Here is a 115,343-nt window from a genome sequence, read left to right on the forward strand (position 1 = left end):
CCCAAAGAAGGAGGCCGCAAAGACCAGCAGGATCAGGAAGAACAGAAAATTGAACACCCCGTTGGTGGAAAGGGCGTTGAGCGCATCGCTGCCGAAGGTAATGGAGATGAACATCCCCAGCGCGACATAGATCACAATGATGAACAGCCCATAGAGCAGGGCCTGCGACACCCCTTTGCCGCGGGAGCCCGAGCGCTTGGTGAAGAAGCTCACCGTTAGGGGCACCATCGGGAAGATGCAGGGCATGATGAAAGCGGCGAAGCCACCGATCAGGCCGGCTATAAAGATCCCCCAAAGCGATTGTTTCTCCGGTTTGCTATCCGCCGGCAGGCCGGCATCCGACAGCGATACGCTATCTTGGGCCACACTGTCCGCTTCGCCATCCGTAAAAATGAGGTCTGTTGGTACAGCCAACAAACTGTCTTCCTCTTGTATTGATGAGTTGCTGTCCGGCACTGTTCCATCTGAAAATTCGACGCCGTCTATCGAAACCAAACTATCTTGCTGAGCGAAAACAGGAGTAAGGATAGATAAAGTTAGAAGATGTAGCAGTACACTGTACTTTATTAATAAACGCATGCCTGATGGATAAAGTGCTAAAGTAAAAAAAAGGCAGTAAACATACTGCCTTTTATCGTTCTAATGTGCGCAATTACTACTTAATTGTGACGTTGAATGCATATTCGTCGGGCGGAAGGCACTGACTTTTGTCACAGGCCATAAACTCAACCACGCCTTTTACCACGGTCTGGTTTTTATTTAACTTCACTTTCTGCTGGAACGTCACCTCCTTGGTATAATAGGGCACATTCATTTTAAAGTCTTTCTCATATTTGGATTGAGGAGCTGGCGCTGCAACTTTACCATTTAGCGCAAAGTCACTAGATGATGTAAATTGAAATGTCGTCGAGATTGGTCCTCCATCGGGAACGTTCAATCCGTATATGTGCCAACCCTCTTGAATAGTGGCCTTTACAAAAACAACGGCCTCTTTACTATTGAGTTTTTTTGATGCTACGGACCACTTTACCGGGTTGTAGATCTGTGCGGCTGCGCTAAAAACCGTGCATACCACAACAGCAACTATTAAGCTTAATTTTTTCATCTGTTTAATCGCATTTTCTTTCATAGACGCAAAACTTTTTCTAAGGTTTAAAACAAAGTTAAAAAATATTTGGTAAACACCACGCAATTTCCACCCTTCCTTCTGTCACTTAAAGGTTATATTAAAAAGCTAATTTCTTTCAAGTCGAAACGTTGCAAGCCTTGCTGGAGCAGCACGGCTAGCTTTCCTTCCAAATCTACTCCTTGAATCGTACCGATGACTTCTTGGTCTTGCACCGCGAATTTGGAGGGAATGCCTCGACGATATAAATTAGCGTTGTATGAAGTTCGCAAAGCCTCCGTGTCCTGTATGTCATGCAGCTGGTAATAACGCAGAAGCTCGTACAACAGGTCAATGCAGCATTCTTCGATAACTATGGTATCCGTCCTTCCATTTTCCAATCGTATGGACGTGGCATTTTTAACGAGTTGAGGCGGGAAGTGCAGTTGATTCACGTTAATACCTATGCCAATAATAGATGCCTGAATATATTCCCCGACAAGACGGTTTTCGATCAAGATACCGCCAATCTTTCGGTCTCCAGCATAGATGTCGTTTGGCCACTTGATCAGGGTTTGTAGGCCGTATTGCCTCAATGCATATTGAATGCCTAGGCAGATAAGCATGTTTAGGCGAAAAGAGTGGCTGACATGAAGCGCCGCGGGGTTTACATGGAAGCTAAAAGTCAGGTTTTCGCCTTTGTTAGCGTGCCAGGTGCCGCCTCGCTGTCCCTTTCCTTTGGTTTGGTGTTTTGCCATAATGGCAGTGGCTTCCGGAAGTGGCTTAATATTTGACAAAAGTTCTTTCAAATAATCGTTCGTAGACGATACCTCATCTAGAACAATTAAATTTTGTCTAAGGGAAAGTCGGGAAAATGTGTTATTTTGCAAGAGAGAACATTTAAAATCGTAAATATTGTTCAAAACTAATATTTTTTAATGAGTAAAAGTACGAAAACACAGTTGTCGGGTAAACTAGCGGAGGTGGTCGTCTTGGGGATGCAGGAAAAGAAGGCACATGAGATCGTGCGATTGGATATGCGTAGTGTCAATGCAACCCTGTCAGATTATTTTGTAATTTGCCATGCCGATTCCACCATACAAGTAAATGCGATAGCAAAAAGTGTAGAAGAAGAGGTGTATAAAGCATTTGGGCAGGAGCCTTGGCACAAAGAAGGGCATGGAAATGGTGAATGGATTTTGTTAGATTTCGTGGATGTTGTCGTTCATATCTTCAAAACAGAAAAAAGAAGTCATTATGGCATAGAAGATTTGTGGGGCGATGCGCAGGCACAGTCGTATCAAAGTGCTTAAAATTTAACAGAGAAGGAAAGATATAATAGATTATAATGAAGAAAATCCCAAATAAGAAAGTGACCCCAGTTCCGCCGAAATTTAATATGATGTGGCTATGGATATTGATTATCCTTGGTTTCTTCGGGCTACAGTATTTTTTTAGCAGTGAGTCTACTAAAAAGATTACGTATGCTGAATTTGAAGAAAAGATGCTTCGTCCGGGAGATGTTGAAAAGCTTGTCGCTTTCAAGAATAACGACTTAATAGATGTTGAGGTATATATCAAGAAAGACAAACTGAGCGAAGAGAAATATAAGGATGTTGCACCTAACGCGAACTCCCTAATGTTGAGCCCTTCCGTCGGGCCTCAGTATGTATTTACGGAACCTTCTGCGGATATTTTAGATAAAAAGCTACAGGCTTCGCAAGATAGCCTACAGGCTGGCCAGCCGAAGATAGCTGTGAGCTACGAAGATCGTTCTAATCCTTGGGCCGGTTGGTTCATCTCCTTCATGCTGCCGTTGTTGATTATTGTCGCCATTTGGATGTTATTGATGCGTCGCATGGGCGGAGGCGCTGGCAGTGGCGGCGGAGCAATATTTAACATCGGTAAATCCAAAGCGCAGCTTTTCGATAAGGAATCCCAGATCAATATTACATTTAACGACGTTGCTGGGTTGGAGGAAGCGAAGACGGAGGTGATGGAAATCGTGGATTTTCTGAAAAACCCAAAAAAATATACCGATTTAGGAGGTAAGATCCCAAAGGGGGCACTGTTGGTGGGCCCTCCGGGCACAGGTAAAACGTTGCTTGCCAAAGCGGTTGCAGGTGAAGCGCAGGTTCCATTTTTCTCTTTATCCGGATCCGATTTTGTAGAAATGTTTGTCGGTGTGGGCGCTTCTCGCGTACGGGATCTATTTAAGCAAGCGAAGGAAAAAGCTCCATGTATTATTTTTATCGACGAGATTGATGCGATAGGTCGGGCGCGTGGTAAGAACTCGGTTATGGGGGGGAATGATGAGCGAGAGAACACGCTGAATCAGCTACTCGTGGAAATGGACGGTTTCGGAACGAACCTAGGCGTGATTATTTTAGCCGCTACAAACCGGCTCGATGTGTTGGATTCCGCGCTTTTGCGCCCAGGTCGGTTTGATCGACAGATCTCCATTGATAAACCTGATTTGCTGGGGCGAGAGCACATCTTCAACGTGCATTTAAAGCCGCTCAAGCTCTCCGAAGAGGTGGATGCGAAAAAGCTCTCTGCACAAACTCCAGGATTTGCTGGGGCGGAAATTGCAAACGTTTGTAACGAAGCCGCGCTTATTGCTGCCCGTAAAAACAAAAAAGCGATCGATATGCAGGATTTTCAAGATGCTGTTGATCGCGTTATTGGCGGGCTTGAAAAGAAAAATAAGATTATTTCGCCTGATGAAAAGAAAATTGTCGCTTACCACGAGGCAGGCCATGCCATAGCCGGTTGGTTTTTAGAATATGCTGACCCACTGGTTAAGGTTTCTATCGTGCCACGTGGTGTCGCAGCATTGGGTTATGCGCAGTATCTTCCAAAAGAACAGTTCCTTTATACGACGGAGCAATTGCTAGACAGCATGTGTATGACAATGGGTGGGCGCGTTGCGGAAGACATTACCTTCGGGCGGATCAGCACGGGCGCGCAAAACGATTTAGAGCGTATCACCAAGTTAGCTTATGCGATGACAGCAGTGTACGGTATGAATGATAAGGTCGGTAATGTCTCGTTTCGGGACAGTTCGGGTGACTCGCAATTCCAAAAGCCATATTCCGACCAAACCGCGGAATTGATCGACGAAGAGGTTCGTATTTTAATCTCGGCGGTGTATGAGCGTACGAGACAATTGCTGCTTGAAAAACAGGAAGGACTGATTAAGATTGCTGAAAAATTGTTAGAAAAAGAAATTTTGTTCCAAAGCGATCTAGAAGAGATTTTGGGAAAGCGGCCTTTTGAAAACCGAACGACTTATGACGAGTTCGTAAATGGTGGTGCCGATGGTGGAGGAGTTCCACAAACGGATTTACCCTTGGGTCTTCCCCCTGATACGGGAAACGGCGAGGTGAAAGCAGAAAATGAAGATGATTTCAAAGGATAACTATCTTTGGCTTTAAATATAGTATACTTCCTTCGCCTACAGCGAGGGAAGTTTCTTTACGAGGGTTTAGGTTTCGTAACGTACAGATGAATATTAGAAATACAACGGCAAAAGAACGGATGCTGAAAAAGATTCGTCAGGCTTTACTTCAGAAGAGAGACAATCCCTATTTGGATTTTGAGGACTCGCCCTTGTATAAGGATGAAGAGGAGGCGCTGGATGTCACTTTTGCCCGTGAACTGACGGAAGTCGGAGGACATTTTGTTTACTGTGATGGAGAGATTAGCGTGATTGAAAACCTGATATTACTTGCTGAGACGCTGGAAGTCACGAAAATATTTGCCTGGGAGCCAAGTATACAGAAATTGCTCGACCAATATGGTTTTCCGGTCTACACCGGCGCGCATCACTTTTCGGAAGCTGAGATGAGTATTACGAGTTGTGAGTCGCTTGTTGCGCGAAGCGGTAGCGTATTGATTGCTAATGCCGAGGGAGGCGGGAGAAAACTCGCTGCATATCCCCCGATACATGTTGTTATAGCGAAAGCTTCCCAGTTGGTGATGGATGTTAAGCATAGCCTGCGGAGGATCCAAGAGAAATACAGCGGGGTGCACCCATCCATGCTTAGATTGGTTACAGGGCCTAGTCGTTCTAAGGCAGTCGAAAATGAAATGGTTATTGGATCGCACGGATCTAAGGCGTTATATGTTTTTTTACTAGAAGATCGATTTTAAAGAAAAGCCATGATCAATAATTTATACAATACGCCAGTCGCCACTGCAATCTTTGGTTTGACACTGGTGTTTAGCCTTTATGTATTTTCCAATCCGCAATGGTTCGGCCGATGGATGCTGCATCCCTTCGGTATCTACCGCAATAAAAGTCGCTATTATACGATATTTACCAGTGGATTGATTCATAAGGACTGGATGCACCTTCTGTTCAACATGGTTACTTTTTACTATTTTGGATTCTCCTTGGAAGCTATGTTTGTGCAATTCAGTGGATCAACCGGGCATCTTCTTTTCGCATTACTATATGTGATAAGCATGGTATTAAGCGACATTCCCACCATTTTGCAGCAAAAGAACAACCCCGGTTACTATAGTCTCGGCGCCTCCGGATCTGTTTGTGCCATATTATTCAGCTTTATTCTTTTTCAACCAAAAGCACAGCTAGGTGTTTTTATGATTATACCGATGCCTGCCTATTTGTTTGCTCTCCTTTTTGTCGGATACAGCATGTGGGCTGCAAAGAAGTCGTCGGACGGCATCAATCACGATGCGCATCTTTTTGGAGCACTAACCGGTGTGCTGATCACCCTATTGATGTATCCTTGGGTGTTCAGGCATTTCATTGGGAGCTTCATAGGCTAGCCTGCCCAGTTTTCCCGATCAAGACTTCGAAAGTGAATGGCTTCTGCCAAATGTTCGTTCTGTATTTCTATGGAATCTTCCATGTCGGCGATGGTGCGCGCGACTTTCAGAATACGGTCGTAGGCCCGCGCTGATAGGCCTAGTTTTTCCATGGCCTTTTTTAGTAGTAATGTACCTTCCTCCGTTATGCGGCATACGTCTCTCGCGATTTTCGTACCCATTTGTGCGTTGCAATGAATTTGCGGCGTGTCGATGAACCTTTTCGCCTGCATCTGCCTTGCGCGTACAACACGCTCACGAATATGCATGCTTTTCTCACAAGGCGTGTCTTTCGCGAGCTCACTAAACTCCACAGGGGTCACTTCGACATGTAGGTCGATACGATCCAGCAATGGGCCAGATATTTTGCTTAAATAGCGCTGCACGACAGCACTTCCGCATATGCATTCTTTTTCCGGGTGGTTATAGTAGCCACAAGGGCAGGGGTTCATGGCAGCAATTAGCATGAAACTTGCCGGATAATCAACCGAGAACCGAGCCCTCGAGATGGTGATGCTGCGCGACTCCAGCGGCTGTCGCATCACTTCCAGTACAGACCGTTTGAACTCCGGCAGTTCGTCGAGAAACAAGACACCATGGTGCGCGAGCGAGATTTCTCCCGGCTGGGGATAGGAACCTCCACCTACCAGCGCCACATCTGATATCGTATGATGTGGTGCTCGAAATGGTCGGGTCGTCATGAGCGACGCCTGCCCCTGCAACTGTCCGGCTACCGAATGTATCTTCGTGGTTTCTATGGATTCCTGTATGGTTAGTGGTGGTAGTACTGTCGGCAAGCGCTTTGCTAACATCGTTTTGCCTGCACCTGGAGGGCCAATCAGTATGACATTGTGACCGCCCGCCGCCGCTATTTCTAAAGCCCGTTTTATATTTTCCTGTCCCCTCACATCCGCAAAATCGACATCATAATTGTTAATGTGATGAAGAAAGGCGGTGTCAATATCGATCGTAACGGGGTCTATTTTTTCTTCTGCGTTGAAAAATGAAACAATCTGTTGTAAATTACTGACGGCGAGCACCTGAATATTTTGAACAGCAGCGGCTTCCTTTGCGTTGGCTTCGGGCAAGATGATGCCTTTAAACCCATCTTTTTCGGCCTGAACCGCAACAGGTAGCGCACCCTTGATAGGCTGAATATCGCCATCCAAGGACAGTTCGCCTAAAATGAGGTAATCGTTCAGCAAGTCACCTGTCATTTGCCCAGAGGCAGCGAGTATGCCGACAGCCATAGATAGGTCATAGCCAGAACCTTCTTTTCGGATATCGGCAGGAGCCAAATTGACAACAATTTTCTGTCGCGGCATGCGAAAGCCTATCGTTGCGATCGCACTTTCTATCCGCTGCCAGCTTTCTTTAATTGCGCTATCAGGTAAACCCACGATATAATATTTGGTTCCGGTAGAGATGTGCACTTCGACGGTGATGGTAGTAGCCTCTATGCCATGGACGGCACTGCTGAAAGTTTTAACGAGCATATTGATTTACAAATGGTTGCTTTAAAGATAAAGAATAAGAAACAAAAATCAAATTTGCCGAAAAGCGCGGGGGTAAGTTTGGATGGATTTTTGTTGTTTTCCGCCTGATGCATAAAGGGCATCAAAATAGTTTTGTATTTTTAAAACGATTAGAACGATCATTTGTTAAACATATATCGTCTATATAACTTTAGCATTATTAAAAGACAAATCATATGAACGAAAATGGTAAAATAGTGACAGCGTTACTAGCAGGCTTAGCAGCTGGCGCGGTATTGGGATTGTTATTCGCACCTGAAAAAGGGTCCGAAACAAGAGATAAGATTCAGGATTCGTTGGCTGATCTGGGAGAGGCGATCAAAGAGCGCGCAGAGGAACAGCTGGATCAGCTACAGGACCTGAAAGAAAAATTGGTGTCTGTTGTTAAATCCAAAGTTTCCAAGGCAGAGTCCATCATTGACGACGAAATCGAAGAGCACGCATAGTGTAATGCAGGATAAGGGGCTGCGCAGGTAGCCCCATAAGTTTAACTTTTTTAGGGTTTGAGAGATGCAAAGCTTGGCTTTTGTTTCTGCTCGTGCAAGGTACACGATGTACGCTATCGCCCTTAATTTTGAGAGGAATTCATGGAAGAAGAAAAATTTTCGTTTAGCGGAACGTTCCAAAAAGGAAAGGAATACGTTGATACGCAGATAAAGTTGTTGAAGTTGCGAGCCCTCGCAAAGGGCTCTCGTATTGCGGGGTCGTTAGTACTTGACGTCTCCAAAGTAGTCCTTACCTTGTTTATTATATTCTTTTGTTCGTTGGCACTCGGTTTTTTTCTAGGTGAATTGCTACATAGCAATGCCTTGGGTTTTCTGCTTACGGGCGTGATTTTCTTTGTGATCTTGCTGCTCATCCGAGCTTTTGAACCGAAGCTGGAGGCTATTTTTATGAACTTGACCATAAAAAAATTGGCAAACAAGTGGGATGGCGATGAAGACGATGATGTGATTGAAGAGAAAGTTAAAACGACTATAGATGAAGAGTTCGCAAAAAATAAATAACCTACAGGATTTAAAAGCAGAGATCGCTCGCGTCAATGTGCGAAAAAGGGAGCAAGAAGCTTACCTGCTTGATCAATACGGTTTGTTGAAAAATAAAATCGAGGCTCCATTACGTTTCGTGAAAAACATGACAGCCGTTGTTCCAGGAGCCGGTATCGTAAAGGGGGTTGCCAATAACATCAGTAAGGCGATGAAAGGCAAAGACGCGGACTGGTTGACGAATGTCCTACAGATTGGAACTCCTTTGGTATTAAATTCCACGTTGCTCAAAAACGCTGGCTGGTTGAAAAAAGCGGTTGTGCTATTGGCTTCTGAAACAGCCGTAGGACAAGTTAATCAAAATAAAATCAGTTCGTTCATCAGTCGTGTTACGAGCTTTATTAAACCCAAAGGAGGCAAGAAGAAAAAGAAAAAAAATCTCCCTACAGGCTTAGTTGTCGAGGATGAAAGTCCTGACTTTGGCCTTCCAAGCAATAGTGAGACATATTAGATCGTATATCTTTCCTTGAAATCTGCATAAGCCCGCGCGATGCCATCTGCTAAATTAACTTTATGCTTCCAGCCGCGGGCGTGGATTTGGGTGACGTCCATAAGCTTTCTAGGTGTGCCATCGGGTTTGCTAGGGTCAAATGCAAGCTCGCCTTGAAAACCGACAATCTCTTTTATTAATGTGGCTAACGCGGCGATACTTAGATCTTCGCCAACGCCTACGTTGATGAATTGCGGTTCGCTGTAATGATTCATTAAAAATAGACAGGCCTCGCCGAGATCGTCGGCATAGAGAAACTCACGTAAAGGACTTCCTGTTCCCCAAATGGTCACACGCTCAGCATTTTGGATTTTTGCTTCGTGAAAACGGCGGATGAGTGCTGGAAGCACATGTGAGTTTTCTGGATGATAGTTGTCGTTTAGTCCGTATAAGTTTGTGGGCATGGCCGAGATGAAGTCGCACCCATATTGCGCACGATAGGCTTCACACATTTTTATGCCGGCAATTTTTGCAATGGCATAAGGCTCGTTCGTTGGTTCAAGGATGCCGGTCAATAGATAGTCTTCTTTTAAGGGTTGCGGTGCTAACTTCGGATAGATACAGCTGGAACCTAAAAACAATAGCTTTCTAACGTTATGCGTGTACGACTGGTGGATTACATTGTTTTGGATGGCTATATTCTCGTAAATAAAGTCTGCTCTGTAGGTATTGTTGGCCACGATGCCTCCAACCTTTGCTGCGGCAAGGAAAACATATTCGGGTTTTTCATCGTCGAAAAAGGAAGATACAGCGCGCTGGTCGCGAAGATCGAGCTCCTTCGAAGTTCTTTTGATTATATGGGTGTAGCCGGCGTTCTCCAATGTCCGAACAATTGCTGATCCCACCATTCCGCGGTGGCCAGCTACAAATATTTTAGCGTCTTTTTCCACATCAATGTATTGAATACTGCAAATATAAGGTTATTTTTGCCGACAAAACATCAAAAAATGGGTAAGGACAAGCTAAGGAAATTTGCTGAGGTTGCCACTTTTGCAAACGTTGTGCAACTGGAGGCGGGGCAAGCATTTAAGGGGAAGTGGGCGAAGGAATTTTTCAAGAACGAACATCCAGTGATTTTGGAACTTGCCTGCGGAAAAGGCGAGTACAGCGTAAACCTAGCAAAGCTTTTCCCGGATAGGAATTTTATTGGGGTAGACTATAAAGGAAACCGGATTTGGCGTGGCGCCAAAACTGCGTTGGAAGAAGGAGTAACGAATGTAGGCTTTCTTCGTATACAAATTGAAACAATACTGGATTACTTTTCCCCGAATGAGGTGCAGGAGATCTGGATTACCTTCCCGGATCCACAGCCCCAAGTCAGTAGAGAAAAAAAGCGATTGACCCATCCCCGGTTTTTAGAAAAATACAAGACGATTTTAGAGGATGCTGGTATCATGCACCTGAAAACAGATAATGATGGTTTTTACAGTTATACACTAGAACAGATTGAGGCTTTGCAATTGCATAAGACACGGGAGACGACCGATCTTTACAAGTCCGATATAGTAGATAATGTTTTGGCCATCAAAACCTATTATGAAAAAAAATATCTTGCCGATAGTAAGAATATCAACTACGTGGAGTGGACTTTTGAACAATAGCTTGTTGATAAGTAGCGACTATTTATCGCGAAATGTAAAGTAGTAGTCCTTTATGATGATATCAATAAACTCTTCGGGACGCATCTGCGGCTTGACTTGTAGCAGATCCACCAGTTTGTTGCTTAAGGCGAGGATGATATGGTAATCCTTGCGTTCGTATCCTTTTTGATACACCTCTTTGATAATGTTGGCATCCTCGTCCGAGAGTTGTACGACCTGTGGAAAGGTAACATGATGCGCCTGTGTAATCTCCGCAAATAAAGTCTGTTGGATGGCCATGTCTTGCTTGGTGTTGATCACAGCTGTATCTGCGGCGATGTCTCCAATTCGTTGCGCATTCCGGGTTGCGATGATACTGCTTATCCCGAGTGCGCCGGCGCATAGAAAAATGTCGATGATGGTGCATACCCAGCGTACAAAGTATTGATAGATGTTGGCACGTGTGCCGTCGACCTTAACAACCTTTATTTTCATGATGATCTTTCCTATAGTTTGGCCACTAAAAAAGGTCTCCATTAAAAAAGGATAGAAGAACGCTGGAAGAAGAAAAAGCATGTAGACCCCCATCATGAGCCAGTTGTCCGAAGCGTTGAAAAGGCCAATTCTGCTGAAAAAAAAGATAATAAGCAGGGCATAGCAAACAATAATAAAGTAGTCGATGGAAAACGCAATAATCCTAGAGCCCACGGAAGCAAGCTTGTACTCAAACTTGACATTTTGTGGGGTATTTATCAACAATCTGTTCATGATGGCATGTTGCTAGCGAAATTTACGGAATAGTTTTGATGTGCGCAATTGTACCGTGATAAAGATCTTTTATTATACGTATGCGTTAATCTGACAAAGCGATCGATTGACGAAATTTTCATCGCTCGCATACGTGCTGTGTCGGTTTCATTTCATCGGCTTGAATCGAAAGGTTTTCAATAACAATTTAATTGCTTTTGATAGTAAATTTTGTTAGGTTTGGTATATAAGGCTATATATCTAGAAGATGAGAGAAGCATCCTTTATTGACAGGAATAAAGAGAAGTGGGTCTTGATCGAGGAAAATTTGCGTAATAAAATGAATGTAGAGCCGGATTTATTGGCCGCTAACTATATGGAATTGACCAACGACCTCGCTTACGCACAGACCTTCTACCCTCAATCCAAAACGAAAGACTATCTGAATGGGCTAGCGATCCTAGCGCACCAGCAGCTCTATCGCGACCGAAAGTCGTCGGAAAGCCAAATCAAGAGGTTTTTACAACGCGAAATACCAGAAGCGATTTGGGAGTTGAGGCGGCCTTTGTTCTATTCCTTGCTTATTTTTTGCTTTTCCGCTGCTATTGGCTTTTTATCCGCCCATTACGATCTCGATTTCGTCCGGCTTATTCTTGGGGATCAATACGTAGACATGAGCATCAAAAATATCGAGATTGGAAATCCTGCAGGTGTTTACGCGGGGGGGAGTGAAGTAGGTTCAGCCTTGGCGATTACAATCAACAACGTACGGGTAGCCTTTTTAGCATTTGCTTATGGCATATTCTACAGCGTAGGTGCTGGTTATATCCTATTTAGCAATGGAATTATGGTGGGGGCATTTCACTACATGTTTTATCAACATGGGGTTCTCGGAGAAGCAATGTCAGCCATTTGGATACATGGTGCCATCGAGCTTTCGGTTATTGTTATCGCGGGCGGCTGCGGCCTCGCTATTGGCAACAGCATTCTTTTTCCTGGCTCGTATACCCGCTTGGCCTCCTTTAAACGAAAGATGAAGACAGCATCCAAGGTGTTGGTCAGTACCGTTCCTTTTTTTGTGCTGGCTGGATTCTTGGAAGGTTTCGTCACACGGCATTACCAAGTCTCTATTTGGCTGTGTGTACTAATCATAACGGTTTCTTTTTGGGCGATTCTGTATTTCTATCTGGTTCGACCCTATAAAATGGCGAAGATTTACGGATGGAAATAGACTTTGATTTTCAGCGGGAACGCAAACTTGGCGAAATCGTACAGGACTTCATCAACCTATTGCGGCTGGTGTTGCGGCATTTTTTTCAGACGATATTCAAGCTGGCCGTTATCCCCCTCTGCTGCATGCTGGTATTGATCTATTACGGGACGACACGCATCAACTTAAGTGCCGCAACGGGTTTTTCGCAATCGCTTGATCTCATCGGAATTGCGATGTCGGTCTTCCTCGGACTCATATTGGTGAGCATGGTTTTCTTTGGATTGGCGATCGAGTATTTCATCCTCCTAAAAAACAGCAGGAGCACCGATTTCGATTCGCGCGACGTATGGCAGGCATTTGTACAACATTTAAGCAAATACCTTACGTTTCTAGTTGTTGCTATCGTTGCGCTATTTATCCTCGTCATTCCCATTGCCGTGACGATGCTGATTTTAGCATTTATCCCTCTGGTAGGCAGTTTCGCAATAGGGATTTTAGGGACATTCGTCGGCGTTTGGTTTTTCTGTGCTTTCCTTCTGTATAGGGAAGAGTATGTTGATGCGGGAGGCAGCTTGCAAAAGGCGTTTTCCATGCTCCGTAAAAAGATCATTGATTATAGCGTGGCTGCTTACGTGGTGAGTTTTGTTTTCCAAGTGTTGATGCTGATGTTGTCTTTGATGCCGGCTCTAATCCTGGGGATTGTTGCTTACAATACCATTGGTTTTGACGATAATTTCTTTGAAAGCCCCTTCGGCAGAATGTTGGTCTCGTTTGGCGCAACATTGGTCGTTTTGCTTTATATCGTGTATTATATGTTTTCTGTGCTTGTTTATGGCATTATTTACGAGACGATTAAAGAGATAGCATTTGGCGAGAATATTTATGAAAAAATAGGACGCATAGGAGGGCAGCATAATGTATAATAGATTCTTGCCATGCTTGCTGATCCTGCTCTTGCCATTATGCTCATTCGCTCAGGATTCCATCTCGCCCAGACTCCAGCCCGATAGCCTACCCGTAATGGCCGAGGAAAAGGCAGATGATTTTTTGGCAGAGGGATACTATGATCATGTTCCCCTGTTTACCGAAATTCCCGATGTTGATACCACGATATTTGATCGTCTTTCCACAGCGTATCAGGGAGAGGAGTTTGATTATGAGCACGTACGCGAACAGCGAATCGGTTTTTTCAAAAAGGTATTCGATAGGATTGGCCGCTGGCTAGGAGGGCTTTTTCCTGATGGCAACTATTTTAAATTTTCCGATTTGGTGTATAAAATATTGGCATCATTGGCTTTGGTTGTGTTGGTGTGGATTATCTATCGCACTATTGTTTCCAGACAACGATTATTAAGTCCAGACGAAGAGGAGCGAGCGGAAGCGGATGAAATTAAGTTCGTGGAAAGGAACCTGATGGATGTCGATTTGCCCAGCTATATTGCGCAGGCTGAGAAAGACCAGGATTTTGTCAAAGCTATTCGGTACTTGAACCTCCTTAACATACAGCTGTTAGCAAGGAAGGGCTGGATAGATTGGAAACATGCTAAGTCACATGTAGAGTTGATTGCAGAGCTGACGGACGAAACCTTGAAAAAGGAATTTGCCGGAACCGTGCATATTTTTAATCGCGTGTGGTATGGTAATACTGCGATAGACGCTGCGCAGTACGGCGCCTTTTCCAGCTATTTCGTGAACTTTCAATCGAAGTGGGCATGAAGAATACCGGGAAATTGGGCATTATTCTACTGGTGTTCACCTTAGTAGCTATCGTTTTTATTGATCTAACAAAGGATAGTCAAACAGATTGGTCGCGTAGTTACGACCAACGGGATAAAATACCCTTCGGATTGTATTTCACCCGCACAGAACTCGCACAGATCTTATCGGATAGCACTACGGTAACGGATTTTAACTCGACAAATTACGATGACCTTAAGCAGTTTCTGCCGGGGAAGGAAGATGCCTGTCTGCTGTTCATCGTAAATCAGTTCTATGCGGGAAATGAATCTATTGACGAGCTTCTTTCTTACGTCGAAAGGGGCGGGGAGATCTTTATTTCATCAAATAGTCTGCCCGGCATCTTATTGGATAGCTTGGGGTTGAGCCAAACGTATTACTATCCGCAGGATTTTGGAGAAGTTATAGATGTAGGTGATCGACCTTTTGCATTGAGTAATGGGCGTCAGGCCTATTACAATGAACTGGAATATCCCGGGCTTTTCTATGGAATCGATACAATAGGCGTGCATACGGCTGGGTATTTTGAGGCTGGGAAACGGAAGTTGCCCAATTTTGTGGAGGTGAAGCGGAATAAGGGTCGTTTTCTAATTCACTTGGAACCTCTTATGTTCAGCAATTACTACATGCTACAAGAACAGAACTTTTTGTACGGCGCTGCAGCATTGAAGATGCTGGATCGTAAGCGTGTGTTTTGGTATGATGCGTTGTTCAAGGGAAGCGATACAGCCAGGACGCCTCTACGTGTGCTGCTTCAGCATGAAGGGTTGCGGCAAGCCTGGTACCTGTTGCTGTTTGGGCTATTGCTGTTTTTGCTGTTTCGGAGCAAGCGTGAGCAGATGGCCGTCCCTGTTGTCGAAGCAGAGAAAAATCTATCCAAGGAATTCGCCAGGACCATCGCAACCTTATATTACGAGCATGGTAGCGATAGCAATCTTTTGCAGAAAAAAGTAGAATATTTTCTGTACGATCTACGCAGTAAGTTCTTTATAGATACGCTACATCTGGAAGATGTAGGCTTTGCAGAAACGCTGTCCAAAAAGACAGGTGTTCCACGTGTTGATTGCGAGCGAATCGTCAACTTAGTCAACAGGTACCGGAAGATAACCTATTCTACGGACAGCGAATTGATGGACGTACACAGACAAATTGAAGATTTTAAAAGTAAAGCCAATATATTATGAGTGAACTAGCAAGTAAATATGAGCCCGATTTCGAGAATAGGATCGACTTAAGTGTGTTGCAGAAAAAGATGGACGCCGTCACCTCGGAGGTAAAGAAGGTGATTGTGGGGCAAGACGATGTTATTCGAAAGTTGCTCATCGCTATATTAGCTGGCGGCCATTCCTTGATCGAGGGGATGCCAGGTGTTGCAAAAACATTGACGGCAAAGCTGATTGCCAAGAGTGTGCAGGGCGACTTCAAACGTATACAATTTACGCCGGATCTCATGCCGTCGGATGTGACCGGATCCGCTATACTCGAATTGAAGAGCAATGAATTTCAATTTTTGCATGGCCCTATATTTGGACATATCGTCTTGATCGACGAAATAAACCGTGCACCCGCCAAGACCCAGTCTTCTCTATTTGAATGTATGTCCGAACGACAGGTAACGGTGGATGGAACAACCCATCCGGTGCCTCGACCTTTCGTCGTCTTTGCCACCCAAAATCCCATTGAGCACGAGGGAACCTATCGATTGCCTGAGGCGCAGCTCGATCGATTTCTGTTCAAAATCAATGTTGGTTATCCGGATTTGGAGGAAGAAAAGGAAATCCTGCGCGAGCATCATGCACAAAAAACGGGCAATAAGGAGGATTTGGTGCAACCTGTTGTTGGAGTTTCGGAATTGATTGATTTTCAAGAACTTGTGAAACAGCTTTATGTGCACGAAGATGTGTTTGCCTACATTGTGCAGGTGATATTCCATACCCGATCGAATCCAAATTTAAGCCTCGGGGCGTCACCCCGAGCGTCCATCGCTCTATTGGAAGCGTCCAAGGCCAGCGCAGCACTGCAGGGTCGAGATTTTATAACCCCAGATGATGTCAAGTATGTAGCACCTAATATCCTCGGACATCGGGTATTGCTGACGCCTGAAAAAGAAATGGAAGGCTTTACCAGCGACTTTATCATCAAGCAAATTGTGGATGGCATAGAAATTCCTCGGTAATGGCATTCCTTCGGAGCTTATACCTAACGAACCGTTTTTTTTACGGCATCCTTTTCCTTGCCGCTTGCTTTGTATTGGCCTTCTTTATCCGGATGTTGTTGTTGCCGGTAAGTTTACTATCTTGGGCGTTCCTTGCTTTTTGTGTGTGGGATATGGTGGTGCTATTTTTCGGAAAGGGGAAGATTGTGCTGAAACGCGACTATCCGGAAAAGCTATCCAATGGAGACGACAATGATTTATCCATTGTGGTGCAGAGCTATTTTCCCGTGGAAATTAGCGTGCGTTTGTTGGAGGAATTTCCGGAGCAATTGCAATTGCGCGACGTCGACTTTGCTTTTACCCTAATGAGCCGGCAGGAAAAGCGAATTGACTATGCCATCAGGCCTACGAGTAGAGGCTTGTATACCTTTAATCGCTGCCATGCGTTGGCCAGTCATCTCGGTTTGTTTGCTCGTAAATTCTCCCTACAGGAGCCAGTAACCATTCCCTGCTATCCATCTTTTATACAGATGCGCAAATACCAACTGTTGGCAACAACCGATCGTCTGGTGGAGCTTGGCGTAAAGCGCGTCCGAAAGATAGGTGCCACCCTCGAGTTTGATCATATCCGTGAATATGTACGGGGCGACGAATTTCGGCACCTGAACTGGAAAGCAACGGCCAAACATCAGAAATTGTTGATCAACCAATATCAGGAGGAAAAATCACAGCCTATCTATGCACTGATTGATACCGGAAGGGTAATGCGTATGCCATTTAATGGATTAACCTTACTTGATTATGCGATCAATTCAACATTGGTGCTTTGCAACGCAGCTATCCTTAAACAGGATCGAGCGGGCATGCTGACTTTCTCCAAGGATATCGGCAACCACATTCGCGCCGAAAAGCGGAATAGCCAAATGCGGCTGATCTCAGAAACGTTGTATGGCATCGAAACAGACTTTAAGGAATCTGAATTTGGAAATCTGTATGCCTTTTGTAATCGGCATATCAACAAGCGGTCGCTGTTGCTGTTATACAGCAATTTTGAAACAATGGACGCTTTGGCAAGACAAATGTCCTATCTACGTATGCTTGCAAAAACGCATATATTGGTGGTCGTGGTATTTAAAAATACGGAATTGGTCGCCATGTCCAAGGAAGATGGGTCGCGCGTGATCGATGTTTACAATCAAATTATTGCCGAAAAATTTGTGTATGAAAAAGGGCTCGTCATCCAAGAGCTGCAAAGGCAGGGCATACAGACCATATACACCGCCCCTGAGGATTTGACCATAAATGCCATTAACAAATACTTGGAGATTAAAGCTAGGGGGCTGCTTTGATGTCGTGACAGGCTATCTGCTGTCTCTGCCGAAAAGATACAAAAAATCCCGTCTAGGATCATACGGGATTTTTTGTACAGTTTGTTTTTCTTGTTAAAGCGAGAACGCTTCTTTTATCTTCTCCACGTAGTCAAGTTTTTCCCAGGTAAACAGTTCTACCTCAATCGTTTTCTTTTCTCCTGTGGAGCTTTCAAAGGTCTTGCTAACCGTTTTTGGTGTCCTGCCCATATGACCGTATGCAGCGGTTTCCGAATAAATGGGGTTGCGCAGTGCCAGCCGTGTTTCTATCCCATATGGTGTCATGTCGAAGATCGTAGCGATTTTGCTGGAAATCTCGCCGTCAGTGAGACCTACCTTGCTTGTTCCGTAACTATTTACATAGATGCCCATGGGGTCTTTCACGCCGATGGCATAGGAAATCTGCACTAAAATTTCATCTGCCACCCCTGCTGCAACGAGATTTTTAGCTATGTGACGCGTGGCATAGGCTGCTGAGCGATCGACTTTAGAAGGATCTTTTCCCGAAAAGGCTCCACCGCCGTGTGCCCCCTTCCCGCCGTAAGTATCGACAATAATCTTGCGACCGGTAAGCCCGGTGTCCCCATGTGGTCCACCGATAACGAATTTTCCTGTGGGGTTCACGTGAAACTTGATGTCCTCATTGAATAATGCTTGGAGCGCTGGCTTCAATTGTGCTTTTACCCTGGGCACCAAAATATTTTTCACATCCTGCGTGATCTTTTCCAGCATTTCCGCTTCGGGAGCGAAATCATCATGCTGTGTAGAGATCACAATGGTGTCAATGCGCAAAGGCTTGTGGTCATCGCCATATTCTAGCGTTACCTGCGATTTCGCGTCAGGCCGTAAGTAGGTTATGTCACTATGCTCACGACGAAGGGCCGCTAATTCATAGAGTAGACGGTGTGCGAGATCTAATGCCAGTGGCATGTAGTTTTCCGTCTCATTACTGGCATACCCGAACATGATACCTTGGTCGCCGGCTCCCTGTTCTTGCTTGGTCTTCCTGTCGACCCCTTGGTTGATCTCTGCCGATTGCTCATGAATAGCCGACAATACTCCGCAAGAGTTTGCTTCAAACATATATTCGGACTTGGTGTAGCCAATTTTTTGTATTACGGATCGTGCAATCTTTTGTACATCCAAGTAGATTTTTGACTTTACTTCACCCGCCAACACTACCTGTCCGGTCGTGACAAGGGTTTCTATCGCCACACGCGAATCTTCGTCCCATGCCAAAAAATTATCAATCAAAGCGTCAGAAATTTGATCTGCTACTTTGTCTGGGTGCCCTTCGGACACCGACTCTGAAGTAAATAAATATGCCATTGAGCGTTTTTTAAGATCGCGTTGGTAGAGCGGTGCAACGTAAGTGGAAAAACAGATTTGTTGGTTTTAGCACTTTTTTACTGTGGTTGCAATCTCCTAAAATACCTTGAACAGGTATCCTACGCAAATCAGTCCACATTTTTCGTAGACAAAAGTACAAACCTTTCTCGGATATAGAAAACTGAAAGCGAAAATGTTTCGCACGTCGCCGCTAATCTTTTACATCACGGTGACCCTGCTTTCGTTCAATTTTCGTGACATGCGTTGCTTTTGTTCCAATTTTTTTGGCTAGGGATAAAATGATGCCGTCAAATCTTTATCTTTATAACCTGAAATTTGAAAATAGAACATGCGTCAACGAAAACGGATTTTATTTGTGGTGAATCCAATATCAGGAGGAAAGAAGAAAACCGCCTTTAACAAGCAAGTATTGGAAGTTCTTGATTTAGAGAGGTTTGATCCGACATTTAAGATTACAGACCACGCGAATCATGCCTTCGAGTTGGGAAAGCAAGCCATCCAAGAAGGGTATGATGCCGTGGTTGCGGTAGGCGGCGATGGGACTATCAATGAGCTAGGTTCTGCTATCATGGGCACCAATATGCCGCTAGGAATTATTCCAGAGGGGTCAGGCAATGGTTTAGCGCTGTATCTCGGTATTCCGCTAAATGAGTCTGCAGCGATTCGCCGTATCAATAGATTTGAGTCGGTCGAGGTGGACACCGGCGAAATCAATGGTCGTCATTTTTTCAATATTGCCGGTTTGGGTTTCGATGCATCGGTCAGCGATCACTTTGCAACAGAGAACATTCGGGGGCCCATCGGCTATCTGCGTTCGGCGGTGAATGTATTGGGTAATTTCAAGCCCAGCACATACACATTGATCATCGATGGAAAAGCGTATAAAAGAGAAGCCTTTATGATAAGCGTCGCCAACTCTCCACAATATGGTAACAATGCCTACATTGCTCCGCAGGCATCTATTACGGACGGTATTTTGGATGTCTGCGTGGTTCAGAAATTTCCCCTGTATCTCTTGCCGAAAATGGTATTTCACCTTTTTACAAAAAGTGCAGACCAATCGGATTATGTGGAGATCTTACCGGGGAAAGCTATTCGTATTATTCGCGATGAAAAGGGACCAGTACATGTAGATGGAGAGCCAGTTGAAATGGGCACAACATTGGATATAGAAATAAAACATAAATCTTTAAAAATTATTTGTTAAGCATGGGTAAACAGAAGAAACAACGATTTGAAGGAATTGTGTATTCAACGGCGGACGATTTTGACTACGTGTCTGCGTCCGAAGATGTCGAACAAGAAACCTTGCCGATCGCTAAGCAGCGGTTGAAGGTGTCTTTGGACAAGAAGGCTCGCAAAGGAAAAGTTGTTACAATAGTGGACGGATTTATTGGAAGGGAAGAAGACTTAAATGATTTAGCCAAGACGCTGAAGCAGAAATGCGGAGTTGGCGGAGGAGCAAAAGACGGTATCGTGATCATTCAGGGAGATTTCAAAAATAAGATTGCTGAATTGTTGACCAGCGCAGGATATGCTGTCAAAATAGTTGGCGGATAAAGAGTTACAAGCGGTTGCATAGGGAGTTGGTGGCTGTCAAAGGTCTAATCTCTTCCCTAATTTGAGATTTGCCAGTAGAATCGAGGTATGTTATCCTGATATTTTATGATGAGTGAATACTTACTTATTTTTGGGAATTAATGATTTTTTAATTTGCATAAACCAAAAAAAATAGTTTTCATTGTAAAATATATCGTCTTAAATGACGTTTAAGCATGAGGCGAATGCCCGATTAGGAAGGAAAGGAACCCGCTGGCGGTCTATCTAATATGGTGCCGATTGAAAGAAGTATAAATTAATGCAGAGAAAATTTTATTTTTAACACAAAATGGTATATTTGTTTTGCTTAAAGGCAAGATAGATGGCAATAAATTGCACAAATTGAATTAAACATTAATATTAAACAACAGTAAAAATCTAAAAATTAGTAAAAAATGGCAAACGCACCAAAAACTACTACTCCTGTTAAGAACGAAAGCGGAAACTCCGGTAATTTATTTGCGAGTTTAGCGATCATCATTTGTTTCATCATCGGTTACGTTGTATGGCAATTTGTAATGGGTAGTCCTTCCAATTTTCTTGAAGAAAATCCAGAAAACCAACCAAAACCAGGAAACTATTTGGGTATGGTTTACCATGCAGGGGTTGTTGTACCGGTCCTTATTGGTTTATTCCTTATGGTATGGGTATTCTCTATTGAGCGCTTCTTGGTTATTAGCAGAGCAGCTGGAACAGGTAACGTAGGTAACTTCGTTAGAAAAATTCAATCATTAATCAATGGTGGTAACATCGATTCAGCTATTGCTGAGTGTGACAAACAAAAAGGTTCTGTAGCAAACGTGGTTAAAGCGGGATTGTTAAAATACAAGGACGTATCTGCTAATACAGGTTTAGATGCAGAAAAATCCGTGGTTGCTATCCAGAAAGAAATTGAAGAAACGACCGCTTTGGAAATGCCTATGTTGGAGAAAAACATGAATGTAATTGCGACGTTGGTTTCTATCGGTACATTAACGGGTCTATTGGGTACGGTAACGGGTATGATCAAGGCCTTCTCCGCACTTGCAACAGGTGGTGCTCCAGATTCAGCAAAGCTAGCAAATGGTATCTCAGAAGCTTTGATCAATACGGCAACAGGTATCGCAACCTCTACGTTCGCTATTGTGATGTACAACATCTTAACAGCTAAGATTGACAATTTAACCTATTCCATCGACGAAGCTGGTTTCTCTATCGTACAAACGTACGCTGCAAACCACAAATAAGAACACATGGGTTTTTTTTCAAAATTCTTTATGGAATTTGTGGATAAGAATCATCATTGTTATGAGGAATAAGAATTGTTAATTAAAAGAAGTTAAGAAAAATGGGTAAAGCAAAAGTAAAAAGAACCAGTACCGCCATCGACATGACGGCGATGTGTGATGTGTCGTTCTTGCTTCTTACGTTTTTCGTATTAACAGCAACGGCACGTCAACCGGAAGTATTGGTTGTCGATACGCCGCAGTCTACTACGCCAGACAAGTTACCAGATGACAATCTAGGAGTGATCTCCGTAGCTAATGGCAAGGTATTCTTTGGGGTAAAAAACCCTACTGTTCGCGAGATCACGTTGAAAAACATGTCACAGAAATACAATGTGAATTTTTCGGCACAGGATTATGAGCAGTTTAAGCAATTGGATGAATTCGGTGTGCCGATCAAAAATCTCCGTCAGTTGCTTTCACTACCAAATGATCAACGTAAAGAAAGTATTCAGCCAGGCATTCCTGTAGATAGTACAGAAACGGTATCAAATGAATTGTATTCTTGGGTACAAGAAGCGCGTAAAGCAACAATTGAATACAACCGTTCGCGCGATGGTGAGCGAGATTTCGTTGATCCAGGACCGATGAAAGTTGCAATTAAAGCTGATGCAGAGGAGAAGTATCCAACCGTTAATTTAATTATTGAGACCTTGAGGAACCAAAAGCAGAACAAGTTCAGTTTTGTAACGGGTCTGAGAGCGGAACAATAAGGGTATAATTAAAAAAAAATGGCAGAATTAAATCAAGATAGTGGTAAACAAAAAGGTGGCAAGGTTAGAGCCAAGAAAGCCGGAGGCAAGGTCGATTTGACCGCCATGGTGGACTTAGCATTCTTGCTGATTACCTTCTTCATGTTAACCACGTCACTCAATAAACCGCAGGCGATGGATGTTGCAATGCCTGATAAAAACAAGATCGATGCAAATGACAATTTAGAAATTGCCGACAACCGCTCGATTACACTTTTGTTAGGTTCAGACAACAAGATCTCTTGGTACTACGGCCAATTGGCAAAGCCGATCTATCCTCCCACAACCATCGATTATGGTAAAGAAGGTATTCGTCAGGTTTTGCTGAAAATGCAGAAAGAAGTACCAGCTCGTTCTGGCGGTAAAGATTTGATCGTGGTAATCAGACCTAGCGAGAAATCGGTGCAACGAAACCTTGTCGACATTCTCGATGAGATGAAAATTGTAGATGTCAAACGCTACATGATTTCAAAGATCAATAGTGACGAAATAGAGGTGTTAAAACGCGAAGGTCTATTCAACGACTAGTCGCACAATTAAGCAAAATATGTTTGGTTCTAAATTAGATATATTCAAAAAAGAATGGCTTGACGTCGTTTTTGCGAATAGAAATAGAGAATATGGTGCCTACGATTTGCGCAAGTATGCGCCGAAGGCTACTAATATCGGTCTACTCGCTATCACGGCAAGTGTTCTTGTTTTGAGTGCTCCAAAAATGTTCAACATCAAGGTGTTCCCGGATAAACCTGTGGAAGAAGCTCCCGTGATTACGGAAGTGACCTTGGAAGATTTGGACATTCCAGAGCCGGAAGAAGAAGAAGAGCCGCTTCCGCAAGAGGAAGAGCCACCTCAACGTATAGCACAGGAGCCACCGGCAGAAGATTTGGTGCGTTTCCCTGAGCCGAAAGTGGTGCCTCAGAATCAAGTGAAGGAAGAGGTTGTTTCCCAAGAGGAAATCAAGAAAGAGAATAAAACTCCAGCTCGTATTACCTTGAAAGGTACGAAAGGTGCTGCTGGTGTGCCGACAGGTGAATTTGGTCCCAAGAAAGTAGAAGGGCAAATTACCGGTAGCGCAACAGGAGATCCAGATGGGAACGAGTCGAATAAGATCTTTACAGCAGTAGAGGTAAATCCTGAGCCGATTGGTGGTTTGGCCGCATTTCGTAAATGGGTGGGTGATAACTATACCTATCCGCAGGGTGCGATTGACGCTGGCGTGAAGGGCCAAGTCGTAGTTTCCTTTGTTGTGGAACGCGACGGTAGCCTAACAGACATTAAAGTGGTCAAGGATTTGTCTTACGGAACAGGTCAAGCTGCGGTAAATGTGCTAAAAAAGGCGAAAAAATGGAAACCAGGTATTCAGAATGGTCGTCCTGTTCGTGTAGCTTACACATTACCTATTACGCTAAACTTACAACAGTAACATGAACGGTTTGCGTAACAGCACAAAAAAATTTAGTCAGAAATCGCCAACCCAGCGATTTCTGTCTATTTTAGGCCTAGCGATGTTCGGCTTTTATTTTTCACTGGGCATGCTCATTATTTTTTGGCGTGGTTTCCCATTAGAAATAGATCCGACCTACAAAAGGCTTTTTGGTATTTTATTGATTGTATATTCATTTATGCGGTTTGCACGCTTGTGGCAAAATAATTTTCGAAGATAGTTGTTTGGTGGATTAAACTTTTAGCAGTTTTTCCTATTCTAACAGATAAGTGAGACAACAGATTTCCGCGCGGTGAGGCCTGATAGGAACAAAGTGTTAAAACTAAATTAGATAAAATACATTATTATATATCGGATGAAAACTATTATACAGGTGCTTTTACTGTTAAGTCTTGTTGCAACATCTTGTTCGCGATCACAAAATCGGTCAAACGGTACGGATGGAGATGAGGCGCAGGCTGCCAAGGAGCAAGAGGATATTTTGGTGGGTTCGCTGGCCGTAGCGGTCGACGAGTCGATATTGCCTTTGCTTAAGGAGCAAGAAGAGGTTTTTCTATCGGCATATCCGAATGCGAAGCTTAATTTTGTAGCCAAGCCAGAAGTATTCGCTATTCGCGAGCTTGTGTCTGGGAAGGCGAGTGTCGCTATTCTGGCGCGAACCCTAAATGAGCAGGAGGAGGCTTCATTCAAGAAACGATCCATTACACCGAAAATATTTCCGTTGTGGTCGGATGGGATAGTTGTTGTTGCAAATACTAAATCTTTGGACACAAGCGTTACCATTGGGTACTTGACGGAGATTATGCAAGGGAAGAGTTTGGATAAGCGAAAAATTGTATTTGATAACATCAATTCGAGCAGCTTCAGGCTATTGCAGGAAATCGGGCAAATCGATAAAGTTGCGTCCAATTTTGTCGAAGCTGGCAGCGGTGCGCAAAGCGTTTTGGAAGCCGTATCAGAAACGACAGATCGTTTGGGTATATTGGGCTATAATGAGTACAGCGATTTAATCGGCTCGTTTCCAAATAAAAATAATATTCGTATCTTGAGCGTGCAGAATACGCTTGGAGAGAACGCTGATAACAAGTTTTATATGCCAAATCAATCCACGATAGCCGCTGGAGAATATCCGCTCCAACGTACGTTTTACGTGCTGAACTATCAACCGAATTTGGGTTTGGGTATAGGCTTTTCGGCTTTTCTTACGGGAGATCGCGGGCAGCGGATCGTTTTAAAGGCTGGTTTAGTGCCGGCAACAATGCCTGGCCGCGAGATTATAGTACGCGATAATATTTAATCAACGAAGAATAAAATAGAACACAAATAGATTATGACAAACAGCAAATTATTTTTAAGTCTATTATTGGCTGGAACAATTGGTTCCGCAGGTGCCCAAAGCTTAAAAGATGCGAAGGCTGCGTTGACGGCCGAGCAGTATGATAAAGCAAAGACTATTCTGCAGAACTTGGTAGAGAAGAAGGCGAAAGATGGGGAGAATTATTTCTATCTAGGCAAGGTTCACTTGGTTAACGACAAGTTGGATTCAGCGGCCTATGTGTTTAACCAGGGGTTGACAAATGCGCCGAAAGAACAGTTAAATAATGTAGGGTTGGGGATTGTCGATCTAATGAACGGTAATCAGAGTGCAGCAGAAACCAAGTTTACTACAGCGGTATCTGGATTGGGCAAAAAGGATTATTTGCCGCTTCTGTATATCGGTGAGGCCTATATTGATGCGCCAAAGCCAGATTATACAAAAGCAATTGAGTACCTAACACAGGCCAAAGGTAAAAATACGAAAGATGCGACAATTTTGGTTGCATTGGGCGATGCATACGCTGGTCTTGGCGAAAGTAGCCAAGCATATGTCAACTACCGTGATGCAGAGTACATGGATCCTTCGTTGTTGGCTCCCAAGATCGGCCAAGCAGTGATATCAAGAAGAGCGCAGGCTTACGACGTTGTGCTGGAGCAGTTGACAGCTTTGACACAAGAGCATGCTGATTACGCTCCATTGTACCGTGAGCTTGCGGAGACCTACTATTTATCTTCTTTAAAAGCGCCTGAAGAGGACTACCGGGAGATCAATCAAAAAGGTGTGGAGAACTACAAGAAATATTTGGAATTGACAGGTGATAACTCTGTCGAAGCAAAGACACGCTATGCCGATTTCTTGGTGTATTCTGGAAACTATGCAGAGCTTAAAACGGTAGCCCAGGAATTGGCTAATGCACCGGGAGTTGATGCAAAGGTGTACCGCTACTTGGGTTATATTGCCTACAACCAAGATAAAGATTATGCGAAAGCTGCAGAATACATGAATACATTATTCTCTAAAGTGCAGCCTGAGCGTCTAATACCACGTGACTACTTGTATGCCGGTTTGGCAAACTTGAGCGCAGGTGACGAAGCGAAGGCAACGGAATTGCTTAAGCAAGCTGTAGAAAAGCAGGCGGAGGAAGACAACTTGGAAACGGAGATCGCAGAATCTGCTTTTGCTAAATACCAAGATGGCGATGTAGACAATGCCGTGAAAATTTTCCGTATTGTTGCGGCGGATACGGCTTCTGACTATTACTACGATGCCAATTACTACTTGGGGGTAGGACAGTACCAAAAGGGTTCGAAAATTATCTCTCCAGGTGAGGATGATGAGGTTACTCCAGAAGTGGGACAACAAAAATTGGCAGAAGCGAAACCTATGCTGGACGAAGCAGTCAAAGCATTAGGCAACGTAACGGCAGCAACAAAACAAGAAGTTATCGATAAATACCAAGTGAATGCGTTATATTTCAAAGGTTTATCGGAGCTGGCTTTGGACAATGTGGTGTATGATCCGGAAAACGTGAAAGGGTTGTATTTGGATTCCTTCAACAAATTGTTGTCGGTCATCAAAGCTTCCGGCAAAACCGACGAAACAAGCAACGCTTATGTTGCTGATGCAAATAACTATATCGGTTATTACTACTACTTCAAAGGGGACAATGCAAAAGCAAAAACCTACTTCCAAGAGACGTTGAAGGTTAGACCAGAAGACGAAATTGCGACGCAATTTGTCGATCAATTATAATATTAAAATATCATTAAAATTTGGAGGGACTGCTTGCGGTCCCTTTTTTTATTGGGAAAAAATGATATATTTGTTAAGGAGAACAGATAATAAACGAGTAATTATGGAAAGTGTAAACCTAAGTAGCACTCCAGTAGATTATATGCCTATTTTACTTCAATTAGGTGTAGCAGTTGGATTCGGTGTGTTGACAATAATTGGAACCCATTTGATTGGTCCTAAAGTTCGTACAGAGAACAAGTTGGGCGCTTTCGAGTCTGGAGTAGAGGTTATTGGCAACGCTCGGCACCCCTTTTCTATTAAATATTTCTTGGTAGCCATTTTGTTCGTCATATTTGATGTGGAGGTCATATTTATGTACCCGTGGGCTGTAAACTTCCGGGAATTTGGCGTAGGAGGATTAGTTGAGATGTTCATTTTTATGGGCTTGCTGCTATTGGGCTTTATCTACGTCATCAAAAAGCGGGCCCTGGACTGGGATTAAGCCGTCGCTGAGCGCCGTTTTAGGCGGCTCCTCCACCAATTTAAACTTTTTAATATAAACCAAAAAACAGCAGTCATGAGTAAAGTGACATTGGCAGAAGCGCCTCCAGGTGTTGAAGGATCAGGATTTTTTGCAACGACGTTGGACAAAGCAATAGGGTTGGCCCGTGCTAATTCTTTGTGGCCTCTGCCGTTTGCGACTTCTTGTTGTGGTATTGAATTTATGGCGACGATGGGTTCTACCTATGACTTGGCGAGATTTGGTGCAGAGCGGCCTAGTTTTTCGCCTCGACAGGCAGATATGTTGCTGGTAATGGGGACGATCGCGAAAAAGATGGCTCCTGTCCTGCGACAAGTTTATGTGCAAATGGCGGAACCTCGCTGGGTAATCGCGGTAGGAGCATGTGCTTCTAGCGGCGGTATTTTCGATACCTATTCGGTGTTACAAGGTATCGACGAGATCATTCCCGTCGATGTGTACGTGCCAGGTTGTCCGCCCCGGCCCGAGGCTATTTTGGACGGTGTGCTCAAATTACAGGATATCGTGAAAAATGAATCGTTGAACCGTCGTAACACACCTGAGTACAAGGCGCTGTTGGAAAAATACGGCATCATAACAGATAATGGAAATGGATAAGCTGGATAATAAATTGGTGCTGAGTGAGCTTGAAAATCGCTTTCGTGGATCTTTCGTGGTCTTGGGCGAGCCACACGGTTTGCTCACCGTTTCCGTGGAGGAAGACATCATTACCGACTTTCTCGTTTTTGTCAAAGACCATCCGAAGCTGCGCTTCAACTACCTTACCGATATTACTGCGGTACATTACCCGACCGAAGAAAAAGACTTCTGCGTCGTGTACCATGTGCATAATATGCTTCATAATGTACGGCTGCGTATAAAGGTCTTCATTGCGGGGCCAATGCCTACCATTCCTTCGGCGACATCGCTATGGAATGGTGCTAATTGGATGGAGCGAGAAACGTATGATTTCTTTGGAATTGTGTTTGAGGGGCATCCAGACTTGCGTCGTATCTTGAACATGGACGAGTTGGACGTGTTTCCAATGCGCAAAGAATATCCGCTGGAAGATCCGAACCGCGTAGATAAAAAGGATTTTTATTTTGGACGTTAACTATAAACAGAAATCGAAACGATGAGCAACCCTATCACCAAAATAACGCCTAATGCTGCTGTTTACTTCGATAATGATCCACAGGACGAGTTGATCACCCTAAACATCGGTCCGACGCACCCTGCTACGCATGGCGTTTTCCAAAACGTTGTGCAGATCGACGGCGAACGGATTGTTAGTGGTGTGTCCACAATTGGCTATATACATCGAGCGTTCGAAAAAATAGCAGAACATCGCCCTTTTTATCAAATTACACCCCTAACAGACCGGCTGAATTATTGCTCTGCGCCCATAAATAACATGGGATGGCATATGACGGTTGAAAAGCTGCTAGATATAGAAATTCCTAAACGCGTACAATATATGCGTGTCATCGTTATGGAGCTGGCACGTATTGCCGACCATATTATTTGTAACGGTATTTTGGGCGTAGATACAGGGGCTTTTTCAGGCTTCCTGTATGTTATGCAGGAGCGGGAATTTATTTATGAAATTTTCGAGGAAATATGCGGGGCGCGGTTGACGACGAATATCGGACGTATCGGAGGCTTTGAGCGTGATTTTAATGAAGTCGCTTTTCAAAAGATCAGTGAATTTTTAAAACGTTTTCCGCCAGTTTTAAAGGAATTTGAGAACCTATTCGTAAGAAACCGAATTTTTATCGAACGGACGTCCGGTGTGGCAGCAGTAACGCCCGAGGAGGCATTGAGTTATAGCTGGTCAGGGCCAATATTGAGAGCTACTGGCGTGGATTACGATGTACGAGTCGTAGCACCCTACTGTTCGTATGAAGAATTTGAATTTGATGTTCCTGTGGGTACCAAAGGCGATGTATACGATCGTTTCATGGTTCGTAATGACGAAATGTGGCAGTCGTTACGAATTATCGAACAGGCACTAGATAAAATTGCTAAGGAACCGAGTGGTGTTTTTCATGCCGATGTTCCTGCTTTTTATTTACCGCCCAAAGAACAAGTCTACACGAATATGGAAGCGCTGATCTACCACTTCAAGATTGTGATGGGAGAATGGGAGACGCCGCAGTCGGAAGTCTATCACGCCGTAGAAGGCGCGAATGGTGAACTGGGATTTTATATGATCCATGATGGAGGCCGATCACCGTATCGCTTACATTTTAGGCGTCCATCATTCATCAATTATCAAATGTTTGCACCTATGAGCAGTGGTATGTTGATATCGGATGCGATCTTAAACATGAGTAGTTTAAACGTAATAGCAGGAGAATTAGATGCTTAGTGTTCAGGAAAATATGATTGTGACATTCACGCCAGCCTTATTTGATAAGTTTGCTGAAGTCGTGTCACGCTATCCCGAAGGGAAACAGAAATCGGCGTTGTTGCCAATATTACATCTCGTTCAAGCAGAGTATGGCTGGCTGAGTGTGGATGCGATGGATAAAGTTGCTGATTATCTAGCTTTGAAACCCATAGAGGTCTATGAGGTAGCAAGCTTCTATACCATGTATTTTCTTCAGCCCAAAGGAAAGTTTGTATTGGAGGTCTGTAGAACAGGGCCGTGCTGCCTTGTCGGTGCAGAACGTATCATGCAGCATATGGAAAAGCGCTTAGGAGTTCCGGAAGGACAAGTTACAGCTGATGGCCTTTTCTCGTGGAGAGGGGTCGAGTGTTTGGCGGCGTGCGGTTTTGGTCCGGTATTGCAGATCGGGCCGTCGTACACATTTCATGAAAATCTAACCGAAGAGCGTGTCGATCAGTTGATTGACGAGCTAAAGGAAAAGGCAAAAAATCAATAGATATGGCCCGTAAGTTATTGCTGACACATATTGACGTTCCAGGAATTGACACGCTGGAGGTTTATCGCAGGCAGGGCGGGTATCGCGCTGTGGAGAAAGCGTTAAAGACCATGTCTCCCGACGACGTGGTGGAAGAGGTAAAGAAATCCGGTTTACGGGGACGTGGCGGAGCAGGTTTTCCGACGGGTATGAAATGGAGCTTTTTGGCGAAACCAGATGGTGTACCACGATATCTGGTTTGCAATGGCGACGAATCTGAGCCGGGAACCTTTAAGGATCGTTTTTTGATGACAAAAATCCCGCATGCCTTGATAGAGGGCATGATAGTGTCCAGTTATGCTTTGGGAGCGAATACCGCTTATATCTACATTCGTGGCGAGATGATGCCGCAGATACGTATCGTGGAGCGTGCTATTGCAGAAGCTAAATCGGCGGGATTCTTGGGAAAAAATATTTTAGGTTCCGGCTACGATCTAGAGGTCTACGTACAGCCGGGTGGTGGAGCATACATCTGTGGAGAAGAAACGGCTTTACTTGAATCTTTGGAAGGCAAGCGTGGTAACCCGCGTATCAAACCACCATTTCCTGCTGTCGCGGGATTATATGGCTGCCCGACGGTGGTCAATAATGTGGAGTCCATTGCGGCAACGGTACCCATTGTAAACGACGGAGGAGAGGAATACGCGAAGATAGGTATTGAGCGCAGTACCGGCACGAAGCTTATTTCTGCTTCTGGGAATTTGGTGCGACCAGGAGTTTATGAAATCGAGCTGGGTTTACCCGTGGAAGAGTTTATCTATTCGGATGAATACTGCGGTGGCATTGCAAACGGCAAGCGCCTCAAGGCTATGGTAGCTGGAGGATCATCGGTGCCCATATTACCCAATAATTTGGCGACAAAAACAGCTAAGGGTGAAGCACGGCTGATGACGTACGAATCATTGGCTGACGGTGGTTTTGTGACGGGAACCGCCATGGGGTCGGGTGGCTTCATTGCTTTCGATGAAGACCAATGCATCGTGCGGAATACCCTAAACTTTACCCGGTTTTACCACCACGAAAGCTGCGGGCAATGCTCTCCTTGCCGAGAAGGGACAGGTTGGATGGAAAAAGTCCTTCACAAAATCGAGTATGGGCATGGCGACATCGCCGATATCGATTTACTGTGGGACATACAGCGCAAAATAGATGGAAACACCATCTGTCCGCTGGGTGATGCATCGGCATGGCCCGTTGCTAGCGCCATTCGGCACTTTAGGGATGAGTTTGAATGGCACATTTTGAATCCAAGGGAATCACAAACAAGAAATTTTGGCTTGGCCCATTACGCAGATCCATTAGTTCCTGTTGTTTAGTGGTGCTTTATACCTGTTGATGTAAAGAAAAAACAATGGCTGAAGAAGGAAAATTTAAAGTTACGATAGATGGTATTACGGTAGACGTGTCGCCAGGAACAACCATACTGAATGCTGCACGCCAGATCGGTGGAGATATCGTTCCACCGGCAATGTGCTATTACTCCAAGCTTGAAGGAAGTGGCGGTAAATGTCGAACTTGTTTGGTGAAGGTATCCAAAGGATCGGAGAAAGATCCTCGTCCTATGCCAAAGCTAGTTGCATCATGCCGGACCACCGTCATGGATGGAATGGAAGTGCAAAATATCACTTCGCCCGATGTGGTAGAAGCGCGGAAAGGTGTAGTTGAAATGTTATTGATCAATCACCCACTGGATTGCCCTGTTTGCGATCAGGCTGGTGAATGCAAATTACAGGATTTAGGTTATGAGCACGGCGCAGATCAAACGCGATACGAATTTGATCGTCGTACATTCGAACGAATCGACATTGGAGAGCAGATTCAATTACATATGAACCGTTGTATCCTCTGTTACCGATGTGTCTACGTGGCTAATCAGCTAACAGCTGGACGCGAGCATGGTGTGATTAATCGCGGAGACCATTCCGAGATTTCTACCTTTATCGAAAATGCTTTAGAGAATGATTTTATCGGTAACGTAATCGATGTGTGTCCGGTGGGTGCTTTAACCGACAGAACCTTTCGTTTCAAGAACCGCGTCTGGTTTACAAAGCCGGTAGATGCACATCGTGATTGTCCGACCTGTTCGGGTAAAGTTACACTTTGGTATAAAGGAGACGAAGTGTTGCGGGTTACGGCACGAAAGGACGAATTTAACGAAGTGGAAGAGTTTATCTGTAACAGTTGCCGGTTTGAGAAAAAGAAAACGGCAGACTGGCTTTTGGAAGAACCTACACTCATAGAAAAGGACTCTGTCATTACAGCAAACCATTATTCCGTATTTACGCCTCCGCCCGTTATCAAACAAAATCCTAAACTGCAAGAGGCAAACGAAGAACAATTGGCAAGAACAGAACGATTAAAATAAGAAACACATGGAAGGAGCATTTATTTTAGAAAAGCTAATATTGGTCGTAATTGTGTTTACGGTTTCGCTTGTTATCGCCATGTATTCTACATTGGCAGAACGCAAAATAGCTGGTTTTATGCAGGATCGGCACGGGCCAAACAGAGCTGGCTTTGGTGGGCTGTTGCAGCCACTTTGCGATGGTGGCAAGTTCTTTTTTAAAGAAGAAATTATTCCCGCTGGGGCACACAGGCCACTCTTTATCTTAGGACCTACATTGGCCATCATTACGGCTTGTATCAGTTCGGCAGTGATCCCTTGGGGGCAAACATTGACCGTAGGCAACCGGGAAGTGGTGCTGCAAGTCGCAGATATCAATGTTGGCGTGCTCTATATCTTTGGCGTAGTTGCCCTAGGTGTATATGGGATTATGATTGGTGGTTGGGCTTCCAATAATAAGTTCTCTTTATTAGGCGCTATTCGAGCAGCTTCGCAAAGTATTAGCTACGAAATTGGTATGGGCCTGTCGCTTATCGCTTTGCTGATGGTAACCCAAACCTTGTCTATGAGTGAAATCGTTGCCCAACAATCAGGCTTTGTTAATTGGAATATTTGGGTGCAGCCGATTGGATTTTTGATCTTCATGACCTGTGCTTTTGCGGAGTGTAATCGCGTGCCATTCGATTTGCCGGAATGTGAAACAGAATTGGTTGGCGGATATCATACGGAATATTCTTCCATGAAGCTGGGGCTTTATATGTTTTCCGAGTATATCAACATGTTTGTATCTTCTGCATTGATGGCTGCGCTGTATTTCGGAGGTTACAATTTTCCGTTCATGCATGATCTCGGTCTCTCCCAGAACTGGATCACCATATTAGGTGTACTTGCATTTTTTCTAAAAATATTTGGTTTTATTTTCTTTTTCATGTGGATCCGCTGGACATTACCGCGTTTCCGTTATGACCAACTGATGAACTTGGGCTGGAAAATGTTAATCCCTTTAGCCATTGCAAACATCGTTTTGACAGGGGTCATTACGCTGATCAAGGATACCTATTTTGCTTAGGAATAGCTCCAAATGTTGATAACAAAAAAATACGGAAGCATGGATGCTACCGAACAAGCCGATAAAAGAAACAGCTATGCAGTCATTATCAAATAGAAAAAAGATTATCGAACAGAAACCCATGAATTTCTGGGAACGCATGTATCTTCCTGCGATTGCCAAAGGATTGGGGATTACCATCCGACATTTTTTTAAGAAAATACCTACGGTAAAATATCCGGAAGAAACTCGTCCCTATTCTAAGAATTTTAGAGGTCAACATTCTTTAAAGCGTGATGAACAAGGGCGCGAACGCTGCACAGCATGTGGACTTTGCGCGCTTTCCTGCCCTGCAGAGGCGATTACGATGACTGCTGCCGAGCGGAAAAAAGGAGAGGAGATGCTGTATAGGGAAGAGAAATATGCTTCGGTGTACGAAATTAACATGCTTCGCTGTATTTTCTGTGGGCTGTGTGAAGAGGCATGTCCCAAGGAGGCTATCTACTTGGACGGGCCACATGTAACGGCAGACTATTTACGGAAAGACTTTATTTATGGGAAAGATAAGTTAGTTGAGCCAACTTTTGACATTACCAAATTAATCCAAGATAAAACCAGTTAAGATGTCTGTATTTTATTTAGTTGCTTTTTTGGCGATATTCTTTGCGTTAATGACCATTTTCACCAAAAATCCTGTACATAGCGTACTGTACTTGGTCGTTACATTTTTCACCCTTACGATACATTACATTTTGCTAAATGCGCAGTTTTTGGCCGTCGTGAACTTTATCGTATATATGGGAGCTATTATGGTGCTTTTTCTTTTCGTGCTGATGTTGTTGAATATGAATGAAGAAAGCGAACCAATGAAATCGAATCTTGTCAAAGTCATGGGAGCCATTGCAGGTATATGCCTGATTGCCACGTTTCTTGGTGCTTTCAAAGTAATTGCTCCAAACAACGAATTTGTCGTTGGAAATGCGGAGGTGGGTTTGGTAAAAAACTTAGGGAAAGTGTTATTCAATGAATTCTTACTGCCTTTTGAGATTTCTTCTATCTTGCTGCTTACAGCCATGGTAGGAGCTGTTTTGTTGGCAAAAAAAGAGGTTAAAAAAATATAATGGAAAATTTTCTCACGCAGATACAAGGCGTTCCGCTCAATCATTACATTATTTTTTGTAGTATCATCTTCGCTATCGGTGTAACGGGTGTGCTCATCCGGCGAAACGTTATCATTATTATGATGTCCATTGAGTTGATGCTGAATTCGGTTAATCTATTGTTGGCCGCTTTTTCCGCTTATCGAGGCGATGCGAGCGGGCAGGTTTTCGTTTTTTTCATCATGGCGTTGGCAGCGGCAGAGGTGGCTGTGGGCTTGGCCATCATTGTTATGGTATATCGCCATACAAAATCGGTGGATATTGAATCACTGAGTAAACTTCGTTGGTAGTACAGTTTCAGACTTTTTACGTTAAATAGATAGTATGTCCGCATTAATTTGGCTTATTCCCCTTATCCCTTTGCTTGGGTTTATCATAAATGGACTCACTAGAAATAGTGTTCCTAAAATTGTTAGCGGTATCGTTGGTTCGCTCGCGGTGCTGGCTTCTTTCGTTCTTAGCACACTCGCCTACTTGGAGGTATCAGCGGCGCGTGATGCGGGTTCAGTGGCATCGTTTACGGTGCATGTCTTTGATTGGTTTTCTGTCGGATCATTGCGGATTGCGCTTTCATTTCTGTTGGATCCGTTAAGTGCGATTATGCTTTTAATTATTACCGGCGTTGGGTTCCTCATCCACCTATATTCTTGTGCATACATGGCACATGACGAAGGTTTTGGTAAGTTCTTTGCCTACCTAAATCTGTTCATTTTCTTTATGACGATTTTGGTGTTGGGATCTAATTATCTGGTCATGTTCATCGGTTGGGAGGGGGTTGGCCTTTGTTCTTATTTGTTGATCGGCTTTTGGTTTAAAAACTCTTCATATGCGTCGGCCGCCAAGAAAGCATTTATCATGAACCGCATCGGTGATCTAGGATTTTTACTTGCTTTGTTTTTTATCTTGGAAGCTTTCGGTAGTTTGGAATATGCAGAGGTTTTTGCTGCGGCGAGTGGGATGTCTGTCGGAGCGCCTGTCATCGTTATTATTACGCTTTTACTCTTTGTGGCTGCTACGGGCAAGTCGGCGCAGATACCCCTTTTTACTTGGCTGCCCGATGCAATGGCTGGTCCTACGCCGGTTTCTGCATTGATCCATGCGGCGACGATGGTGACGGCGGGTGTCTACTTGGTTGTACGGTCCAATGTGCTTTTTTTGCTCGCACCACTTTCCATGGAAATTATGGCTGTTGTGGGCGTTGTCACGGCTTTTGTAGCAGCGTTCATTGCGCTTACGCAAAATGATATTAAAAAAGTGTTGGCATATTCTACGGTATCCCAGTTGGGGTACATGTTTCTAGGCCTCGGGGTAGGTGCGTTCACCGGGGCTTTTTTCCATGTTCTTACCCATGCTTTTTTTAAAGCGCTACTTTTTCTGGGTGCAGGTTCAGTGATCCATGCGGTGCAGGACGAGCAGGACATGCGAAAAATGGGGGGATTGCGGAAAGCCTTGCCCATAACCTTTACGACCATGCTAATCGGTACAATCGCGATTAGCGGAATACCGCCCTTTGCAGGCTTTTTCTCCAAGGATGAAATTTTAGCCCATACTTTTCAACATCAACCCGTATTTTGGGTGATTGGGTTAATCACCGCATTGTTCACCGCTTTTTACATGTTTCGTTTGTTGTTCTTAACTTTTTTCGGAAAGTTTCGCGGAACAGCAGAACAGCAAAGTCATGTGCACGAATCGCCTTGGCTCATGACAGTTCCGTTGATTATTTTAGCAATCCTCTCGGTAGTTGGTGGCTTCATCAATGTGCCGGAGGCATTAGGCGGACATCATGCGCTACAAGCGTTTCTAGCTCCTGTTTTGGAAATGGGAGAAGTGAATCATACCGTACTGGAGTTAAGCCACATGGCGGAATATGTTTTAATGGGTGTATCCGTGCTGGGCGCACTTATGATGGCTGTCTTCGCCTATACAAAATATGCCAAGAATGTCGATGTTGCTGATGACAAAAAACAAGAAAGTCTGCTGTATCGGTTGTCGTACAGTAAGCTTTATGTGGATGAGCTGTATGCTACCGTAATCGTGAGACCCCTTGGTAAACTGTCCGTTTTTTTCTTCAAATATGTAGATAAAATGGGCATCGACGGCTTTGTAAATGGCGTGGGAGACTTCTTTATTGGCTCGGGAAAGGGGATTCGACAATTGCAAAGCGGCCATGTAGGGTTTTATATCATGATGATGGTCATCAGTGTGGTGGCAATCCTGTTATATGGTATATTCCATAGCTAAGATCAATATGTATTGGATATTATGCTTACTCGGCTTTTACATTATTTAAATTACTGACTCCTAATGGATAACTTATTTATATTATTGCTAATACCTGTAGTTGCTGCATGCCTTTTGTGCGTTGTCAAGGAGCCTACTCGAGCGAGATGGATTGCTTTGCTCACCTCGTTGTTGACGTTAGCGTTTTCAATTCCTTTTTTAATAGGTTTCGTGCCTGATGCATCTATGCAATTTGAGCAAAGTTGGATGTGGATCGAAACATTGCGACTTCAGTTCCATATCGGACTAGACGGCATCAGCTTACCTTTGGTGTTATTGACGAATGGACTTATTCCGTTAATTGTGTTGTCTTCGTTCGGAAAAAGATATAGCGGTGTGTTTTATGCATTGGTTTCTTTTATGCAGGCAGGCTTATTATTGGTTTTTTTGGCTAGGGATGCATTCTCTTTTTATGTGGGTTGGGAGCTTGCCTTGATTCCGATTTATTTTATTTGCGCACTTTGGGGAGAGGGCGATCGCATTCGAGTAAACTTGAAATTCTTCGTATATACTTTTCTCGGAAGTATTTTTATGTTGGTAGCTTTGATTTATCTGTATCACCAAGGTGTTGTGAAGAGCTTAGAATGGGAATCATTGGTGTCGTTGAACCTATCCGAGGATGCGCAACGTTGGGTTTTTTGGGCATTTTTCTTGGCCTTTGCTATTAAGATACCGATTTTTCCCTTTCATACTTGGCAGCCAGACACCTATACCCAAGCTCCAGCAGGAGGAACCATGCTATTGGCCGGCATTATGCTCAAGATGGGGGTTTACGGGCTGTTACGGTGGTTGTTACCGATCGCTCCGTTTGCCGTATTGTCTTACAGTCACATTATCTTAATATTGTGCGTCATCGGTATTGTTTATGCCTCCATCATTGCTTTTAAGCAGCAAGATGCCAAACGATTGGTAGCGTATTCATCTATAGCCCACGTAGGACTGATAGCCGCTGGTGTATTTTCATGGCAAGTAGAGGGAATACAGGGTGCTGTTTTGCAGATGGTCAATCATGGGCTAAGCGTGGTGGGCATATTCTTCATTATTGATTTATTGCAGGAACGAACAGCAACGCGGTCCTTGTCGGCCTGGGGCGGGTTTGCAAAACCCATGCCCCGTCTTGCCACGGTCTTTTTGATCATTTTGATGGGCGCTATCGGTCTTCCGCTCACAAACGGATTTATCGGGGAATTTCTCCTATTGAAGGGTCTTTTTGACTACGGTGTATGGTATGCAACTTTTGGCGGACTGACGCTTATTTTGGGGGCTGTATATATGTTGCGGTTTTACCAAAAGACAATGCTCGGACATTTGCAGCCTGATGCTAAGCCCATGATCGATATCAAAGGACACGAGCTTTTAGTCTTGAGCATCATCACATTCTTTACCATTTTTTTAGGTGTATGGCCGAAAGCGATATTGGGGCTATCCGAGGCGGCAGTGGTTAACTTATTGAATCAAATTAAATTTTAATTAGCGATTGGACATATTATGGGGGCGATAATAACATTAAGTATTTTGGGGATTTTCTTGTTGTATTTGGGCCTTTACCGTGCCAAAAATGCACTCCTTCCCGTCACGATCGTTGGTGCCCTTGTGGCGTTGGGATTTATATTATTTCAGTGGAATGAGGAAGCCGTACCGCTATACCATGGTATGGTGCTGTTCGATCGTTATGCTTTGGCGTTTTCTGCCTTGTGTATGCTTGCAACCATTCTTATTCTACTTTTATCAAAAGAATATTTTAGAACAATTAGCGATAATATTGCCGAGTATTACTGTCTAATCGTTTTTTCGTTGATGGGTGCGTTATTAGTAACGGCCTACCATAATTTCGCCATGCTTTTCGTGGGTATAGAAATTATGTCTGTGGCGCTGTATATATTGGTCGGCATCCGGAAGAATGACCCGTCGTCGAACGAAGCAGCATTAAAGTATTTTTTGATGGGTGCTTTTTCAACAGGGTTTCTACTCTTTGGCATTACGCTGATGTATGGCGCCGCCGGTACGTTCGATTTAGGGGAGCTACGAAACTATGTGATGACCACCAATGAGATATCTCCACTATTTTATGGAGGAATTTTACTACTGCTATGCGGACTATGTTTTAAAATCGGAGCCGCACCGTTTCACTTTTGGACACCCGATGTTTACGATGGCGCGCCTATACTGATTACCGCCTTTATGAGTACAGTGGTCAAGGTCGCTGCTTTTGTCGGATTTTTTAGGTTGTTCAGTATGGTTTTGGTGCCATTGAGCGAGTTTTGGACGCCGGTGCTTCTGACGGTCACGATTATTACCTTATTTGTGGGAAATATCACGGCACTGGTACAGACGAGTTTTAAGCGCATGATGGCTTATTCCAGTATATCTCATGCGGGTTACATGCTCTTTGCCATCGTCTCGATTGGTGCAGCTTCTGCGCCGAGCATCCTAATGTATGCATCCGCTTATTGTTTGGCGTCGATCATCGCCTTTGCAACACTTATCGCGGTGAAGCGAAAAACGGGTTCCGAGCATTTCGAGTCATTTAACGGATTGGCAAAAAGAGAACCCTTATTAGCGTTTATATTAACGATTGCCATGTTATCGTTGGCAGGCATACCGCTGACGGCGGGTTTTATCGGGAAATTCCTAATGTTCAACAATGTCATGGGCAACTACAACGTCATGTTACTTGTTATTGCTGCCGTTAATGCAGCTGTCGCCATTTACTACTATTTACATGTTGTCGTAAATATGTATTTTAGGGATAGTGAGGAGCCTTTAGAGCAGCAGATACCATTAACGAATGCGTATAAGGTCGTCTTGGGGATTGCCGCAGTATTGACCATAGCATTTGGAGTTTATCCAGATGTTATTTTGAAGCTGCTTTAGGGTTCGGCCAATTGGCGTAGTCAAGAAAATGTGCCGGTGATACCGGGTCAAAGCTCGCTTCGGCGGGCTTTTTCGTGCCTGCACAAACGGAACTGCGATTTCCCCGGTTTTTTCTAATTTCATTTCTATCTTATATTACAAATTGTATCTTTATGCGAGACCATTTTTGATTATGTGGAAATACAGGTTGTTGACGATCATCTTAGGCATACTTTCGCTCTGTTTTTATGTAGGACAGGGTCGTGCACAACAGAAGATCGAGGGTATGGTTGTTGACAAAACAAGCGCAAAAGGAATTGCATTGGCCAGTGTTTCCATTGTTGGCACATCGGAGGGAACCTCCTGTGATTCCAGTGGGTATTTTCGCTTTCTAACCCATCAAAAAATACCGTTCCAACTGCTGATATCTGCTATTGGCTATGAGGACCAAGTAGTAGACTTTCGCCGTGAGCAAACCCAGCTTACAGTAGCTTTGGAGAGTAACGAAAATGTGTTGGATGCTGTCGAGATATCCCGAAAGGTAAAGTATAAAAATCGTAATCCGGCGGTGGATCTAATCGATCAAGTCATTAAGCATAAGCGATCGAACCGTTTGGAAAGCTTACCTCGTTTAACATTTAAACAATACGATAAACTGCAGTTTGGTCTCGTAAACCCTGCGGAGGGCTATAGCAAACGATTGGGGAGTATCGGTTTTGTCTTCGAAAATATCGATACCATTTCCTCTCCTGGAAATAGATTGCTGACGATGTTCATGCAAGAGCAATTGAGCGACGTGTATTCCAAAACTGATCCAAAAGCGTATAAAAAACGTGTAAAATCAATTAAACAAACAGAGTTCGATCCGCGCTACGTTAATAACCATAATATCCAATCGTACCTATCTTACCTTTTCCAAGATATTGAGATATATGATGAAAATATTTTTTTAATTGACAAGTTGTTTTTGAGTCCTATTGCCAATAATGCGCCGCTATTTTATAAATATTATCTGACCGACACTATACAGACCGATTTCGGACGTTTTATTGAGCTAAGCTTTGAGCCTCGGAACAAAACCGACCTCTTGTTAAGTGGCAAACTCCATATAACGATGGATGACAGATTTGCCGTAAGATTTGCCGAGCTTCATGCGAATAAAGAGTCGAATCTAAATTGGGTAAATGATGTGGATATAGAATTGATCTACCGGCCTAATGACGAGAATTTTATGTTTTTAGAGCGGAGTTCGGTCAACATCGTTTTTGGTACAGGAAAGCGCGATGCTGTTTATGGAAGAAAAACTACATTGCAATATGAACACGACTTCGACGGACAGTTTTCGGACGATGTATTTCTTGGTGCTCCTACGGAGATATTACCGGAGGCGAAAGAGCAACAGCTATTAATTGAGCAGAAGCGTCCTGTACAACTCTCGCCGGTAGAACAGCGGGTGTATAGCAATATCGATTCGCTTAACGATAATCGAACCTTCAAAGCGATGTTGACATTGGGCTATCTATTTGGTTTAGGATATTATCCAGTAGGCCCTGTTGAATTTGGGCCGTTAGAGTATCTCTACTCGAGAAACAATATCGAAGGCGATCGTATTCGTATTGGAGGCCGAACGACAGCAGCTTTTTCCGAGAAGCTTTTTATCGAAGGTTATTTGGCCTACGGTTTGCGAGATGGGGCGTTTAAGTATTTTGTGCGACCCACGGTATCGCTTAATGGGCAATCCGTCGCAAGGTTTCCGGCGCATTATATACAAGCAGCGGTACAGCACGACATTTTTGATCCAGGTCGTAACCTCGGCTTTCGCAAAGGAGATAGCTTTTTTCAATCAATCCGCAGAAATCGTCCAACGAAATGGATGGACACCGATGCTTATCAATTGACACATTTGATTGAGTTTGGAAACCATGTGAGTTTGGCAAGTTCGGTTATCCACCATCAACGCCGTGCAATAGGGGATTTGCAGTTCATATCATCGGCGGAAGATGCCGTTTCGATGCCAGAAATCAACACCAATGAGTTACAGTTCATTTTACGATGGGCGCCTAATGAAAAGTTTTACTATAGGAACCTAACACGTAACACGATTATTGAAAAATACCCTGTCTTTAATGTGCAGTATAACCGGGGGCTTGATGGATTGCGTGGCGGAAACTACGCTTTTGACGCTCTACGGGCCTCCGTATCCAAAAGATTCTTCCTAAAGCAGTTGGGTTTTGCTGATTTTACTTTGGCGGGAGGAAAAATATGGGGTACCCTACCTTATCCATTGCTGGAGATCCCTGATGTTTTTCGCGAGGAGGATCGCCACGTGATTGATTACACATTAATGCGCAGTACGGAATTTGTTGCGGATGAGTACATCAGGCTTGCCGTTGAACATAAGTTGCAAGGCTTTATTTTCAATAAAATTCCCCTTATCAAAAGATTAAATTTACGGGAAATTTGGGGTGTGAAGATGTTTTATGGAAGCCTAACCGAACGCAATAATCCATACGTTAGCGATGAAGTCATCCGGTTTGATCAAAATGCCGCGGGACAAACGTTAACGCATATAATGGACAAATCGCCTTACTGGGAAGGCAAAGTTGGAATTGACAATATCTTCCGGATATTGCGCGTTGAATATGTAAAGCGATTAAATTATCTGGATTTGCCTGATGTGCAACGGGATGCCTACCGCGTCAGTTTACAACTCAATTTTTAAGCTATGGAAAAACTGGAAAACTTTTTATTGGAAATAGTAGATTGTACTGCTTATGTGACCATCAATAGACCGGACAAGCTGAATGCCTTAAACCGTGCTACACTGATAGAACTAGCTGGTCTGCTTAAGAGACTGCGGTCGGATGATCAAGTTCGGGGAGTCGTTTTGACAGGCGCTGGTGAAAAAGCGTTCGTGGCGGGTGCAGATATTGCCGAATTTAGCGGACTTTCGGAAGATCAAGCACATGAATTGGCGGCTTGGGGGCACCAAGAAGTGATGGATGTCCTTTACAGCTTTCCCAAACCCGTTATTGCTGCGGTAAACGGATTTGCACTGGGTGGTGGTTTGGAGTTGGCGATGGCGTGTCACGTACGAGTGGCAAGCTCGCAGGCTAAATTGGGGCTGCCCGAAGTGTCTCTGGGTCTGATTCCTGGCTATGGCGGGACGCAGCGATTGCCGCAGTTGGTCGGACGGGGGAAGGCTTTGGAGATGATTATGACCGGCGATATGATAACAGCGGACGAAGCACTCACTTGGGGATTGGTCAACTATGTGGTTGCTGCCGACAGCTTGATTCCGACCTGTCTGGAGCTTCTTGCTAAGATGTATAAACGATCTTCGTCCGCGATTGCCCTTGCGGTAGAAGTTGTTAACATCGGCTTGGCGCATTCGGATAACGGATACCACGCTGAGATCAACGCATTTGGAAAAGCTTTTTCAACGCCTGATTTTGAAGAGGGCGTTTCTGCATTTCTTGAAAAGCGAAAACCAAACTTTTAGGTATTTGTTCATACAGGTAACAGATCCACTGACTGTATGAACAATCCGGTATTTTCGCAGAAAGAACGTAATATTATCATCCTGATCCTCGTCCTTGCACTTGGAGCAATTCTCCTGTACGCCATGCGGGGTATATATGGCGCGATCTTGGGGACCATGGTGATGTACACCCTTTTTCGAGGAATCAACATCTTTTTGATAGAACGCTGGCGATGGCCAAAACCACTGTCCGCTGTGCTATTGATCGTCATATCCATATTTATTATTGTGCTTCCTTTTGTAGGAATCGGTAGTATGCTGCTGAAGAAGGCCGTTAAGCTCCAGCAAGATCCAACCTGGATAACCCAGATGATTGATGCAATAAACAAATTTGCCGGTGATACTTTCGGCAAACCCGATCTCTTGAAAGAGCAAGTGGAGCAGAGCGCAGCGTTCTTTGGCGAGTTGCTGACCTCAATATTGGGTGGGGCCGCCAATATCTTTCTTGAGATTACCGTTATGTATTTTATCCTGTATTTCCTTTTTGTAAACTATAAGGGGTTTGAACGAGGAATCGTATACTATATGCCATTTGATGCACAGCAATCATCTGTGTTCGGCAATGAATTAAAGAATATCACATATTCAAATATTGTCGGACAGACGATCATTGCGATTGTCCAAGGGGGGTGTTTGGCTATTGGGTTTTGGATCTTCGGGGTACGTGATGCAGTTTTTTGGGGTGTCATCTGCGCCATCCTCTCTTTTATTCCACTACTTGGCCCTCCACTTATTTTTGTCCCCGCTGCCCTAATATTGCTGTCGCAAGGGCAAACATGGCCGGCCATAGGCTTGCTGATTTGGGGGTTTGTTCTGGTGATAAATATTGACAACGTACTGCGGTTTATTATCAACAAAAAAGTAGGGGATATCCACCCGCTGATTACTGTTGTCGGTATTATAATAGGTTTACCCTTGTTCGGGATCATGGGCCTGGTCTATGGTCCGCTTTTACTGGCATATTTCCTGATTGCCGTCAAGATCTACAAAACCAACAAGCGCCTTTCGTTGAGAAAGGCGCAGTTGGAAGAAAGGCAATGATCAAATACTAGTACCCGACGCCAGTGCGACGCGGCTGGCGGATAGCAGGCCAGCTGCTTCCCCCTCTACTGCCTTCTGCAGGCATTACGCGCTGCTCGCGGTCAACCAGTTTATCTTCTTGGGAGGCTTTGTAAGCCATGACTGCGGTCAAGATCACGTTATACCGTAGGTCGTCAAAGACCAGCTTGTCATAGGTGTCTAAGTTGGTATGCCAGGTATTGTTAAAATAGCCCCAAGAAAGGGAGCTTAGCATAAAGGCAGGGATACCTGCAGCAACAAACGAAGCATGATCCGATCCGCCACCACCCGGGTTTCCCGGGAAGGTCGTTTTGATATCTTGTGTAATATGGTTGGGAACAGCCTGCAGCCAACGACCGATAAAATCGTACGCGTGAATGAAACCAGAACCGTTGATATTTTCCACACGACCGGTACCATTATCCAAATTGAATACCGCCTGCGTTTTTTCAATAATTTCTGGATTATCCAACACGAATGCCCTGGAACCATTTAGGCCCTGTTCTTCGCTGCCCCAAAGTCCAATCAAGATAGTTCGCTTCGGATTTGGGAATACAGCTTTCAATACCCGCGCAACCTCCATCATGGCTAAGGTTCCGGTGCCATTATCTGTTGCGCCAGATCCTCCTTCCCAAGAATCAAGGTGTGCGGAAAGGATGACATATTCATTCGGAAGTTCTGTCCCTTTAATTTGCGCAATCGTATTGAAGGACGGGACAGTGCCCAAGTCTTTCGAACTTGTTTCGATTTTTACTTTCGGAGTAATACCATTTTTTGCGAGTCGGTAAAGCAACCCATAGTCTTCGAGCGAAATATCCACAGAAGGGACCTTATTTGTCCTTGCGCCAAAGATCTTATTTGCGCCGAATTCTTTAGACCAAAAACTGGACAAGACGCCAAGCGCACCCGCCTCTTCGAGCTTGCCCGGTATAGAGTTTACTGAGAGTCCTGTTTTACGAATGTTTGCGTTGTATGCCTGCACCATTGAATCGCGCTCGTTCTTCATCTGTTCAAAAGATTCGGCACGTGCATACTTCTCCCAGTCATGATCAGGACGTCCCGTTGGCTGATACATCGAGGTCATCACATATTTGCCTTTTACCTTCGGCAACCATGCTGCAAAATCTGCAGAGTCTTTAAATGCGGGAAGAACGATTACTTCTCCTTCGATGGCCTTTCCCTTTGTGGAGGGGCTCCAGGCTAATTGTGTTCCGGCAAGCGTTTTTAACCGTGGGGAAGTCATATCGATATGGGAGATACCGCGCTCCCAGCCGCGCCATTCGCCAAATTGCTGTTTCTCGGCTTCCAGTCCCCAGCTTTGAAAAGTTTTCACCGCCCAGTCGTTGGCTTTATTCATCTGTGGTGTGCCAACGAGCCTTGGTCCTACCACATCTAACAACTGAAAAGCTAAATTCTCTAGCTGGGAATTTCCAGTTGCTTCGTGCACTATCTTTTCTACGATAGGGTCGAGCTGCTGCGCTTTCGATCCGCCATATTGCGCAAAGGCGTTAGCGCCCGCGAACAAGGTAACAGCGCATAGGGTCAACCGTAAATTTTGTTGTAAAGTCATGTATCTGTTGATTAGTTGTCGCCTTAAATTTCGCTAATTTTAAGTGAAAACAGAAGTTTGTGACTACAATTTTACGCGTTGAGGGTCGTCAATTGGATCATTAACGATGTTCATTTATTGCGATGCAGGTGTGGAGGTTGAAGTTTGTTTTGTAATCATTCGTCGCAGCACACGTGATGGCTTTCCTGCAAAAAAATCCCCGATCGTGAAACGTTTCGGGGATCTTTTTGCAGGCCTATTTGCTTGGATTGCACAGCAGGCTTACCGCCAATTTTTATACTGGTTAATCAATCCGTTTGTTGATGAGTCATGCGTGTCGACCTGTTCCTCACTAACCAGTTCTGGCAGAATTTTGTTGGCCAATTGTTTTCCCAGTTCCACACCCCATTGATCGAAACTGTAGATGTTCCAAATTACACCTTGGACAAAGATTTTGTGCTCATAAAGTGCGATCAATGTGCCGAGTGTGTATGGTGTGATTTTTTTTAGCAGGAAGGAGTTCGTTGGTCTATTGCCTTCAAAGACTTTAAAGTTTTTGATCACATCAATTTCCTGTTCTGATTTGCCAGATTTCTTTAATTCTGCAACAACTTCTTCTTCGCTTTTTCCATTCATAAGCGCTTCTGTCTGAGCAAAAAAGTTTGACAGGAGCAGCTGGTGATGGTCTCCTAGCGGGTTTAGTGAAACTGCTGGTGCAATGAAGTCGCAAGGGATCAACTTGGTGCCTTGATGAATCAACTGGTAGAAAGCATGCTGTCCATTCGTTCCCGGTTCTCCCCAAATGATGGGCCCAGTTTGGTAATCGACACGATTTCCATTTCGGTCAATGTATTTCCCATTGCTCTCCATATCGCCCTGTTGGAAGTACGCAGCAAATCGATGCAGGTATTGATCATATGGTAGGATAGCATGGCTCTCCGCATCGAAGAAATTATTGTACCATACGCCTAGTAGAGCCATTACAACGGGAATATTTCGCTCTAGTTCCGTATCACGGAAGTGCTTATCGGCGCTATCTGCGCCCTGAAGTAGCGCTTCAAAATTGTCGTAGCCGATGCCTAAGGAAATGGACAAACCAATAGCTGACCACAGCGAATATCGCCCACCGACCCAATCCCAAAATTCAAACATATTTTGGGTGTCTATTCCGAAAGCAGACACACCTTCTGCGTTTGTGCTTAATGCCACGAAGTGCTTTGCCACGTCAGCTTCCATAGCTCCCGCTCCCAAGAACCAATTTTTGGCCGATTGCGCGTTGGCCATGGTTTCTTGTGTGGTAAATGTTTTTGATGCAATTAAAAATAGGGTAGTTTCCGGATCAAGACCTTTTAACGTTTCTGCAATATGTGTACCGTCAACGTTTGATACAAAATGGAGATTAAGCCTGGTCTTGTAAGCTTTTAAGGCCTCTGTTACCATAACGGGACCGAGATCAGATCCGCCGATGCCGATATTGACAACGTCCGTAATGGCTTTGCCCGTGAATCCTTTCCATTCGCCGGAGATAATACGATGGGTAAAGGCTTTCATGTGATCCAGGACGGCCCTGACTTTAGGCATCACATCTTCACCATCTACAAGAACAGGATCGTTGGATTGATTGCGAAGCGCGGTGTGCAATACAGGGCGACCCTCTGTCACATTTATTTTTTCACCAGCGAACATAGCGGTAATAGCCTCTTTCAATTTACATTCGTTGGCCAGCTGCATAAGAAGGGCAAAGGTTTCATCTGTGATCCTATTCTTCGAAAAATCGAACAGCATGTCTTCCAGTTGGATAGAGAATTTTTTAAAACGTTGTGCATCTTCCGAAAAAAGCTCCTTCAGCGATTTTTCGTTGACCGTGATGTAATGATCCGCTAAATATTTGTACGCTTGCGTGGTAGTGAAGTCGATGTTTGGAAACATAAAGTATACTGTTGTTTGTATCAAAGATAAGTATTGGAATAGTTAATTCTAAAAAATTATCCTGAAACATAGGTATTTTGCGATATCGTCATACGTAATTACGTTTTTACATATTTACTTTTTACTTTTGGCTATGACCAAAGAACAGATTCAAGACTTGAGGGATCGCGTAACATCCCTGAGGAGGCATCTTTGACATCGATGCCAAGAAAGCAGAAGTTGCTGCGCTTACAGCGATCACATTGAAAGCCGACTTTTGGGATGCCCCCAAAGCGGCGGAGAAAGTTTTACATGAGATAAAGAACCTCAAGGTTTGGACTGAACATTTTGATCAGGTCAGTGCTGCTGTTGAAGATGCTGGCGTTATGTACGAATTTATGCAATCGGGGGATGCTACGGATCAGGACGCGGAAGGGCAATATCAGGAGGCTTTGGCGCAGATAGAAGAGCTGGAATTTAAAAACATGCTGAGCGCTGAAGAAGACCAATTGGATGCCATCCTTCAGATTACAGCGGGTGCTGGTGGCACGGAATCCTGCGATTGGGCGGCGATGCTGATGCGCATGTATATTATGTGGGGCGAAAAGCATGGCTGTAAGGTGACGGAGCAGGACTACCAAGAAGGTGATGTAGCGGGTATCAAGACCGTTACGCTGCAGTTTTCCGGTCTTTTCGCCTATGGATACCTAAAAGGAGAGAATGGTGTACATCGATTGGTACGGATCTCTCCGTTCGATTCAAATGCCAAACGACACACGTCGTTTGCGTCTGTTTATGTCTACCCCTTGGTGGATGATAACATCGAGATTGAAGTGAGGGATGCGGAGATTGAATGGGATACATTTCGTTCTGGCGGGGCTGGCGGACAAAACGTGAACAAGGTGGAAACAGCCGTTCGTTTACATCACAAACCTACAGGAATCATTATCAAAAACCAAGAGTCGCGTTCGCAGTTGCAGAACAAAGAAAATGCACTCCGGTTGCTGAAATCGCAACTCTACGAAATTGAGATGCGCAAACGCCAAGAAGCAACGGCAGCTATCGAAGGCTCGAAAAAGAAGATTGAGTGGGGCTCGCAGATTAGGAATTATGTATTACATCCTTACAAGTTGATCAAGGATCTACGAACGGGCACGGAGACTTCTAATACGCAGGCAGTTTTAGATGGCGATTTGGATGAATTTTTGAAATCCTATTTGATGGAGTTTGGTGGATAAACGTAGCGAGAGATTAAATGGAGGAGGAATGTTTTTCATTCCTCCTTTGTTTTTTAAAACGCATTTTTCCACATCATGCTTTCAACAGGTCGGATAGTTTTGTTGTTGTATTTCGCATTCCCCTTGGTGTTGTACATCGTTTCAATATCTCCCTCCACAACGAAATAAATCAGTTGTCCGATAGGCATACCTGCATACACACGTACAGGTTGAGCCACCGAAATCTCCAAGGTCCATGTGTTGCAGAAACCCACATCACCCTTGCCAGCTGTAGCGTGAATGTCTATGCCGAGGCGACCCGTGCTAGACTTGCCCTCAAGGAAGGGAACGTGTCCATGCGATTCGGTGTACTCGAGGGTCACACCAAGGTACAGTGTTTCAGGGCGAAGGATAAAACCTTCTTCAGGAATCTCGAAATGAACGATTTCGTTATGCTTCTTGGCATCTAATATGTCATCTTTATAGGTCGCTAGATATTTTCCTAAATGGACATCATAGGAATTTGTTCCCAAACATTTTCTGTCGAAAGGTTCGATCACGATCACGCCCTTTTCAATTTCCTCTAAAATTCTTTTATCTGATAGTATCATGTGCTGTAGTCGTATCCTCTTTTCAGGCATTGAAAACGAAGTCCAAAAATACAGTATTGCTTCAATTTCAACAACTTTTAACTTTTTATTTTATAACGGTTGTTGCATTATTCTTAAAGTTCGTAATTTAGGGTTATATTAAAACGTAAAATTTTTATTTTCATCCAATCAGCATGGGATTAGTATATCTACGGGAACTTAACAGCGATACAAAATTTGCCATATGGAAGATCGAAGAAACGGTAGAAGAATTATTGGGTCGATTGCAGTTGGATGCACGGGAGAAGGCAAAACTGGAGAGCCTCTCTAAGGGAAAGCGCACATTACATTGGCTAGCGACCCGTGTGCTGCTTCGCTACCTATTAAAAACCGAGGAATATATTGCATGCCCATCCGATGAAAATGGCAAACCTTTTTTGCCTGATTATCCGTATAAAATTTCGTTAACCCATTCCTATGACTATGCTGGCGTTCTGATGAGTCTGCGGGGAGAATGTGGTATGGATTTGGAAATTGTAAAAGACAAGGTTTTACGTATCAAGGAAAAATTCTTAAAGGTGCAAGAGTTGGCCTTCATTCAAGGCGATAACATCGAACAGCTTTATGCTTGCTGGTGTGCGAAGGAAGCTGTTTATAAGTTACAGGGCAATAAGGGCGTTTCATTTTTGGAAGACATGACCATTTTACCCTTTCAGTATCGTCCGCAGGGCGTAATGACTTTAATGCTGCGTAAAGAAAAGAAAAGCTACGCCTTTCAGGTTTATTACGAAAAGTTTCAAAACTACATGCTGGGATATGTCATAGACGAGGCTAATCCTTAAAAAGTTCTTGGCGTAGGTCGTCATAGCTTTTAAGGGCATCCTCTGCTTTGTTTAGCTCGTGCTGGCTCATGTATATTTGCCCTAGCTTATCGACGATCGCCAGTTGAAGCAGTTTATTATCTTCAGTTTTGGCCAGTGCATCTGCTTGCAAAAACTCCTTTTGCGCCACAGTGTAGTTTTTTTGGATAAATTTTGAAAAGGCTAACATGTATTCGATTTCGGCACGGGAGTTAGGGTAATTTTTAGCCTTTGCAAGATCTCTGGCCTGTATCAAAAACCATTGTGCTTCGGTGTGCTTGTTTTGCAACTGATATATTTTAGCCAATGTCTGCCAAGCGTTTATCTTATGCTCATAGGCTTTGACCTTGTTCAATAAGGGGATTGCTTTCCGGATAATATTGTTTTCGGCAGACCGGTAATCCTTGTCATATGCTTGGACCAATGCGATCTTCACCAAAGCGTTGGCTTGCTCGACGGTTTGTTGCTGCTTTAATGCGTGCTTGTAGTAAGATTCTTGAAAAAAACCTGCCTCTTGTATGTTTTTGTCAAATAAATAGACGTTCCCCAAATTGTATTGTATCGTGGCCACATCCATGGTGTTTGGGGTCTTTTGCGCCTGTTGCAGTGCGCTTTGCAGCAATCCTATGGTTTGATGTATCGCACCAGCGCGTAAGGAGTTTGCCGCATATGCATGTAATAACCCATATGCCGCGCTGTAGTTTCCCCGTAGAATCTCTTGTTCAACTAAATTATTCCAAGCGAGCGGAGTCTCTGGAGTTGGCGACAATAGGTATTGAATATGCCCGAGATTGCTGGTCGATTTAAAGTCTTCGAGCAATTGCTGAAAATCCAACGCACGATCGATGCTATCCTGAAATGCTGTTTTCTCATTGTAAGAGTCGATCAGCAATTCTTCGCGCGTCCGGGGCGCTGGAAGCACGTACACTTTCGGTCCAATACCGTTGAAGTTGGTGTCATACTTATTGACATAACCCGCAGGATCAAGTGTCTCCATTTTTGCCTGCGCAGCAGCGTATTCGACGGAGAAAACCTGCCGAGCGAGAAAAGACATTACAAAACCATACTTTATCCATGCATACATAACCTACCAATTTCGATTTTATCAAATGTATAAAATCTTTCTTAGAGAGACAGCTCCTCTCCTTTATTTGGTTTTGCAAATTATCAGCAGAGGCCGTAAATATCGATTTACGGCGATATTTAACCTACTTTAACACTTGTGTATTGATTTCACAAACCCTAGGTATGTAATTGAATATTTACACAATATTTGGCGGGATATTTGGTTATCAAAACGTAAATTTAGTAGCTAATGATGGGGTTGTTTCGATTTAATTGCATTCTGTCCTCATTTTATACTTCGTTTTCAGTATTTTTAGCGCGAGTAAAAAAGTAGTTAATCGCTTGTGTAAGGAAAGAATAACAATTAATGTATTTAAATAATCTCTCTTATATGTTTAAGAATATAGTATTTGGTCTGGCATTTATATCTGTGGTTGCCTGTGGATCAAAACCCCGTGTGAATTTGGATGAGGGGATGTTGGAGTTGAAGCCATCTGCGCAGCATGAAGTGATTGCTTCGGAAGTGGCCAATCTTTTGGAAAATTACAGTTATAAAAAAGTTCCGATGACGGATTCTCTTTCCCGCATAGTGTTTGCGAATCTTTTAAAGTCGATGGATCAGGGACGTAACTACCTGTTACAATCGGATGTAGACGATTTTAAGAAATTTGAAAATACGATTAGCCAAGACTTCCGGAAAGGCGATCTTTCTTCTCCATTTTACATGTTTAACATATATTCCAAAAGATATCTGGAAGCAATGGAGTATGCATTAACGCAGGTTGACGTGGACCATGACTTCACGGTTAACGAGAATTATATCGCGTACCGGGAGAAGCTTCCGTACTTTAAAACCGACGAGGAGCTGAAGGATCAGTGGCGTAAACGGGTAAAGTATGATTTGTTGAACCTTAAGTTGACTAGTACCGATAAGGATTCCATAAATGTGGAGAAACACAAAGAGACTCTCCGGAAAAGATATCAAAACATCATCTCCCAAGCGAAGAAAACCAATTCGAATGATGCCTTTCAATTAATCATGACTTCATTAACGGATGCCGTGGATCCGCATACAACCTATTACAATCCATCTTTTGCACAAGCTTTTAATGAAGGTATGTCCAACACATTTGAGGGAATTGGCGCACGATTACAGATGGAAAATGAGATGGTGACCATTAAAGAAGTTATCGCGGGGGGGCCTGCTTTCAAAGACAAGAGCCTACATGTCGACGACCGCATAATTGGTGTGGCGCAAGGCGATGGCGAGTTCGAAGATATTATCGGTTGGCGTTTGGACGCTGCAGTAGCCAAAATCAAGGGCCCTAAAGGTACAACGGTCCGCTTAAAGATTATCCCTGCCGGTCAAGAGTTGACTGCCCAACCGAAAGTCGTTGCATTGAAGCGGGAGAAAATCGTCGTGGCAGAAGAGTCGGCGCAGAAAGAAATAAAACAGGTGAGGGGCGAGGACGGCAAGATGTATAAAATTGGATTAATCAAATTGCCGAAATTCTATATCGACTTTGACGCGTACCGGAAGCGTGATCCAAACTACAAAAGTACCACACGTGATGTACGCTTGATTTTAGACACTTTGCGTCAGGAAAAGGTGGACGCCGTGGTGCTTGATCTGCGCAATAATGGGGGAGGTTCGTTGCAGGAAGCCATTGAACTGACTGGACTATTTATTGATAAAGGGCCTGTCGTACAAGTACGAGATGTCAGAAATAGGGTGGAGGTCGATAGCGATGAACAAGCTGGTGTATCTTGGGATGGACCGTTTGGTGTGCTGATTAATCGCTTTTCTGCGTCCGCCTCTGAAATATTTGCAGGAGCCATTCAAGATTATGGACGTGGTATTATTTTAGGATCACAGTCCTACGGTAAGGGTACGGTGCAATCCGCGATAGAAATGTCGCGTTTTATCAGCGCAACCAACAAGTTATTGTTGAAAGCAAAAGGGGATGATAAAGACCCGGACACACCAAATGGTGCTCCCGAGTTTGGCCAAATTAATATTACCATGGGGAAATTCTACCGTGTGAATGGAAGTAGTACGCAACATAAAGGCGTGACACCTGATGTGGTATTCCCTACGCAGTATACGGCGGAAAAATTTGGCGAGAGCTCAGAGCCGTCTGCACTGCCCTGGGACCAGATCAATGCTTCAACTTTCAAACGTGTAGCTGATTTAACCAGCGTAAACCAAAAGCTCACTGGTATTCACCAAGCGCGGATGAAAAAATCGCCGGAGTATCAATATCTATTGGAAGACATTGACGAGTTTAAAAAACTGGATTCTATTCAGGAAATTAGTTTGAACCAGGTAGCATTGCAGAAAGAGCGAGATAAAGCTAAAGCAAAGAATAGGGCTCGTATCAATAAAGGTTTGGAGTTACGTGGGCTTCCGCTTTGGAAAGAGGGTGAACCGCAACCAAAAACAGAATTCGATTTTGTTTTGGACGAGAGTTTGAATGTGGTTGCTGATTTTATCAAACTGGTGACGAAATAGAGGGTTGCAATCTTATTTAAATAGCAGGGGCTACGCATAAGCGTAGCCCCTTTTTTTGTAATGAGCTAAAAATTGCTTGGCGAAATGTGGTTATGTAGGGTATGGTTGATGATTGTATTGTGGAGGGTACAAGCTGGCCAAATCGACAGCGCATGCCTATTGTTCATTGCTCCTTTTGTGGAGATGATTCGAGACGATAGACATTAACGATGTGGAAGGTTTCGGCGTCGGGTTTCAGGTTAAATTAGGTCGGGGGATCATATAAAACGAAGTGTCCAATGCCTGTCTTTGGCATAGGACACTTCGTTCAACATGCTGTAGTCACCGAACATCCTTTGGCCTACCTTGTGGAGGTAGGCTTGAAATTGCTATTTGCCTAGTCGGTGTCCTTTTACGGCGAAGAAAAGGATGTAAAGGTAGGCAGGAATCATGGCATATAGGAAGGCATGTTGAAAGTCTATGTGCAGCGTATCTTTCAACAGTCCGTATACCAGCGGCCAGATTGCGCCCCCAGCAATGCCCATAATCATAATTGCCGAACCTGTTTTCGTAAAGCGTCCCAGACCTTTTATACCAAGTGGAAATATCGCGGGCCACATCAGCGAGTTTGCTACGCCAAGTAGGGCTACGAAAACAAAAGAGATAGTTCCTGTAGTAAAGACAGAAATCGTGGTAAAAATCAGTCCGACAATGGTGCATATTCGGAGGGCAAACTGCTGTGACACAAATCGCGGAATCGCAATAATACCGATGATGTAACCGACCAGCATACAAAGTAGCGTAAAGGCGGTCGCATAAGTGACGAAGAAGCTGTTGACGTTGAGCTCTCGGCCATAAACACCGATGATATCACCGGCCATCACCTCAACTGCAACGCAGAAGAATATAGCTAGAGAGCCCAGGAATAGATGTGGGAACTGAAAAACACTTGTTTTTCTTACCACTTGCTGCATGGGGTCGCTTTCCTCCTCTGCATCGACATCAACCTCAGGTAGCTTTGTAAATTTCAGAAATACGGCAAAAGCGACAAAAATAACGGCCAAGGAAATATACGGCGTATGGACGCGCGCGATTAACCCATCTAAAATTTGGTTTTGCGCATTTATATCGGCCGCTGCTTCAAGTTGGGCGGTCACTTCTCCGGCGTCTTTCAGAAATAACGTCCCGAAAAGAATAGGGACAATAATACCAGCCGTCTTGTTGAAAAAACCGGCTATGGATATACGCTGGGCTGCACTATCGATTGGTCCAATAATACTTAAATACGGATTTACCGCTGTTTGGAGCAGCGCCATGCCCGATCCCTGAATAAAAATTCCTGTCAGGAATAGCCCATAGCTTCTGTTGTCGGCAGCAGGGATGAACACCAACGATCCTAACCCTAAAATGATCAAGCTAACGACCAACCCATTTTGAAAACCGATTTTCTTTAATATCCACGAACTTGGAATGGCCAAGAAAAAATATGCAATATACGATGCGAAAGTCACAAAAAAAGCTTGCAAATCCGTTTCTAGGTTGCAGGCAATTTTTAAGAATGGAATCAGTGTGCCATTAGCCCAGGTAATAAAACCAAGAATAAAGAACAGGGCACAGCATATAGCCATAGGGCGGAATTCTGTTTTTCCAGTTGATGTTGAAGTCATTTCTCTTTAATTTGTTAGTCTTTGTGTTATGGATACGGTCGGTGTAACCACACCTCTTATCTTACTACAAGACTAACAAAATATATTGACATTTAGAACAGTAAAAGCGGATCAAACGATTGCTTGATGTAAAAAGTTAGCGAGACTACGTTGGGCGGAGTCTCGCTAAAACCTAAACCGTATCATAAAACCAATTAATGGTATTTGCATATAGTACAATCCAAGATTCGTTATTGTTTTAAAAAAGTTATTTTTTTTCGATGATGGCTACCGTCAATCGAGAAACGCAGATCAATTGTTCCGCTTCATTGCGAATCTTGATATCCCAAACATGACTTTGCTTTCCTAAATGTAGAGCCTTGCATGTTGCAAGTAACATACCCTCACGTACTGATTTCAAGTGGTTTGCATTAACTTCCATGCCTACTCCAGCGTATCGGTTCGAATCGATTACCAAATTGGAGGCCACGCTTCCAACCGACTCGGCAAGCACAACCGAAGCGCCGCCATGTAAAATGCCGAAAGGCTGTCTTACCTTATCGGTAACCGGCATGCTGACAACAAGGGCATCGTCCCGAATCTCCGTTGCTTTGATGTCGAGATATCCGGTCATAAATGTGCGGAAAATGTTGTTTACTTCGTCGAGCTCATGCTCCCTATACCAAATTTTCGACATGTTCGATATTTTCGTTACTTAAATAGCGTTCCTTAAGTATGATGCGATGGTGCGTAAGGTGTCCTGCAATGACGTACATGAATGCTTTTACCGTAACCAAACGGCCGGATGCCATGCCTTTTCGGGCAAGCTCGGTTTCGTTGAACGTATCAAAGAGCAGTAAGTTGGATTGGCGTAAAGCGATAAACTCTTCGGCGATATGTTCAAAAGATCGTTCGTTGTGTCGAGCATGCTGGACAAATTCGTCTTGTTCAAACGCCGCGAGTTCCGTCATGTCGTTTCGTGCAAAACGTAATGCCCGATAGGCCATCACGCGCTCGGTGTCTAAAATATGGCAAAGGACTTCTTTCACTGTCCATTTTCCTTCGGCGTATGTGAAATCGCCTCGATCCGCTGGAATTCCACGAATAAACGCTGGAAATGTAGTCAGCTGTTCCTGAAGCTCGTCTATTACCGAACCAACCACATTTTCAATGTAATCGGCATATATGGCTGGATATTCGTCAGACTTGAGTGGGTTCATATCGAAGATTGCTTTTAAGTATTATTCTAAATGTTGTTCCTGTGCCTAATTCTGATTCCTTTACAAATATCTGTCCCTGATGATAATCCACCATACGCTTTGTCAAACTTAATCCGAGACCCCAACCCCGCTTTCTCGTCGTAAAGCCGGGCTGAAAGATCGTATCAAAATTTGATTTCGGAATACCTTTTCCAGTATCGCTAATGTCTATAAAAATTTCCTCTTTTGCAATGTTGTCGCTAATGTTCACGGTTATTTTTCCTTCGGAATCGATTGCGTTGACCGCATTTTTCAATAGATTTTCGATAATCCAGTCAAATAGTTGTACATTAAGCTTTGCTTCAACCGTTCTATCTCCCGTTAGCTCAAAGGAAATTTTTTCGCTGGTACGTACACGGAAATATTGTATGAATTCTTGCACGACGGGATAGACCGCTTGACTTGTCAATGCTGGGATTGAACCGATTTTTGAAAATCTATCTGCAACAATTTCGAGGCGTTTTACGTCACGCTCCATTTCGTTCAATATGCTGTCGTTCTCGGCGTCAAACTTGGTGCGTACGAGCTCCAGCCAGCCCATCAACGATGAAATTGGGGTGCCCAATTGGTGCGCTGCCTCTTTCGCCATGCCTACCCACACGAGGTTTTGCTCGGTTTTTTTGATAGAGTTGAATACGGTGTAGGCAATGATCAAGAATATAGCAATCAGTGACAGCTGTAAATAAGGGAATATCCGGAGCTGTCTTAAAGCATCAGAATCTCGATAGTATACCGACCATATTTCTCCGGTATCTAAATACAGTGCGATAGGTCGATGGTTTCGTTTCATAGTGGCTAGCTGCTTTTCGAAATAAAGGGGGTCGTATTGCAATGTATCACCGACGGAATCTGCCTGTTCTTTAATATTTGTTTTTGTGGAATCCAAATCGCGCCAGAAGATAATGCTACCTTTCTCGTTGGTAATAATGGCGGGAATTGAAAGACTGTCTCGAACGGCATATACGAAGCTGATGAACTGATCGTCGACGTCGGGCATGGTAAGGATGCTTCGCGTGCTCATGGCCCAAACCTCGGCTTTAGTACGCTCGGACTTGGAAAGGCTCTTCACCAAATAGTTGGTGTAAAACAAGGATGCCCCCGCAATAAGCGCCGCGAATAGGAAAAGGGTTGCTTTCCAGCGTTGTTTTGTATGGTATTGGTAAAGACGGTCCTTCTTAATCATCATAGTACGCAAATTAGGCATTTTTTTGCCATTCGGAAAAACAAGTGGTCAGATCAATGGGCTACAGGGATTCCATGATAAATTTGTAGTTTTGCGCTTATGAGTTTGCAGAGAAAAGTTAGAGTGCGCTTTGCGCCAAGTCCTACGGGCGGATTACATCTTGGAGGTGTGCGCACAGCCTTGTTCAATTATCTTTTTGCGCGCCAGCGAGGTGGCGATTTTATTTTACGTATTGAAGATACCGATCAGACACGATTCGTGCCTGGCGCAGAAGACTATATTACGGATTGCCTCGCTTGGTGCGGCATCCATGCAGATGAAAGCCCTAATAATCCTGGGCACTACGGCCCTTATCGTCAAAGCGAGCGCAAAGCATCATACCGGGAATATGCTGAACAGCTGGTTGATGCTGGCTTTGCCTATTACGCTTTTGACACGGCTGAAGAACTTGACGAGCAGCGTAGGTTGCACCCAAACTTTCGCTATTCGCACGAAAACCGGCTTAATTTGCGCAACTCGCTGAGCTTACCCGTATCGGAAACCACACAGTTATTGGCTGCTGGCGTTCCCCATACCGTTCGCATCAAAATGCCGGTGGATGGTACCGTTTCTTTTGAAGATATGATACGCGGACGCGTATTGTTCGATACCAATTTGGTAGATGATAAGGTTTTGCTAAAAGCGGACGGCATGCCGACTTACCATCTTGCGGTGGTCGTTGACGATAAAAAAATGCAGATCTCACACGTATTCCGCGGCGAGGAGTGGTTACCTTCAGCGGCTGTTCACGTGTTGCTATGGGAGTATTTGGGTTGGAAAGATGACATGCCTTCATGGGCTCACCTCCCACTGATATTGAAACCCGATGGAAACGGGAAGTTAAGTAAACGCGACGGCGACCGTTTGGGCTTTCCTGTTTACGCAATGAACTGGACAGATTCTAAGTCGGGTGAAACCACAAAAGGATTCCGAGAGATGGGATTTTTACCGCAAGCCTTTGTCAATATGTTAGCTCTATTGGGATGGAATGATGGTACCGAACAGGAACTGTTTACTACAGATGAGCTGGTGGCGAAGTTTTCAGTGGATCGTATTAGCAAGGCCGGTGCCAAGTTCGATTTCGAAAAAGCGAAATGGTTCAATCATGAATGGATAAAACGTTCGAGCAATGAAGAGCTTTTGCCGCAAGTCAGGGCGGTTGTTGCACAGCATACGGAAGCGACTGTAGGAGACGAATATTTACTGCAGGTATTGGACTTAGTGAAAGAGCGGTTGACCTATGTGGAAGATTTTTGGACGCAAGCATCTTTCTTTGTCGAACGTCCTGAAAAGTACGATACAGATGTCGTGAAGTCCAAGTGGAATGCTGAAAAAGCTGCTTTTTTCCAACAAGTAGCGCATAAGTTAGACCACATGGAGCAATGGGATGCACCATCATTAGAAGCATTTTTTAAGGCAGAGATTGCTGCTTCGGGAATGAAGGTTGGTGAGCTGATGATGCCCTTTAGAGTTATGCTTGTCGGTGGAAAATTTGGCCCCGATGTATTTCATATACTGGCATGCTTAGGACGAGAGGAGTCTATCGCCCGCATCCATGCGGCATTGCCGAATTTCGTGTAGCACCCTGTTAAACTATTGCGGATAGGTGCTTTAACCTAGCCGCAATAGTTCTATAGCAGATGTTCGTGGGAGAATGTTTGGTTGTTTTCTAACATGTATGCCATGGTACGGATGACGCGATCATGCTTCTTCACAAACGGATTATCCTCATTCCACACGTAGCCCGCCAATACTGCACATATTTTGCGTTTGACATCTTGGTTTTCCGGTCTGTGGAAGAATAGCGTTTGGAGGTTGCCCGTATACCATTCTTTCACATAGCTTGTAAAGACGTCGATCCCCCGTTGCATATAGTCGCTAAATTCGACTTGCCAGTTGACCGCTTCGCCTTGCAATTGGCGAAAAGCTAATTTTGCCGCTAGAATCCCTGATTCAGTCGCAAAGCAAACACCTGAGGAAAATACGGGATCTAGAAATTCGGAACTGTTTCCTGTGAGCGCAAAACCGTCGCCATACATTTGCGTAACGGCAGCAGAATAGTTTTTCAAGTGCACGGGCTCAAATTCGAATGTGGTATCCGCAAAACGATTTACATAAAAATCCGACAGCATAATTGCTTTTTTAAGCGCCTCGGCGGTGCCGCTATCTCCTTTCAGCTGATCAATAAAATCGGTATGTGCGACGATCCCTAGGCTAGTAAGTCCGTTAGAGAATGGGATAACCCACAGCCATACCTCCTGCTCCAAAACATCAAAAGATATCTGTGTACCTTCGATGCCTGCGGGTCGATTGATGTCTTTTACATGCGAGAATATGGCAGAGTGTGGGTTTAGTTGGGAGGGTTTGTCCAGCTGCAGGAGCCTAGGTAGCACACGGCCATAGCCACTAGCATCAATCACAAATTTTGCCTTGATTTGCTTGCGGTGTCCTGCCTTATCTTCTACAACGGAAAGAGAAGTGCCGTGCTCAAAAGCGATACTGACCAGTGCGGTTTCGAAAGCAATATCAACCCCTTTTCGTTGTAGTGCTTGCGTCATGGTGTGATCAAAGTCGGCCCTTGGTATCTGCCAGGTATAATCCCACCCTTCGCCAAACTTATTGCTAAAATCGAACATGCTGATGACACCATCGCGGATAAATCGTGCCCCAGGCTTTTTTTGGTATTGTTGAGCTTGTAAAGCTGGGAGTAATCCTGCTTCATCAAAATGATCCATGACCCGCGGGATCAGACTTTCGCCAACGACTAAACGCGGGAATTTGGATTTCTCGATAACTTTAATTCGTACATCTCGCTGTTGAAGGTATCCTGCTGCAACACAACCGGAGGGCCCAGCACCAATAATTAAAATATCTACTTCTTCGATATCCATATGCGTAACGGATTACTATTAAAATTATATTACTTTTGCAGATGTCCAAATAACCACACAAAGGTAAGTGTTATATTTGTGCTTTTTTGGCGATAATCTAAAAATAGAAAAGAACGGACAGATAGATGATTTCAGTTGATAAGAAACTTACGTTGTCGCAGGTATATGAAGTGTTGTTCAATGAGCAATCGCTCGATGTTCAGGCGGACGTAATCGATATTGTCGAGAAGAGCCATGCTTTCCTTCGGGAATTTGCTGCTAACAAAGTGATTTACGGTGTTAATACCGGCTTTGGGCCTATGGCTCAATACCGTATCAAAGACGAAGATACACACCAATTACAGTATAATTTAATCCGTAGTCATGCCGCAGGAACGGGAGACCTGTTGTCGCCGTTGCAGGTCAAGGCCGCCATGTTGACGCGTTTGGCCAATATTTCCAAAGGAAAAAGTGGGGTGCATCGAAGTGTTATAGATCTGCTACAGGAGTTTATTAACAAGGATATTACTCCGATCATTTTTGCACATGGCGGTGTAGGAGCAAGCGGCGATTTGGTGCAATTGGCACATCTCGCACTGGTACTTATTGGGGAGGGGGAGGTCATCTATCAAGGCAAGCGCCAGCCGACAGCAAGCGTTTTCGATGTGTTGGGGCTTAAACCTATACAGGTGGTCGTGCGGGAAGGTCTTTCCTTGATCAATGGTACCTCAGTCATGACAGGAGTAGGCTTGGTGAATTATTTTTATGCGCAGAAGCTCTTGCAGTGGTCTGTTTGGTTGTCTTGCGCGATGAATGAATTGGTTCGAGCTCATGACGATCATTATTCGCAAACGCTTAACGAGGTTAAATTGCATCATGGGCAGCAGGAGATCGCCGCAAAGATGCGGGAACATTTGCTCGATAGCCGCTTGATCAAGAAGCGTGAGGAGGATCTCTATTCCGGGAACAACCAGGAAGAGATTTTCAAGGAAAAGGTGCAGGAATACTATTCGCTACGCTGTGTCCCACAGATCCTAGGGCCGGTTTTGGAGACCGTTGCGCAAGTTGGGGAAATCTTGGAAGATGAGCTCAACTCGGTGAGCGACAACCCTATCATTTCCGTGGAAGACAGGAACGTGTATCACGGCGGAAATTTCCATGGCGACTATATTTCCTTGGAAATGGACAAGCTTAAACTGGCCATAACGCGGTTAACGATGTTGTCCGAGCGGCAACTCAATTATTTAATGAATTCCAAGATCAATGAGATTTTGCCCCCCTTCGTCAATATGGGGAAACTAGGGTTTAATTTTGGTATGCAGGGGGCGCAGTTTACGGCCACCTCAACCACTGCGGAGAATCAAACGCTGTCAACCTCCATGTATATCCACAGCATTCCGAATAATAATGACAACCAGGACATTGTGAGTATGGGGACAAATGCGGCCGTAATTGCCCATAAAGTTTTGGTAAATTCGTTCGAGGTATTGGCTATACAAATGATTTCAATTACGCAGGCCATAGACATTTTAAATTACCAAAATTTTGTATCTTCAAAAACGAAAGCGGTCTATGATGATATCAGAAACATGATTCCGGCTTTTGCAGAGGATAAGCCTCTTTACCCGGCAATACAGCAGGTGAAAGAGTATTTAATGCGGTAATGATGAGAAGTGCATTAGTAACAGGCGGATCGCGAGGCATCGGACGGGCAATATGTAAAAAGTTGGCGTTCGAATTGGGCTATCATGTGCTTATAAATTATCAGGGAAATGAAGCCGCCGCACAGGAAACATTGACCATGATCGAAGAAGGCGGGGGGACAGGAGAAATCTTGAAGTTCGATGTTGGGGACAGTGGAGCGGTGCACGATGTATTAGCTTCGTGGTCAGCAGCGCATCCGGATGCTGTCGTTGAAGTCATCGTCAATAATGCCGGGATTGCAAGAGACGGTCTTTTCATGTGGATGACCCCAGAAGATTGGTCTACCGTGCTCCACACCTCCTTGCAGGGCTTCTATAATGTGACAAACTTTTTTATCCAAAAGTTGTTACGTAAACGTTATGGCAGGATTATCAATATGGTTTCTGTTTCGGGGGTCAAGGGAACGGCAGGGCAAGTCAACTATTCGGCGGCAAAGGCCGGCGTGATCGGTGCAACAAAGGCCTTAGCGCAGGAGGTGGCGAAACGAAATATTACGGTGAACGCTGTGGCCCCGGGTTTCATTCGGACAGAGATGACCAAGGAAATGGATGAAAAGGAACTGGCAAAGATGATACCAGTCAACCGTTTCGGAGAAGCGGAAGAAGTGGCCGATTTGGTGTGTTTTTTAGCCTCCAAAAAGGCTAGCTATATCACGGGTGAAGTGATTAATATCAATGGTGGAATCTATTCATAAAGTGAAAGGATGAACAAGCGGGTGGTAATCACAGGAATGGGAATTTATTCCTGTATCGGCACGAACCTGGAGGAAGTGAGGCAATCGCTTTTCGAAGGGAAATCGGGGATTGTCGTCGACGCGGATCGATTGGATTTTGGATTTAAATCGCCCTTGACGGGTATGGTTCCTGCACCCGATTTGAAGAAAGTGTTAAGCCGCAGGCAGCGTATCAGTATGGGCGAAGAATCGGAGTATGCGTATATGGCAACGTTGGAGGCCTTGCACAACGCCGCATTGAGTGAAGCTGATATGCTGCAGCGCGAAGTCGGCATTCTTTATGGCAACGATAGTGTTTCCAAGGCAATCGTCGATGCGACAGATATTGCGCGTGAGAAGAAAGACACGCAATTGATAGGCTCTGGAGCTATATTTAAGTCCATGAACTCGACGGTAACGATGAACCTGGCGACCATTTTCGGTCTTTCCGGCGTTAATATGACCATTAGTGCGGCTTGTGCAAGTGGTTCGCATGCCATCGGATTGGGTTTCATGTTTATCCAACAAGGTCTTCAAGATCTCATCATTTGTGGCGGAGCACAGGAAATAAACCCTTATGCCATGGCAAGTTTTGATGGGCTAGGAGTCTTTGCGACGGATATCGATCATCCCGAATCTGCGTCAAGACCATTTGATAAACGACGCACGGGCTTGGTCCCTAGCGGGGGAGCTGCTACAGTGATTCTGGAAAGTTATGAATCTGCCATGGAACGGGGAGCTCCAATTTTAGCTGAAGTTCTGGGGTACGGATTTTCATCTAATGGGGGCCATATATCCACGCCCAACATAGATGGACCGGCGAAGGCTATGCGGCGAGCGCTAGAGCAGGCGGGTATTAAACCTGAAGAGGTGGATTACATCAATGCACATGCGACTTCCACACCGATTGGCGATGCAAATGAGGCGAAGGCGATAATGGAGGTGTTCGGGAGCCGCCCGTATGTCAGTTCTACGAAATCGATGACAGGACATGAGTGTTGGATGGCTGGAGCCTCAGAGATTGTCTATGCAACGCTGATGATGCAACATGGTTTTATTGCGCCGACCATTAATCTAGAGGAACCAGATGACGATATAAAGGAATTAAATTTTGTCTCCAGCACTATAACACAAGAATTTGATATATATTTGTCTAATTCTTTCGGGTTCGGCGGAACCAATTCGGCGGTGGTAGTCAAGAAATTTAATCATGAATAAGGTGAGCATACATCAAAAGATAAACGAAATATTGGTTGAGGAATTTGAGGTTGACGAGGATGTTATTCATCCAAATGCACTTTTAAAAGAATCCCTTGACCTTGATAGCCTGGACTATGTAGATTTGGTGGTCATCATTGAATCTAATTTTGGGGTGAAATTAGTGGAAGCCGATTTTGCGGAGATGGTGACTTTTCAGGATTTTTATGATGTAGTGGAACGTAAAATAGCAGCCAAAGACTAAGCGAAAATGAGCCAGTGGGACGGAAAATCTAAAGGAACACTCCTAGGCTATAAAATATTTGTATTTCTTATCACGACGTTTGGGGTAAAGGCAGCTTACTCCCTACTTGTATTCGTATCCTTCTATTACTTTTTATTCTACCCGAAAAGCTTTAAAGCAATTTATGTTTACCTACGCGAACGCCAAAAGTATACAGCTTGGAAAGCATTTTGGTCTGTATATCGTGTTTACTATGTTTTCGGTCAAACAATTATTGATAAAGTAGCGATTTCAGCAGGATTAAGGGATCGTTTTACCTATGAATTTGACGGTATGGCGACGCTGCAGGAAGTTTTAGCTGATCGAAAGGGAGGGGTGTTGATCTCCGCACATGTTGGTAACTTTGAAATTGCCGAGAAATTCCTTGCCGACATTGACCTGCATTTCCAGATTAACTTGGTGACCGTAGATCAAGAACGTACAATCATTAAGGAATATATCGAGAAGATCTCAGGACGCTCCTCCATAAAGTACATCAAGATTAAAGAAGATCTTTCTCACGTTTTTGAAATTAACGACGCCTTGTCTAAAAATGAACTGATCTGTTTTACGGGCGACCGATATTTTGACGGATCGAAAACACTGGAAGGAAATTTGCTAGGAAAAAATACAATGTTTCCGGCGGGCCCATTTCATATTGCCTCGCGGCTCGGTGTTCCGGTTATCTTTGTCTATGTCATGAAAGAGAAAAATCTGCATTACCACCTTTACGCGCGCCGAGCCGAGGAGGTAAGACGTCGGGACGCGCGCTCGTATCTAACGGCTTACACCGAAAGCGTCGAAAAGATGCTGCGTCAATATCCCCTTCAGTGGTTTAATTTTTTCGACTTTTGGCCATCGGGCGAAGAAAAATAGAGGCCGGACATGAAGAGAATACTTGTTATTTATTTTTCCCAGTCGGGGCAATTGGAGCAGATTGCACGATCGGTTGCCGCACCTTTTTTTCAGGATCCTGACGTTACGGTGGATTTCTACGAAATAAAAATGGTGCATAGCTTTCCATTTCCTTGGACTTCGGAAAGCTTTTTCAATACGTTTCCCGAAACGTTTCAACAAATTCCTTCGGAAATACTACCCCCCGATCCACATATTCTCATGGGGAATTATGATTTGATTTTATTACATTATCAAGTGTGGTATTTAACGCCGTCCATTCCAATAACCTCTTTTTTAAAAAGCAAGTTTGCCACAGAAATATTGGCGGATAAGCCGGTCGTTTCCATAAGCGGTAGCCGCAATATGTGGGCTCTTGCACAAGACAAGCTTAAGGCGATGTTGACGGAGATCGGTGGTAAGTTAGTGGGTAATATTGCGTTGACCGATCGACATCACAACCTCGTTTCCGTTATAACGATCGTAGATTGGATGTTTTCCGGCGTAAAACGACGCGCTTACGGTGTGTTCCCGAAGCCAGGTGTTTCCGAAAACGAAATACAAACGGCCGATAAATACGGAAAAATTATTTTACCTTACCTAAAAAACGGTATTTTTGAAGGTCTACAGAAAGAATTGGTAGCACATGGTGCCGTTGACTATCGCTTTTTTCTCGTGTCGATGGATCAAAAGGGAAATCGGATGTTTAAGATTTGGGCATCCCTCATTCTGCGCAATCCAAGTAAACGCAAGCGATTGGTCAACATGTTCAAGTACTATGTTGTCTTTGCCATCTATGCGGTGTCGCCTATCGTCTATCTGATAGAACTATTGCTTTACCCGCTTTTGTATTTTATGAAATACAGGCGCGAGCGGCAGCACTATGAAGGAATCTAACATGAGCGAAGTTTATATAAATAGAATAGCAAAATTTCTACCCAATGCGCCAATCAGCAACGATGAGATGGAAGGATATTTGGGGAAAATTAATTATAGGGAATCGAAAGCGCGACGTATCGTGTTGCGTAATAATGGTATAAAAACGCGCTATTATGCATTGACGCCTGCTGGCGAGCCTACGCACACCAATGCTGCATTGACAAGTGAAGCAATTAACGCGCTCTTCGACGATGACTTTCGCTCGACGGATGTGGAGTTGCTGTCTTGCGGTACCTCATCACCTGATTATCTCATGCCTTCGCACGCCGTTATGGTGCACGGACTTTTGGGAAATAGAAATTTAGAGGTGAATTCGGCGGCTGGTAATTGCTGTGCAGGGATGAATGCCCTTAAGTTTGGTTATTTATCCGTTAAATCGGGAAATACAAGAAATGCAGTATGTGCAGGCTCGGAGCGTATGTCCTCTTGGATGCTGGCTGATCACTTCAGTCAGGAGGTGGAAAATCTGAAACAACTTGAAGAACAGCCTATCATTGGTTTCAATAAAGATTTTTTACGTTGGATGTTATCCGATGGAGCGGGGGCTTTCTTGCTCGAAGACAGCCCGAGAGGAACTTTATCGCTAAAAATAGAGTGGATGGAAGGATACTCTTATGCGCATGAACTGGATGTTTGCATGTATGCAGGTGCGGATAAGACTGCGGATGGCGCATTAAAATCCTTTTCGGATTTCAGTTCGGAAGAGTGGCTTACGCAGTCTATTTTTGCTGTGAAGCAAGACACCAAGCTGTTGGATAGGCATATCTTGGAGAAAGGTGTGGAAAGTATGAAGAGGGCAATGGAAAAGCACCATGTGACACCTGAAAATATCGACTACCTGTTGCCACACGTCTCATCGCACTATTTCGTGGATGGCCTTTACCAAGGTTTTGCCGATGCGGGTATCGAGATATCGCGCGAAAAATGGTACACAAACTTGCGGGACGTTGGGAATGTAGGTGCTGGTTCTGTTTACCTGATGCTGGAAGAGCTGTTTCACAGTGGACGTTTGCAAAAAGGCGAACAGATTATGCTATGTGTGCCCGAGAGTGCGCGTTTCACTTACGCTTACGCCTATTTAACTGTGTGTTGATGCGTTTGCCTATTGCAGACAAAAAGCTGCTCTCCTTGATTCCACAAAGGGCTCCTATGGTGATGGTGTCCTCGTTGATGAGCTACACGTCCGATCGTCTTGTCGCCTCATTTATTGTTGATCGTGATGCGCTATTTGTTTGGGGAGACGAGTTGTCGGAGAGCGGTCTATTGGAGCATATGGCACAGGCTGTAGCGCTTCATACAGGCTATGGCTATTACATCAGGGGGGAAAAAGCTCCGACCGGGTATATTGGATCCATGCAACACGTAGAGATTTATGCGTTGCCCCATGTGGGACAAGAGGTTTTTACGGAAATACATATTGTTCAGGAATTTATGGGCGTCACTTTGGTAGAAATTATTACTAAATTAGAGGGTGAAATCCTTGCAAAAGCACAGATGAAGACTGTCATAGCAAACAAATAAATGAGTGAACAAGCCTATAATACGAGCATTGACATCGCGCATTTCCTTCCGCATAGAAGGCCAATGCTGATGGTGGATGCTATCTTGGATATATCGGCAGAGCATGTGCTCTGCAGTTTTTTAATCGATGCTGGTAACATATTTGTACAGGATAACACCTTACAAGAAGTGGGGCTGATGGAGCATATGGCGCAGACCTGCTCCTCCATAGTCGGTCAGCGTTTTTATAGCAAAGATTACGATCCGGAGTCGGATAAAAGAATCATCGGTTTTATTTCGGGCGTCAAACAAATGACCATTTTCAAACTACCGGAAGTAGGACAAGAAATTTTGACAGTTTCCTCACTTACATCAAAGTTTGATGCTGATGACTATTCGATTTGCACCATGCAGGTGGAAGCCAAGCAAGAGAATGAACTGCTCGCCACTGCAGAAATCAATTTGTTCTTAAAAAAGCAGTAATTGACATGAAGAAATCAGAGGTTCCTCAAGATAACGGACGTGTTTTTGAAAAAGGTTCGCGCGAGTTGTATTATGCAGTTGATGAAAATGGAGAATATACGACCGCTTTGAGTACAGGGTGGGATGCGAAGAACGTTGTACAGGATCATACGATGCAAGAGCTGCAGGAGCGTATCGACCGGGCCCGTGCTGATGTACGCGATAACAAGGTGAGCCCTATTGTTTATTTTATGGAACTGAGGCGGATGGATTGGCAGCTTGTGTCAGACTATACGGGGATTTGGAAATGGCGGGTGAAACGACACAGCAAGCCGGCCGTGTTTAGACGATTGAATGAACGTGTGTTGGCAAAATACGCCGATACGTTTGAGATCACTGTAGACCAGTTGAAAAATTATAGAGGAGATTGATGCAATTAGATTTTGAACATCGTATTACAGCACATTGCGAAAATGGCGTGGCGTCAAACCTGCTTAAAAATAGGGGACTGCAGATCAGTGAACCTATGGTTTTTGGTATAGGCTCTGGTCTTTTTTATGTGTACCTGCCGTTTTTAAAGGTGAATCACGCCCCGGGGCTGAGCTATCGTCCCGCTCCGGGCTGGATTTTCAATCGCCTAGCAAAACGACTGGGCCTAAAGATAAAAAGGCAAAAATTTTCTGATAAGAGAAAAGCACAACAGGTGCTTGATCAAAACCTGAAAGATAATATCCCTTGCGGCTTACAGGTAGGCGTTTATCACCTCCCTTATTTTCCGGAGGATTATCGCTTCCATTTTAATGCCCATAACCTTGTTGTGTATGGAAAAGAAAATGGACAATACTTGATCAGCGACCCGACAATGGAGGTTGTACACCGATTGACAGAAAGCGAGTTGGAAAAAGTCCGCTTTGCTAAAGGTGTGTTGGCACCCAAGGGGCATATTTACTACCCGATCCATATTCCTGAACATATTGACTGGGAAGGAGCCATCGTGAAAGCCATCCGTAAAACATGCAGTGATATGTTGGCACCAGTGCCTATCATTGGTGTGCGTGGCATGCGTATGGTGTCCCGAGCCATTCGAAGATGGCCAAAAAAAGTAGGCGTAAAGAAAGCAAACTACTATCTAGCGCAGATGGTACGTATGCAGGAAGAGATCGGCACCGGCGGCGGTGGTTTCCGGTATATCTATTCTGCATTTCTGCAAGAGGCGGGACACAAGATCAACAATGCAGCGCTTATTGCGCTTTCCAAAGAAATGACAACTATCGGCGATCTTTGGCGAGATTTCGCAGTCGATGCATCCCGCGTTTATAAAAAGCGAAGTAATCAAGATGATGTTTACAACAAGCTGGCGGATGCTTTGTTGCGGTTGGCCGACCTGGAGGAGCAATTTTTCAAAAAGTTGAAAAAATCGGTTTGAGTAAGATCGTCATACATATCGATTCGCTTTCGAAAAAATACCGCGGATCGCAAGAATTCGCCGTCGAAAATTTAAGCCTCACTATCGTCCAAGGCGAGATATTTGGCCTACTCGGCCCGAATGGTGCCGGCAAGACGACGTTAATATCCATGCTTTGTGGTTTGATTACCCCGAGTGAAGGAACATTCACCATCCACGACTTCTCATACCATGAATCGCCGAAGCAACTTAAAGCGTCCATAGGCGTTGTTCCACAGGATTTCGCCCTATATCCTTCGCTGACGGCGAAGGAGAATTTGTGCTATTTCGGTAGTATGTACGGGCTTAAGGGTAAGATGTTGGGAGATAAGGCTGATGCTGCATTGGCCAGCCTTGGTCTTGCTGGATACAAAGACAAGCAGGTGGGAACCTTCTCCGGCGGTATGAAGCGTCGAATAAATTTACTCGCGGCAGTTTTGCATGAGCCCGCCGTGCTATTTTTGGATGAACCCACCGTGGGCGTGGATGTACACTCTAAAAAGGCTATAATGGGGTACCTACTGGAGCTAAATGCGCAAGGTACAACAATTGTCTACACGTCGCACCATCTCCAAGAGGCTCAGGAGTTTTGTACGCGGGTTGGCATCATCGAATCTGGAAAGCTGTGGCGCATTGGTTCCCCCGAAGCACTTATTGCTTCCATCCCGCAGGCCAACAACTTGGAAGATGTTTTTATCGATCTAACAGGGAGGGGGTTTAGAGATGGCTAAATTGTTGATGTCTATTAAGAAAGAGTTGCTGTTGCTATCGCGCGATATCGGCGGCATTGTCATTCTTTTTGTTATGCCCATGATGCTACTTATTGCGGTAACGATGGTGCAAAGTGGATCCTTCGATTCACTCCTAGGCACCCGTATGCAGGTGTTGCTCGTTGATCACGATCAGGACAGCATTTCTTGGCGTATAAGGCAAAGCTTTGCTAACGATGGTGCGCTTGAACTTATTGACCAACTCGGAGGAAAGCCTATACTAGAAAGTGAAGCAAAAGGGCTCGTGCACCAGGGCGACTATCAGCTCGCGATTGTACTGCCTAAAGATTTGAGCAAAGACCTCCAAGTGCACGTGAAGCAGAATGTCAGCAAAATCTTGGCGGAATTTGATTTTAGCGCCGATACGATTCGAGCCACGGGTGGCCATCCCGTTGCAGCAAAAGAAATTAAACTCTATTTTGATCCAGCCACACAAGCTGCCTTCAAAACGGCAGTCAGGATGTCGATCGATAAGCTTGTGTCCAACATCGAGACGGAGGCGATATACAGCACCTTTCAATCTGAGCTTGGCGAACCAGGGGATAGCAGCTTTACGGAGCAACAGTTTATTTCGTTTAAAGAGATGGACGATAGCGCGAACGGAAGAAGCGTGATTCCTAACGCCGCGCAGCACAACGTGCCAGCTTGGGCGCTGTTTGCCATATTTTTTATTGTGGTGCCGCTGTCTATCAATATTGTCAAAGAGAAGTCACAGGGTACGATGGTACGTATTAGCACAAGTCCCACTTCCTACGGCACATTTCTGATGGGCAAGACTGCGGGCTATTTGTTGGTTAGCCTTATCCAGTTTTACCTGATGTTGCTTGTCGGGGTATATATCTTTCCATACTTGGGTCTCCAGCATTTTCAGGTTAAAGGGTATTTTCTCTTGTTGAGCCTCATTGCTTTTTTTAGTGGATTGGCTGCGATAGGATTGGGTATGCTGATTGGAACTATTGCCAGCACGCAAGAACAGTCTGCCCCTTTTGGCGCTACACTAACCGTCGTTTTGGCGGCCTTTGGTGGTGTTTGGGTTCCCGTGTTTCTGATGCCTAATATCATGCAAAAGCTATCTGTCCTATCGCCGATGAACTGGGGTCTGAATGCCTTTTATGACGTCTTGCTAAGAAACGGAGGATTTAAAGCTATTCTTCCTGCAATTATTTTGCTATTTTTGTTTTTTATCCTGACCCTAAGTATTGCCATCATTTATGACAAAAAGAAGAAGACCGTTTAGTGAGGAAACTGGATTGAAGGAAACAGTTACCATACCCGTCCGGTTTAGTGAGGTGGACTCCTTGGGTATCGTGTGGCACGGACATTATATTCTCTATTTCGAGCAGGGCCGCGAGGCATTTGGAAAAGCGCATCATATCGATTACCTGACCGTGAAGGCGGCGGGATTCACTACTCCAATCGTGCAGTCAACCTGCGAACATAAACTGCCCCTTCGTTACGGAGACGATGCCCGCATTGAGACGACTTACGTAGATACGCCTGCTGCAAAGCTGATTTTTCGATTCAAGATATATAATGGTGCCGACCAATTGGTCTGTCAAGGAGAAACCATACAGGTTTTTTTAGATAGTGAAAATAATTTGGTGTTAGGGCTTCCTGAATTTGTGTTGGACTGGAAGCGGAAGGTAGGATTGCTATGAGGGTCTGGAAGCCGGTTTATATCCACGATAGCAACTGTGTTACGCCGTTAGGCGATGGTATAGCAGAAACCTGGCGGCAGGTGACGGCAGGTAACAGTGCTATCAAGCAGCAAGATGTAGGAACAATAAAAAACGTTTTTGTAGCCAAGGTTCAGCATGAAATGCACCGGTCAATTGCTCCCGCGGCTACCGAAAGCCTGCTCGAGCAGCTATTGCTGCGCGCCGCAGAGCCTCTCCTAAAAAAGCGACAACCGAATCCCAGAACCGCTCTGGTCTTGGCGACGACAAAAGGAGAAATTGGCTATCTGTCTAAAGGCCATTCAGCAGGAGCCTTGCTAACCGTGCTGGCTAAAAAGCTAGCGCATAAGATGAACATCGTTACGGAGCCCATTGTGGTTTCCCAAGCCTGCGTTTCAGGCGTTCTGGCAATCTCGGTGGCTAAGCGCCTGATACAGATGGGGCTTTTTGAAGATGCGTTCGTTTTGGCCGGTGATGAAGCGAGCGAGTTTGTGTTGTCGGGATTTCAGGCATTCCAAGCGATGAGCCCCTTTCCATGTAAACCTTTTGACAAGCATCGAGCGGGTGTAACGATAGGAGAAGCAGCGGCATGTATGTATCTGTCGGCCGTGCCGGGTCGCTTTGTCATTCGCGGAGAGGGCGCTATAAACGATGCGAACCATATATCTGGTCCTTCGCGCCAAGGAGAGGGTTTATATCGCAGTGTCCGCCAAGCTATAAAAGAAGCGGGTATCAGAAACGAAGATATAGATTTTATTTCTGCGCATGGAACGGCTACGCTATACAACGACGAAATGGAAGCCATTGCTTTCAATCGGTTGGGGCTTGCTCACGTTCCGCTTAATAGCTTGAAGGGTTATTTCGGACACACCTTGGGCGCAGCTGGATTACTGGAAACAACGGTTTCTTTGAAGGCGATGGAGGAAGGTGTTCTGCTTCCTACACTGGGATTCCAAGAGCTTGGTACTACCCAGCCATTACAGGTGGTGCGCCGGTCCAGTACACAGCCAATTCCCTTTTTACTGAAAACGGCGTCAGGCTTTGGCGGGAGCAATGCCGCAATCATAATCGAGAAGGTATGTTAACCAACTATATTAACAAATATTGCGTCGTCGCAAAGCAGCGCATTATCGTGGATGCGGACTTAAAATTCACTTGGGAAAACGGTCCTTCTTCAGATTTTTTCAAGGAGGCGTTTAAACATCAATATGCAGCTTATCCGAAATTTTTTAAAATGGATTCGCTTAGTAAGCTGGCTGTCTTAGCCGCCGAGTATATATTGGAGGGAGAGTCGACGGATGGGTTGGCACTGGTGTTGATCAACAAATCCGGAAGTATGGATACGGATGTCAAACATCAAGAAAGCATTCAGGATGAAAACAATTTCTTCCCGAGTCCGGCAACGTTCGTCTACACGTTGGCCAATATCTGCGGCGGTGAAATAAGCATCCGGCATGGTTTGCAAACCGAAAATGTCTTCTTTGTTGCCGATCAATATCCCGTAGCAATGGTGTCCGCCTATGTAGATTATCTATTGTCCAGCGGCAAGGCAAACCGCGTGCTGTGCGGGTGGGTAGAGTTTTATCAGGAAAAATATGAAGCGGTTTTGTATATTGTTTCGCCCGAGGGAGAAAAACGACATACCGAAGAAAACATTTCGTTCTTATTTGAAGAGCTTGCAGACTAAAGTTTTTATTTTTGTAAAAGCAAAGGAGATTATTATATACTAGAAATGGCAGAGTTAAAAGAAGAATTAAAAGAGAAGATTATAGCCGTGCTGAATCTTGAAGATATCGCTGTGGAGGACATCAACGACAACGACCCCTTATTCGGCGAAGGCCTAGGACTGGACTCTATAGACGCCTTGGAACTTATTGTATTGATGGATAAGGAATATGGCATCAAGTTGTCAGACCCAAAGCAAGGCAAGACTATTTTTGAATCGATAGAGAGTATGTCGGCATACATTGCCGAAAATAGGACGAAGTAATGGTTCATTCTGGCATTGCAGTCACCGGCATGGGAATTATTTCCGCTATAGGAAGTACGAATGAGGAGAGTTTTCAGGCACTATTAAACGGGAAACACGGTATTTCGCGTGTGCAGAATTTTGATACGAAACATAAAGACCATATCCTGGTGGGAGAAATCAAATACTCCAACAGGCAGTTGGCTGCATTACTGGGCATTACGGAACCCCATAATTTTACACGGACGGCCCTTTTAGGCGCTCTTGCCGCGAAGGCCGCAATAGCTGATGCCGGAATAAGCGATGTCAACGCGCAACGAACAGGATTGATATCCTCTACCAGTGTGGGCGGGATGGATTACACCGAACGCTATTTTTACGAATACCTCACTAATCCAAGTTTGCACCCGTACATTAGTACGCACGATGCGGGAGATTCATCGCATAAGATCGCGGAGTGCCTCGGACTGGAAGGAATCGTCACAACGATCAGTACGGCATGTTCCTCTGCCGCAAACGCGATTATGATGGGAGCGCGGCTAATCAAATCTGGTCGATTGGATCGAGTGATCGTGGGCGGTACAGACGCCTTGAGCAAGTTTACCATCAATGGCTTCAAGACACTAATGATATTGACCGATGATTATTGCAGACCATTTGATAACGAACGCTGTGGGTTAAATTTGGGAGAAGCTGCGGCCTATTTGGTTTTAGAGTCTGCCATGTCGCTGAAAAAAGATGGAAAAAAACCCTTGGCTTTTCTGCGGGGCTACGGCAATGCAAACGACGCCTTCCACCAAACGGCATCTTCTGAAAATGGTGAGGGCGCATTTTTAGCCATGAAAAAGGCATTCCAAGCTGCTGATCTTGATCCTGCGGCCATAGACTACGTGAATGCACATGGTACGGCCACGCCGAATAACGATCTTTCGGAGGGTCGAGCCTTGACGCGCATTTTCGGGGATCATGTGCCGGTGTTTAGCTCTACCAAGCCCTTTACCGGCCATACGCTTGCAGCGGCGGCCGCTATTGAAGCTGTTTTCAGCATTTTGGCCCTCCAACAAGGTGTTGTATTCCCAAATCTTCATTTTCAACACAAGATGGCAGAGCTTGATCTTATCCCACAGACCGAAACCTTACATAGACCCTTGTCAAACGTTTTGTCAAATTCGTTTGGCTTTGGCGGAAACTGTTCGACCCTTATATTTTCGAAAGCATGAAAAACAACGTGTTCATTAACGGAATAGGTGCGGTAACAGCACAGGGTATATGGCGTACCGAATTGTTTGAAGAAGCATCGGAATTAAATGAGGCGGTCAATCATGCACAGCAACCTTCTTATAAAGAATTTATTGCGCCAGCGATGAGCCGACGTATGTCGCGCGGGATAAAAATGGGCATTTATGCCGCACAGCAAGCGCTTGATGAGGCCGAGGTGACCGTTCCCGATGCGATTATCACCGGTACGGGCTTAGGGTGTTCAGAAGACTCTGAGAAGTTCCTGCGTAATATCTTGGATAACCAAGAGGAATTTCTGACCCCCACATCGTTCATTCAATCTACCCACAACACCGTCGCGGCCCAGATCGCATTGCGATTGCAGTGTAAAGGATATAACTTTACCTATGTAAATCGCTCCATTTCTTTTGAATCCGCGCTATTGGATGCGCTGTTGCAACTGCAGCAAGGTGAAGAAGAACATATATTGGTGGGCGGTGTTGATGAGGTGTCAGACCACACCTTCCGCTTGCTGCAACTTATCGAGGAGGTTAAGGCTTCGGACACCAATGAGACGGTAAAGACAAGCGTGACGCCAGGTGTGAATTATGGAGAGGGCGCTACATTTTTTTCGTTGGGTGTGCAGAAAACGAGAAGCAGTTATGCCGAACTTGTCGATATCCATATACAACATCGCGTGGATCGAGCCGAACTTCCGGATTTCGTCGCGCAGTTTTTGGAGCGCAATACACTTGCTGCTGCAGATGTGGATGCATTGCTTTTGGGCTACAATGGCGATTCCGCAAGTGACAGCTATTATGTAGCTTTTGAAGCACTTTTTCCTCAAGCTGCATCGCTCTATTACAAGCATTTAAGTGGGCAATATGATGCCTGTTCTGCATTTGGGCTCGCGGCGGCGGCTTCGGTGTTACAGCAGAGACACATCCCATCGCGCTTAAAATGGAAGGACAATACTGCTCCTGGTCCACTGAAAACTGTTCTTCTGTATAATCAATTAAAAGGCAAGGATCACGCCTTGACATTAATCCGGGCATGCTAAAGCATCGGTGGGTGAAGCCGCTAAATTTGGCTTTTGCAGGTTTAAGCTTGGTATATGCCTTGTTCGGAGGCTCTTTGCTATGGTTTGTCAGCAGCGGCATCATAGCGCTGGCACTTACCGCTTGGGGGGTGTTTGATATTCGCTTGAGCTATTTCATGCCTGTTTTTTATAGAGAAAAGAATTGCTCGACGAAGCGAGTGGCCTTGACTTTTGACGATGGTCCTTCTGACTATACCTCCGAGATTCTTGATCTGTTGTATGAGTTTGATAGCAAGGCTACGTTTTTCTGTATCGGGATACATGTGGAACGCCTTCCACAGGTTGTCCAGCGTATGCTTCTTGAAGGACACACCATTGCCAACCACACCCTTTCTCACGAGCGGCATTTTGGATTTCTTCCGGTAACGCGGTTGATGAAAGAAATTGATAGCTGTACCGAAGTCATAGCACATGCTGTTGGAAAACGTCCTGTTCTTTTTCGACCTCCTTTTGGCGTGACTAATCCTTCTGTTGCGAAAGCAGTCAAAAGCTTAGAACTACAAGCGATCGGGTGGAGTAACCGTTCGCTGGACACAGTTATTGATAACGAAGAAAAACTATTTAGGCGTGTGGTAGGTAGGTTAAGACCCGGAGATATCATCCTCCTGCATGATACCAAGCTTCGGACGGCTCGTGTACTTCGTCGGATACTGCTTCATTTGAAAGCAGAAGGTTATAGCTGTGTTTCTGTCGATGATTTATTAAATTTGCAAGCATATGAGGGTTAAAATAAGTTACATGCTGTTGTTTATGCTTCCTTTTTTTAGTGATGCGCAAACACGGCAAATGACATCAAGTGAAATTTCGGTTTTCCAACAAACGTTGAAAGAATCAGTGCAGGTCAAAACACTTTCTGCAGATTTCGTGCAGTATAAGCACATGAATTTCATCAAGCAGCCCATTACATCATCCGGCAAAATATACCTCAAACAGCCTGACCGATTAAGCTGGTCGTATACAGCGCCTTTTCAGTACAGAATGGTTTTCCGCGATAACAAGATTTTTATCGACGATCAAGGGAAAAAGAAATCCATGGACATCGGTAACAGCAAGCAGTTTGAAAAAATCAGCCGGTTGGTCTCATCGAGCATGCGCGGCGGGGGGTATGACGAGAAAGAGTTTACGGTTTCTTACCTGAAAAAAGGCGATGCAAATATGTTGAAGCTCTTTCCCAAGTTGCAGGATATAAAAAAATATATCAAGGAAATTGTGTTGGTTTTTTCAGATAAAGATACACAGGTTGAAGAGGTGACACTCGTGGAACCATCCAACGACTATACACGATTTATTTTAAAGAATAGAAAAGTTAATGGGCAGATCAATGAATCGGTATTTAATCTTTAGTTTGTTAGCGGTCTTATTATGCGGGAGCTGTCGCTCCTATCAATACCCAAACGCGGTTGGCATGCGAACTTCTCATCAACAGGAAGTGAATAACTATTATACAGATACGACGCACACCTGGGTATACCGCTCTCAGATCCAAGCGTTCGGCAAGGATATGACAGGCCATTTGATTATTCGAGCCATGGCGCCCAACACCCATCGCCTAGCGTTGGTAAGCGATCTCGGACAGACAATTTTGGATGTTTCTGTGTTTCCAGATCGCCATGAGTTGCACGCCGCGATGGCTGACATCAACAAGAAAATCCTCGTGAAAGAATTAGCTTGGGTTTTTAGGAGTTTAACCGAGCGGCGATATGTACAAAATGCCCTCATTTTTATGGATAAGCAGCATTACCCTGTCTATGTCGTTGATGACCATTTTTACAGTATGGAGGAACGTCACTTGGCCGACATCGTCGTCACAAAAAATGGAAAAGAGCGATTTCACGTTTCCTTTGATGATGTACAAAGGAAGTTACCGAAAAACATAACCATCCAACATAAAAAGTATCCGGTTGCTATACAATTAAAGTTGGATGAAAAGCAATCGGTGTTGTAACTATTGATATGAGTTTATTAAAGGAGTTTTATAGCGTAGAAAGTTTAGAAAAGCAAACGGACAGTAGATATGTGGCCCGCATATGCCTGAATCCAAAGCATTCGATATTTAAAGGACATTTTCCAGGCAACCCGGTGACGCCGGGCGTGTGTATGATGCAGATTATTAAAGATCTAACGGAGCAGATCACGGCGCGTACGCTGTTTATGTCGAGCTCGTCCAATGTAAAATTTATGGCGCTCATAAATCCCGAGATCAATCCGATATTAAGCTTACAACTGGACTTGGCTCTTGCCGATGAGCAAACGATCAAAGTCAAAAACGTCACCACTTTTGACGATACTGTGGCACTGAAATTGACGAATACCTATAAAATGATATAGTTATGAAGGGGATATTGGTTATATTCTTTACATTATTGTCTTTGGGGAGTATTGATCTTGACACGGTCCGTAAGTATTTCGAGGAATCCAAAAACTCAAAGGCCGCAACAGACAACTTATACAAACTAATGCAGGAATACCGGCAGGAGGATCCGGTTCTACTTGCTTACAAGGGTGCCGCACTTACCTTGCAGGCTCGATACCTGACTGAACGTTCGGAGAAGAAAAAGATGGTTTCTCAAGGTATTGCACTGATAGAGCGCGCGGTGAAGTTATCGCCCAAGCAAGTTGAAGTTCGATTGATACGTTTGGCAGTGCAGGAGCATTCGCCGAAGATACTAAAGTACAAAACGGATATTGGCGAGGATAAACAATTTATCTTGTCAAATCTATCGTCGCAGCCGTCTGCTATAAGGTCCATGGTTAAGCGCTATGCAAAGCAATCTCAGTTGTTTACCGCTGATGAACAACGGAAGTTAAGTCAATAATTGAGGTGAGGATGGAGAACGTGGCAATAGCAGAGGTAATGAAACGACTGGGTATTGTAGTTGTTGTTCCCACCTATAACAATGCGCGAACACTTAGTCGTGTTCTAGATGGGATACTGCAATATACATTGGATGTAATTGTCGTTAATGATGGGTCTACGGATGGTACTTCAAATATTTTAGCTGGATACCCGATGCTTGATGTGATTACACAGTCGGAAAATAGCGGCAAGGGTTTGGCTCTTCGAGCCGGCATAAAACGATCGCTATCCCGTGAGTTCAAGTATGCGATAACAATTGATTCTGACGGGCAGCATTATCCGGAAGATATCGCTTCCTTCGTGCGATACATCGCAAACGAAGACGAACCAGTCCTTCTCATAGGAAGTCGTAATATGGCGCAAGATTCCGTTCCGCGGAAAAGTAGCTTTGGCAATAGGTTTTCGAATTTTTGGTTTTGGTTGGAGACCGGCATAAAGCTGACCGATACACAATCCGGATTCAGAGCTTATCCGTTGCAGCACATCGCTAAAAAGTTCTACACTACGAAATTTGAATTTGAAATAGAAATTATCGTTCGTGCGGCATGGGCCGGCGTCAAGGTCATAAATATACCCGTTCGAGTATTGTATGATCCTGCTGAACGTGTCTCGCACTTCCGTCCTTTTAAAGATTTTACGCGAATCAGCGTATTGAACACGGTCTTGGTTTTTTTAACTTTCTTCTATATCCTACCGCGAAATTTTTTTCGGAATTTCAAAAAAAAAAAACTAGCAGATTTTATTAAAGAGAATATCTTGGGTAGCGACGATTCTCCAAAAAAAAAGGCGCTATCTATTGGATTGGGAGTGTTTATGGGCATTGCTCCGGTTTGGGGTTTTCAGACCGCCCTGACCATCACATTGGCGGTATTTCTAAGGCTCAACAAAGTACTTGCTTTTGCATGCTCGAATATTAGTTTGGCACCGTTCATTCCCTTTGTCATCTATGCTTCCCTACTCGTTGGAAGTCTGCTTTGCCCATCCCAACCATCTTTGGAGCTAGGCAGGATTTCACTCGATATGGTAAAGTCACACCTTTTGCAATATTTAGTGGGTAGTTTGCTCTTGGCTTCGGGAATGGCCTTACTAATCGGCTTTTCGAGCTATTTTTTTCTGAAAATTAACCGGCAAAAGAGTATTGCCCAACGATAATGGAGACTTTCTTCCACCATACCTACTTATGGGTGCAGCGGAACAAACTGCTATCCTGTGCTATTGCACTAGTTTTCCTGACGAGCTGTATTTATCTATCGGCAAAAATTCGCTTCGAAGAAGATATCACGCAGATTATTCCAAAAAGCGACAACGCAGATGAAATGGCGCGTGCCCTTAAGCAGATGAACTTCGCAGACAAAATCACCGTGCTATTTGACAGAGCCGACACGGTGCCGCCTGCAAGGCTTACCGCGATGGCAACGTCCTTTATGGATTCTCTAGCTAGAGACACGGTTTTTGTCAAAGGGATCTCTGGGCAGTTTGACACCGAGGATTTGCAGGAAAGCTACGACTTTGTATATCGGCATTTACCGCTTTTCCTTGATACGGCTACGTATGCTCAGGTGGAGAGAAGATTATCCCCGGACTCTATTCGCATGCGCGTGGCGCAGAATTATCGCGCATTGGTAGCGCCAACTGGCTTCTTCACTAGCCGATTGATGCAAAAAGATCCTTTGGGTTTGGGTTTTTTAGGATTGGAAAAAGTAAGGCAACAAGGGGTCGGGGATGCTTTTATATTGATGGATGGTTTTGTCGCTAGCCGCGATAGCAGTAAGATACTATTGTTTATTGATCCGATCTTTCAAGGGGCAGATACAGAGCATAATACGCAGTTTGTAGGACATCTAGAGACCATTCGGCAGCAAATGGAAAAACATTTTCTCGGACAGTCCATATCCTATTATGGCTCCACTTTCATTGCGGTGGCCAATGCCAAGCAGATAAAGCGGGATATCTCAACCACGGTACTCATTTCGATGTCTATCCTGATGGTCTTGTTGGTGCTTTTTTACAAACGGCTATACATTCCTGTATTAGTGTTTATCCCGACAGTCTTCGCGGTGGCTTTCGCCTTGGCTTGCCTTTATTTATACAAGCCTGTTATTTCTGCTATATCGTTAAGTATTGCGGCCGTACTACTGGGCATCACGATAGACTATACCTTGCATGTGTTGACCCATTTCAAGACATCAGGAGATATTCGGACGTTGTATCAGGAGTTGACTCGTCCGCTATTGATGAGCGGTGCTACCAGCGCAGTTGCTTTCTTGTGCCTGTTGTTTGTGCATTCTTCAGCACTTATCGATTTGGGTATCTTCGCCTCCATCAGTATATTTTCTTCTTCGATTTTCACCTTGCTGCTGATTCCGCACCTATACCGTCCTAAGCGAGAAATACGCTATAATTCGATTATTGAAAAAGTTTCAGGATTTTCTTTCGAACGTAACAAACCGCTAATTGCATTATGCTTTCTGTTACTGCTCATCAGCTGTTTTACAAGCGGCAAAGTAGGTTATAATAATGATCTAGCCGCACTGAATTTTATCCCTAAAGAGCTGCGGAAGGTGGAGTCGAAACTAGACTCCTTGCTGCGTATGTCTTCCAAGTCACTGTATTTGGTATCAACTGGCCGTAGCTTTAATGAAGCGGCAAAGAAAACCGACCAATTGTTCGCTTCTTTACAGCGTGCGAAAGCAGCAGGAAAGATAGTCGATTATAGTGGCCTCACGACGTTTCCATTGTCCATCGAGTCACAACAGATCTATCTGCAGCGGTGGGAATCTTTTTGGAATGCAGAGCGAAGGGACCGTGTGCGTTCACAACTCATACGGGAAGGCGAAAAATTTGGCTTTTCAGCGACTACACACGGCGAATTTTACAGCCTTATAGCCCAAAAGCAGGCGCCTATGGGTGTTGGTGAAATGATTGGTTCAAAACTTATGCCTGCACAGGATTTTGTTGCATCGCAAAACGGCTTTTTTACGATTTCTACTTTAGTAAAAGTATCACCGGAAAAGCGTAGTCAATTTTTGCAGGATATCAACAGAACAGCCGATGTCTTAGTGATCGATAGACAGCATTTAAATGAACATTTCCTCGGCCAGCTCCGTGATGATTTCAATAGGTTAATCGGTTATTCCTTCTTTGCCGTATTGCTTATCCTTTGGGTGTTCTTCCGGCGTCTAGAATTGGTTTTGCTTAGTGCTATTCCCATTGCCCTCACGGGGCTGGTAACGACAGGACTAATGGGATTGTTTGGCTTAGAGTTCAATATTTTCAGCGCGATAGTCTGTACGTTGGTTTTCGGTCATGGTGTAGACTTTAGCATTTTTATGACTGCTGCGTTGCAGAAGCAGTACAGTACGGGTAGGGATGAGCTTCAGACCTATAGAACTTCGATTCTATTGGCGGTGTTGACCACCGTTTTAGCTATCGGCGCACTTGTCTTTGCCAAACATCCAGCGTTGCTGTCCATTGCATCGGTGTCCCTTATCGGTGTATTTGCTGCAGTGATTATAACCTTCGTATTTTATCCAATTCTTTTCCGCTTTTTTATATCCAATAGGGCAAAACGCGGAAAGTCGCCATTCACGGTCGGCATAGCATTTTTCTCTATCCTCTTTTTTCTCTACTATGGAATAGGCACGGTATTGCTATCCTTCCTGTGTCGGACTTTGCTGATGGTTTTGCCAATGAAGCGTGATAGAAAGGATCGTATTTTTAGGCGTATGATGGCGCTTTTCATGAAATCAGTATTGTACATGGATCCGCGGACTACGCATAGAACATGGAATATCCATGGTGAAAAGTTTGATCAACCGGCAGTTGTCATTGCCAACCACAGCTCTTTTTTGGATACGCTTTCCTTGGGTATGCTGGTGCCAAAAGGGATATTCCTGGTGAATGACTGGGTATGGAATTCGCCGATTTTCGGTCGTGCAGTGAAAGCTTTAGGCTTCTATCCGGTAAGTAGTGGACTGGACAATGGGCTCGAGTTTTTACGCGATAAGGTGAAAAAAGGATACTCGTTAATCGTTTTTCCGGAGGGGACACGCTCTCCTGATAACGTCATTAAGCGTTTTCATAAAGGCGCATTCTATTTGGCGGAAGAGTTCGATCTGGACATTGTGCCTATTTATTTATTGGGAAATGGCGATGTGTTGCCCAAGGGGGATATCTTGATTTTTGCAGGTGCATTGAATCCGGTGATTGGCAAACGGATTGACATCCACAATGCTGAATTTGGAACAGACTACAGTATGCGGACAAAAAAGATAATGTCTTGTTATCGAACTAACTACACGCGATGGAGGTATAAGTTTGAGCATGCAGATTACTTTTTGAAGAAAATTGTATTGGCTTATCTTTTTAAGGATGATGATCTTGTGCGGCAAGTGAAGCACGCGCTTCGTGCTTATGCTTCAAAATACCATGCCCTGCGCCAGCATATCGAGCAGGTAGCAAGTGTGTGGCACCTCTCGGACAGCTACGGCGAATTCGACTATTTGCTCTCCTTGCAACAGGGACGGCATAAGGTGGTGGGTGTCATCGCTGATAACGAAAAAAGAGCCGTCGCCGAAAGTATATATTGGCACAAGCACAGACAGGTTAGATTTGTTGAGGCTATATATGAGCCGCTTGGACCCCTTGTTATCCACCCAGCCTGCGCACTCCAAAAATTTCATTTGGAACAGTTGATGTTTTTTCAAGAAATATATACCTTTAAAGATGAACCTTTCTTAGATGAAGGTGGCTGGACACCTGTCAGGCTTTCAGACTTTGTTATACGTTATGTAAGATGATCTCAGAGCGAAGTAAATATGATGTGGTAATCGTTGGTAGCGGTTTGGGAGGTCTCGTTACGGCTGTAACTTTGGCAAAGGAGGGCAAGCGGGTTTGCATATTGGAGAAGAATAGCCAATTTGGGGGTAATCTGCAGACTTTCGCACGCCATAAAAAGCTTTTTGACACGGGGGTACACTATATAGGTGGGCTCGGTAAAGGACAGAACCTGTATCAATATTTTTCCTATTTGGGTATCATGTCTGACCTAAAGGTGGAACGCATGCCCCCAGTTTTCGATTATATTTCCTTTGGCGATAAAGAGACACTCTTTCCAATTGCGCAAGGGTATCAGGCCTTTATCGAACACTTGCTACCTCATTTTCCGAACGAACGAAATGCGCTGCAGCAGTATGTAAAAGATCTTGACTATGTATGTCATGCCTTTCCGCTGTACTATGTTGAAGATGGCGAGGGATATAAGACGGAGGTGTTATATTGTAGTGTCAAAGATTACTTTCGTAACTTAACCCAGGACGAGCGGCTGCGTTCCGTATTGGTAGGCAACAATTTTCTATATGCTGGTGAGGATGATAAAACACCGTTTTATGTACATGCGCTTGCACTAAACGCCTATCTTCTTGGTGCTTATCGCTGTCCAAAAGGAGGCAGTCAAATCAGTAAGTTGCTGATTCGGGAGTTGTTAACGATGGGTGGGGTAGCATGCAAACGCGAAGAAGTGGTCTCTTTGGATATCGATGCAGGAAAGGTGGCCTACGTGACAACGCACAGCGGCAAGCAATTTCATGCGGAGTTATTTGTTTTGAATATAGATCCCAAGCGCGCGCTTCAGCTTGTGGGAAGGGAATACTTCAGAAAGCCTTTTTTTGATCGCGTACAACAGCTGCCTGTGACAACTTCTGCATGCAGTGTCCACATTGTACTGAAACCAAATAAAATTCGCTACCAAGCTTACAATCTGTATCACCATGATAGTTTGGAGTCGGTGTGGCAAGCAACGCGTTACCGCCTTCAGGATTGGCCTGCCATGTTTATGCTGTCCATGACAGCCGACTCCGCGAATCCGGCGCATGCAGACACATTAACGTTACTTACATACATGCATTTTGAGGAAGTTGGGCTTTGGGAAGATACGCATAATACGGTCGTGAATCCCTCAGCAAGGGGGGAGGCTTACGAACGTTTTAAAGCAAATCGGGCTGATGTCTTGATCGAAAAAGCCTCGAAGTATATTCCTGGATTAAAGGATGCAATAGCACATGTGCATGTGTCTACGCCCTTATCGTATCGAGATTATATCGGTATGTACCATGGAAATCTCTATGGCCATGTAAAAGATGTTACCGATCCGCTCAAAACATTCATCGCGCCCAAAACAAAGGTAGAAAATCTGTTCTTGACAGGCCACGGGATTTATATGCACGGCATTTTAGGCGTTACCATAGGTGCCATGGCTACCTGTGGGGAAATTGTTGGGAAAACGTATCTTTTGGAGAAAATCCGTAGGCATTATACAGAGCAAGCAACCGATTTATAGCAGAGCACTTTGGTCGTACCCGTCTCCCGATTTATTAATATTTTCCTATCTTCATGTTTTCTTGCAGCGCATTGTGCTGTGAGGTAAATCCGATACATGAAGATGGTACAAAAGATAGTTATGGAAAAGCAATCGGCGGCTGAAATAAAGGCCTACCAAGAGGAGCTCCTACGGCGGCAATTAGCCTATTTAAACGAACAATCTCCGTACTATCGTGCGCTATTTTCACGGCATGCTATTGATATAGAGGCGATAAGAACCATAGCGGATTTGTCTAGCATACCTACAACGAGCAAAGACGATATCCAGCATCACAATGAGGCTTTTTTTTGTGTAGCTAGGACGTCAATTGTTGATTATTGCACAACCTCCGGAACGCTCGGACGTCCCGTATCGTTTGGGCTAACAGAGTCAGATTTGGAACGTTTGGCCTACAATGAAATGCGCTCTTTCGAAACCATTGGTGTACAGCCGGGCGATCTCGTGCAGTTGATGACCACGATGGATCGTCGGTTTATGGCTGGGCTAGCCTATTTTCTAGGATTGCGCAAAATGGGAGCAGGTGTTTTGCGTGTAGGTTCTGGTGTGCCACAGATGCAATGGGATTCCATTTTACAATATAAGCCGAGATTTTTGATCGCCGTACCTTCCTTCCTATTAAAGATGATCGAATATGCCGAACAGCATGGTATAGATTATCGCAATTCCGGAGTTGAAAGTGTGCTTTGCATAGGAGAGTCATTGCGGGACCAGCAGTTGAATGACTCCCTGTTGACAGCACGCATTCGAGAAAAGTGGCCAATAAAATTACATTCTACTTATGCTTCCACGGAGATGGGAGCAGCATTCACGGAGTGTTCGTTCTTCCAAGGAGGGCACGTGCACGAGGATTTGATCATCACAGAAATATTGGACGATAATGAAGATCAAGTCGCGGATGGAGAAAGTGGCGAGCTGGTCATCACAACACTTGGTGTAGAAGCCGTGCCATTACTTCGCTTTAAGACTGGGGATATTGTCCGCCGATACACGGAACCCTGCGCCTGCGGTCGCCATACCTATCGTATTGGGCCTGTGGAAGGTCGTAAACAACATATGGTGAAATACAAGGGTACTACTCTCTATCCGCCGGCCATGCATGATCTTCTGGTCGGTTTTACCGAAATTGAGCATCATGTCATCGAGATTTTGAATAACGACATCGGTACGGACGAGATTGTCGTCTATATCTGTTCGAAATCACCTTCTGACGAATTGTTGCTGGACATAAAGGACCATTTTCGTGCCAAGTTGCGTGTAACGCCACGCGTTGAATGGAGAGCAATCGACGAATTACAAAAGATTATCTTTAATCCGCTAAGCAGAAAACCCATCACATTTATTGATAAGCGTCAGCATTTAAGCACCGATACACGTCTTGCTTAGCGCAAGAGCTCTTGGATATCCTCCGTTGATAACGATTTGACGAAACTCTCTTCGGTGGTGATCAGCGCCGCGGATATGGCACGTTTTCTTTTTTGTAACGCGAGTATTTTTTCTTCGACAGTATCTTTGCAGATGAATTTATAGATAAAAACATTCTTGGTTTGCCCGATGCGGTGTGAGCGGTCTATTGCCTGTTGCTCTACAGCTGGGTTCCACCATGGGTCCAAAATGAACACATAATCAGCTTCGGTCAAATTTAATCCTACGCCCCCTGCCTTTATAGAAATAAGGAAGAGATTGGTCGCGGCCTTTTCTTTGAAGGTGGAAACTGCTTCTTCGCGGTTGCGGGTGCTTCCGTCCAAATAGGCGTAAGCCAGTCCTTTTCTTTCAAAGTACGATTTAAAAATTTGCAGATGTTTGACGAACTGTGAGAAAATAAGAACTTTATGGCCTTCTGACGAAACCGAATCGATCATTTCGATAACCGCTTCAAACTTGCCAGAGGATATTTCATGTTGCTGATCTAGCATCAACGGGTGATTGGCAATTTGCCGCAACTTGGTCAATCCTTGGAGTAGGATAATTTGGTTTCCCTTTCCCTGCTGCCGCATGGCATTGTCTAGTATGGCGTTGCGATATTCGGATTTCGTACGCTCGTAGAGTGCGGCCTGCTCTTCCAGCATGTCACAATAGATCGTTTGCTCCGTTTTCGGGGGTAACTCTTTTGCCACTTGATCTTTCGTTCGCCGTAGAATAAACGGCTTGATAATTGCCTGAAGACGAGCCGCTTTATCTTCATCTTTCTTCTTCTCAATGGGGCTGACAAATTCTTTCTGGAAAAAGTTATAGGATCCTAAGAGACCTGGGTTTGCAAAGTGCATTTGCGACCAGATGTCCGCGACCGAATTTTCTATTGGCGTACCGCTAAGCGCCAGTTTATGGCGGCTTTTCAATGCCTTTATTGCTTTAAAAGATTTGGAAGCTGGGTTTTTTATATGTTGGCTTTCATCTAAAATGATGTAGTTGAAGAAAGATTTTGCGAGCAAGTCTTCGTCGCTTCGTACGATACCATACGTGCTGATAATCAGGTCAAAATGCGTAAATCCGTAGGGGTCTTTAAGCCTATTGGTTCCTGTGTGCAGCAGAATACGGAGTTCAGGAGCAAATTTCTCCGCTTCTTTTTGCCAGTTATAGATCAATGACGTTGGGAGGATGAGCAGCGATGTCTTGATTTGATCGGTATTTTTTAATGCCTCCTTTTGCTGCTGAAGGAGCGCTAGGGTTTGTACGGTTTTTCCAAGGCCCATGTCATCTGCCAGACAGCCCCCGAATTTGTAGCGCTGGAGGAAGTGAAACCAATTGTATCCGGCTCGTTGATACGGGCGTAGTTGGCCTTGGAAAGCTAGCGGCAGATTAGCATCATCGATTTGCTCAAAGTTTAATAGCTGCTCAAGCTTGCGATGAAAAGACACTTGCGTGTGCTCTGACAGTTCATACACCAATCCGATATGGGTTTTGCTCAGCTTTAAATTGTCCTTTTTTGCGGCAAATTGAAAAAGATGTTCATATTTAGAGAACCACTCTTCAGGTATGATTGCGATTTCGCCATTCGGCAGTAAAAACTCTCGATTTCGTTGGAGGATGTGCTCCCTTAAATCTAGGAATGGAATCTCATAGGGGCCAAAATATGCTATGGCTTGGATGTCAAACCAATCATTACTTTCTTGTATGGTTATCTCAAGCGAGGTTTTTCCGATAAAAATAGTTTTTTCCCCTTGGGCCTGTTTGATGACAAATCCCTGGGCTAGCAGTTGTTCCTTATTGCTGTTTAGCCAGTCCAAGATTGATGTTTTCTCTTCCGCTAATGTATAGCTCCCAAATAAGGCATCCTTTTTTTTGAGTCCGCCTGCCGCTAGATGGTCGGCTTGTTTTTTCTCCCAGAACAGCGAACGTTTGATGCGGTGAAATATGTAGTGGTCCTTTTCCTGTTGGTGCTCTAAACGGACGGTAACTGGATGCTCCGATCCGGCAGGAAACTCATAGGGACCGTATTTGAAAGACAATTGCACGAACGAGTCGCCCGAGGCGACGTAAAAAAGCTTCAATACCGGTAGTGCGTTTTCTTTATGTGTCTTGATGTCAAAACCTTCCGCATAAACATTGTATTTTTCCACCAAACCGCTAACGAAGGTCTCAAAATACTTTTTTTCTGTCGCGCGCGGCACGGCGATGTAGCGCTTATTGAGGAATGGACTTAGCTTTTTTCCATCCATTTCCTGATCAAAATGGTAAAGTGTATCCTCCAGTAGCAACCAGGCCTGTTTATTGACAACCACTTGTGCATTTTTGAACATGAATTCAATACGCTTTCCTTCATGTTTCAACGTTGGAAAATAGCGCGTTTCTTCCTCATTCCTACGAAAATGAAAAAGGATAGAGGTAGGTTCCTGCGCTATACGGAGTGGCTGATCGGCGGGGTAGCCATCTTTACTCATTAAAAAAAAAGGCTTTTCCCGTATTTTTTCCAATACGGTCAACATCTTTTGATCGATCTTCGGGCGGATATAATCGTAGATTTTTTGATCAAATATTTTTCCAAAGAAATCAACGGGTCGCATCGCTTTTTTATTATATCGTTTGATGATGTTTGTTTGCTCGATCTCATCAAGCAGTTTAATAATTTGATAATCATCATCTTGTAATGCGGATGCAAAATCACCTACGGTATTTGTGAATATTCGTTTATAGCTGAGCGAATAGGATCCATTTGGGTTTAGCTGAACCACATGCGGCTCGATTAAAAAACCTAAATAGGGATGCTCGCCCAGCGAATAGACAAGTTTGAACGGTAGCTGTGTGTCGATTTGTTGCATGCAGGTTTCCAGAGCGTCTAAAAAAAGGCTCTAATATACATAAAAACTGTTATAGTTACGCTTTATGCGCGGTTTCGGTGGGATGAAGCGCCTTGATTTGATAGCATACTTAAATTTTGCCTTTGAAAACAAATTGCGCTGGGCCTTTCAGTCGTACATCCGTAAACTGTTCGCCTGTACGGTTGAAGCTGATATAAAGTTGACCACCAAGCACGCGGATAGGAATTTCTAATGATCCCTCTAAACTGTATTCTACGGCTGCTGCCATGGCCGCTGCCGTAGCACCCGTGCCGCAAGCTAATGTTTCATTCTCGACACCACGTTCGAAAGTACGGACGAAGTAGCCCCCATCGCTTTCCTGTTGGACAAAGTTGACATTGATGCCTTCTTTTCTATATTTATCGTTATTTCGGATCTTATAGCCCTCCTCGTAGACAGGCAGGTTGTCAAGGTTTTGCACAAAGTGGATATAATGTGGCGAACCCGTGTCGATGACATATGCTGCACCGTCTCGAGCGGTGCCGTTCACGTCTATCATACCAAGATCCACCAATTCCTCATCTATTTTGGCTTCGTGGCGTCCGTCTACTGCCAAAAAGGCAGTTCTTTCGGCAATAATGCCCAAATCGCGAGCGAACGCAACAATGCAACGGCCGCCGTTGCCGCACATGGTCCCTTCGCGCCCGTCAGCGTTAAAGTATACCATTTCGAAATCAAAATTTTTTATATCTTGAAGAAGCATAAGACCGTCCGCACCGATTCCAAACCTTCGATCGCATAGCCTTTTTACCAGATTCACGTCGGACCGATCGAAAAAGCCAGTTCTATTGTCTACGAGGATAAAATCATTCCCCGCGCCTTGGTATTTTGAAAAAGACAATTTTTCGTCCATATCCTTGAAAATTTGAATTGAATTTAATATTCTTGTTACAAAAGTTGTTCCTTTTGTTAAATGATGTTAAAAATGACCGCTAATGAATTTAGTTAACATTTTTTAACTGACAAAAGTGGGCATGCCATTTCTAATGGTATTACATTTGACTTAACCTTTAACAATAGTGTAAAACTAAAAGATTTTTTTTAAAATAGAGATTTATAGCAATTAGTAACATGAAGAAGATAGGAGTAAGTTTAATAACAGCCTTCGTCGGGGGTGCGGTGGCTATCGGTGGCTACAAGATTTTCGAGAATAAACAACTCGGGAAGATGACACTGGAGGAGCAACAAAAAGTTTATTTTGCAAATAATCCGGGAGCGGAAATTTTATCATCTACGGGGAATCCCGATTTTACGCAGGCAGCGGCGGCTGTGTCACCCGGTGTCGTACACATCAAGGTAACAATGTCGGTGCGGCAATCGCAACGTGGTGGTGGTGGATCCCCGTTCGATATGTTTGAGGAGTTTTTCGGTATGCCACAGCAACGCCGTTCGCAACCGCGCCAAGCGATGGCGTCTGGATCTGGCGTTTTGGTGTCTCCCGATGGATATATCGTCACGAACAACCACGTAGTCGAAGACGCGGATAAAATTGAAGTACAGCTGACAGATCAGCGTACGTTAGAGGCAAAGGTGATTGGCCGTGATCCGGACTTTGATTTGGCGCTGGTAAAAGTTAATGCCAAAGATCTGCCATTTGTCAAGTTTGGTGATTCAGATAATGTTCGCATAGGAGAGTGGGTATTGGCCGTAGGGTATCCCCTAAGCTTACAGTCTACCGTTACGGCGGGTATTGTCAGTGCCAAAGGACGTCAGATCGGTATTTTAGGTGACCAAGGACAGGGTCAGGGATCTCCTTATGGCTATGGACCACAGGAACCATTGGTGCGTACAGCCGTCGAATCGTTTATTCAAACAGACGCTGTGATCAATAAAGGAAATAGTGGCGGGGCATTGGTAAACGCGCAGGGAGAGCTGATAGGAATTAATGCTGCTATTGCTTCTCCGACGGGTGTGTATGCCGGATACGGATTTGCCATTCCTGTTAACTTGGTGAAGAAAATAGTCAATGACTTCAAGAAATTTGGTACTGTACAACGTGGATATGTGGGTGTTAATTTCCGTGAAATGGACGAGGCAGCACGTAAGGAATTGAATGTAGACGACGTCAATGGTTTATACGTGGCTGATGTGGTTAAAGATGGAGCAGCAGCAGCAGCGGGCATTAAAAAAGGCGATATACTCACGAAGGTTGAAGGTTCTCCGATTTTCTCCTCTTCAGATTTGCAAGAGCGCGTGGCGAGGCTAAGCCCTGGCGACAAATTAAAGCTGACTTATAAGCGCGAAGGTAAGGAGCGAGACGTAACGGTTACACTGAAAGCGCAGGAAGCAAAAAAATCTGCTGAAGAAATTGAGAACAGCAAGAGTGCAACAGAAATTTTTAATAAACTAGGGGCTAGTTTTACGCCAGCTACTGATGCCCAAAAGAAAAAATTTGGCGCCAACTCTGGGGTCGTAATTACCCAAGTACACCGTGGTGGCATGTTTGAGTATTTTGGAGTTGAAAAAGGGCTCATCGTGACCCATGTCAATGGAAAACCCGTGAATAATGTTGATGATGTCGAGTCAGCATTGGCAGCAACAAAACGTAACATAGTGCGGATTACGGGTGTGTCGGAAGGCGGCACGGTTGAATTCAATTTCCCCGTAGAGTATTAGGAAATCTAAGTTTAGTATGTAGAAAAGGCAGATCGCAGGAGCGACCTGCCTTTTCTTATGAATGAATATGTTATTTTAGCGCAATGAAAATTCTCATGGTATGTTTAGGCAATATCTGCCGGTCGCCGCTGGCGCACGGAATATTGGCTCATTTAGTAGAAGAAGAGGGGTTGGATTGGACGGTTGAATCCGCCGGTACCGGGGACTGGCATGTAGGGCAAGGTCCGGATAGACGTTCGGTATCCGTTGCTAAGAAGTATGGCGTTGACATTGCGGCTCAGCGTGCGCGGTTATTTGATTACGATTTTTTTGATCAATACGATCATATTTTCGTGATGGACGAGAGTAATTACCGCGACGTTACTGCACTGGCGCGCAACGAAGAAGAAAGAGGGAAGGTGAAGATGTTTTTGTTGGAAGGTGTGGTGCCAGATCCGTACTTTGACGAATCATTGTTTGAGCCCGTGTACCATCTGGTCGAAAATCGTTGTCGAGAGCTACTTAATGAGCTGGTCGATACAACGCGTACTAATTGATCGGTCTAATGGTGCTTGTCGGTGTATAGGTAACGTAAAGTTTTCCATAATTTCCTATTTTTGTCTTGCGCCGTACCATGCATGAAACATAAGGATATTGTTGTACCGGCATAGACGCGCCAAAACTCAAACAACAAATGAAAATAGCTGAAGTAAATAAGAAGTGGTCTGATTTACAGGTTACACTCGCTCGGGACTTCGATATGGAGCAGCCCGATATAAAGGTCGTCTTATTCCTGATCGGTGTGCAAGAGCTTGGAAAGGGGCCTCAAGCTTTTTCCAAACGAGAAAAGGAGGAACTTATGCATATTGCCACATGTAGGCTTTTTAGCGCGATGGGGTTTTATGAATTGAAAGGCTTGGACGCCGATGGTTGGCCGCATTGGGAGCTGATAAAGCCAATTCCGAACTATACTTTATTGGAGCAGGAGCTCATCATGAAATCCTTAATAGTCGATTATTTTGAGGATACCTATACCCTATAAAAAGCAATAAATATCGTATGATGAATCAAATTATTAGAAAGATCGTGTCCATATGTTTAGTGGTGTTTTCTATGGGGTCGGTTTTTGGAAAAACACCCGTATTCCATTATGTAAAGATAACGACTGATAAAGGCGTATGCTTGCTTAAGCTGTACAACGAAACACCCAAGCATCGAGACAACTTTGTCCGGTTGGTTAGCGATGGTTATTACGATAGCCTGCTCTTTCATCGTGTTATTGCGCAGTTCATGGTGCAGGGAGGCGACCCCGACTCCCGTTATGCTGCGGAAAAGCAAGCGTTGGGCAATGGCGGTCCGGATTACACTATTCCAGCAGAAATCCAAGAGGGTTTGATCCATAAAAAGGGAACCATCGGTGCGGCTCGGGACGATAATCCGGCCAAGCAGTCTTCAGCATCGCAATTTTATTTGGTACAAGGCCGCGTATTTACTGAAGCAGGTCTGGACTCGATCGAACAGATAAGGTTGAAAGGAAAGAAGCTTACTGCTGCCCAGCGGCAGGCATATACCACGGTGGGAGGGACACCCCATTTGGACGGCAATTATACTGTTTTTGGCGAGCTTCTAAGTGGTTTGGAGACGATTGACCGAATTGCTGAAGTCAGGACCGACGAGCGCGATCGACCTGTTTCTAATGTACGCATGTCCATGGTGGTGCTTTCTCGAAGGGAAGCGCTGAATTTGGAGCGGGAAGCCGCCGGATTGCCACCTAAGAACGGATTCTTCACGAAAATAGCAGACCTTTTCTCTTCTCAGAAATATTAATGAAAATCATAACGTACAACGTCAACGGCCTGCGTGCCGCTTTAAAAAAAGATTGGTTGGGTTGGCTCCATCAGGTAAATCCCGATGTAATTTGCCTGCAAGAGATAAAAGCTACACAAGATCAAATTCCAGAGATCTTATTTTTGGAACAAATGGGCTATGAGCACTATTGGTATCCTGCCCAAAAAAAGGGGTACAGTGGCACGGCAATCTTCACCAAGATTACGCCGAGGCACGTGGAATATGGTTGTGGACACGAAGATTATGATTTCGAAGGACGCATGATTCGTGCCGATTTTGATGATGTTTCGGTGATGAGTGTTTACTTTCCATCAGGCACGACAGGGGACGTTCGCCAAGATTTTAAGTATAAATTTTTAGCTGATTTCCAAGAATATAGTGATGCACTGTTGTTAGAGAGACCAAACTTAGTCGTTTCAGGCGATTATAATATTTGTCATCGTGCAATCGATATACATAACCCAAAGTCCAACGCAAATAGTTCAGGCTTTTTGCCTGCCGAACGCGAATGGATGGAGCATTTCATACAATCAGGCTATATTGATTCCTTCAGGCATCTACATGACGATCCACACCATTACACATGGTGGAGCTACCGTGCAGGAGCAAGGGCCAAAAATTTGGGTTGGCGGATCGACTACAACATGATCTCAAAAGCGCTGGAACATCGGCTCGTTGCAGCCGAAATCATTCCTACAGCTATCCACTCTGATCATTGCCCGGTGTTACTGGAACTGCGTTGATCCAGGACGGAAATATAACGATTTCTTTGTGTGGGGCTTTATCGTAAAAACTCCGAGTTCGGTCGCTTGGAATGTTCGGGATTTCTATAGGGTTCATTAGTGGTTGACTCAAATCGGTTAATAATTAGCGTATTGCGGCTGGTTGTTTACCAAAAAACTATTGGTAGCTGCTTGATTTGAGGCATATGAATTCGGTATTGCGCGAGCTATAAAGGTTGGTTTCCTGCGTTGTAGAAAATTTAACGGTATAAACATGGTCTTCAAGTTTTTTTTGGTGATAAACTTCGGTTGGTAAGATTTTTTATTCTAATTTTGTGACCGTTGCAAAACAATGATGATTAGAAAAGTCAAAAAACAACGATATGGAAGAAATTTATTCTGTAGATGGTGTAGACAGCATTGATATACAACTACTAAACATACTGCATAAGAATTCCAATTATACGACAAAAGAACTTGCCCAAATGGTAAACCTTTCAGCTTCTCCCGTATTTGAACGGGTTAAAAGGCTGGAAAAAAAAGGTTATATCAAAAAGTATATTGCTATACTCGATGCTGAGAAGCTTAACCAAGGCTTTACGGTCTTTTGTAATATTAAACTAAAGCAGCATGATCGTAGCATAGGCCATAGATTCGTCACAGATATCATGGTAATCGACGAGATTACAGAATGCTATAATATCTCGGGCGATTATGATTTCCTCTTAAAGGTAACGGTGCGCGACATGAAACATTACCAGGATTTTGTGTTTAACAAGCTTGGATCTGTCGATAGCATAGGTAGCACGCATAGCACTTTCGTAATGGCAGAAATAAAAAATAGTTTTGGAGCAACGGTAGGTGGGAAATAGTTTTGGTTTTTAGCATCGGGAAGATGCCGTATGGGACAGGAATCATGCGACATGTTCAACGTCCGTGCGCGCAATGTGCAAAACAGCCCATCTTTCGAAAGATAAATATTCTGTTTCTGCGCTTTTTTATATCCAAAAAAAGAATATTTATCTTCTCCTGTGTTTTTTCGAGAATAATTATCTGATTTTAATGATAATCAGATTAATTCATCTTTTATTTCGAAATTAGCAAGATAAAATAACTGAATCCTCAGAAGTGAAAGTGTTCATGGAAAAGGATGCAAGAATAAATTAAACGACTATATGGAAAACACCCTGGACACCATCAAATCCGAGTTTACGTTCACATTAAAGAGCATTTATTTTAATGAGGACTATATACCATCGAACAGTACCCGTACCACGACCAACTTTGCTAATTTGGCCCGCGGAGCGAGCCGTCAGGAAAATCTGCGCAACACGATCAATATGATTAACAATCGCTTCAATAGCTTGGCAAATTGGGATAATCCCAATGGCGATCGTTATGCTGTTGAATTGGAAATTGTTTCCGTTGATATCGATATCGATGGCAGTGGAACGGTGTTCCCTTCAATCGAGATTTTGAAAACGCATATTATTGATCATTATACGGGCAAATCCATTGAAGGTATTGTGGGAAATAACTTTTCCTCTTACGTGCGGGATTACGATTTTAGCGTGTTGCTTTTGGAGCATAATAAAGGTCAAGATAGGTTCAGTATTCCTGAAGGTTTTGGCGACTTGCATGGTAATATATTTAAACATTTCGTTAGTTCCGAAGCTTACAAACAGCAGTTTAACAAACTACCTGTTATATGTTTAAGTGTTTCGGACAATAAAACGTATCAACGTACAGGAAATCATCACCCCATATTGGGTTTCGAATACCAGCCTAATGACTCATCGTTAACAGAACAATACTTCAAAAAAATGGGCTTGCAGGTTCGGTATTTTATGCCAGTTAACAGTGTTGCACCATTGGCGTTTTTCTTCTTTGGCGACTTGCTTGCCGATTATACCAATCTTGAATTAATAAGCACCATTAGTACGATGGAAACTTTTCAGAAGATTTATAGACCAGAAATCTATAATGCCAATTCCGTAGCTGGAGTATGCTACAAACCAAGTTTGAAAAATCAGGACCATTCGTTGACAAAAATCGTATACAACCGAGAGGAGCGCAGCCAACTAGCTATTCAGCAGGGTAAATTTGCGGAAGAGCATTTCATTAAGCCACATAAAAGTGCTTTGGACCAATGGTCTGCCAATTTCGCTCTTCGATTAAAATAACATCATAACATTATTCTACATGAAGAAATTAGTACCAACCTCAATTGTTGGCAGTCTGCCTAAGCCGGCTTGGCTAGCGCCACCGGAAAAACTATGGTCGCCCTGGAAGTTAGACGGTGATCAGTTGCTTGAAGGGAAACAAGATGCTTTGCGCATTGCATTACAAGAACAACAATTGGCAGGGGTAGATATCATTAGTGATGGGGAGCAAACACGTCAACATTTCGTTACCACGTTTATAGAGCATTTGAGCGGTGTAGACTTTGAAAATCGTAAAATTGTCAAAATCCGTGACCGTTATGATGCCAGTGTACCCATTGTTGTCGGTGAAGTAGCTCGTCAAAAAGCAGTCTTTGTCGATGACGCAAGATTCTTACGTCAACAAACGGATAAACCTATAAAATGGGCATTGCCAGGCCCTATGACAATGGTCGATACGTTGTACGACAACCATTATAAAAGTAGGGAGAAGCTAGCTTGGGAATTCGCGAAAGCACTCAATCAAGAAGCAAGAGAGCTACAAGATGCCGGGGTAGATATCATACAGTTTGACGAACCTGCGTTCAATGTATTCTTTGATGAAGTGAGTGATTGGGGAATGGCAGCCTTAGAAAGAGCTATCGAAGGTTTGAACTGTGAAACTGCGGTGCATATTTGCTACGGCTATGGGATACAGGCCAATAATGACTGGAAAAAAACATTAGGTTCAGAATGGCGTCAGTACGAAGAAATTTTCCCTAAAATTCAAAAGTCTACTATTGATATTGTGTCGTTGGAATGCCACAACTCTAATGTGCCTTTAAATTTAATTGAGCTGGTTCGTGGGAAGAAAGTGATGGTGGGTGCTATTGATGTGGCAAGCAATACCATTGAAACGCCTGAAGAAGTGGCAAATACGCTACGCAAAACGCTAGAGTTTGTCGCGATCGAGAATCTTTACCCTTCGACAAATTGCGGTATGGCTCCTTTGTCTCGGGACGTTGCGCGTGGTAAGCTTAGTGCATTAAGTGGAGGAGCAGAAATTATTCGGAAAGAGTTTGCTGTTTAATGACATGATTGATTAGCGGAAAACCGTTACGTTTATTAGTCCGTAGTTTTCAACATGATGACGCTACGGACTATTAAATGAACAGATATCATTCGTCATGGATAAACCTTTCGAACGATACTCCTTCCCGAAAAATGATAATGGAAAAAGAGTAAATAGTCGTATTACTCCTTTCGTCGCGCCATACGCTGAGCGATGACGCTGGCGGCAATCAATTGCAAGGCATGGTAAAGCATGAGAGGTAACAGTACGATGCCAGTGATGGTGCTATGCTGAAAGAGTACTTTAGACATGACGGTGCCGTGTACTAAAGACTTTTTAGATCCGCAAAACAAGACGGTAATTCGGTCTTCATCCGAAAAGCCAAACAGGCGACTGAGCAGTCCGATACACAGGAATACGGCAAAAAACAAGATCATCATTGCTGCGGCGAGTCCGGCAAGCTCCAGGGCGGTAAAGCCTTCAAAAAGATGTTCGGAGAACGACTTACAAAACGATGTGTAGATAATGGTAAGTATAATTGCCTGATCGAAGTATTTGAGTTGTTTCTTGTATTTTTCGGCAAAGACGCCAAAGCGTGCGTTTAGAGCGATGCCAATGACAACAGGCAACAAAACTTGAAGAATCAATTTGATGATGATATCAGTGACATCAAAATTGCCGGTTGCGGATGCGATGAAGAGCCCCACCCAAATCGGCGTAACGACTACGCCGATCAAACTGGAAATACTCGCATTGAAAATGGCAGCGGGGATGTTGCCTTTGGCGATGGAGACCATAACGACGGAAGAGGAAACCGTGGACGGTAAGGCTGCCAGAAAAAATACCCCCAGCCATAACAATTCAAAGTCGGTATGGACGAACAGCGGGCGAACAGCCAAAACGATAAGCGGAAAAAACAAAAAGGTCGTTAGTTGGACGATAATATGCATTTTCCAGTTTGCAAGGCCTGCCTTTAGTTTCTCAACACTCAAACGCATACCATAAAAAAAGAAAATCAATGAGACGCCTGCATTGGCAATTTCTTCAAGTGAAATAGGTTCCTTAACCATGCCTGGCTGCGGCACAAAATAGGCCAGCAAAATCATGGTGCCTATCATCAACAAGAAGCCGTCGAAACCTGCTTTACTTAATATTGCTAATAACTTTTTCAATGTACTCTTTATATATTTTTGTTTGGGCCAAAAATACAAAAATATCTCACTTGGAGCGAGGTAAAAAGTATCTTCCGTAAATGGCAAGACGGAGGTACTCAACGACAGATTTACGGATAGCAGAGGATTGGAGAATGAGGTTGAGACACCGGCATGTTATCCATCGGAATAGTTTTAAAACAGATCAATATGAAACTTTTAGAAAAAATACAGTTAGGCAATCTTAGATTAAAAAATAGTATGGCCATGGCAGCGATGACCAGGGGCCGCGCCGACATAAATGGCTTGGTGGGGGATATGACAGTAGCATACTATCGCCAAAGGGCAAGTACTGGTTTGCTGCTTACCGAAGCCATCCGAATCAGCGAAGATGCTACCGGCAGTCCGTTCACCCCCGGCATTTTTACGGAGCAGCAAATAGCATCTTGGGAAAAGGTCACAGCAGCCGTACACGAAAAAGGCGGTATCATCATAGCCCAGCTTTGGCACACCGGTCGTCTGGCACATTCTATAGATAGAAACGGCAAGCTTCCATTTGCGCCATCACCCATAGCAATCCGCGGAATGCAGCATTTTACCTCGCAAGGGATGAAGCAATACGAAATACCTCGGGAAATGAGTGTTTCCGAGATTCAGCAGACGATTAAAGATTACGGACAAGCTGCAAAAAATGCTATCGCGGCAGGGTTTGACGGAGTCCAGCTACACGCAGCCAACGGCTATTTGCCCAATCAATTTTTGGCAGAAAGTGCTAACCAACGGACCGATCACTACGGCGGCAATATCCCCAACAATGCCCGATTTGTCTTGGAGGTGATACAAGAATTAATTGGTGCGGTGGGCGGTGAAAAGGTCGGTATCAAAATATCTCCTTTCCATCCATATGGTGATATCGTGATGGACGCCCCTGCGCGCACCTATACCCACCTTATCCAAGAACTGAACAAACTTGATTTTGCCTACGTAGAACTTATGAGGCGAAATCCCAATTTCGCTTCGCCAGATCATTACGTCGCGGAGAACGAGATTGATTTTTTTGGCAGTAAGATTCGGCAGGCAGTTATTGCTAACGGAGGATATGATAAAGCTTCTGCTGAAGCAGAACTTGAAAAAGGAATTGCGACACTTGTTTCTTTCGGCAAGTTGTACATCGCAAATCCTGACCTACCTGAGCGATTTGCAAACAATGCCTCGCTCAATGAGCCGGACCGGGCTACCATATACGGGGGTGGAAAACATGGTTATATTGATTATCCACTTTGGAACGAATAAGATTATGCGCAAATAGCGGGCACTTTTAATAGCGGTCGAAGATTGAACCATAGCGTAAAAGATAATCCTTTATGGAAAAGCAATATGCCGAAATGGGAGGGGTGATACTGGACAGAATAGCTAAGACATCTGCCACACCGAGTTTTGCTGTTCACCGGAAAGATCGTCATCTTTCCGATAGCGCAAACAGGTCGTTCACAAACTAAATGTTGCTGAGCATTTAGCGGTCTCCTCTATTTTGCAGGAAATCAGCTGAACAGGATAATCTTTCAGCTGCTCTGGGCCGACGGCTTCTACAAGGTAGCGCGCAAGGTTTTCTGCCGTTGGGTTGAATGGTACCACAACTAAACTATCTGCTACAATGCTTTTTAGTGCAGGAAGCAGCTCATCTTTTTCCCAAATCAAGAATTTATGGTCGAAATGCTCTTCTAACCAGGCACAAAGAGTGGATTTAATTACGGAGAAGTCTACTACACGTCCAACCTCATCCAGCGCCTGAGCTAGCACGGTGAAATGGATGCGGTAGTTATGTCCATGGAGAAATCGACATTTTCCTTCGTGGCCCACAACACGATGTCCGCAGGATATATCATGGTATCTTTCAGCAACTATCATGTTGCAAAGATAAGAATAGATTTTGGAGGATATCCATGGAAAAAGCTGCATTGCAAAGGCCGGGTTTACGGCTGCTGCAATGCGCTTGCTCATGCGAGTTGTTTAAGACGTTATCGCTGAAGCAAGCGTCCTGGAAACTGATCGATTTTTTCTAAGGTGAGCTGCTGCATGAGCTGATAGAGCTGAGCTTTGAATAGATTGATCGTGTGTTCTGCTCCTTCGTCGCCAAGAGCACCTACGCCATACATAAAAGGTCGCCCCATAAAATTGAAAGCTGAACCCACGGCATGTGCTCTTCCCAAATCTACGCCGGAACGGATACCGCCATCTAGCATGATCTTGATTTTATCGTTGTATGCAGGTTTTTTTGCTAAATGAATAAGGGATTGAATGGAAGATTCGCCAGCATCAATCTGTCGGCCGCCATGGTTGGATACGATAACGCCATCCACACCCAATGCGATGGAAGCATCCATGTCTTCTTCCGTTGTTATGCCCTTTAGCACTAATGGCCCTTTCCAAATATCACGGATTGCCTTGACTTTCTCGATATTCACCTTTCCGGTGAAGGTTTTGTTCATAAATTGTCCGAGCTGGCTGAGATCCAGCCCTTTTTCCATATATGGTTTTAAGGTGGCGAAAGAAGGGATGCCATGCTGCAGGGTTTTTATGCCCCATAAAGGTCTCATCATGGCCTGCACAACATTCGCCATATTCATTTTTGGCGGCATGGATAATCCACTTTTTATTTCTCTATACCGAAGACCAAACGAAGGAACATCCACCAATACAACCAGTACAGGGCATTCCACCTCTTTAAGCCTTCTTAGCAGATCATCGCGCAACCTATCTTCGGTGGGATGGTACAACTGAAACCAAGCTTTCCCGTCGGACACTTCTGCAATCCGTTCAATGCTGCTCGTTGAAACGGTGCTCAATGTGTATGGAATGTCGTGCTTTGCAGCCGCTTTTGCTAAGATTTCTGGCGCATTTGGCCACATCAACCCTTGAAGGCCTATTGGTGAGATACCAAAAGGAGCGCTGTATCGACGTCCGAAAAGGTCGACCGACATGTCGATATCCCCAGCGACATGGAGGTATTGTGGTTTTAGCAAGATATCATCAAAATCACTTTCATTACGGATCAAATTGAGCTCTTCATTGCAGCCGCCCTCTAAGTAGTCAAACGCAAATTTAGGGATTCGGGATTTAGCCTTGATCTTTAAATCAGTAATAGAAGGATATTTTGAATGGTACTTATAGCGGATTTTGCTCATTTTTAAATTACGGTTTAAAATTTAATGGACGAAGATACACACTATTCACGAAATTACCATCCTGTACATCAGGGTGCTCGTTGGGTTGGTGAAATAAATTTTGAAACAGCCATAGTTTGAATCCGACTGCTGGATAGCAGACGAAAGCTTGGCCAGACAAAAGCGTAACTTTGGGATCAGGGCCCGATGTAGCAAATATTTTATGTAAAGGATTACTAGCGGCCGGGTATAAGATAATAGCAAGCTGCGATGGATATTTTGGGCTTTTTTTCTTTTTCCCTAAAAAATCCAATTTTCAGATCAACATTTTTATGATATCGTTGTTATCTTTTTAAAAAGCATATTATGAAAAGATTCTCTTATTTTACGGTGTTTGCTATGGCAATCACGATGTTGACGAGTTGTGAAGTTATTGGCGGAATTTTTAAAGCAGGGGTCTGGTCTGGTATTATCCTCGTTGTGTTGGTTGTTGCTGTTGTTGTTTGGATTATCGCAAAGATTGCAGGTGGTGGAAAAAGATAAACCTTCAAGCATTCATCGCAATAAACTGCTCGCTGGAAACATGCAGATCTTGCCATCAAATCGGCAAGATCTGCATGTTTAGTTTGGTAGTAAGTTGATGCTGCAACTAGCTTGTAACATCTTTTTGACTGCCGGCGATCATTGTTAACAGGTTTTTTACAATAAGACATTGTCTCCTTCCAACATGCTTCTTAGCTTTGCCTAGCATGGTATTGAAACTAGTTCACTATATCGTTTTACTGAGTTATATGAATATACTCGGTTACGAAGCTAGCGTAAACAATCCCGAAATCGATGACGATTATTTGATGAACGGCGAGTCGCTTTTGGAGTTTGTGCTGGACGATGTGCTTGATTTACCTATTGACAAAGAGGCGGATGATGTTAAAATTCGCTATGAAGAGTATCGGGTGATCCCCTATCCCGATTATATATTGCCGCTATTTGTGCTCATTTTGGGAGCGCTGTCTCTATTTAGGCCCGTTTCTGAACAACCTAAACATCCAATTTACGATGGTAAGAAGCGCCAAATAATTCCAGGGTATTATTCTTTTTTACATCGCCTAAAACCTTTTTGACCCTTCTTTTCCAAATTGTTTCCTAACTCTAGGTATAACTTTGATGGTCTTCCAAAAGGAAGAGCGAGGTTCTGGATACGTATGTATCTGTCTTAACGTGTTTTAATTAAAAATAAATGAAGAAAATTTTATCTTATTTTCCAGCGATGGGAATGTTATGGCTATTGGCCAGCTGTAATGGAAAAAGTGCCGAAAACAAATCCGAGTCCATACGAGAAGTGCCGGTGGTGGGGCTCACCTCCATGGATACTACCATCTATCAATATTATATTGCCGACATCCAAGCCACAAGAAATGTGGAGCTGAGATCGAGGTTAAGCGGGTTTTTGGAAGAAATCTATGTCGACGAGGGACGTATGGTGAAAGCTGGGCAAGTGCTTTTTCGCATGAATGACGAAGAGTATAAGGCAGACCATGCAAAGGCGAAGGCGGCTTTAAATACCGCTATCGCTGAAGCAAAGAAAGTGGAATTAGAGAAAGAAAGGACGAAGAATCTTGTCGAAAAAAACATTGTTTCCACCACCGAAGAAGAGCTTATTGCCGTGCAGTACAAAGCTGCTCTTTCTAAGGTAGAACAGGCCAGAGCTGTGGTTAATCAGACGGGCACACGTTTGGCCCGGACACTCATTCGTGCACCTTTCAGCGGTCGGATAAATAGGATAAACCTGAAAGCAGGATCCTTGTTGGAAGAGGGTGCCTTGATCACCAGCTTGTCGGATGTGAGTGATTTAAATGTGTATTTCGATATTTCTGAGTCAGAGTATCTTGCTTTGGCGAGTGACTCTACCTTTAGCAGCAGCAATTTTAAGCGAAAGGTAAAACTGCAGCTGGCAAATGGTCAGGAATATCCGTATACGGGAGAGGCCCGTTTGGTAGACAACGAATTTGAGCCAAGTACTGGATCTATTTCCTTGCGCGCAAAATTCCCGAACGAAGGAGGGTTGCTGAAGCATGGTGCATCGGGAAAAATCGGGGTTCCGATATCCACCGGTGTGACCCAGTTTGTTCATCAAAAGTCTGTGTTCGAGATTCAAGATAAAACGTATGTGTATGTTGTCGCTGATGATGAGACCGTTAAAATGAAGCCTTTTATAGCGGGGGCGCGCGTGGGCCATTACTACATTGTAGCCGGTGGCCTAGACGAAGGTTCGCGCATTGTTTATGAGGGCGTACAAGGGTTACGCGACGGCATGAAGATCAAACCGATCGCAAAAAAGTAAAAGGTATCATATTTAAGCGTTTAATCTATGTTTGAAACATATATAAGAAGGCCAGTATTATCACTGGTCATATCCATATTTATCACGTTGCTCGGCCTGCTGGCCCTATTTAGCCTACCAGTTACGCAGTTTCCAGATATTGTTCCGCCTTCGGTTGTCGTGACAGCCAATTACACGGGTGCAAATGCCGATGTAAGTACCAACGCTGTCGCCATTCCGTTAGAGAAGGCAATCAATGGAGTAGCCGGCATGACATCCATGAATACGGTGACGACCAACAACGGGACAACATTGATACAAGTAGCCTTTCAAGTAGGAGTGGATCCGGATATTGCCGCGGTAAACGTACAGAACCGGGTGACTACGGTGTTGGATGAGCTGCCAGAGGAGGTTATTCGGGCAGGTGTCACGACCGAAAAAGAGGTGAACAGCATGCTGATGTACCTGAACATCTATACCGCTGATGAAACAGCAGACGAACGGTTTATTTACAATTTTACCGACATCAATATCCTAAAAGAGCTTAAGCGTATTGAAGGAGTCGGTTTTGCGCAGATAATGGGCATGCGCGACTATGCCATGCGAATCTGGGTCAAACCTGACCGCTTGGCGGCCTATCAGATATCGACGGATGAGGTCGTGGAATCACTGCGCCGTCAAAATATCGAAGCTGCACCGGGTCAAACTGGTATCAGTTCGGACAAAACGGTTAATATGCAGCAATATGTCTTACGTTATCCAGGTAAATTTTCTGAACCGGAAGAATACGCGAACGTGCCCATCCGTGCGAACGCCGATGGGTCGATTATCCGTATTCGTGACATCGCCGACGTAGAGTTTGGTTCGCTGGATTACGAGATGGTGTCCAAAACTGACGGACGACCGTCGGCATCGATCATGTTGAAACAATTGCCTGGTTCCAACGCACAGGAGGTTATTCAACGGGTAAAGGACCGTATGGAAGAACTTAAAGCCTCCAATTTTCCCTCGGGTATGACCTACACAATGGGGTACGATGTCTCCCGTTTTTTGGACGCTTCGATTTCGAGCGTCGTGAAAACGCTTATCGAAGCTTTTATTTTGGTTTTTTTGGTTGTTTTTATCTTTTTGCAGGATTTCCGTGCGACCATTATCCCGATTCTTGCGGTTCCAGTTAGTTTAATTGGTGCGCTTTTCTTTATGCAAATGATGGGATTTTCGATTAATTTGCTGACCCTTTTTGCGCTCGTGCTCGCCATTGGTATCGTCGTGGATAACGGCATTGTTGTCGTTGAGGCGGTATACGCAAAGATGGAAGAAGAGCATCTACAGCCTATGGAAGCCACATTGGCGGCTATCAAAGAAGTAGGTGCGGCCGTTATTGCGATTACGCTGGTCATGTCAGCCGTGTTTATCCCGGTCGCATTTCTATCAGGCCCCGTTGGGATTTTCTATAGACAGTTTTCATTGACTTTGGCCTCGGCGATTTTGATCTCGGGCATCAACGCGTTGACGCTAACGCCGGCGCTATGCGCACTAATATTACGGTCACCCCATGATAAGAAAGCATCCAATACGATAATCGACCGATTTTTTAGAGGGTTCAATGCCGTGTACGATAAAACGGCGGGCCGGTACCGTGGCCTTTTAGCCAGCATTGCCGGGCGGCGCTTGGTTACGATAGGTTTGTTAGTGTTGTTTTTTGTAGCGACTTGGGGCGCAAGCAGTATCCTGCCGTCTGGTTTCATTCCCACAGAGGACCAGGGCATGATCTACGTGAGTGTGACCACGCCCCCAGGTGCAACCGTAGATCGGACGGAACGCGCGCTGGACGAAGTGGATGAGATCGCTCGCAAGCTTGAGTCCGTTGAAACCGTTTCTACGCTTGCTGGATACAGCATTCTCACGGAGGTGTCGGGGGCTTCCTATGGAATGGGGATGATCAATTTAAAGAGCTGGGGCGAAAGAAATCAGGGGTTAGAAGAAGTCATGAACGAGCTGCGCGCGAAAACGGCACATATTGCAGATGCTGAAATTGAGTTTTTCCCGCCTCCCACTGTGCCGGGATTTGGTAATGCTTCTGGCTTTGAGCTACGTCTTTTGGATAGAAGCGGTAATGAAGACTTGGGTGAAACAGCAGAAGTGCTGGATAGATTTTTGGCCGACTTGGCTGCGTCGGATGCCATAGAAAGTGCCTCTTCGGGATTTGATGTTTCTTTCCCGCAATATATGCTGGAAATCGATTATGATCTTGCGGCAAAAAAAGGAATCTCTGTTGAAAATGCCATGAATACCCTACAAACGTTGATGGGGAGTTTTTATGCCACTAATTTTATTCGCTTTGGTCAGATGTACAAAGTGATGGTGCAAGCGGATCCTAATTACCGCCAAACGCCTGAGGATGTCTTGAAATTATTCCTGAAAACCTCGGATGGCGAGATGGTCCCTTATTCTTCTTTTATCACCATGAAACGGATTTACGGGCCCGAACAAATTACACGGTATAATATGTTCACATCGGCGATGATCAGCGGTCAGCCTGCGCCGGGTTTCAGTACGGGCCAAGCAATAGATGCTGTTCTTCGCATAGCTGAAACCTTGCCGAACGGATATGATATTGAATGGTCAGGTATGACGCGGGAGCAGGTTATATCTGGCGACCAAGCGATCTATATTTTTGGACTGTGCCTTGTTTTTGTTTATTTATTGCTTGCGGCGCAGTATGAGAGTTTTTTGTTACCGCTGCCCGTTATCCTGTGTTTGCCGGCGGGTATTTTTGGTTCTTTCTTGTTCTTAAAGCTGTTCGGTCTGGAGAATAATATATACGCACAGGTCGCGCTCGTGATGCTGATAGGATTATTAGGAAAAAATGCCATCCTTATTGTCGAATACGCGGTGCTCAAACGGAAGCAAGGCATGAATATCGTCCAGGCCGCGATCGAAGGAGCTTTTGCCCGATTGCGTCCTATCTTGATGACGTCATTCGCTTTTGTTGCAGGATTAATTCCGCTTATGATGGCATCAGGTGCCGGTGCTATTGGGAACCGGACAATCGGCACGGCGTCGGTGGGCGGTATGGTCATAGGAACCTTGTTGGGCGTTATCGTTATTCCGGGACTATTTGTTTTGTTCTCTAGACAGTCCAAAGAAAGAAAGAAGAAAGCGGTGCCGATCGCGATAATTTTGATAGGTTTTGCATTCTTCGCTTCGTGTTCGTTGCCCAAGACCTTGGAGAAGGAAACGGCGAAGCCGGTGCCGTCTGCCTTTACTAAAGATTCACTGGTATCGGACGATACAATGACCATCGCACACCGGCCTTGGCAGGAGGTGTTTTCAGACACCTGCTTAAAAGCATTGATCGACTCAGCATTGGTTTACAACTATGATTTGCAGCAAGCTATCAAACGTATCGAGATTGCACAGGCAAGCTTCAAGCAGCGCAAAGCCGCGCTGTTGCCCAGTTTGGATTTAGCGGCCGAGGCAGGCTTGCGGAAGTACGGCTTCTATACAGAGTCTGGGATCGGGAATTATGACTCAAATTTTTCAGAAAACCTAAAGGATGACGAAAAGATACCAGAGCCAGCAGTCCCTGATTATTTTATTGGCGTGCGGGCCTCGTGGGAGTTGGATTTGTGGGGTAAGATCCGTAATCAAAAAAATTCGGCATTTAGTTCGCTGCTGGCAGAAAATGAGGCGAGACGCTTGATCGAAACGGAACTGATTACAAATATCGCCTCAGCTTATTACGAGATTTTGAGTTTGGATGCCAAAGTCATGGTGTTTGATAATAATATCGAACTCAATGAAAAGGCATTGGAAATATCAGTATTGCAAAAAGAGGCCGGTAGAGCGTCGGAACTGGGAGTTCGCCAATTCAGGGCATTGTTGTCTAGCGCTAGGGCAGAGCGTGAGAAGGTTAGACAGGAAATTGCCATTCTGGAAAACCATATTAACTATTTGGCGGGGCGTTATAATCAACCTGTTGTCCGCGCCGTGGATTCGTTTGCGAATAAACGTTTGTTCGAAAAACTGGAAGTAGGCACGCCATTTCAGATGTTGGCAGGACGCCCTGATATTCGGGAAGCATCGTTCCTTCTGCTCAGTGCCGAGCAGGATGTCAAAGCTTCCAAAGCCTCATTTTTGCCAACCTTGGTACTATCCCCATATATGGGACTGCAAACCTTCAGCTTCAGTAAGCTTGTGGATTTCGATAAGTCATTGACATACGGTCTTCTTGGCGGTCTAACGGCGCCGCTTTTTAATCAAAGACAGCTCAAAAGTCAATACGAAACCTATAAGGCCACCTATGGTCTTAGTTTTTTGGAGTATGAAAAGCGTGTTTTGGAGGCCTACAATGAGGTTTCTAATGCGGTGAACACCCGGTCATACATACGAAGTCGGGAGCAGCATATCGCCGAACAGGTGCAGGCTTTACGCGGCGCTGTGGATGCGGCCAACGAGTTGTTTATCGCTGGTAGGGTCTCCTATTTGGATATCATCACTGCCCAAAAAGATGCGATAGCGGCGGAGATCGATAAGGTGGAGATTAAGAAAGAAGAACTTCTGAACGAGATTGTGATTTATAAAGCCCTCGGTGGAGGTTGGCGATAGTTGAAGTAAAAACACGACTAGCCTTCCATGCATGGAAGGCTAGTCGTGTTTTATTGAAATACAATAAATAAGCTATTTTCTTTACATCAGCTGACGAGCAATTTATAGCCTTTTCCGTGTACATTAACGATCTCGACATTCGGGTCTTCTCGGAGATATTTGCGTAATTTACTCAAAAAAACGTCCATACTCCTGCCGGTGAAATAATTGTCGTCATGCCATATTTTGACCAGCGCTTCTTCCCGCGTCAGCACATCATTTTTATTGAGGCATAGCAAGCGTAGCAGCTCTGCTTCTTTTGTCGATAATTTTTGTTGCTGTCCCTTGTATGAAACGACTTGACTGGTGTAGTCAAAAAAATATTCGCCAATTTCGAATTTGTCAGCTATCTCCAAATCCTTGTCTTTTGACACACGTTTGAGCAGCGCATTAATACGTAGCAAAAGCTCTTCAACGCGGAAAGGTTTGGTAATATAGTCGTCTCCACCTAATTCGAATGCCTGTGTCTTATCTTCCATCATGCCTTTAGCGGTGGCGTAGATAATCGGAATGGTCTTATCCATTTTCCGAATTTCTTTGCCTAAAGAAAAGCCATCTTTCTTAGGCATCATTACATCAAAGATGCAAAGGTCATACTTTTCTTCACGAAAAGCAGCAAGGGCTTCTTCTCCATCGTGGGAGAGCGTAACATCAAATTTCCCTTTTAATTCCAAATAATCCTTAAGAAGCTCCCCCAAGTTCGGATCGTCTTCGGCTAATAATATTTTTTGCATATAGCTCGTCCATTTAAGTTTTTAGTTCAGGTTTAGTGCCTCTTTCAGTGGGAAGGTTAGCTCAAAGACTGTACCTTTGTCTTTTTCGCTTTTAACCTGGATTTTACCATTAAGTCTCTTGACAATGTCATTAACGTAGCTCAACCCTAGCCCGAAGCCCTTTACGTTGTGTATGTTGCCTGTAGGTATGCGGTAGAATTGATCGAAAATCTTTTCTTTTTGATCTTTCGTCATACCCATACCCTTATCGGCGATCGTAATGACGACGTTATTTTTTAAATTGAAGGTCTTTACCGTAATATCAGGTGCTTCGCGGCTATATTTAATCGCATTGTCCACTAAGTTAAAGAATACGTTTGATAGATGCAATTCATCGCCCAATACCAAATCCTCCGACGCATCTATATGCGTGGAAAGTACACCGCCAGCTTTCTGTAGCTGTAGCGACATGCTGTCCAAAACACCTTCCACCACTGCATTGATCTGCACGTTCACTTTCTCTATCTTCAAGCTTTCTTTCTCCAGGCGTGCGATGTTGAGCACCCGCTCAATGTGGTTTCCCAATCGTACGTTTTCGTCATATATAATGTTCGCCAATCGGTTTACGCGTCGTTCATCGGCAGAAATTTCAGGATCGCGCAGTGATTCGCTGGCAATCATAATCGTCGCAACGGGTGTTTTAAATTCATGGGTCATGTTGTTCATGAAGTCAGTTTTCATTTCTGAAATTTTCTTCTGCTTAAAGATAATACTCAAGGTATACCCAAATGCGCCGATTAGTAAGGCTAATAAGGCCGCCATGGGAAGCAACATATAACTGATATTGTCCCGTATGATGGAGGATTTGTCGGGGAAATAAATGGAAACACGACCGGGGGATCTGCCAAGATCATTCTCAAACAAGCGAGTGCTATAACTTGCTTGATGCACATATTTTTCTCCTTGCTTCTTTCTCCAAGTTTCGTAGATAAGTAGGCTTTGATCGTCGCGTACTTCGATATTGAATGGAGATCGAATGTCCCTTTTGTTAAATTCAATTTCTAGTTCTCTTTGCAGGTAGGCGAAGTTCACGCGGTCCCGAAAGGGTCTTTTAGATAGTTCTTCTGCCGCAGCAATACTGGATACCAGTTCTTTGTTCTTTCCCCCGATTACGGCCACACTATCGATGATATTCTGTGCCGTATTAAGCTGTAGTTGTTTTTCCAGCGCGTGGATTTGAAATGCGATCTTCAAGTCGGCGCGCGGCGGCAATGCCCGGACCACCCAGTTGATCGCATTGTAAGTGTTGGAAAAGGCCAGATAGCGGGTGCTATCATCCTTGGCTGGGATCATTGGAATTTTCTTTGTCGCATAAACCTCTACCAGATTGTTCTGTATATCCCGATCAATCTCGCCGGGGAGGATTCGGATCGTTACGAAATCGTTATATCTCGTCCGTTTAATATACGTTTCATAGAACGAGTTTTCAATGTAGGCAATAAGTGGAAATCGAGACCTTAGCAAATCTTCTTCGTCCTTAAACGCCTGTTCGAGTTCATACTGCTGCATGCGTAGATCTTCGATACGTTTTCTCAAAGCAAGTTGTTTGGCAAGGTTTTTTTGCTTCGCCTGCTCTTTCCTATACTTTTCGCGATCCAATCTTTGTTGGTCCTTTACAAAATCGTACACTTCCCTTTTTTCTATTTTGCTGGCCACGGTCAATAGCGAAGCGGTAACGGCCTCATCAAAGAGTTGAGATTTTTGTTTGTAAGATTCCCGCACGAAATAATACTGCATAGCCATAACACCCAGCAGCGCTACCGACATGAGCCAAATGATCAGTGTGATACTTCGTTTCTTCATTTGTTACAAAAGTAAGGATGCAATCCCGTCCATATGAGCATTTAACACAATTTAACAACGCGATTAGGCGTGATCAAACGAAAATGGGTATATTTATACAGATCAATTAGTCGGTAGATTAGGTTATGAAAACAGCATGCATTATATTACTTTTTGGTTTCTGTTATGGCATGGTTCATGGTCAGGAGGCAAAAGCCGGTCTCGCGCTCGAACAAAAAACGATGGATACCTTGTCTTTTGTTGTTCGGCAGGATTCGGTATTGAACAACCAATATGTATTTCGAGGTACATCTGCGTTCCAAAAACAAGCCGTTCCTATCCCGGTCGCAAAGCCCGACGGAAGGACACACTATGCGATGCCGATAAAAAAGCTATCCGGGAAAAATCTAGCGCCGATGCCTGGCACGAAACCGCTAGATGACAACGAAATTCGATTCTTGGATTCTACCCTCACGAAACCGGTAGATTTTAAAAGGCGGATCATCCCTGCTAAATAGCGTCAGCGGCCGTAGGACATTGATGCCGCTGAAACAGCGTTTAAAAAAACGATCCATCTTCAGGTGCAAAGTGGATCGTTTTTTATTTCAAAACAGGCTATGAGGTTGGTAGGCCTCACATTTTAAGCCCAATTTCACGAAGACGTTCATCTAAATATTGACCCGCAGTATAATCCTCGTAGGCTTTCGGGTAAGCGTGCGATATACAAGAATCTAGACTTGCCAAACTCATGCTAGACTTAGGGTGAAGGAAAAAAGGTACGGAAAAACGTGACGTTGTCATAAGGTCGCGTGGCGGATTAACAACGCGGTGTGTGGTAGACTTTAACTTGTTGTTCGTCAAACGTTGGAGCATATCGCCTACGTTTACAACAATATCCTCTCCTTTAGCTTTGATAGGAAACCAATTACCCTCTTTGGTAAGGACTTCCAGCCCATCTGCGCTTGCACCGATCAAAAGTGTTATCAGGTTGATGTCTTCATGCGCGCCAGCGCGTACAGCATCCGGTGAAATGTTTTCTGGATTTTCAATAGGAAAATAGTGTATCGCGCGCAAAATCGAGTTGCCATTGATAACAAATGGCTCAAAATAATCCTCCTCAAGCTCTAAGTAAGCGGCGATTGCTTTGAGAATATCGCGCCCGGCATGTTCCAAGCGGCTATAAACTTCGGCTGTTACCTGATTGAAGCGAGGCAGTTCTTCCACAACAATGTTATCAGGAAAATCTGCTTTGGAATATTCTTCCCCAACGATTGTTTGTCCGCGTTGCCAGAACTCCTTGAGGTCAGGTGTTTTAGCATCTTTCGCTTTTTCCTTGCCTTTGGACGTGTAGCCGCGCTGTCCGGCTAGCTCTGGATATTCATACTTTCTTTTTACCGCATCCGGAAGCGAAAAGAAAGACTTTACCACGTCATAAAGTTCGTCAATAAGTCCTTGGTTCAAGCCGTGGTTGGCGATCGTGACAAATCCGGTTTCGTTGAATGCCTTACCGATATCTTGAATAAACTGCTGGCGCTGTTCAGCAGAACCTTCCGTATACTGCAAAAGATCTAAACGAGGAATATTTACTAGTGCCATATGTGTTTTTTTATATTGTAAAGGTAGCGTAATATTCGATTTATCAAACCATTTACTGTGTATAAAGCGGATGGTTTTGGTCTCAAACAATAGCAAATCAATACATAAAAGTTTTCCACAGTGACACATTTTTTGTAAATCGTTTGTTTATTCCATATAGGCTTTTTAGGCTAACGGCCAGCTGTGAACTGCGCAGCGAAAGAAAAATAGGGAAATAGTTTGTTTTATCAATCTAATGCTGTAGATTTGTTATGCTTGCATAGTAAAATAGACATCAGATTATGAGCCAAGAAAATACGATTGATTATTTTTTGAAAGCTTGTTGGCAAACTGTAGCCAACAAGTACAACGTCATAGCATCAGGCTTCGGTTTTACACAGGCTGCGGGATATATCTTAATCAATATCCACAAGGAGGGGACGCCTGTTTCCCAGATTGCCAACTCAACG

The 115,343-nt window shown here is 44.3% G+C and carries 110 protein-coding genes and 1 pseudogene (1 of these 111 running past the window's edge); 87 read left to right on the forward strand and 24 right to left on the reverse strand.

The features are described 5' to 3' along the window. The 3 genes and pseudogenes from IE165_RS12310 to IE165_RS12320 form a co-directional block, all read right to left on the reverse strand. Positions 1 to 579: pseudogene (locus IE165_RS12310) on the reverse strand (hypothetical protein); the annotation flags it as partial. 76 nt (positions 580 to 655) lie between these two features. Further along, on the reverse strand, positions 656 to 1,105 hold the full coding sequence (locus tag IE165_RS12315; RefSeq protein ID WP_189626934.1) for a protein-disulfide reductase DsbD domain-containing protein: 450 nt from the start codon (positions 1,103 to 1,105) through the stop codon (positions 656 to 658). A 116-nt stretch (positions 1,106 to 1,221) separates the two neighbouring features. Then, complete coding sequence (locus tag IE165_RS12320) at positions 1,222 to 2,028, reverse strand: biotin--[acetyl-CoA-carboxylase] ligase (RefSeq protein ID WP_308434296.1); 807 nt, start codon at positions 2,026 to 2,028, stop codon at positions 1,222 to 1,224. Positions 2,029 to 2,043: 15 nt separating this feature from the next. Between IE165_RS12320 and rsfS the strand changes: the two genes are divergently transcribed. The 4 genes from rsfS to IE165_RS12340 all read left to right on the forward strand — a co-directional run bounded on the left by rsfS (position 2,044) and on the right by IE165_RS12340 (position 5,902). Further along, the gene (gene rsfS / locus IE165_RS12325) at positions 2,044 to 2,418 is read left to right on the forward strand and encodes a ribosome silencing factor (RefSeq protein WP_189626936.1); all 375 of its coding nucleotides are present in this window, start codon (positions 2,044 to 2,046) and stop codon (positions 2,416 to 2,418) included. 35 nt (positions 2,419 to 2,453) lie between these two features. Continuing rightward, complete coding sequence (gene ftsH / locus IE165_RS12330) at positions 2,454 to 4,526, forward strand: ATP-dependent zinc metalloprotease FtsH (RefSeq protein WP_189626937.1); 2,073 nt, start codon at positions 2,454 to 2,456, stop codon at positions 4,524 to 4,526. Between the two features lie 86 nt (positions 4,527 to 4,612). Beyond that, the gene (locus IE165_RS12335) at positions 4,613 to 5,260 is read left to right on the forward strand and encodes a LutC/YkgG family protein (protein WP_189626938.1); all 648 of its coding nucleotides are present in this window, start codon (positions 4,613 to 4,615) and stop codon (positions 5,258 to 5,260) included. A gap of 9 nt (positions 5,261 to 5,269) precedes the next feature. Then, a complete protein-coding gene (locus IE165_RS12340) occupies positions 5,270 to 5,902 on the forward strand; it encodes a rhomboid family intramembrane serine protease (protein WP_189626939.1) in 633 nt (210 codons plus the stop codon). Here IE165_RS12340 and IE165_RS12345 read toward each other — a convergent pair. Further along, positions 5,899 to 7,437: a YifB family Mg chelatase-like AAA ATPase gene (locus IE165_RS12345; RefSeq protein ID WP_189626940.1), complete on the reverse strand. Its 1,539-nt coding sequence runs from the start codon at positions 7,435 to 7,437 to the stop codon at positions 5,899 to 5,901. The two genes, IE165_RS12340 and IE165_RS12345, sit on opposite strands and share 4 nt — an antisense overlap. A gap of 215 nt (positions 7,438 to 7,652) precedes the next feature. Here IE165_RS12345 and IE165_RS12350 point away from each other — a divergent pair, with 215 nt between their 5' ends. From IE165_RS12350 to IE165_RS12360, 3 genes are all read left to right on the forward strand, one after another. Next, positions 7,653 to 7,922, forward strand: coding sequence for a YtxH domain-containing protein (locus IE165_RS12350; RefSeq protein ID WP_189626941.1), 270 nt, complete (start codon positions 7,653 to 7,655; stop codon positions 7,920 to 7,922). Positions 7,923 to 8,063: 141 nt separating this feature from the next. After that, on the forward strand, positions 8,064 to 8,483 hold the full coding sequence (locus IE165_RS12355) for a phage holin family protein (RefSeq protein ID WP_189626942.1): 420 nt from the start codon (positions 8,064 to 8,066) through the stop codon (positions 8,481 to 8,483). After that, positions 8,458 to 8,973, forward strand: coding sequence for a hypothetical protein (locus tag IE165_RS12360; protein WP_189626943.1), 516 nt, complete (start codon positions 8,458 to 8,460; stop codon positions 8,971 to 8,973). Before IE165_RS12355 ends, IE165_RS12360 begins: the two co-directional genes overlap by 26 nt. Here IE165_RS12360 and IE165_RS12365 read toward each other — a convergent pair. Then, positions 8,970 to 9,902, reverse strand: coding sequence for a GDP-L-fucose synthase family protein (locus IE165_RS12365; protein ID WP_189626944.1), 933 nt, complete (start codon positions 9,900 to 9,902; stop codon positions 8,970 to 8,972). The two genes, IE165_RS12360 and IE165_RS12365, sit on opposite strands and share 4 nt — an antisense overlap. 57 nt (positions 9,903 to 9,959) lie before the next feature. Between IE165_RS12365 and trmB the strand changes: the two genes are divergently transcribed. After that, entirely contained in the window at positions 9,960 to 10,613 is a 654-nt protein-coding gene (trmB, locus tag IE165_RS12370) for a tRNA (guanosine(46)-N7)-methyltransferase TrmB (protein ID WP_189626945.1), read from the forward strand. Between the two features lie 18 nt (positions 10,614 to 10,631). On the opposite strand, the gene IE165_RS12375 is transcribed toward trmB, so the two are convergent. Beyond that, the gene (locus IE165_RS12375) at positions 10,632 to 11,360 is read right to left on the reverse strand and encodes an RDD family protein (RefSeq protein ID WP_189626946.1); all 729 of its coding nucleotides are present in this window, start codon (positions 11,358 to 11,360) and stop codon (positions 10,632 to 10,634) included. 247 nt (positions 11,361 to 11,607) lie between these two features. Here IE165_RS12375 and IE165_RS12380 point away from each other — a divergent pair, with 247 nt between their 5' ends. From IE165_RS12380 to IE165_RS12405, 6 genes are read left to right on the forward strand one after another with little or no spacing between them, the layout of a single operon-like run. Next, the gene (locus IE165_RS12380; RefSeq protein ID WP_189626947.1) at positions 11,608 to 12,570 is read left to right on the forward strand and encodes a stage II sporulation protein M; all 963 of its coding nucleotides are present in this window, start codon (positions 11,608 to 11,610) and stop codon (positions 12,568 to 12,570) included. Further along, on the forward strand, positions 12,561 to 13,475 hold the full coding sequence (locus IE165_RS12385; RefSeq protein ID WP_189626948.1) for an ABC transporter permease: 915 nt from the start codon (positions 12,561 to 12,563) through the stop codon (positions 13,473 to 13,475). The genes IE165_RS12380 and IE165_RS12385 overlap by 10 nt, the downstream gene beginning before the upstream one ends. Next, complete coding sequence (locus tag IE165_RS12390) at positions 13,468 to 14,268, forward strand: DUF4129 domain-containing protein (protein ID WP_189626949.1); 801 nt, start codon at positions 13,468 to 13,470, stop codon at positions 14,266 to 14,268. The genes IE165_RS12385 and IE165_RS12390 overlap by 8 nt, the downstream gene beginning before the upstream one ends. Then, positions 14,265 to 15,473, forward strand: a complete 1,209-nt coding sequence (locus tag IE165_RS12395) for a DUF4350 domain-containing protein (RefSeq protein ID WP_189626950.1) — start codon at positions 14,265 to 14,267, stop codon at positions 15,471 to 15,473. The genes IE165_RS12390 and IE165_RS12395 overlap by 4 nt, the downstream gene beginning before the upstream one ends. After that, a complete protein-coding gene (locus IE165_RS12400) occupies positions 15,470 to 16,465 on the forward strand; it encodes an AAA family ATPase (protein WP_189626951.1) in 996 nt (331 codons plus the stop codon). Before IE165_RS12395 ends, IE165_RS12400 begins: the two co-directional genes overlap by 4 nt. Then, the gene (locus IE165_RS12405) at positions 16,465 to 17,793 is read left to right on the forward strand and encodes a DUF58 domain-containing protein (RefSeq protein ID WP_189626952.1); all 1,329 of its coding nucleotides are present in this window, start codon (positions 16,465 to 16,467) and stop codon (positions 17,791 to 17,793) included. Before IE165_RS12400 ends, IE165_RS12405 begins: the two co-directional genes overlap by 1 nt. Before the next feature lie 93 nt (positions 17,794 to 17,886). Here IE165_RS12405 and metK read toward each other — a convergent pair whose 3' ends face one another. Beyond that, entirely contained in the window at positions 17,887 to 19,140 is a 1,254-nt protein-coding gene (gene metK, locus IE165_RS12410) for a methionine adenosyltransferase (RefSeq protein ID WP_189626953.1), read from the reverse strand. A 349-nt stretch (positions 19,141 to 19,489) separates the two neighbouring features. Between metK and IE165_RS12415 the strand changes: the two genes are divergently transcribed. The 25 genes from IE165_RS12415 to IE165_RS12535 all read left to right on the forward strand — a co-directional run bounded on the left by IE165_RS12415 (position 19,490) and on the right by IE165_RS12535 (position 44,987). Then, entirely contained in the window at positions 19,490 to 20,368 is an 879-nt protein-coding gene (locus tag IE165_RS12415) for a diacylglycerol/lipid kinase family protein (RefSeq protein ID WP_189626954.1), read from the forward strand. 2 nt (positions 20,369 to 20,370) lie between these two features. Beyond that, positions 20,371 to 20,721 carry a translation initiation factor gene (locus tag IE165_RS12420; RefSeq protein ID WP_189626955.1) on the forward strand — a complete coding sequence of 117 codons (351 nt, stop codon included), beginning with the start codon at positions 20,371 to 20,373 and terminating at the stop codon, positions 20,719 to 20,721. Between the two features lie 434 nt (positions 20,722 to 21,155). Beyond that, positions 21,156 to 21,986: a MotA/TolQ/ExbB proton channel family protein gene (locus IE165_RS12425; RefSeq protein ID WP_189626956.1), complete on the forward strand. Its 831-nt coding sequence runs from the start codon at positions 21,156 to 21,158 to the stop codon at positions 21,984 to 21,986. Positions 21,987 to 22,087: 101 nt separating this feature from the next. Continuing rightward, a complete protein-coding gene (locus IE165_RS12430; RefSeq protein WP_189626957.1) occupies positions 22,088 to 22,738 on the forward strand; it encodes an ExbD/TolR family protein in 651 nt (216 codons plus the stop codon). An 18-nt stretch (positions 22,739 to 22,756) separates the two neighbouring features. Beyond that, positions 22,757 to 23,305 carry an ExbD/TolR family protein gene (locus IE165_RS12435; RefSeq protein ID WP_189626958.1) on the forward strand — a complete coding sequence of 183 codons (549 nt, stop codon included), beginning with the start codon at positions 22,757 to 22,759 and terminating at the stop codon, positions 23,303 to 23,305. 19 nt (positions 23,306 to 23,324) lie between these two features. Continuing rightward, positions 23,325 to 24,200, forward strand: a complete 876-nt coding sequence (locus IE165_RS12440) for an energy transducer TonB (protein ID WP_189626959.1) — start codon at positions 23,325 to 23,327, stop codon at positions 24,198 to 24,200. 376 nt (positions 24,201 to 24,576) lie between these two features. Further along, the gene (locus tag IE165_RS12445) at positions 24,577 to 25,518 is read left to right on the forward strand and encodes a PstS family phosphate ABC transporter substrate-binding protein (RefSeq protein WP_189626960.1); all 942 of its coding nucleotides are present in this window, start codon (positions 24,577 to 24,579) and stop codon (positions 25,516 to 25,518) included. Positions 25,519 to 25,551: 33 nt separating this feature from the next. Continuing rightward, positions 25,552 to 27,291: a tetratricopeptide repeat protein gene (locus IE165_RS12450; protein ID WP_189626961.1), complete on the forward strand. Its 1,740-nt coding sequence runs from the start codon at positions 25,552 to 25,554 to the stop codon at positions 27,289 to 27,291. Positions 27,292 to 27,394: 103 nt separating this feature from the next. Beyond that, positions 27,395 to 27,775, forward strand: a complete 381-nt coding sequence (locus IE165_RS12455) for an NADH-quinone oxidoreductase subunit A (RefSeq protein ID WP_189626962.1) — start codon at positions 27,395 to 27,397, stop codon at positions 27,773 to 27,775. 75 nt (positions 27,776 to 27,850) lie between these two features. Next, positions 27,851 to 28,411 (forward strand): NADH-quinone oxidoreductase subunit B, encoded by a 561-nt coding sequence (locus tag IE165_RS12460; protein WP_189626963.1) that lies wholly within the window; start codon positions 27,851 to 27,853, stop codon positions 28,409 to 28,411. Continuing rightward, on the forward strand, positions 28,404 to 28,907 hold the full coding sequence (locus tag IE165_RS12465; RefSeq protein ID WP_189626964.1) for an NADH-quinone oxidoreductase subunit C: 504 nt from the start codon (positions 28,404 to 28,406) through the stop codon (positions 28,905 to 28,907). The genes IE165_RS12460 and IE165_RS12465 overlap by 8 nt, the downstream gene beginning before the upstream one ends. 21 nt (positions 28,908 to 28,928) lie before the next feature. Beyond that, positions 28,929 to 30,164, forward strand: a complete 1,236-nt coding sequence (locus IE165_RS12470; RefSeq protein WP_189626965.1) for an NADH-quinone oxidoreductase subunit D — start codon at positions 28,929 to 28,931, stop codon at positions 30,162 to 30,164. Then, complete coding sequence (locus IE165_RS12475; protein ID WP_189626966.1) at positions 30,157 to 30,681, forward strand: NADH-quinone oxidoreductase subunit NuoE family protein; 525 nt, start codon at positions 30,157 to 30,159, stop codon at positions 30,679 to 30,681. The genes IE165_RS12470 and IE165_RS12475 overlap by 8 nt, the downstream gene beginning before the upstream one ends. 2 nt (positions 30,682 to 30,683) lie before the next feature. Further along, positions 30,684 to 32,036 carry an NADH-quinone oxidoreductase subunit NuoF gene (gene nuoF / locus IE165_RS12480; RefSeq protein ID WP_189626967.1) on the forward strand — a complete coding sequence of 451 codons (1,353 nt, stop codon included), beginning with the start codon at positions 30,684 to 30,686 and terminating at the stop codon, positions 32,034 to 32,036. A 35-nt stretch (positions 32,037 to 32,071) separates the two neighbouring features. Continuing rightward, positions 32,072 to 33,085 carry an NADH-quinone oxidoreductase subunit G gene (locus IE165_RS12485; protein WP_189626968.1) on the forward strand — a complete coding sequence of 338 codons (1,014 nt, stop codon included), beginning with the start codon at positions 32,072 to 32,074 and terminating at the stop codon, positions 33,083 to 33,085. A gap of 7 nt (positions 33,086 to 33,092) precedes the next feature. Beyond that, positions 33,093 to 34,133, forward strand: a complete 1,041-nt coding sequence (gene nuoH, locus IE165_RS12490; protein ID WP_189626969.1) for an NADH-quinone oxidoreductase subunit NuoH — start codon at positions 33,093 to 33,095, stop codon at positions 34,131 to 34,133. A 76-nt stretch (positions 34,134 to 34,209) separates the two neighbouring features. Beyond that, on the forward strand, positions 34,210 to 34,734 hold the full coding sequence (locus tag IE165_RS12495) for a NuoI/complex I 23 kDa subunit family protein (RefSeq protein WP_189626970.1): 525 nt from the start codon (positions 34,210 to 34,212) through the stop codon (positions 34,732 to 34,734). A gap of 1 nt (position 34,735) precedes the next feature. Next, entirely contained in the window at positions 34,736 to 35,233 is a 498-nt protein-coding gene (locus IE165_RS12500; protein ID WP_189626971.1) for an NADH-quinone oxidoreductase subunit J family protein, read from the forward strand. After that, entirely contained in the window at positions 35,233 to 35,562 is a 330-nt protein-coding gene (gene nuoK / locus IE165_RS12505) for an NADH-quinone oxidoreductase subunit NuoK (RefSeq protein WP_189626972.1), read from the forward strand. Before IE165_RS12500 ends, nuoK begins: the two co-directional genes overlap by 1 nt. A gap of 34 nt (positions 35,563 to 35,596) precedes the next feature. Beyond that, positions 35,597 to 37,513, forward strand: a complete 1,917-nt coding sequence (gene nuoL, locus IE165_RS12510) for an NADH-quinone oxidoreductase subunit L (RefSeq protein WP_189626973.1) — start codon at positions 35,597 to 35,599, stop codon at positions 37,511 to 37,513. A 63-nt stretch (positions 37,514 to 37,576) separates the two neighbouring features. Beyond that, positions 37,577 to 39,022 (forward strand): complex I subunit 4 family protein, encoded by a 1,446-nt coding sequence (locus tag IE165_RS12515; RefSeq protein WP_189626974.1) that lies wholly within the window; start codon positions 37,577 to 37,579, stop codon positions 39,020 to 39,022. A gap of 18 nt (positions 39,023 to 39,040) precedes the next feature. Next, complete coding sequence (locus tag IE165_RS12520) at positions 39,041 to 40,426, forward strand: NADH-quinone oxidoreductase subunit N (RefSeq protein WP_189626975.1); 1,386 nt, start codon at positions 39,041 to 39,043, stop codon at positions 40,424 to 40,426. A gap of 172 nt (positions 40,427 to 40,598) precedes the next feature. Further along, entirely contained in the window at positions 40,599 to 43,127 is a 2,529-nt protein-coding gene (locus IE165_RS12525) for a DUF5686 family protein (protein WP_189626976.1), read from the forward strand. A gap of 3 nt (positions 43,128 to 43,130) precedes the next feature. Beyond that, positions 43,131 to 43,907, forward strand: coding sequence for an enoyl-CoA hydratase/isomerase family protein (locus IE165_RS12530; RefSeq protein WP_189626977.1), 777 nt, complete (start codon positions 43,131 to 43,133; stop codon positions 43,905 to 43,907). A gap of 36 nt (positions 43,908 to 43,943) precedes the next feature. Next, the gene (locus tag IE165_RS12535) at positions 43,944 to 44,987 is read left to right on the forward strand and encodes an AI-2E family transporter (RefSeq protein ID WP_189626978.1); all 1,044 of its coding nucleotides are present in this window, start codon (positions 43,944 to 43,946) and stop codon (positions 44,985 to 44,987) included. Between the two features lie 7 nt (positions 44,988 to 44,994). Here IE165_RS12535 and IE165_RS12540 read toward each other — a convergent pair whose 3' ends face one another. Both IE165_RS12540 and pgi read right to left on the reverse strand, forming a co-directional pair. Continuing rightward, complete coding sequence (locus IE165_RS12540) at positions 44,995 to 46,575, reverse strand: M20/M25/M40 family metallo-hydrolase (RefSeq protein ID WP_189626979.1); 1,581 nt, start codon at positions 46,573 to 46,575, stop codon at positions 44,995 to 44,997. Positions 46,576 to 46,836: 261 nt separating this feature from the next. Further along, entirely contained in the window at positions 46,837 to 48,483 is a 1,647-nt protein-coding gene (gene pgi / locus IE165_RS12545; protein WP_189626980.1) for a glucose-6-phosphate isomerase, read from the reverse strand. Between the two features lie 133 nt (positions 48,484 to 48,616). On the opposite strand from pgi, the gene prfB reads away from it, so the two are divergent. Beyond that, a protein-coding gene (prfB, locus tag IE165_RS12550; protein WP_189626981.1) for a peptide chain release factor 2 occupies positions 48,617 to 49,700 on the forward strand; the annotation gives its coding sequence in 2 pieces (ribosomal slippage) (positions 48,617 to 48,676 and positions 48,678 to 49,700; 1,083 coding nt in all). Between the two features lie 53 nt (positions 49,701 to 49,753). Here the strand turns inward: prfB and dcd are convergent. Further along, positions 49,754 to 50,290, reverse strand: a complete 537-nt coding sequence (gene dcd / locus IE165_RS12555) for a dCTP deaminase (protein ID WP_189626982.1) — start codon at positions 50,288 to 50,290, stop codon at positions 49,754 to 49,756. Positions 50,291 to 50,463: 173 nt separating this feature from the next. On the opposite strand from dcd, the gene IE165_RS12560 reads away from it, so the two are divergent. Then, complete coding sequence (locus tag IE165_RS12560; RefSeq protein ID WP_189626983.1) at positions 50,464 to 51,111, forward strand: 4'-phosphopantetheinyl transferase family protein; 648 nt, start codon at positions 50,464 to 50,466, stop codon at positions 51,109 to 51,111. Here the strand turns inward: IE165_RS12560 and IE165_RS12565 are convergent. Beyond that, positions 51,101 to 52,183, reverse strand: coding sequence for a tetratricopeptide repeat protein (locus IE165_RS12565; protein ID WP_189626984.1), 1,083 nt, complete (start codon positions 52,181 to 52,183; stop codon positions 51,101 to 51,103). The genes IE165_RS12560 and IE165_RS12565 overlap by 11 nt on opposite strands. Positions 52,184 to 52,585: 402 nt before the next feature. Here IE165_RS12565 and IE165_RS12570 point away from each other — a divergent pair, with 402 nt between their 5' ends. Beyond that, entirely contained in the window at positions 52,586 to 54,706 is a 2,121-nt protein-coding gene (locus tag IE165_RS12570; protein ID WP_229826539.1) for a carboxy terminal-processing peptidase, read from the forward strand. Between the two features lie 368 nt (positions 54,707 to 55,074). Here IE165_RS12570 and IE165_RS12575 read toward each other — a convergent pair whose 3' ends face one another. From IE165_RS12575 to IE165_RS12590, 4 genes are all read right to left on the reverse strand, one after another. Beyond that, positions 55,075 to 56,352, reverse strand: coding sequence for a sugar MFS transporter (locus IE165_RS12575; protein ID WP_229826540.1), 1,278 nt, complete (start codon positions 56,350 to 56,352; stop codon positions 55,075 to 55,077). A 247-nt stretch (positions 56,353 to 56,599) separates the two neighbouring features. Further along, positions 56,600 to 57,028: a hotdog fold thioesterase gene (locus tag IE165_RS12580; RefSeq protein WP_189626986.1), complete on the reverse strand. Its 429-nt coding sequence runs from the start codon at positions 57,026 to 57,028 to the stop codon at positions 56,600 to 56,602. Then, on the reverse strand, positions 57,009 to 57,551 hold the full coding sequence (locus IE165_RS12585) for a DinB family protein (protein ID WP_189626987.1): 543 nt from the start codon (positions 57,549 to 57,551) through the stop codon (positions 57,009 to 57,011). The genes IE165_RS12580 and IE165_RS12585 overlap by 20 nt, the downstream gene beginning before the upstream one ends. Next, a complete protein-coding gene (locus tag IE165_RS12590) occupies positions 57,532 to 58,776 on the reverse strand; it encodes a sensor histidine kinase (RefSeq protein ID WP_229826541.1) in 1,245 nt (414 codons plus the stop codon). The genes IE165_RS12585 and IE165_RS12590 overlap by 20 nt, the downstream gene beginning before the upstream one ends. Before the next feature lie 96 nt (positions 58,777 to 58,872). On the opposite strand from IE165_RS12590, the gene gltX reads away from it, so the two are divergent. Next, positions 58,873 to 60,393: a glutamate--tRNA ligase gene (gltX, locus tag IE165_RS12595; protein ID WP_189626988.1), complete on the forward strand. Its 1,521-nt coding sequence runs from the start codon at positions 58,873 to 58,875 to the stop codon at positions 60,391 to 60,393. A 50-nt stretch (positions 60,394 to 60,443) separates the two neighbouring features. Here gltX and IE165_RS12600 read toward each other — a convergent pair whose 3' ends face one another. Next, on the reverse strand, positions 60,444 to 61,703 hold the full coding sequence (locus IE165_RS12600) for an NAD(P)/FAD-dependent oxidoreductase (protein WP_189626989.1): 1,260 nt from the start codon (positions 61,701 to 61,703) through the stop codon (positions 60,444 to 60,446). A 125-nt stretch (positions 61,704 to 61,828) separates the two neighbouring features. Here IE165_RS12600 and flxA point away from each other — a divergent pair, with 125 nt between their 5' ends. From flxA to flxY, 28 genes are all read left to right on the forward strand, one after another. Next, positions 61,829 to 63,346 (forward strand): flexirubin biosynthesis tyrosine ammonia-lyase FlxA, encoded by a 1,518-nt coding sequence (gene flxA / locus IE165_RS12605; protein ID WP_189626990.1) that lies wholly within the window; start codon positions 61,829 to 61,831, stop codon positions 63,344 to 63,346. Then, a complete protein-coding gene (gene flxB, locus IE165_RS12610) occupies positions 63,346 to 64,080 on the forward strand; it encodes a flexirubin biosynthesis SDR family reductase FlxB (RefSeq protein WP_229826542.1) in 735 nt (244 codons plus the stop codon). Before flxA ends, flxB begins: the two co-directional genes overlap by 1 nt. 9 nt (positions 64,081 to 64,089) lie before the next feature. Continuing rightward, entirely contained in the window at positions 64,090 to 65,316 is a 1,227-nt protein-coding gene (locus IE165_RS12615) for a beta-ketoacyl-[acyl-carrier-protein] synthase family protein (RefSeq protein WP_189626991.1), read from the forward strand. Position 65,317: 1 nt separating this feature from the next. After that, on the forward strand, positions 65,318 to 65,560 hold the full coding sequence (locus tag IE165_RS12620) for a phosphopantetheine-binding protein (RefSeq protein WP_229826543.1): 243 nt from the start codon (positions 65,318 to 65,320) through the stop codon (positions 65,558 to 65,560). 6 nt (positions 65,561 to 65,566) lie between these two features. Next, positions 65,567 to 66,454 carry a lysophospholipid acyltransferase family protein gene (locus IE165_RS12625; protein WP_189626993.1) on the forward strand — a complete coding sequence of 296 codons (888 nt, stop codon included), beginning with the start codon at positions 65,567 to 65,569 and terminating at the stop codon, positions 66,452 to 66,454. Positions 66,455 to 66,463: 9 nt separating this feature from the next. Then, positions 66,464 to 67,369 carry a dialkylrecorsinol condensing enzyme DarA gene (locus IE165_RS12630; protein WP_189626994.1) on the forward strand — a complete coding sequence of 302 codons (906 nt, stop codon included), beginning with the start codon at positions 66,464 to 66,466 and terminating at the stop codon, positions 67,367 to 67,369. Position 67,370: 1 nt separating this feature from the next. Next, the gene (darB, locus tag IE165_RS12635) at positions 67,371 to 68,504 is read left to right on the forward strand and encodes a dialkylresorcinol biosynthesis protein DarB (RefSeq protein WP_189626995.1); all 1,134 of its coding nucleotides are present in this window, start codon (positions 67,371 to 67,373) and stop codon (positions 68,502 to 68,504) included. Beyond that, the gene (locus tag IE165_RS12640; RefSeq protein ID WP_189626996.1) at positions 68,504 to 68,932 is read left to right on the forward strand and encodes a hotdog family protein; all 429 of its coding nucleotides are present in this window, start codon (positions 68,504 to 68,506) and stop codon (positions 68,930 to 68,932) included. The genes darB and IE165_RS12640 overlap by 1 nt, the downstream gene beginning before the upstream one ends. Continuing rightward, positions 68,933 to 69,394 (forward strand): hotdog family protein, encoded by a 462-nt coding sequence (locus IE165_RS12645; RefSeq protein WP_189626997.1) that lies wholly within the window; start codon positions 68,933 to 68,935, stop codon positions 69,392 to 69,394. It begins immediately after the preceding gene. 5 nt (positions 69,395 to 69,399) lie between these two features. Then, on the forward strand, positions 69,400 to 69,804 hold the full coding sequence (gene DarG / locus IE165_RS12650; RefSeq protein ID WP_189626998.1) for a flexirubin biosynthesis protein DarG: 405 nt from the start codon (positions 69,400 to 69,402) through the stop codon (positions 69,802 to 69,804). Continuing rightward, positions 69,804 to 70,799, forward strand: a complete 996-nt coding sequence (gene darH / locus IE165_RS12655; protein ID WP_189626999.1) for a BtrH-related acyltransferase DarH — start codon at positions 69,804 to 69,806, stop codon at positions 70,797 to 70,799. The genes DarG and darH overlap by 1 nt, the downstream gene beginning before the upstream one ends. After that, a complete protein-coding gene (locus IE165_RS12660) occupies positions 70,796 to 71,548 on the forward strand; it encodes an ABC transporter ATP-binding protein (RefSeq protein WP_189627000.1) in 753 nt (250 codons plus the stop codon). Before darH ends, IE165_RS12660 begins: the two co-directional genes overlap by 4 nt. A 7-nt stretch (positions 71,549 to 71,555) precedes the next feature. Beyond that, positions 71,556 to 72,824, forward strand: coding sequence for an ABC transporter permease (locus tag IE165_RS12665; RefSeq protein WP_229826544.1), 1,269 nt, complete (start codon positions 71,556 to 71,558; stop codon positions 72,822 to 72,824). After that, complete coding sequence (locus IE165_RS12670) at positions 72,799 to 73,245, forward strand: acyl-CoA thioesterase (protein ID WP_189627002.1); 447 nt, start codon at positions 72,799 to 72,801, stop codon at positions 73,243 to 73,245. The genes IE165_RS12665 and IE165_RS12670 overlap by 26 nt, the downstream gene beginning before the upstream one ends. Further along, positions 73,242 to 74,348 (forward strand): beta-ketoacyl synthase N-terminal-like domain-containing protein, encoded by a 1,107-nt coding sequence (locus tag IE165_RS12675; RefSeq protein ID WP_189627003.1) that lies wholly within the window; start codon positions 73,242 to 73,244, stop codon positions 74,346 to 74,348. The genes IE165_RS12670 and IE165_RS12675 overlap by 4 nt, the downstream gene beginning before the upstream one ends. Beyond that, a complete protein-coding gene (locus tag IE165_RS12680) occupies positions 74,342 to 74,950 on the forward strand; it encodes a beta-ketoacyl-[acyl-carrier-protein] synthase family protein (protein WP_189627004.1) in 609 nt (202 codons plus the stop codon). The genes IE165_RS12675 and IE165_RS12680 overlap by 7 nt, the downstream gene beginning before the upstream one ends. A gap of 45 nt (positions 74,951 to 74,995) precedes the next feature. Next, the gene (locus IE165_RS12685) at positions 74,996 to 75,253 is read left to right on the forward strand and encodes a phosphopantetheine-binding protein (protein ID WP_189627005.1); all 258 of its coding nucleotides are present in this window, start codon (positions 74,996 to 74,998) and stop codon (positions 75,251 to 75,253) included. Further along, a complete protein-coding gene (locus IE165_RS12690; RefSeq protein ID WP_189627006.1) occupies positions 75,253 to 76,452 on the forward strand; it encodes a beta-ketoacyl-[acyl-carrier-protein] synthase family protein in 1,200 nt (399 codons plus the stop codon). Before IE165_RS12685 ends, IE165_RS12690 begins: the two co-directional genes overlap by 1 nt. Further along, entirely contained in the window at positions 76,449 to 77,510 is a 1,062-nt protein-coding gene (locus IE165_RS12695; RefSeq protein ID WP_189627007.1) for a beta-ketoacyl synthase chain length factor, read from the forward strand. The genes IE165_RS12690 and IE165_RS12695 overlap by 4 nt, the downstream gene beginning before the upstream one ends. Then, positions 77,504 to 78,277: a polysaccharide deacetylase family protein gene (locus IE165_RS12700; protein ID WP_189627008.1), complete on the forward strand. Its 774-nt coding sequence runs from the start codon at positions 77,504 to 77,506 to the stop codon at positions 78,275 to 78,277. Before IE165_RS12695 ends, IE165_RS12700 begins: the two co-directional genes overlap by 7 nt. Continuing rightward, positions 78,267 to 78,893, forward strand: a complete 627-nt coding sequence (gene lolA2, locus IE165_RS12705; protein ID WP_189627009.1) for a flexirubin biosynthesis/transport protein LolA2 — start codon at positions 78,267 to 78,269, stop codon at positions 78,891 to 78,893. The genes IE165_RS12700 and lolA2 overlap by 11 nt, the downstream gene beginning before the upstream one ends. Continuing rightward, a complete protein-coding gene (gene lolB2 / locus IE165_RS12710; RefSeq protein ID WP_506004873.1) occupies positions 78,871 to 79,494 on the forward strand; it encodes a flexirubin biosynthesis protein LolB2 in 624 nt (207 codons plus the stop codon). The genes lolA2 and lolB2 overlap by 23 nt, the downstream gene beginning before the upstream one ends. Before the next feature lie 8 nt (positions 79,495 to 79,502). Next, positions 79,503 to 79,877, forward strand: coding sequence for an ApeI family dehydratase (locus tag IE165_RS12715; RefSeq protein WP_189627011.1), 375 nt, complete (start codon positions 79,503 to 79,505; stop codon positions 79,875 to 79,877). Between the two features lie 2 nt (positions 79,878 to 79,879). After that, positions 79,880 to 80,365, forward strand: coding sequence for a hypothetical protein (locus IE165_RS12720; protein WP_189627012.1), 486 nt, complete (start codon positions 79,880 to 79,882; stop codon positions 80,363 to 80,365). 11 nt (positions 80,366 to 80,376) lie between these two features. After that, complete coding sequence (locus tag IE165_RS12725; protein ID WP_229826545.1) at positions 80,377 to 81,558, forward strand: DUF2062 domain-containing protein; 1,182 nt, start codon at positions 80,377 to 80,379, stop codon at positions 81,556 to 81,558. Beyond that, positions 81,558 to 85,205 (forward strand): MMPL family transporter, encoded by a 3,648-nt coding sequence (locus IE165_RS12730; protein ID WP_189627013.1) that lies wholly within the window; start codon positions 81,558 to 81,560, stop codon positions 85,203 to 85,205. The genes IE165_RS12725 and IE165_RS12730 overlap by 1 nt, the downstream gene beginning before the upstream one ends. Continuing rightward, positions 85,202 to 86,743, forward strand: coding sequence for a phytoene desaturase family protein (locus tag IE165_RS12735; RefSeq protein WP_189627014.1), 1,542 nt, complete (start codon positions 85,202 to 85,204; stop codon positions 86,741 to 86,743). Before IE165_RS12730 ends, IE165_RS12735 begins: the two co-directional genes overlap by 4 nt. 120 nt (positions 86,744 to 86,863) lie before the next feature. Further along, entirely contained in the window at positions 86,864 to 88,168 is a 1,305-nt protein-coding gene (flxY, locus tag IE165_RS12740; RefSeq protein ID WP_229826546.1) for a flexirubin biosynthesis putative acyl-CoA ligase FlxY, read from the forward strand. On the opposite strand, the gene IE165_RS12745 is transcribed toward flxY, so the two are convergent. Both IE165_RS12745 and dapF read right to left on the reverse strand, forming a co-directional pair. Further along, complete coding sequence (locus IE165_RS12745) at positions 88,165 to 91,041, reverse strand: DEAD/DEAH box helicase (RefSeq protein WP_189627016.1); 2,877 nt, start codon at positions 91,039 to 91,041, stop codon at positions 88,165 to 88,167. The two genes, flxY and IE165_RS12745, sit on opposite strands and share 4 nt — an antisense overlap. Positions 91,042 to 91,150: 109 nt before the next feature. After that, entirely contained in the window at positions 91,151 to 91,933 is a 783-nt protein-coding gene (dapF, locus tag IE165_RS12750) for a diaminopimelate epimerase (RefSeq protein ID WP_189627017.1), read from the reverse strand. A gap of 218 nt (positions 91,934 to 92,151) precedes the next feature. On the opposite strand from dapF, the gene IE165_RS12755 reads away from it, so the two are divergent. From IE165_RS12755 to IE165_RS12790, 8 genes are all read left to right on the forward strand, one after another. Further along, a complete protein-coding gene (locus IE165_RS12755; protein ID WP_189627018.1) occupies positions 92,152 to 93,696 on the forward strand; it encodes a Do family serine endopeptidase in 1,545 nt (514 codons plus the stop codon). Between the two features lie 83 nt (positions 93,697 to 93,779). Next, the gene (locus IE165_RS12760; RefSeq protein ID WP_189627019.1) at positions 93,780 to 94,232 is read left to right on the forward strand and encodes a low molecular weight protein-tyrosine-phosphatase; all 453 of its coding nucleotides are present in this window, start codon (positions 93,780 to 93,782) and stop codon (positions 94,230 to 94,232) included. Between the two features lie 137 nt (positions 94,233 to 94,369). After that, positions 94,370 to 94,717 carry a hypothetical protein gene (locus tag IE165_RS12765; protein ID WP_189627020.1) on the forward strand — a complete coding sequence of 116 codons (348 nt, stop codon included), beginning with the start codon at positions 94,370 to 94,372 and terminating at the stop codon, positions 94,715 to 94,717. A 17-nt stretch (positions 94,718 to 94,734) separates the two neighbouring features. Then, entirely contained in the window at positions 94,735 to 95,502 is a 768-nt protein-coding gene (locus tag IE165_RS12770) for a peptidylprolyl isomerase (protein WP_229826547.1), read from the forward strand. Continuing rightward, a complete protein-coding gene (locus tag IE165_RS12775; protein WP_189627021.1) occupies positions 95,502 to 96,266 on the forward strand; it encodes an exodeoxyribonuclease III in 765 nt (254 codons plus the stop codon). Before IE165_RS12770 ends, IE165_RS12775 begins: the two co-directional genes overlap by 1 nt. A gap of 362 nt (positions 96,267 to 96,628) precedes the next feature. Continuing rightward, positions 96,629 to 97,117 (forward strand): Lrp/AsnC family transcriptional regulator, encoded by a 489-nt coding sequence (locus IE165_RS12780; protein ID WP_189627022.1) that lies wholly within the window; start codon positions 96,629 to 96,631, stop codon positions 97,115 to 97,117. Between the two features lie 303 nt (positions 97,118 to 97,420). Continuing rightward, positions 97,421 to 98,428 carry a DUF1852 domain-containing protein gene (locus IE165_RS12785; RefSeq protein ID WP_229826548.1) on the forward strand — a complete coding sequence of 336 codons (1,008 nt, stop codon included), beginning with the start codon at positions 97,421 to 97,423 and terminating at the stop codon, positions 98,426 to 98,428. A 19-nt stretch (positions 98,429 to 98,447) separates the two neighbouring features. Continuing rightward, positions 98,448 to 99,476: a methionine synthase gene (locus IE165_RS12790; protein WP_189627023.1), complete on the forward strand. Its 1,029-nt coding sequence runs from the start codon at positions 98,448 to 98,450 to the stop codon at positions 99,474 to 99,476. 164 nt (positions 99,477 to 99,640) lie between these two features. Here the strand turns inward: IE165_RS12790 and IE165_RS12795 are convergent, their stop codons facing one another. Further along, entirely contained in the window at positions 99,641 to 100,630 is a 990-nt protein-coding gene (locus tag IE165_RS12795) for a bile acid:sodium symporter family protein (protein ID WP_189627024.1), read from the reverse strand. Positions 100,631 to 100,819: 189 nt separating this feature from the next. Here IE165_RS12795 and IE165_RS12800 point away from each other — a divergent pair, with 189 nt between their 5' ends. Continuing rightward, complete coding sequence (locus IE165_RS12800) at positions 100,820 to 101,902, forward strand: alkene reductase (RefSeq protein ID WP_189627025.1); 1,083 nt, start codon at positions 100,820 to 100,822, stop codon at positions 101,900 to 101,902. A gap of 71 nt (positions 101,903 to 101,973) precedes the next feature. Continuing rightward, complete coding sequence (locus tag IE165_RS18575; protein ID WP_262891179.1) at positions 101,974 to 102,108, forward strand: hypothetical protein; 135 nt, start codon at positions 101,974 to 101,976, stop codon at positions 102,106 to 102,108. Here IE165_RS18575 and IE165_RS12805 read toward each other — a convergent pair. Both IE165_RS12805 and IE165_RS12810 read right to left on the reverse strand, forming a co-directional pair. Further along, positions 102,098 to 102,610, reverse strand: coding sequence for a 6-pyruvoyl trahydropterin synthase family protein (locus tag IE165_RS12805; RefSeq protein WP_229826549.1), 513 nt, complete (start codon positions 102,608 to 102,610; stop codon positions 102,098 to 102,100). The two genes, IE165_RS18575 and IE165_RS12805, sit on opposite strands and share 11 nt — an antisense overlap. A 17-nt stretch (positions 102,611 to 102,627) precedes the next feature. Continuing rightward, positions 102,628 to 103,794: an alpha-hydroxy acid oxidase gene (locus IE165_RS12810; protein ID WP_189627026.1), complete on the reverse strand. Its 1,167-nt coding sequence runs from the start codon at positions 103,792 to 103,794 to the stop codon at positions 102,628 to 102,630. 345 nt (positions 103,795 to 104,139) lie between these two features. Between IE165_RS12810 and IE165_RS12815 the strand changes: the two genes are divergently transcribed. The 4 genes from IE165_RS12815 (at position 104,140) to IE165_RS12830 (ending at position 110,704) form a co-directional block, all read left to right on the forward strand. Continuing rightward, on the forward strand, positions 104,140 to 104,316 hold the full coding sequence (locus tag IE165_RS12815) for a hypothetical protein (protein WP_189627027.1): 177 nt from the start codon (positions 104,140 to 104,142) through the stop codon (positions 104,314 to 104,316). 248 nt (positions 104,317 to 104,564) lie between these two features. Then, complete coding sequence (locus tag IE165_RS12820; RefSeq protein ID WP_189627028.1) at positions 104,565 to 104,894, forward strand: hypothetical protein; 330 nt, start codon at positions 104,565 to 104,567, stop codon at positions 104,892 to 104,894. A gap of 116 nt (positions 104,895 to 105,010) precedes the next feature. Next, positions 105,011 to 106,114: an efflux RND transporter periplasmic adaptor subunit gene (locus tag IE165_RS12825; RefSeq protein WP_189627029.1), complete on the forward strand. Its 1,104-nt coding sequence runs from the start codon at positions 105,011 to 105,013 to the stop codon at positions 106,112 to 106,114. 27 nt (positions 106,115 to 106,141) lie between these two features. Beyond that, positions 106,142 to 110,704 carry an efflux RND transporter permease subunit gene (locus IE165_RS12830; protein ID WP_189627030.1) on the forward strand — a complete coding sequence of 1,521 codons (4,563 nt, stop codon included), beginning with the start codon at positions 106,142 to 106,144 and terminating at the stop codon, positions 110,702 to 110,704. A gap of 86 nt (positions 110,705 to 110,790) precedes the next feature. Here IE165_RS12830 and IE165_RS12835 read toward each other — a convergent pair whose 3' ends face one another. Both IE165_RS12835 and IE165_RS12840 read right to left on the reverse strand, forming a co-directional pair. Continuing rightward, positions 110,791 to 111,477, reverse strand: a complete 687-nt coding sequence (locus IE165_RS12835; protein ID WP_189627031.1) for a response regulator transcription factor — start codon at positions 111,475 to 111,477, stop codon at positions 110,791 to 110,793. Positions 111,478 to 111,498: 21 nt separating this feature from the next. Further along, positions 111,499 to 113,319 (reverse strand): sensor histidine kinase, encoded by a 1,821-nt coding sequence (locus IE165_RS12840; protein ID WP_189627032.1) that lies wholly within the window; start codon positions 113,317 to 113,319, stop codon positions 111,499 to 111,501. 125 nt (positions 113,320 to 113,444) lie between these two features. Here IE165_RS12840 and IE165_RS12845 point away from each other — a divergent pair, with 125 nt between their 5' ends. After that, a complete protein-coding gene (locus IE165_RS12845) occupies positions 113,445 to 113,816 on the forward strand; it encodes a hypothetical protein (protein WP_189627033.1) in 372 nt (123 codons plus the stop codon). A 115-nt stretch (positions 113,817 to 113,931) separates the two neighbouring features. On the opposite strand, the gene IE165_RS12850 is transcribed toward IE165_RS12845, so the two are convergent. Then, complete coding sequence (locus tag IE165_RS12850) at positions 113,932 to 114,894, reverse strand: isopenicillin N synthase family dioxygenase (RefSeq protein ID WP_189627034.1); 963 nt, start codon at positions 114,892 to 114,894, stop codon at positions 113,932 to 113,934. 281 nt (positions 114,895 to 115,175) lie between these two features. Between IE165_RS12850 and IE165_RS12855 the strand changes: the two genes are divergently transcribed. Further along, positions 115,176 to 115,343: the start of a MarR family winged helix-turn-helix transcriptional regulator gene (locus IE165_RS12855; RefSeq protein WP_189627035.1), read on the forward strand. The gene runs 279 nt beyond the window's last position; the window shows 168 of its 447 coding nt (coding positions 1-168); its start codon is at positions 115,176 to 115,178; the stop codon falls past the right edge of the window.

It is taken from the genome of Sphingobacterium griseoflavum (assembly GCF_014653155.1).
In the GTDB taxonomy this organism is placed as follows: domain Bacteria; phylum Bacteroidota; class Bacteroidia; order Sphingobacteriales; family Sphingobacteriaceae; genus Sphingobacterium; species Sphingobacterium griseoflavum.

Bases quoted from the DNA above. Each gene is read 5' to 3' on its own strand.
- IE165_RS12675 (WP_189627003.1), top strand. From the start codon at position 73,242: ATGAGGGTCTGGAAGCCGGTTTATATCCACGATAGCAACTGTGTTACG.
- IE165_RS12670 (WP_189627002.1), top strand. From the start codon at position 72,799: ATGACAAAAAGAAGAAGACCGTTTAGTGAGGAAACTGGATTGAAGGAA.
- IE165_RS12625 (WP_189626993.1), top strand. From the start codon at position 65,567: ATGAGCCAGTGGGACGGAAAATCTAAAGGAACACTCCTAGGCTATAAA.
- IE165_RS12500 (WP_189626971.1), top strand. From the start codon at position 34,736: ATGTCTGTATTTTATTTAGTTGCTTTTTTGGCGATATTCTTTGCGTTA.
- IE165_RS12780 (WP_189627022.1), top strand. From the start codon at position 96,629: ATGGAAGAAATTTATTCTGTAGATGGTGTAGACAGCATTGATATACAA.
- lolB2 (WP_506004873.1), top strand. From the start codon at position 78,871: ATGAATCGGTATTTAATCTTTAGTTTGTTAGCGGTCTTATTATGCGGG.
- IE165_RS12680 (WP_189627004.1), top strand. From the start codon at position 74,342: ATGTTAACCAACTATATTAACAAATATTGCGTCGTCGCAAAGCAGCGC.
- IE165_RS12530 (WP_189626977.1), top strand. From the start codon at position 43,131: ATGGAAAAACTGGAAAACTTTTTATTGGAAATAGTAGATTGTACTGCT.
- IE165_RS12770 (WP_229826547.1), top strand. From the start codon at position 94,735: ATGATGAATCAAATTATTAGAAAGATCGTGTCCATATGTTTAGTGGTG.
- IE165_RS12665 (WP_229826544.1), top strand. From the start codon at position 71,556: ATGTCTATTAAGAAAGAGTTGCTGTTGCTATCGCGCGATATCGGCGGC.
- IE165_RS12470 (WP_189626965.1), top strand. From the start codon at position 28,929: ATGAGCAACCCTATCACCAAAATAACGCCTAATGCTGCTGTTTACTTC.
- IE165_RS12800 (WP_189627025.1), top strand. From the start codon at position 100,820: ATGAAACTTTTAGAAAAAATACAGTTAGGCAATCTTAGATTAAAAAAT.
- IE165_RS12405 (WP_189626952.1), top strand. From the start codon at position 16,465: ATGGCATTCCTTCGGAGCTTATACCTAACGAACCGTTTTTTTTACGGC.
- IE165_RS12600 (WP_189626989.1), bottom strand. From the start codon at position 61,703: ATGGATATCGAAGAAGTAGATATTTTAATTATTGGTGCTGGGCCCTCC.
- dapF (WP_189627017.1), bottom strand. From the start codon at position 91,933: ATGGACGAAAAATTGTCTTTTTCAAAATACCAAGGCGCGGGGAATGAT.
- IE165_RS12695 (WP_189627007.1), top strand. From the start codon at position 76,449: ATGAAAAACAACGTGTTCATTAACGGAATAGGTGCGGTAACAGCACAG.
- IE165_RS12720 (WP_189627012.1), top strand. From the start codon at position 79,880: ATGAAGGGGATATTGGTTATATTCTTTACATTATTGTCTTTGGGGAGT.
- IE165_RS12420 (WP_189626955.1), top strand. From the start codon at position 20,371: ATGGGTAAACAGAAGAAACAACGATTTGAAGGAATTGTGTATTCAACG.
- IE165_RS12315 (WP_189626934.1), bottom strand. From the start codon at position 1,105: ATGAAAAAATTAAGCTTAATAGTTGCTGTTGTGGTATGCACGGTTTTT.
- IE165_RS12525 (WP_189626976.1), top strand. From the start codon at position 40,599: ATGTGGAAATACAGGTTGTTGACGATCATCTTAGGCATACTTTCGCTC.
- pgi (WP_189626980.1), bottom strand. From the start codon at position 48,483: ATGTTTCCAAACATCGACTTCACTACCACGCAAGCGTACAAATATTTA.
- IE165_RS12815 (WP_189627027.1), top strand. From the start codon at position 104,140: ATGAAAAGATTCTCTTATTTTACGGTGTTTGCTATGGCAATCACGATG.
- IE165_RS12350 (WP_189626941.1), top strand. From the start codon at position 7,653: ATGAACGAAAATGGTAAAATAGTGACAGCGTTACTAGCAGGCTTAGCA.
- nuoF (WP_189626967.1), top strand. From the start codon at position 30,684: ATGGCCCGTAAGTTATTGCTGACACATATTGACGTTCCAGGAATTGAC.
- IE165_RS12375 (WP_189626946.1), bottom strand. From the start codon at position 11,360: ATGAACAGATTGTTGATAAATACCCCACAAAATGTCAAGTTTGAGTAC.
- flxA (WP_189626990.1), top strand. From the start codon at position 61,829: ATGATTTCAGTTGATAAGAAACTTACGTTGTCGCAGGTATATGAAGTG.
- IE165_RS12455 (WP_189626962.1), top strand. From the start codon at position 27,395: ATGGAAAGTGTAAACCTAAGTAGCACTCCAGTAGATTATATGCCTATT.
- IE165_RS12760 (WP_189627019.1), top strand. From the start codon at position 93,780: ATGAAAATTCTCATGGTATGTTTAGGCAATATCTGCCGGTCGCCGCTG.
- darH (WP_189626999.1), top strand. From the start codon at position 69,804: ATGCAATTAGATTTTGAACATCGTATTACAGCACATTGCGAAAATGGC.
- rsfS (WP_189626936.1), top strand. From the start codon at position 2,044: ATGAGTAAAAGTACGAAAACACAGTTGTCGGGTAAACTAGCGGAGGTG.
- IE165_RS12460 (WP_189626963.1), top strand. From the start codon at position 27,851: ATGAGTAAAGTGACATTGGCAGAAGCGCCTCCAGGTGTTGAAGGATCA.
- IE165_RS12685 (WP_189627005.1), top strand. From the start codon at position 74,996: ATGGCAGAGTTAAAAGAAGAATTAAAAGAGAAGATTATAGCCGTGCTG.
- IE165_RS12690 (WP_189627006.1), top strand. From the start codon at position 75,253: ATGGTTCATTCTGGCATTGCAGTCACCGGCATGGGAATTATTTCCGCT.
- gltX (WP_189626988.1), top strand. From the start codon at position 58,873: ATGAGTTTGCAGAGAAAAGTTAGAGTGCGCTTTGCGCCAAGTCCTACG.
- IE165_RS12335 (WP_189626938.1), top strand. From the start codon at position 4,613: ATGAATATTAGAAATACAACGGCAAAAGAACGGATGCTGAAAAAGATT.
- nuoL (WP_189626973.1), top strand. From the start codon at position 35,597: ATGTCCGCATTAATTTGGCTTATTCCCCTTATCCCTTTGCTTGGGTTT.
- DarG (WP_189626998.1), top strand. From the start codon at position 69,400: ATGAAGAAATCAGAGGTTCCTCAAGATAACGGACGTGTTTTTGAAAAA.
- IE165_RS12645 (WP_189626997.1), top strand. From the start codon at position 68,933: ATGAGTGAACAAGCCTATAATACGAGCATTGACATCGCGCATTTCCTT.
- IE165_RS12560 (WP_189626983.1), top strand. From the start codon at position 50,464: ATGGGATTAGTATATCTACGGGAACTTAACAGCGATACAAAATTTGCC.
- metK (WP_189626953.1), bottom strand. From the start codon at position 19,140: ATGGCATATTTATTTACTTCAGAGTCGGTGTCCGAAGGGCACCCAGAC.
- IE165_RS12820 (WP_189627028.1), top strand. From the start codon at position 104,565: ATGAATATACTCGGTTACGAAGCTAGCGTAAACAATCCCGAAATCGAT.
- IE165_RS12825 (WP_189627029.1), top strand. From the start codon at position 105,011: ATGAAGAAAATTTTATCTTATTTTCCAGCGATGGGAATGTTATGGCTA.
- IE165_RS12435 (WP_189626958.1), top strand. From the start codon at position 22,757: ATGGCAGAATTAAATCAAGATAGTGGTAAACAAAAAGGTGGCAAGGTT.
- IE165_RS12540 (WP_189626979.1), bottom strand. From the start codon at position 46,575: ATGACTTTACAACAAAATTTACGGTTGACCCTATGCGCTGTTACCTTG.
- IE165_RS12755 (WP_189627018.1), top strand. From the start codon at position 92,152: ATGAAGAAGATAGGAGTAAGTTTAATAACAGCCTTCGTCGGGGGTGCG.
- IE165_RS12850 (WP_189627034.1), bottom strand. From the start codon at position 114,894: ATGGCACTAGTAAATATTCCTCGTTTAGATCTTTTGCAGTATACGGAA.
- IE165_RS12835 (WP_189627031.1), bottom strand. From the start codon at position 111,477: ATGCAAAAAATATTATTAGCCGAAGACGATCCGAACTTGGGGGAGCTT.
- IE165_RS12640 (WP_189626996.1), top strand. From the start codon at position 68,504: ATGCGTTTGCCTATTGCAGACAAAAAGCTGCTCTCCTTGATTCCACAA.
- IE165_RS12580 (WP_189626986.1), bottom strand. From the start codon at position 57,028: ATGTCGAAAATTTGGTATAGGGAGCATGAGCTCGACGAAGTAAACAAC.
- IE165_RS12700 (WP_189627008.1), top strand. From the start codon at position 77,504: ATGCTAAAGCATCGGTGGGTGAAGCCGCTAAATTTGGCTTTTGCAGGT.
- IE165_RS12520 (WP_189626975.1), top strand. From the start codon at position 39,041: ATGGGGGCGATAATAACATTAAGTATTTTGGGGATTTTCTTGTTGTAT.
- trmB (WP_189626945.1), top strand. From the start codon at position 9,960: ATGGGTAAGGACAAGCTAAGGAAATTTGCTGAGGTTGCCACTTTTGCA.
- IE165_RS12360 (WP_189626943.1), top strand. From the start codon at position 8,458: ATGAAGAGTTCGCAAAAAATAAATAACCTACAGGATTTAAAAGCAGAG.
- IE165_RS12730 (WP_189627013.1), top strand. From the start codon at position 81,558: ATGGAGACTTTCTTCCACCATACCTACTTATGGGTGCAGCGGAACAAA.
- IE165_RS12805 (WP_229826549.1), bottom strand. From the start codon at position 102,610: ATGAGCAAGCGCATTGCAGCAGCCGTAAACCCGGCCTTTGCAATGCAG.
- IE165_RS12445 (WP_189626960.1), top strand. From the start codon at position 24,577: ATGAAAACTATTATACAGGTGCTTTTACTGTTAAGTCTTGTTGCAACA.
- flxB (WP_229826542.1), top strand. From the start codon at position 63,346: ATGATGAGAAGTGCATTAGTAACAGGCGGATCGCGAGGCATCGGACGG.
- IE165_RS12535 (WP_189626978.1), top strand. From the start codon at position 43,944: ATGAACAATCCGGTATTTTCGCAGAAAGAACGTAATATTATCATCCTG.
- IE165_RS12355 (WP_189626942.1), top strand. From the start codon at position 8,064: ATGGAAGAAGAAAAATTTTCGTTTAGCGGAACGTTCCAAAAAGGAAAG.
- IE165_RS12430 (WP_189626957.1), top strand. From the start codon at position 22,088: ATGGGTAAAGCAAAAGTAAAAAGAACCAGTACCGCCATCGACATGACG.
- IE165_RS12465 (WP_189626964.1), top strand. From the start codon at position 28,404: ATGGATAAGCTGGATAATAAATTGGTGCTGAGTGAGCTTGAAAATCGC.
- IE165_RS12475 (WP_189626966.1), top strand. From the start codon at position 30,157: ATGCTTAGTGTTCAGGAAAATATGATTGTGACATTCACGCCAGCCTTA.
- IE165_RS12380 (WP_189626947.1), top strand. From the start codon at position 11,608: ATGAGAGAAGCATCCTTTATTGACAGGAATAAAGAGAAGTGGGTCTTG.
- IE165_RS12735 (WP_189627014.1), top strand. From the start codon at position 85,202: ATGATCTCAGAGCGAAGTAAATATGATGTGGTAATCGTTGGTAGCGGT.
- IE165_RS12400 (WP_189626951.1), top strand. From the start codon at position 15,470: ATGAGTGAACTAGCAAGTAAATATGAGCCCGATTTCGAGAATAGGATC.
- IE165_RS12570 (WP_229826539.1), top strand. From the start codon at position 52,586: ATGTTTAAGAATATAGTATTTGGTCTGGCATTTATATCTGTGGTTGCC.
- IE165_RS12575 (WP_229826540.1), bottom strand. From the start codon at position 56,352: ATGACTTCAACATCAACTGGAAAAACAGAATTCCGCCCTATGGCTATA.
- IE165_RS12415 (WP_189626954.1), top strand. From the start codon at position 19,490: ATGCGTCAACGAAAACGGATTTTATTTGTGGTGAATCCAATATCAGGA.
- IE165_RS12590 (WP_229826541.1), bottom strand. From the start codon at position 58,776: ATGATGATTAAGAAGGACCGTCTTTACCAATACCATACAAAACAACGC.
- IE165_RS12565 (WP_189626984.1), bottom strand. From the start codon at position 52,183: ATGTCTTTTCTCGCTCGGCAGGTTTTCTCCGTCGAATACGCTGCTGCG.
- dcd (WP_189626982.1), bottom strand. From the start codon at position 50,290: ATGATACTATCAGATAAAAGAATTTTAGAGGAAATTGAAAAGGGCGTG.
- lolA2 (WP_189627009.1), top strand. From the start codon at position 78,267: ATGAGGGTTAAAATAAGTTACATGCTGTTGTTTATGCTTCCTTTTTTT.
- IE165_RS12840 (WP_189627032.1), bottom strand. From the start codon at position 113,319: ATGAAGAAACGAAGTATCACACTGATCATTTGGCTCATGTCGGTAGCG.
- IE165_RS12385 (WP_189626948.1), top strand. From the start codon at position 12,561: ATGGAAATAGACTTTGATTTTCAGCGGGAACGCAAACTTGGCGAAATC.
- IE165_RS12845 (WP_189627033.1), top strand. From the start codon at position 113,445: ATGAAAACAGCATGCATTATATTACTTTTTGGTTTCTGTTATGGCATG.
- IE165_RS12450 (WP_189626961.1), top strand. From the start codon at position 25,552: ATGACAAACAGCAAATTATTTTTAAGTCTATTATTGGCTGGAACAATT.
- IE165_RS12765 (WP_189627020.1), top strand. From the start codon at position 94,370: ATGAAAATAGCTGAAGTAAATAAGAAGTGGTCTGATTTACAGGTTACA.
- IE165_RS12395 (WP_189626950.1), top strand. From the start codon at position 14,265: ATGAAGAATACCGGGAAATTGGGCATTATTCTACTGGTGTTCACCTTA.
- darB (WP_189626995.1), top strand. From the start codon at position 67,371: ATGAGCGAAGTTTATATAAATAGAATAGCAAAATTTCTACCCAATGCG.
- IE165_RS12390 (WP_189626949.1), top strand. From the start codon at position 13,468: ATGTATAATAGATTCTTGCCATGCTTGCTGATCCTGCTCTTGCCATTA.
- IE165_RS12810 (WP_189627026.1), bottom strand. From the start codon at position 103,794: ATGAGCAAAATCCGCTATAAGTACCATTCAAAATATCCTTCTATTACT.
- IE165_RS12745 (WP_189627016.1), bottom strand. From the start codon at position 91,041: ATGCAACAAATCGACACACAGCTACCGTTCAAACTTGTCTATTCGCTG.
- IE165_RS12790 (WP_189627023.1), top strand. From the start codon at position 98,448: ATGAAGAAATTAGTACCAACCTCAATTGTTGGCAGTCTGCCTAAGCCG.
- IE165_RS18575 (WP_262891179.1), top strand. From the start codon at position 101,974: ATGGAAAAGCAATATGCCGAAATGGGAGGGGTGATACTGGACAGAATA.
- flxY (WP_229826546.1), top strand. From the start codon at position 86,864: ATGGAAAAGCAATCGGCGGCTGAAATAAAGGCCTACCAAGAGGAGCTC.
- IE165_RS12830 (WP_189627030.1), top strand. From the start codon at position 106,142: ATGTTTGAAACATATATAAGAAGGCCAGTATTATCACTGGTCATATCC.
- IE165_RS12615 (WP_189626991.1), top strand. From the start codon at position 64,090: ATGAACAAGCGGGTGGTAATCACAGGAATGGGAATTTATTCCTGTATC.
- IE165_RS12775 (WP_189627021.1), top strand. From the start codon at position 95,502: ATGAAAATCATAACGTACAACGTCAACGGCCTGCGTGCCGCTTTAAAA.
- IE165_RS12345 (WP_189626940.1), bottom strand. From the start codon at position 7,437: ATGCTCGTTAAAACTTTCAGCAGTGCCGTCCATGGCATAGAGGCTACT.
- ftsH (WP_189626937.1), top strand. From the start codon at position 2,454: ATGAAGAAAATCCCAAATAAGAAAGTGACCCCAGTTCCGCCGAAATTT.
- IE165_RS12785 (WP_229826548.1), top strand. From the start codon at position 97,421: ATGGAAAACACCCTGGACACCATCAAATCCGAGTTTACGTTCACATTA.
- IE165_RS12485 (WP_189626968.1), top strand. From the start codon at position 32,072: ATGGCTGAAGAAGGAAAATTTAAAGTTACGATAGATGGTATTACGGTA.
- IE165_RS12495 (WP_189626970.1), top strand. From the start codon at position 34,210: ATGCAGTCATTATCAAATAGAAAAAAGATTATCGAACAGAAACCCATG.
- IE165_RS12585 (WP_189626987.1), bottom strand. From the start codon at position 57,551: ATGAACCCACTCAAGTCTGACGAATATCCAGCCATATATGCCGATTAC.
- IE165_RS12715 (WP_189627011.1), top strand. From the start codon at position 79,503: ATGAGTTTATTAAAGGAGTTTTATAGCGTAGAAAGTTTAGAAAAGCAA.
- nuoH (WP_189626969.1), top strand. From the start codon at position 33,093: ATGGAAGGAGCATTTATTTTAGAAAAGCTAATATTGGTCGTAATTGTG.
- IE165_RS12725 (WP_229826545.1), top strand. From the start codon at position 80,377: ATGGAGAACGTGGCAATAGCAGAGGTAATGAAACGACTGGGTATTGTA.
- IE165_RS12340 (WP_189626939.1), top strand. From the start codon at position 5,270: ATGATCAATAATTTATACAATACGCCAGTCGCCACTGCAATCTTTGGT.
- nuoK (WP_189626972.1), top strand. From the start codon at position 35,233: ATGGAAAATTTTCTCACGCAGATACAAGGCGTTCCGCTCAATCATTAC.
- IE165_RS12515 (WP_189626974.1), top strand. From the start codon at position 37,577: ATGGATAACTTATTTATATTATTGCTAATACCTGTAGTTGCTGCATGC.
- IE165_RS12425 (WP_189626956.1), top strand. From the start codon at position 21,156: ATGGCAAACGCACCAAAAACTACTACTCCTGTTAAGAACGAAAGCGGA.
- IE165_RS12630 (WP_189626994.1), top strand. From the start codon at position 66,464: ATGAAGAGAATACTTGTTATTTATTTTTCCCAGTCGGGGCAATTGGAG.
- IE165_RS12440 (WP_189626959.1), top strand. From the start codon at position 23,325: ATGTTTGGTTCTAAATTAGATATATTCAAAAAAGAATGGCTTGACGTC.